Genomic DNA, 115,343 nt, shown 5'->3' with positions numbered 1-115,343 from the left:
TAGTGATCCCGATACAGGGTGATCCGGCGCCAGTTGCCATCGACAATGTGTGACACAATGTCTTTTACCGTCCAGCCTTTGCATACGGTGGGTCGCTGCCAGTCGTCGGGAGCCAGCCTTCGGAGCAGATCGAGCAAATGATCGTTGAGGATGGGAAATAAGTCAACGGTCTCGATGGGAGGAAGGGGTTGCATATTGCGGGAAGTGGCAGAAAATAAAGGAATCGAACGAATCGGTCAGCGACCAGATCAGTGCCGGGCTGCAGCATGTTTCTCCAGCAGACGAAGGGTATGCTCGAGTGATTGGGTGTCGCCCCAACTGTCGTGCCCCGGTACAACGATTCGGGCTGATCCAAATCGATTCATGACGTTGCGGACGGACGAGGCCCAGGCGTTCAGGTTCGCGTCGGCTACATTCCCCATACCGAAGGCGGCCACACTTTTAACAAAGCAGCCCCCGTGCAGAATCTGCTGGTTGGGTAGCCAGACCACAATATTATCGCTGGTGTGCCCCTCGCCCGGAAAATAGCAGTGGATGGGTTCCTGCCCGATATTCAGGGTCGTGTCATTAGACAAAACCGCTTCGGGGGCTTCGTAACCCAGCTTGACGGATTTTTGGGCTGTGAGCGGAGTACTGACTACCCGAATTCCGGCTTTGCGGAGTGCACTGATGCCGCCCACCCGATCCTCATGCGCGTGAGTGACTATACATAGCCGGATTGGCTGGTGCAGACTATCGGCCACCCACCGCAGCAGATCCTCGGTATTATCCGTATTTCCATCGCTATCCCAGCCCGTATCGACCAGCACGACACCATCGTTCGTTTTGATGATCAGTCCGTTTGAGGGGACAACGCTGTTCTGGTAGACATTGTAGGTAACATGAACGTATACCCGCTCATTCAGGGGCGTAACGGTCAGTCTGGGCTTCGGAACCGCTTGGGCCTGCACGAGGGCGTAGCCGATAAAACAGCAGAGAAAAGAGAGTAAGGTGCGCATCATGGGGTTGTATTCCGTGTAGTCCCTAAAAATACGATAAAACCGCTTCGGGCCGTAGCACTAGCCTGGCATAAACTACCAGACCAGGTTCGGAAAAGGGAAGAAAATGTATTTGTTTTTATCATTAATGGGTTGATAGTCAATTGTATAGAGCGGAGTCTAGGCGAACCAATAAACTCCTCTGTACGTTTTGTTTATAGACACTCAACGACCCTTTTATGCCTGATTTCAATCCTAGTCTGATCCTGTATACTGCCGACGCGCTCAACGCGCAGGGCGAGTCAGTTGTGGCTCGCTATCCCGACGCCGAAACGCTCGAAGTCAAGCAGCACAACCGGTTGCCGGAGTTGGGCATGAACCACTTCAAGGTAAAGTCCGACGTGCTGGTGCTGGGAAAGCTAAAGTCGCAGGAGATTAAGTGGAGTGGCCGGAGTTCCGATTATATCGCGCCCAGTTTAGCGAACGGCTGCTTCGGTGGCTGCGCTTACTGCTATGTGGACCGCCACAAGAAAGTCAATCCCATCACGCTCTTTACGAACGTTGATGAAATCATGGCGTCGGTCGATACCCACGTCCAGGCGCTGGCGTGGCCCAAACCGATCAACCAGACCGACAGCACTTTCTGGACGTACGATATTGGTTGTAATTCGGATATCTCGGTCGACTACAGCCTGTCCGACGGCATTCGGCAGGTGTTTGCGTTTTATCGCGATCACCCGCGGGCCAAAGCAACGTTCGCCACCAAGTTTGTCAATACTGACCTGCTCGATTTCGATCCGCAGCGAAAAGTGAGGATTCGGTTCAGCCTGATGCCGGGTCACGTGAGTAAACTGGTCGATGTGCGGACCGATAGCATCGAGAAACGCATAGCATCGATCAACGATTTTTATGAGGCCGGCTACGAAGTGCACGTTAATTTTTCGCCCGTCATCGTGTATAGCGGTCCCGATGGTGATCGAAAGGCCTGGCGCAACGATTACCGCGATCTGTTCCGCCAGCTCGATGCCGCCCTGCGCCCTGAAGTGAAGGCGCAGCTAAAATGCGAAGTGATTTTTCTGACTCACAATCAGTGGCAGCACCAAGCCAATCTGGCCATCAATCCGAAAGCGGAAGAACTGCTGTGGGTGCCCGAATTGCAGGAGAGCAAGGTAAGCCAGTACGGCGGCTGGAACATCCGGTATGACCACCAGCTGAAGAGTAAAATGGTGGCGGTGTTCGAGCGGCTCATTGCCGACGAGATTCCGTGGTGTACCATCCGGTACATATTTTAGCGGGTCAGGGACCATCGCTGACAGGATCCATTCGGTTAAATGTCCTTCAGTTCTGGTCCCTGACCCGTTGCTAAACGTGCGTTAATCGACGCTGTTGGCGTTCTTCTTCGTTGTCTCAACCTGGTCAGCATCAACCTTCTCGGTCGTCTTTTTGGTCGAGCGCTGGTTGGCACCGTCTTTTCCGGCTTTGCCTTTCTCCAGCTGATTGATGTGGCTGTTGCCACCGCCCGACTGGAGCTAGTAATACCTGACGAACAGCTTCCTACTAAGGCTCGTTTGGTCAGATGCGCGGGTGGTTACCTAACTGCTGTGCCCACCTTTGTTACCCGACGATTTACCGGCGCTGCTGTGACTGCTCTTCGAGTGTTTGGCACTTTTGTGGGCCGTTGAACTGCGGCCGTTGCCTTTCTCGCCGTGTTGGGTACCGTTGTCCTGGTTACCCGTGACCCGCTGGTCGTTATACGACTCCTCTACTTTTTCCAGGGTTTTGTCTGCCATGATTTCTATCGTTGAGTGATAGCAGACTAACCTGTCAACGGGCGTTTTGTTTGACATAGGCGTCCATCGAAAAACGCCCTGAGCCGATCACCAGAAACAGTAATAACAGCATCAGAACGACCAGCGAGAGCCAGAGTTCGGAGTTCAGGGCCGAGAAACCGCGGGATATATTGACGAAGAAAACGGCCCCCACCAGGATTGGCAGTTGGAGGATGACCATGAGCCGGGTCAAGCAACCCACCGCAATCAGAAATCCGCCCATGAGATGCGCGAAGGCCACGTAATGAACGATCATGACCGACCACAGATCGAAATGCAGCCCACCTACGAGCTGGCTCAGATAGGTCGTATCGCTGATAAAACTGATGCCTTTCAGCACCAGGATAAAGCCCAGCATGATCCGCAGGGCATCGGTCCAGGCGGGGTGATGCGTATCGCCCCAGTGTTCGACTCGGTGTAAAAGATTCATTGCGGTAAGCGGTTTAGTGAATATGTACCGAACTTACAGCAATGGATGAGTAAAAACAAGTTGATTGTCAGTTATTTACTGCGTAGCCAATGGGCCCATATGCACCGGTGGCAGCTGCTCGTACTCGGCCATCTCGAACAGCCGAGACCGGATCAGAAACCGAACCCCCAACGGAATTTCGAGCGAGAAACTGGCGCCCCGGCCCGGCGTCACATCAATGGTCAGGTGCGTGTGTTTCCAGTACTCGAACTGATCTTCCGACATCCAGAAGTCGCAGCCGTCGATCTGACCCAGCAGCACATCCGACTCACCAATGATGAAATCACCCTTCGCGAAACACATCGGTGATGAGCCGTCGCAACAGCCTCCGCTCTGGTGAAACATCAGGGGGCCATGCTCAGCCTTGAGCTGGCTCAGTATATCGGCAGCAGCCGGGGTAAGATCAACACGACTCATAACTTATAGCTGGGAGAAACGAAGAGATTAGATGAAGGAAAGAGGGGGAAGTCCGGACTTCCCGGCGACACCCACGTGCGCCAGCTGTCCCGGTCTTCCCCCTATAGCTGTCTTCCTTATTCTCAGAAGAAACCTAGTTTATTCTTGCTGTACGAGATCAGCAGGTTTTTGACCTGGCGATAATGATTCAGCATCATCAGGTGGTTTTCGCGGCCAAAGCCCGACTTCTTGTAGCCACCAAACGGCGCGTGAGCCGGGTAGTCGTGGTAGCAGTTGACCCACACCCGACCGGCCTGAATCTGACGCGGAATGGTATAGAGTTCATGCGCATCGCGCGACCAGAACCCGGCACCCAGCCCGTATAAGGTGTCGTTGGCGATGGAAACGGCTTCTTCCGGCGTTTTGAAGGTCGTCACCGACAGCACCGGTCCGAAAATTTCTTCCTGGAAGATGCGCATCTTGTTGTGGCCCTTAAAAATGGTCGGCTGGATGTAGTAGCCACCTTCCACGCTGTCGGCCGGTCCGCCACCGGTCAGCACTTCGGCGCCTTCCTGTTTACCAATATCGATGTATGACAGAATTTTCTCGTACTGGTCGTTACTGGCCTGCGCCCCCATCATCGTGTCCGGATCGAGCGGGTGGCCCAGCTTGATGGCTTTGGTCCGGGCTATAACCCGCTCCATAAACCGGTCATAAATATCCTCGTGAACCAGCAGGCGCGACGGGCAGGTGCAGATTTCGCCCTGGTTGAGTGCAAACATAACGGCGCCCTCCACGCACTTGTCGAAGAACTCATCGTCGGCATCGGCCACCGATTTCATAAAGATATTGGGCGATTTACCCCCTAGCTCCATCGTTACCGGGACGAGGTTTTCGGATGCGTACTGCATGATGAGCCGGCCGGTGGTGGTTTCGCCGGTGAAGGCTACCTTATTGACCCGCTTGTGCTGGGCCAGTGGTTTCCCCGCTTCCGGACCGAAGCCATGCACGATGTTAACCACGCCGGCCGGAACGATACCCTCGAGCAGTTCGAACAGAACGGCAATGGACGTGGGGGTCTGCTCGGCGGGTTTGATTACGACGCAGCAGCCGGCTGCCAGGGCCGGGGCCAGTTTCCAGGTGGCCATCAGCAAGGGGAAGTTCCACGGAATGATCTGGCCCACTACGCCGACGGGCTCTTTGATAATCAGCGAGAGGGTATCGGCGTTGAGCTCGGTGGCAGATCCTTCTTCGGCGCGGATAACCCCGGCAAAATACCGGAAGTGATCTACACAAAGTGGCAAGTCGGCCGCCATCGTCTCGCGCAGGGCTTTCCCGTTCTCGACGGTTTCTACCCGGGCCAGAAACTCCAGGTTTTTTTCAATGACATCGGCAATCTGCAACAGTATTTTGCTGCGTTCGGTGGCCGATGTTTTCCCCCAGGTTTCGAACGCCTTTTGGGCCGCATCGACGGCCATATCTACATCTGCCGCTTTGGAGCGGGGCATTTTAGCAATCAGGCTACCGTCGACCGGCGATTGGTTATCAAAGTATTCGCCCCCGACTGGTGGTACCCATTTGCCGCCAATATAGTTATCATAATGAGACCGGAATTTGGGCCGATTAACGTGGGTTTCTACGAGTTCGAGCGTTTCCATACAGATGGTAAAAGATGATAGTTAACAGGTCAATTGGAATCGTCACAAATTTTGAGAGAATCAGTCAATAAAATGTGTCCGATCATATCGACTGCTTGCACTATCCTATCAATGTACCAGTGGCCTCTAGTTGTGGAGGTACGAGCCGTTTAATGGCTAACCCGTCGATTTTATACTATTCTTACCCGAAATAATTATGAATTTGTGTAGCTTAGACGACCGTTTCGACTAATTCTGTCCGTTTCCTCTCTGGTTATCGCCAAACGCATTTATTATGAAATCAACCCCGGCACAACCTTTCGACATAGGGCGCCACCTACACACGCGACGTTTGGAACAGGAAGTCGAAAACCGAACTGCCTACACCATCGACTCGGCCGAACTGAACATTTATGAAACGCAGCATGTGGCCGAAAAAGTAGAGCTGACCTTTACCAATCCGGTGCTGGCCAGCATGATTCGGGGTAAGAAAGTGATGCATCTGCCCGGTACCCCTTCGTTCGATTTCCTGCCCGGCGAATCGGTAATCGTGCCCAGCGACGAAACCATGTGTATTGACTTCCCGGAAGCGCAGATCCTGAACCCGACCCAATGTCTGGCTCTGGCTATCGCCCCGGATAAGGTTCGGCAGGTAACCGACACCCTCAACGACCGGGCTCCGCTCGTTGACAGCGCCCAGGGGTGGCAGTTTGGGCAGCATAATTTTTTCCTGACCAACGATGAGCCTATTCATCAGCTGATTGGCCGACTGATTTATATCTTTACGGAAAACAACCGGGCCAAAGAGGTCTTTGCCAATCTGGTTATTCAGGAACTGGTAGTTCGACTCATGCAAACGCAGGCCCGCGCCCTGCTGCTAAACCCGAAGACCAGCTTCGCCAACGTGAATCGCCTGGCGCACGTAGCGCAGTACATCAACAAACACCTGAGCCGGAGCCTGCACATTAAGGAACTGGCGGACGAGGCCTGCATGAGCGAACCTAATTTCTACCGGACGTTCAAGAATACGTTTGGCATGACTCCTGTAGATTATATCAATCAGCAACGGATTTCGCTGGCCTCCCATCTGCTGCGCACCACCAACCGGTGCCTGGCCGATATCAGCATAGAATGTGGTTTCAACAACCTGACCTATTTCATGAAGTTGTTCCGGCGTGAGATCGGTATTTCTCCTACGCAGTATCGGAAACAGATTATGCCGGCCTGACGAATTCGGTGACGAGAAAAGGCCGGAAAACGTACCAGATAAAACCGCGTTTGTTTATCTTTGGTCAATTATGGCAACAAAGGGCGTCCAGAAGTCAGCTTTCACCAGCCAGACCTTTGAATTTTTACAGGATCTGGTTCAACATAACAATCGGGAATGGTTTCAGGCCAATCGCGCCCGATACGATGCGGCCAAAGCCGAGCTCTGTGGCGTTGTGGAGCGGGTTCTGACGGGCATGAGTGCGTTCGAGCCACTCGCCAACACCGCCGTCAAAGACTGTATATTCCGGATCAACCGCGACATTCGATTTTCGAAAGACAAAGCGCCTTACAAATCTCACCTGGCTTTTGCCATCGGTCCGGGTGGCCGGCACTCTGGCCGAATCGATTATTACGTACAGATTCAGCCGGGCAAACAGTCGTTTCTGGGAGCGGGTATGTGGCAGCCTACGCCAGCCAATCTGGCCAAGTTCCGGCAGGAAATCGACTACAATGCCGGGGAGCTGAAGCAGATTATTGAGGCAGAGGAGTTCCGGACGTATTTTCCCGAAGCGCATGGCGAAAGCACCAAAACCGCGCCAAAAGGATATCCGGCCGACCATCCGGAGCTGGACTTACTTCGCCGGAAGGAGCTGTTCTTCGTCCACCGGTTTTCTGACAAAGACGTGCTCAAAGCCGGGTTTGCCGACGAGATCGTGAAAGGCAGCCGCCTGCTTAAACCCTACTGCGATTTTCTGAATTACCTCTTCTTCGACGAAAAAGAAGAATCGATTACGCTTTAATAACCATTTTGCTTTATCCCATGAAAAAACTCTTTATTCTTCTGGCGGGTGTGCTGATGAGCTACGGCGCTCAGGCGCAGGCTCCCACCACGCCCCAGCCCGGCTACATCTACAAGGTAGAACCGGGCCTGCCCGGTAAGCAGGTGTACGTCAGCGGTCAGCGGCCTTTCGATGGAAAAGGTCGACTGGTTGGTGCCGGAGATCTTGGCGTTCAGACCCGGCAGATATTCGAAAACCTGAAAGCTGCGCTAGGTACTGTGGGCATGTCGCTGGACAATGTGACCCAGGTGACCTACCACATAAAAGATCAGGCGGGTCAGGTCAGTAACCTGGCTAACCAGCAGATTTCAGCAGTAGGGGCCAGCTTCTTCACCGCAGGGTTACCCAAAATTTCGGATGTGAAGGCCATTCCTCAGATCGTCAGCGACGATGTGCTGATTGAGGTCGAGGTCATAGCCATCAAGTAAGCTGTTTTGTTGCGGGCTTACGGACGTAGGGTATCCTTTCGGGATTTCCCCACCGGAATGCCCACCCCAAACGCCCGTGGATCGCTGGGTGGCGCTGTTTTTCGACGCTTCCCGGATCCGGTTTCGGGCTGCACGTTGGGTTGCGGGGATGACTGCATGAGCGTTCCCGGAGACGAAATCGGCGAGTCGACCCCCGGTACCAGCACTTGCTTCTGGGGCGATGCATTGGACTGGGTAGACCGGCGGGTGGTATCATTTTGAGCGGTACAGACCGTAAGGCTTCCGCTGAGCAGTAGGCTGAGTAAGAGCAGACGCATGATGTAGTTCGTTGAGTAAATGACAGACTAGTCATTCAACCAGCCGTAGCGTCCTGTAGTTTAAAGAAGACAAAAATAAAGCCGCTGTTCCGGGAACAGCGGCTTTTTGCATAAGGATGATAGGCGGGCTATGCTGTTTCCAGCAGGGATACTGCTTTCGCTTCGAGCAGGGTTTCGCCCATGAGGTAGCAGTCGGCAGCCCGAGCGGCTTCGCGCCCTTCTGAGATCGCCCACACGACCAGCGACTGACCGCGTCGCATGTCGCCAGCGGCAAACACTTTCGGGTTGGTCGTGGTCTGATAGTTCGTTGCTTTCACGTTACCCCGTTCGTCGTATTCAAGGCCAAGGTCGTCGAGCAGCCCGTTGTGCTGAGGATGCAGGAAGCCGGCTGCCAGCAGAGCCAGCTCGCAGGGAATGTCGCGCTCGGTGTCGGGTTGCTCGACCATTTGCATCCGGCCGTCCTTGTTTTCCCAGTTCAGCTCAACGATTCGCAGGGCTTTCAGGTTGCCATTCTCGTCGCCAATAAATGCTTTCGTGTTGATGCTCCAGTGGCGTTCGCAGCCTTCTTCGTGGCTGGTGCTGGTGCGAAGCATCATGGGCCAGTTGGGCCAGGGCGTGTTGGCGGCCCGCTCTTTCGGCGGCATCGGCATCAGCTCGATCTGAGTGACGCTGGTGGCGCCGTGGCGGTTCGAGGTACCAACGCAGTCAGAACCCGTGTCGCCACCGCCAATAACCACGACATTTTTTCCGGTAGCCAGCAGTTCGCCCTGACCGTATGGAACACCCCGGTGGTCTACTTCAACGGGTCGGTTAGCCACACGTTTGTTCTGCTGACTCAAAAATTCCATAGCCGGGTAAACGCCTTTCAGATCACGACCGGGTATGGGCAAATCGCGCGGAACGGTTGAGCCGCCCGTCAGCATAATCAGGTCAAAGTCGGCCAGCAGGTCGTTCGCCTTGACGTCGACGCCCACGTTGACGTTCGTTTTAAAGGTGATTCCCTCCGCTTCCATAACGGCCAGTCGCCGGTCGATGGTCCATTTCTCCAGTTTGAAGTCAGGAATGCCGTACCGCAGCAACCCGCCAATCTGATCGGCCCGCTCAAAAACGGTAACGGTATGCCCGGCCTTGTTGAGCTGAGCCGCTGCTGCCAGCCCCGCCGGTCCTGAACCAACGACGGCAACGGTTTTGCCGGTGCGCACTTTGGGAGGCTTCGGGCTGACATATCCGCGTTCGAAAGCGACTTCGGCAATTGATTTTTCAATGAATTCAATCGCAACGGGTGGTTTGTTGATGCCGAGTACGCAGGAGGCTTCGCAGGGCGCCGGGCAGATACGGCCGGTGAACTCCGGGAAGTTATTGGTCGTTGCCAGGATCTCGTAAGCGTAGCCCCAGTTCTGCTCATAGACGGCGTCGTTGAACTCCGGGATGATGTTACCCAGCGGACAGCCGCTATGGCAAAAGGGGGTACCACAGTCCATACAGCGGGCTGCCTGCCGTTGGGAATCCTGCTCCGAAAACGGCATTTCAATCTCCTTGTAATCGTGAATCCGCTGTTGCGGGTCGCGCTTCTTGGGCAGTTCGCGCGTGAATTCTAAAAATCCGGTAGGTTTTCCCATTCTTGTAAAGCGTCTACGGCTTATCTGATCTGTCTGGCAGGCTGTTCCGGAGAACAGCCTGCTCCGTTTATAGCTGCGGGCAGGGGCTGCTTATCCCTGCGTCACGTCGACTGTGATATCCTGGTAAACAACGTTTTTGTCCCGAATCTGCTCGGCCAGTGAGATACCGCGGCCGGCGAGCGCCTGCCGGAAGTCGGACGGCATCACCTTCACAAACTGCCCGATCTGGTCGGTCCAGTTCTGAATCAGCGCCAGGGCTACGTTGCTGGTCGTATACTGGAAATGCTTATCGACAAACTCGCGTACTATGCTCTGATCTTCGTCGTTGAGCGGTTCCAGACTGACCATTTCGGGGTTGACTTTGCTGGCAAACGTGCCATCCTGGTCCCAGACATAGGCAACGCCCCCTGACATACCCGCTGCGAAGTTGCGGCCCGTCTGGCCCAGGATGATAGCCAGGCCACCGGTCATGTACTCCAGCCCGTGATCGCCAACGCCTTCTACCACCACTTTGGCCCCGGAGTTACGAACGCAGAACCGCTCGCCCGCCATGCCACGGATAAAGGCTTCGCCCGAGGTGGCGCCGTAGAACGACACGTTGCCGACAATGCTGTTCTCTTCGGGCTTGAACGTAGCGGCCCGGTCGGGATACACAATCAGCTGAGCGCCACAGAGTCCTTTGCCGAAATAGTCGTTGGCATCGCCTTCCAGCTCCAGTTTAATCCCGCTGGTGGCAAAGGCACCCAGGCTCTGGCCCGCCGTACCCCGCAGCTTTATATGAATGGTGCTTTCGGGTAGGCCAGGCCCGCCATACTGCTTGGAAATTTCGTTCGAGAGCATGGTGCCGATGCTCCGGTCAATGTTCTGTACCGGAAATTCAGCGTATACGGGCTCGGCCGACTCCAGCGCTGGTTTGGCTACGGCCATCAGCTTACGATCGAGAACGTCGTCGAGGTAATGGTTCTGCTCCTCCTGTTTGAAAAGCGCCACATCGAGGTTCGTCGGCTCTTTGTACAGCAGCGCGTCGAGATTGATGTGCTTGTATTTCCAGTGGGGGAGGTCGCTGCGTAGTTCGAGCATCTGCGCCTGACCAACCATTTCGTTCACCGTGCGGAAGCCCAGCTCAGCCATGATTTCCCGCAACTCCATAGCCAGGAAGGTGAACATGTTTACTACGTGTTCGGGCTTTCCGGTAAAGAGGGCCCGCAGCTCCTTATTCTGGGTCGCAACTCCTACCGGACAGGTATTCAGGTGGCATTTCCGCATCATGATGCAACCCGCCGTAACCAGAGCCGCGGTAGCTACGCCGAACTCTTCAGCGCCGAGCAGAGCTGCAATCGCCAGGTCCCGACCCGTACGCATCTGGCCGTCTGTCTGAACCGTGACGCGGCCGCGCAGTTTGTTTCGAACCAGGGTCTGGTGAGCTTCGGCCAGGCCAAGTTCCCAGGGCAAACCCGCATGCCGGATACTGGACAGGGGCGAAGCTCCCGTTCCGCCGTCGTGGCCCGAGATCAGAATATGGTCGGCATGGGCTTTGGCTACCCCGGCGGCAATGGTACCCACTCCGGCCTCTGACACCAGCTTGACGCTGATGCGGGCGGCCCGGTTGGCATTTTTCAGATCAGAAATCAGCTGAGCCAGATCTTCGATCGAATAAATATCGTGGTGGGGTGGGGGCGAAATGAGCCCGACGCCCGGCGTACTGTGGCGCGTGCGGCCAATCCAGTCGTCGACCTTAAAGCCAGGTAGCTGACCGCCTTCGCCCGGTTTGGCACCCTGCGCCATCTTGATCTGTAATTCCTGGGCGTTGGTCAGGTAGTAGCTCGTTACCCCAAACCGGCCCGAAGCCACCTGCTTGATGGCTGAGTTCATGCTGTCGCCATTGGCCAACGGGGTATAGCGCAGTTCGTCTTCGCCCCCCTCGCCGGAGTTGCTCTTGCCGCCGATGCGGTTCATGGCGATGGCCAGGGTGGTATGAGCTTCCCAGGAGATCGAACCGAAGGACATGGCACCGGTAGCAAACCGCTTGAAAATGGTCTCGATCGGCTCAACCTCGTCGATGGGAACGGGCGTCCCTTTTCTGAACTTCAACAGACCGCGCAGGGTAATGGCCTTCTGCGTCTGGTCGTCGATCAGCTTCGAGTACTTCTTGAATAATGTATAGTCGTTCCGTTGGGTCGACTGTTGCAGCAGGTGAATGGTATCCGGGTTGAAAATGTGTTTCTCCCCCCGTTGTTTCCATTGGTAGATACCGCCCACTTCCAGCCGCGGGTTGGCCACCGGAGCCGGCGGGTAGGCAATGCAGTGGCGAACCAGGATTTCGCGGGCAATTTCGTCCAGGCTCATGCCGCCAATGCGCGAAACGGTGCCGGTGAAGTAGCGGTTGACAACATCCTGGTTCAGTCCCAGACACTCGAAGATCATAGCGCCCTGGTACGACTGCAGGGTAGAGATGCCCATCTTCGAGAAGATCTTCAGCAACTCACCATTAACGGCTTTGATGTAATTCTTGTAGAGCTTATCCAGATCGTAATCGACTTGTAAAAGCCCTTTCTCTTTCATGCTGGCAATGGTCTCAAAAGCCATGTACGGGTTAACCCCTGATGCGCCGTACCCGATGAGGGTGGCCACGTGGTGGGTTTCCCAGACGTCGCCTGCTTCGACCAGTATACCGACCTTACCGCGAAGCCCCTGCCGGATCAGGTAATGGTGAATGGCCGAGGTAGCCAGTAGCGATGGGATCGGGGCGTGACTCGAGTCGATCGCGCGATCGGACAGCACAAGAATAGAATAACCATCCTGAATGGCGTCTTCGGCGTAGCGGCAGATGCGATCGAGGGCGCGCTCCAGCGATTTGCCCTGGCCATCGGCCGTAAACAGACAGTTGATGGTTTTGGCCTGGAATTTAGGCCGGTCAATGAACCGGAGTTTGTCAAATTCAGGGGTGGTCAGAACGGGCTGGTCCAGTTCGACCTGATGACAATGTTCGGGCGATTCGCTGAGCAGGTTGTAGGTGGCGCCAACAAACGAAATCAGCGACATGATTGCCCGCTCCCGGATCGAGTCGATCGGCGGGTTGGTCACCTGCGCAAACAACTGCTTGAAGTAGTGGCTCATATGCTGGCTCTGCTCCGAAAGAACGGCCAGCGGCACATCGGTGCCCATGGAGCCGAGCGCTTCCTTGCCCGTCTCGACCATCGGTGCCAGAATCATGCGCAGATCTTCGGAGGTGAAACCGAAGGCCTGCTGCATCCGCAGCAGCTTGGCCGGATCGTAGGGGTTGTACGACCGGATGGGCGCTTCCAGATCCGAAATCCTGATTTTGTTCTCGTTAAGCCACTGCTGGTAGGGCTGACGGGTACTGATCTGTTCCTTGATCTCTTCGTCGGCAACGATGCGGCCCTGCTCCATATCGACCAGGAACATCTTGCCGGGTTGCAGACGGCCTTTGCGAACCACTTTGGCCGGATCGATATCCAGTACACCCACCTCCGAGGCCATGATGACGACGTCTTCGTTGGTAACCCAGAAGCGGGACGGACGCAGCCCATTCCGGTCGAGAGTGGCTCCCACAATACGGCCATCGGTGAACGATATGGACGCGGGGCCATCCCAGGGCTCGATCAGCGCAGCGTGGTATTCGTAAAAAGCTTTACGGACGGGGTCCATGTGTTCGTTACCATCCCAGGCTTCCGGGATGAGCATCATCATGACATGGGGCAGGGAACGACCGCTCATGACGAGCAATTCGATCGCATTGTCGAGGTTAGCCGAGTCGGATTGCTTCGGATCGCAGATGGGCAACAGCATGTCCATCTCATCCTTGGTAAACTTGCTGGATTCGAGCAGACCCTCGGCGGCTTTCATCCAGTTTACGTTACCCCTAACCGTGTTGATTTCGCCATTGTGTGCAATGTAGCGGAATGGCTGGGCCAGCTTCCAGGACGGAAAGGTGTTGGTCGAAAAGCGCGAGTGGACTACACCCAGTGCCGATACCACATCCTCATTTTGAAGATCGGGGAAGTACGGTTCGAGCTGCAGGGTTGTCAGCTGCCCTTTATAGGTAATCGTTCGGCAGGACAGCGAGGAAAAATAGAAGGTATCGACTCCGGCTACCGTTTCGTTGATGATTCGGGTGCTGGCATTACGAAGAATGTATAGTTTACGCTCAAAATCGTCAGGATTGGTAATATCGGCCGGGCGTTTGATAAACACCTGTTCCATCTGCGGCTCGCAGGAGCGCGACCCATGGCCCAGGTCGCTGTTGTTGACCGGTACGACCCGGTAGCAGAGCAGTTCCAGCCCCAGGCGTTTCATTTTCCGGTTCAGTACCGCGCGGCATTCTTCACGCAGCCAGACATCTTTTGGGAAATACACCATCCCGACGCCGTACTCGAGTGCTGGCGGCAGATGAACGCCGAGTTTACGGGTTTCGTCGACGAAAAACTCGTGCGGGATCTGGATAAGCAACCCCGCCCCATCGCCGGAGTTGGGTTCTGAGCCAACAGCACCCCGGTGTTCCATACGCCGAAGCATCTGGAGCGCATCCGAAACAATCTGGTGCGATTTGCGGCCCTTGATATGGGCAACAAAGCCGATACCACAGTTGTCGTGTTCAAACTCAGAACGATAAAGGCCTGTATTGGCCTGCGTGGGTTGGTCAACCTGATCAGACATGGTCGTAACAGTGTTGGGGTTACTCGTCAGTTTTCTACCCTGTATTGCGACAGTTGCAAAAAACGACTGGATGTATTACGAAATTTGAAAAAACTAATGGATTTCGGCAGGTAAATAAATCAGGAGTTGACTACCGAAATGATGGGCGTTTGCGACAAAGTCATGCAATATAATACAAAAAATATTTGGCAAAAATCGCTTTTGGCGGAATTTGTTCGTGAATAGTCTCGATTGTGAATTTGATTATAATTGTTCTTGGAAAGTGAATAAATGACAGACAGCTTGTTGCAAACCGCTGAAATAAACACAACAACCAACCCGTGTAAAACTAAAAATATAGTAGTATTTAAATCGATACTTTGGCGTTATGCAGAGCATAATGCAGCTCTTTTTGCCGGTCTATCGTTCATGAAAACCAATTTATGCGATGTTGACCCGGTAAGATTGGGGAAGAACGAGTATAAGCGGAGTGCCGGCACCTGCCTCCGCTGCTGCGGTAAAACGGAAGGCAGGCAAAGGCGTGCGCAAGGCAGTACAGCCGCCTTGCCTGCTTGCTATGCTGATAAAGCACAAAAAAAAGCCGCTCATTCGAGCGGCTTTGCATTTTCTGGTGATCCGGCTGGGATTCGAACCCAGGACCCATACATTAAAAGTGTATTGCTCTACCAGCTGAGCTACCAGATCGTTTCCCGGCTGACAAGTGGTTGTTGTCGTTTGGGAATGCAAAAGTAGAGGTTTGATCTTGTAATCGCAAGAGGAGCACTAAAAAAAAGTTAGTGGCTGCGTCAATTTTATGGCCTCTACAGCTTCCTGGACATCATGAACCCGCAGAATCGAGGCTCCGCCGAGCAGGGCTGCGGTGTTCAGCACAGTAGTCCCGTTCAGCGCCTTATCGGCCGTCGTATTCAGCGTTTTCCATATCGTTGTCTTGCGCGACAAACCCACCAGCAGGGGCTCATCGAAATAATGAAAAGCGGTAAGCTCGCGTAACAACTCAAAATTTTGAGAAATTGTCTTGGCGAACCCAAATCCGGGGTCAATGACGATATCTTTGGCGCCCAGGGCCCGCAATTCGTTCAGCCGAAGAGCCAGTTCATCAATCACCTCAGTGACCAGGTTGGTGTAGTTGGATAGCGACTGCATAGTTTGCGGGGTTCCACGCATGTGCATCAGCACGTAAGGCACTCCCAGGTCGGCAACGGTACTGAACATGTCAGCATCCAGATTACCGCCCGACACATCGTTGACCATACAAGCCCCGGCTTCAACGGCCTGCCGCGCTACCGAAGCCCGGAACGTGTCAATAGAAATAAGGGCATTCGGAACATGGCGGAGAATCGTATCAATAGCGGGTAGAACCCGGTCGGCTTCTTCAGCAGGGCTAACATCGGCCGCACCGGGCCGGGTCGAATAGCCACCGATATCCAGAAACGTAGCGCCGGCCCGAAGCATGCTTTCGGCCCGCTCCAGCACCCCGTTGGGCTGTGTCGATTCGGGCGAGACGCGGCTCCCGGCGAAGAAGGAATCGGGGGTTACGTTCAGGATGCCCATCACCACGGGGGTGTCGAGGGAAACCAGCCTGCCCCGGCAGTTCAGCGTTTTTTTCGTAACTTTCGGCATCAAAATTGTCATTTGGCGTCATTGATGGTCATTTGTGGTCAGATCAGACTGCGCAGGTGATGACGACCGTTGACGATCTACGACTACAAATGACGATGTCAGAAACCGAAACTCAATATCGGCAGGTTATCCAGCGTTGCAAGGATCTCTTCCTGAAGAAAAATAAAGATTACGGCACTGCCTGGCGAATACTGCGGCTGCCCAGCATCACCGATCAGATCTACATCAAAGCCCAGCGGATTCGCACCCTGCAGGAAACCGGTATCAGCAAAGTAGGTGAGGGCATCGAGCCGGAATTTGTCGGGATTATCAACTACTGCGTCATGGCGCTCATCCAGCTCGCCCTGCAGAATGACAGCCGAACCGACCTGCCCACCGACGAACTCGAACATCATTACGACGAACAGATTGGCCGGGTTATTGATCTGCTCTTTGCCAAGAATCACGATTACGGCGAGGCCTGGCGCGACATGCGGGTCAGCTCGATGACAGACATCATCCTGATGAAACTGCTCCGAACCAAGCAAATAGAAGATAATCAGGGAAACACCCTGGTATCGGAAGGGGTTGATGCCAATTATATGGATATGATCAATTACGCCGTTTTCTGTTTAATCAAACTGACCCATTAAGACTGACCGACGAAGGGAGTCCGCAACCGGCCTTCTTTATTCAGAAGCCTGTTGGCCTCTTCCTTGTCGATATACCTTGTTCATCACCTGCTGCTTCGTATGAACCCCACTGCCACCCCGCCTAAACTGAAGACCGGTACCCCGCCTATGTTATGGGCAGCCCGGATTGCCCGCTTCCTGGTCGGTGCGATCTTTATTTTCTCCGGACTCATCAAACTCAACGACCCGGTTGGCACCCAGATCAAGTTTGAGGAATATTTCGAAGTCTTTGCCCAGGACGTGCCGCTACTGCATGACTTTTTCATGGCGCTGGTGCCGTTTACGCTGGCGATGTCGGTGTTGTTCTGCGCGGCCGAAATCATTCTTGGGGTTGCCCTGCTGGCTTCGTATAAGCCCAAGCTGACGACCTGGCTGCTGTTTTTCCTGATTGCCTTCTTTACATTCCTAACTTTCTATTCGGCCTATTTTAATCGGGTAACCGACTGCGGTTGTTTCGGGGATGCGATCAAACTAAAACCCTGGACCTCGTTCGGGAAAGATGTGGTCCTGACCATACTGATCCTGTTTATCATCGGCCACCGGAATCGGATCAAGCCACGAAAAACAGGCTGGCTGGTCGCACTTACTACCCTGCTGACTCTGGGACTGGGGATTTACGCCATTCAGTTCTTGCCACCCCTCGATCTGCTGCCGTATGCCGTCGGTAAAAGCATTCCAGCTCAGATGAAGCCGTCGGAGCCGCTACGGTACCGGTACATCATGGAAAAAGAAGGCAAAACGGCCGAATTTGACCAATACCCTACCGATCCGAGCTACAAATTCAAAGAAATGGTGCTGGTGAATGAAAACGCCAAGCCCAAAATCACCGACTATCGGGTCTGGAACGACGAGGGTGACTTTACGCAGCAGACATTTGAGGGGAACCGGTTGTTCGTCATCGTGAAGAATACGAACGACATTGACGCCGGTAGCATCCCGGCCATTCGGTCGCTGGTAGAAGGGCTGAAAGGGTCGGGGGTTACGCCCGCGCTGCTGACGTCGGTGAGCGACGGGGAGATCAACGCTTTCCTGAATGAATACCAGCTGACAGGTTTACCCTATTACAAAGTAGATGGCACCGTGCTGAAAACAATCATGCGGTCGAACCCCGGCACCTGGCTCCTCAAAGACGGCGTGGTTCGCGGCAAATGGCACTTCAACACCACCCCCGACGCAGCCGTTGTTAAGCAGTTAGTGAATGGGTGAATGAGTGATTGAGTGAAACCTTCGGTACTACCACTCAATCACCCATTCACTCATTGTCATCCTGAGACATGAAGAATATTTTCCTGATTGGTATGCCATCGTCGGGCAAGAGTACGGTGGGGAAGCGTATGGCCGATGCGTTGCGCTGTCGTTTCGTCGACACCGATAAAATGATTGTTCGGGAGGAGGGCCGGTCAATTGCTGACATTTTTGCAACCGATGGCGAAGCGTACTTTCGGGAGGCTGAACGGCGGGTATTGCGCACCATCCGCCCGGGGCAGAGCCTGGTTGTGTCGACGGGGGGCGGTATGCCCTGCTTTCACGATAATATGGCGTATATCAACGCTACTGGTTTGTCTGTGTTTCTGGATGTGCCCGTAGAGACGCTGGTACGGCGGATGCTGGCCCATAACACCGATGACCGGCCATTGTATCGCTCCAACGATCCCGAGCTGCTGGCAACCCTGCAGCAGCGTTATCAGGATCGGCTGCCCTTTTACCGGCAGGCCACGCTCACTGTGCCCGGCGAGACCACGGCCGAAAAAGTATTGCTGCAGGTGGGAGCCTGGCTGTAAGCAAACTTTTCCGGGCCTAAAAAAGGAGTCAGACCAGATCTGACTCCTTTTTTTAGTACTCGTGCGAAACGGATTAGAAGAACGTGCCGACCGATAAGGTCACGTTGGTATTGTTGTTCGTAATCTGGGCGGAACCGTAATCGGCTGAGTTGGGCAGGGTATAGGGGGTGAAGGCCGACTTGAAGGTGTTGTAAGTGCCCGAAACATCGGCAAAGAAACGCTCGTTGCGAAGACCCACGCCACCCGAGAGCAGCAGCCGGCTCCGGTCGATGTTGTCCAGCCGGGAGATGTACGGATCAGGTAGGTAAGCGGCCCCACCCCGAATCCGGAACTGACCCGCGCGGAACTCTGCTCCGCCCCGGAAGTTAATCACATTCTGATAGGTGGTCTGTACCGAGTTGCGTACATCGTTCCGGAAATCGCTGTTGGCCTGCGCATTGCTGTTGTTAGTCGTGTTGGCGCGAATGCCACCGTAGCCGACGTATTCGGCCGATGCGGTCAGGAAACCAATCTTACCTTTCCCCAAAAACACCGTCGCTCCACCCGACGCCCGGAATGGCGAAGTAATGCTATAGTTGAAATCATTGGGATATACATCGACCGCATTGCCGATCAACGGCAGAGCCGGGTCGCGGGCTACCACGCTCAGGCCCTGGTTGAACGTTTCCCGGATGCTCATGAACGTAGGGGTAGCTACGGTAGCTCCCAGTTGCAGCTCGGGAGTCAGTTTATAGATAGCCCCTACCGATAGGTTGAAGCCATTACCCCGAACTGTTAGCCGATCCCGCTGGGAATAGTTATCAAACGTTTGACCATTTACGATGAACTCCGTCAGCACATTCTCCGAGTTGTACCGCACGCTCGACAGGCCGACGTTAACGCCCAGGTAGAGTTTATCGTCCAGGTTACCGGCATAGGCGAACGTCCACTGCGACTGCGACCCGGTTGACTCGAAGGTGTTGCGTTGATCGCGGGGACGGTTGGCATCGAACCGGGAGAATGGAGCACCGCTGTCATTCTGGCCAATCGGGCTGCCATTGACCAGGAATAACTGGTAGGCAGCTGCCAGCAGGTCGGTGGCCTGATTCGTGTTCGGATCATACTCGGCGTCGATCTGGCTACCCGTAACATTGCGGGCGTTGGCATCCAGAATAATAGGATCTACGAAGGAAGAGCGGTTATTACGCCCCTGAAACGTAAATCGGTTGAAGTAATTGATATTCTGGTGGTACCCTACGCCAAACGTTGTCCGGCGCCACCGCCGGTTACCGTTGTCGCCCCCGGCAAAAATCAACCCCAGCTGACCCACCGAAAACTTGGCTCCATTTTCGGACAGGGAACTGCCCAGAAACGACGCCTGGCTGCTGTTTAGGTTGAGCGTTGGGCTGATGCTGATCTCGGAGCGGTTGTAGAATCCCAGGCCGGCCGGGTTGCCAAACAAAGAGCTGGCATCGCCACCGAGGGCGGCCTGGTTGCCACCTAATCCGCGAAAACGGGCAGTACCGGTCTGCTGAATCTCGGAGAAGCGAAAGGCCTCTCCGGAATAGATATCGCCGGTCTGGCCAAAGGAGGCTCCTGCGCCGAGGAGCATTCCTGAGAGTAGTAAGAGCTTATTCTTCATGGAAGTGGTTGTCGTGAATCCGTTTTTTGCCCTTTGACAGGGGTCGCCCGGCAATGTTTAACGGTAGTACTGCTAATAACGAAAAAACCCGCCGTTTGTCGCAAACGGCGGGTTTTTTTATGGGTAAACGAAGCGGTTGTTAGCGTGGGCCGCGCGAACCGCCACCACCACCGCCGGAGTATCCACCGCCACCGCTGCTGCTACCGCCCCGCGAACCTCCGCTGTAGGAGGGAGCAGGAGCTGAATAGCTGGGTTGGCTTGGCTGGCTGTAGGTACGTGACTGATTCTGATAGCTCGGCGCGCTATACGTGCGCTGTGGCTGGCTTGGCTGGCTGTAGCTGCTGCGGCCACTGCTGTAGCTGCCCGAACCCGAACTGCTGGGGGGCGTATAGCTACCCCGGCTGTTCTGACGGGGGGCTGCATAGTAGTCACTGCTCGACCCGCTACCGCTATACGAAGGCGTAGGCCGGTTGCTATAGGTCGGCGTTGTCGTGCTGCTGGCCCGGCCACCGCTGACCGACGAGCCGTTGTCGTAGTAGTAGGCGCCCCGGCTGTTACGACGCGGAGCGGCATAGGTACCCGAACCGGTGTTGTTGCTGTATACTGGACTGCTGCCCGAGCCACTGTAGCTACCCGACCGACCGCCGTTGTTGGCATTAGCCGAGCGCGGGGTGTTTACGAAGCCGTTGTTGTACCGACCCGATGAGCCGCCTGTACGGGCACCGTAGGTCCGGTTGACGCGGTACGGATCTGCGCCGACCACGGTTACGTTGTTGACGTACACCGGACGACCCCATCCACCGCCCCAGCCTCCTCCGTAGAAGGAGTTGAAACCACCGAAACCATACGGGCTGAAGAACGGATCGTAGAAGCCGCCACCGTAACCGAAGGGCGAGTAGAACGGGCTGTACGCCATCGAACTGCCCCAGAACGGATCGTAAAAGCCGCCGTAGCCAAACCGGTTGAAGCCCCAGGGCGAATAGCCGAAAGCGCCGACACCCAACCCGATGTTGAAGCCGTTAAAGAAGCCCATGTTGTTGAAGCCCCAGCGATTCCAGCTCAGAGCTGACGTTTGCGCTGCGTTGTAGCCATTGACAAAGCCGGAGTTATAGGCGTTCGTGCCGCTGTCGTTCCAGCCCGGATCCGGCGAAAGACCCCGATTCAATTTGCGGGTGCTCAGCTCCGAGTAATACTCGTCCGCATTGGCATTGTAGCCCTGCTGTTCGTCGTTGAGGGCGTAGTCCGGATTGTCGTTGCGGCCCAACCGCTGTTGCCGCTGCTGCCGACTGGGGCGTTGCGCTACCGACGACGCGTCGGACGAATTGTCGGCGTACACTACTGCGTTGGCAGAATTGCCGTACAAGTCATCCACTTCGCCGGTGTTCTGGGCTGTCTGGCGGCTGGATGAACAGCTCCAGAAACCCATCAGCACGGCCAGCGTGAGATAGCTGTATATGCGTTGTTTGTTCATTTGGCAAGGGAATTTTCGTAGTAAAACCTGTCGGACCAACCGCCGTATGCACATAACACGGATGTGGATCGTTTGATTACAAAAATAGGATAAAAACCTATCTTTGCAACTTTTCATTCATTAGATTCTAATTAGAATCGAAGGGTTTAAACCGTATTCAAAAAAAGTATTAAGGTTTCGGTACGGGTCTTCGATCAGCAGCGTTCAGCCACCCGGTTCTGAACAGCGGTTGGTCGAGAATCGGCGGCCGAAATCCCCTCCCGTCATGGCAAAAGCAATTCCTTCCCGTAGTGAGAATTATTCCGAGTGGTACAATGAACTGATCAAGAAGGCCGATCTGGCCGAAAACTCAGCCGTACGGGGCTGTATGGTGATCAAACCCTATGGCTTTTCCATCTGGGAAAAAATGCAGCGGGCGCTGGATGATATGTTCAAGGAAACCGGCCACCAGAATGCATACTTCCCGTTGTTCATCCCAAAGTCCTACCTGAGCAAAGAAGCCAGTCACGTTGAAGGGTTCGCCAAAGAATGCGCGGTGGTGACCCACTACCGGCTGAAGAACGCTGAAGACGGCTCGGGCGTAATCGTCGATCCGGAGGCAAAACTGGAAGAGGAACTGATCGTACGGCCCACCTCGGAAACGGTCATCTGGAGTACCTACAAAAACTGGATCCAGAGTTACCGGGATCTGCCCCTGCTCATCAACCAGTGGGCCAATGTCGTGCGGTGGGAAATGCGCACGCGGATCTTTCTGCGCACGTCCGAATTTCTCTGGCAGGAAGGGCACACTGCCCACGCCACTGCCGACGAAGCCCAGGCCGAAACCCATCAGATGCTTGAGGTATATGCCCGGTTTGCTGAAGAGTGGATGGCAATGCCGGTGGTGAAAGGACATAAAACCCCAAACGAGCGATTTGCCGGCGCCGAAGACACCCTGTGTATCGAGGCTATGATGCAGGATGGCAAAGCCCTGCAGGCGGGCACCTCGCACTTCCTGGGGCAGAACTTTGCCAAGGCCTTCGACGTGCAGTTCCTGAGCAAACAGAATCAGCTGGATTATGTGTGGGGTACGTCATGGGGGGTGTCGACCCGCCTGATGGGGGCCCTGATCATGGCCCATTCCGATGACGACGGCCTGGTTCTGCCGCCCAAACTCGCGCCCATTCAGGTAGTTATTGTGCCGATCTATCGCAACGACGAGCAGCTGGACGCCCTGTCGGCCAAGCTGAAACCGCTGGTTGCTGAGCTGCGTAAGGCGGGCATATCGGTCAAATACGACGACTCAGATGCCAACAAGCCCGGCTGGAAATTTGCCGAGTATGAACTCCGTGGCGTACCGATTCGGTTGGCCATGGGTGGCCGCGATCTGGAAAACGGAACCATAGAAATGGCTCGCCGGGATCTTAAAACCAAGGAAACAGTTCCCTTCGAAGGACTGACCGAACGCATTCAGGCGCTGCTGGAGGATATTCAGCAGACGATCTACAACAAAGCCAGCCGCTTCCGGCAGGAAAACACCTTCCGGGTCGATACGTTTGCTGACTTTCAGGAGCAAATTGAGAAAGGTGGCTTTATCCTGGCGCACTGGGATGGCACATCGGAGACCGAGGAAGCCATCAAGGAGGCTACCAAAGCCACGATTCGCTGTATTCCCTTCGATCAGGAAGCTGAAGAAGGCGTATGTATCTTCTCCGGCAAACCATCGGCCGGCCGGGTCGTGTTTGCCCGCGCGTACTAACAAACAGCCCGTTAGCGGTTTGTCTGCATGGGTCGGTGGCTGTCGGTCGCCGGCCCATGCTGCGTTTTTGAACGGCTCGCAGCCACTGCCAAGGCCAGGAGGACTCCCGTCGATTGTTGACCCCATCGATAATCCTGAACGAAACCAGGTCACCCGGCTGTTGCTGTGGAAAACACATCCGTTGATCATATGCAAATCGCTTCTCCGCTCATTACGTCCGAACTGATCGCGTCAGCACTGACGTATGAGCAGTATGTCCAGCTTTCGACCGACCTGTTTGCCCAGGGGCTAACCACCTCCGATGACCCGCACTACAACACCCCCGAAATCCTCGGCTATACCAAGCTGAATCTGCACCGCATGAGTCGCCTGAACAGACTGACGGTGGTGTCCGATGATCTGAAAAACGCGTTGGCCCAGCTTTCCGAACCGTGGATATGGCTGGTCCTGACCGAGTCATGGTGTGGGGATGCCGCTCAACTGATTCCCGTACTACACCGGATCGCGGGGGAGACAGATCGGATACGTCTTCGGTTTCTGTTGCGGGATAAAAACCCCGGCCTGATGAATGATTACCTGACCAACGGGGGGCGCTCGATTCCCAAGTTGATCTGCCTGCGCGAAATACCAATCACCCGGCCCGCGTACGAAGAAATTGGTACCTGGGGGCCACGGCCAGCCGGACTCCAGGCCCGTATGCAAACCTGGAAAACCGAGCAGTTACCCCTTTCAGAAGCCGTTGAGCGGGCCCAGCGGTGGTATAACGAAGACCATACTCAATCTACCCAGGCTGAACTTTTGGCCGCCATAACGAGTTGGTCAAAAATTAGCGTATAGCTAACGGCTTGCCGGAAGTTTCGGTAGGTTTGCGGCTGCTTTTACAAAACCAACCCAATTATGGCACAAGCAAAATCCGGCGACACCGTTCAGGTGCATTATACCGGCACCCTGACCGATGGTACGATTTTCGATTCGTCGGCCGGCCGCACCCCCCTTGAATTTACGGTCGGTAGCGGCCAGGTCATCAAAGGCTTCGATGATGGCGTGGCGGGCATGAGCCAGGGCGAAAAGAAAACCATCAATATCCCGGTGGAAGACGCCTACGGCCCGGCCAATGAAGACATGATTTTTACGCTGAATCGCTCCGATATTCCCGATGATATCCCGCTCGAGTTAGGCATGACCCTGAATATGCACGAAGACGGTAATCCACGTCCCATTCCTGTTATCGTACGCGATTTGACGGATACCAGTGTGACGCTTGATGCGAACCACCCGCTGGCAGGCCAGGATCTCGTATTCGAGGTTGAACTGGTCGGGGTGAAATCGGCTTCGGGTCTGATTCTGTAACGCGTCAGTACCAGTGGCAGCGGCCTGTTACCGGAGTTCTTTGATCTCCGGTAACAGGCCGCTTCGTTGTCAGGTCGTTTCTTCGCTCATGCTCAACAGATCGCCCAGCTCGCGCAGGGCCGTCTGGATGCCCCGCAGATTGGCCCGGGCAATGTAGGAGGCCAAAGCCACCGTAATGGCCCCAATGTTCAGGGCAATGGTCAGGTTACGAATACGCTTCAGGCTGTCCTGTGCATCGGTGGTAGCCTGCTGAATGCGGGCAATCAGCTCAGCAGCGTCCCGAAAAGCCGGGCGAACGGCCAGGGTCTGCAAATCCTGAGCCCGGTTTAATAAACTACTTTGATAGGCGTTCAGATCCAGGTGTTGCTCGACCGTCAGGTCGGGCCAGTGGCTAACCTGAAACTCGTTCAACGACCGGGCCAGGCTCCGGTATCCGTTGGCGAGCTCGACGATTTGTTCAGGGGACAAGTCTTCCATAAACGGGCCTAAGTTGCTCTAGATCAGTATGAAGTTGTTGGAGAGTGGCAACGTAACCACCCAGGCTTGAGACGAGGTCTTTCCGGGTCAGGTGGTTACGACTGGCGTAAAGTTGGTCATAGCCGGCCCGGATGGTGCTGAGCGTTTTCACGTGCGTTTGAACGGCCTGCCTGTTGAGCTCGGTCTCCTGGCTGGTGCGTAGCCATTGCTGAGCGAGTTCACGCTTCTGGGTATACGACAGGGCCGGGTCCCGAATCAGTCCGTTCTTATACGTGTTATACTGCTGCTCCCGACTGATGGCCACGACATCGGCCAGTCGCTCGTGGGCGAAGATCAGTACGCCGAGTACCTGCCTGACATCCGGATAGCTTTGATTCAGCAGGGCTTTGAGGGTACGTTGCCGGTAGCCACTCGTGGCCAGGGTGCCGACTACCGACAGCACCCGGTTAAACGCAACGGTTTCTTCGGGGGTTAGTTTGACCACCGATCCCTGCATGAACGCATCGAATGAAGCCGATTTCAGCTGAACCGGTTTAAACGAACTGCCCGTGGCCGATAAAGCCGCTATTCCCTTGAAATAGTTGACCAGCAACGTTGTTCCGGCCAGCATCAGACTATCGGCCCGGCGGTACGACGCCAGCGAGTCGCGACCGACCTCACTGTCAAAATCGAGTCCGATAACAGGAATCCGGTTGAATGGATGTCGACTGAGCGAATCGGTCAGGGTTCGGTACCGGTAGATTCGTTCAAACGTTACGGGCAGGGCAGGACTGGGTTGCAGACCCGCCTGGGTGGCCGTGCTGAACGTGTTTACTGATTTTATGTTCAGGCAACTCGTTAGCAGCAATGCACACGATCCTACCCAGAAAGGGTATAGTTTTTTCATCGGAATAGACTCCGTTAGGTTGGAAAAATAAGCGGTTGTAACCGAATGTGGGCAGGTTTTCGGGACTTTTGAACGAACGGTCAGTAAACCAGGATGCCTCTGTTCCGGTTTTACCCTTATGATCGATTCATCACCTACTGTTGGTTACGCCTGTATCAACCTCAATTTACAGGCTAACAAAATCATGACCAACCGGGGCATGATCAAAAAAACGTTCCAGAGCCGCGGCCTGGCCTATGCCTCGGAACTGGCTCTGAAAAACGTACAGGACCTGCTTACAATCGTTGACTGGAACCTGGAGCACGGATTTCGGCTGTTTCGGGTGTCGTCGGATCTGTTTCCCTGGGCCTCGGAATATAAGATTGCCGAGTTACCCGACTTCATGGAGATTCGGGCCACGCTGGAAGAGATTGGTAGTCGCCCCATTCGGCTAACGGTACATCCCGGGCCGTTTAATCATCTTGCGGGGCAGGGAAGCGTGCTGACCAACACGATCAAGGACCTGGAATACCATGCCGATGTATTCGACCTGATGGGACTGACGCCATCGCACTGGAACAAAATCAACATTCACCTGGGCGGCACCTACGGCGATAAAATGGCCACTATAAATCGGTTTTGCGCCAATTTCAACCGCCTGTCAGAAAACCTGCGTGCCCGGCTAACGGTCGAGAATGACGATCGCCCCAGTCTGTACTCGGTTCGGGATCTGGTGCCGGTTCATGAGCGGATCGGAACCCCCATCGTCTTCGATTATTTTCACCACTCACTTCACCCCGACGGACTCACCGAGCAGGAAGCCTTCCTGATGGCCTACGATACCTGGGATGTTCGGCCGGTGGTTCATTATTCCAACTCGCGCCGGGATTACGAAGACCCTAAAGCCCGCGCCGAAGCGCATGCGGACTGGCTCTACACGCCCGCCAATACGTACGGTCGCGAAGTCGATATCGTATTCGAGTCTAAAATGAAAGAACTCTCTATTATGCGGCTGCGTGGCGACGAACCCGACCTGACTCCCCAACTCGAACGGCTCATCAACCAGCAGAAAAAGAAGGACCCCGAGAATCCGCCGGCCGAAGTGGTAGGATGATCGGGACGCTCACAGTGGGAAAGTGACGCCAAAAAAATCCCGCTGCTCTCGGGAGAAAGCAGCGGGAGGTTCTGGTAGTGGGTGAGCCGTCCTGTCCGAAAAGACGGCTCATCAAGTCGTGAAATGGTACTGGGAAACTAGATACTGGATGACTCGCTGAAACGAACTAGCGAACGTCGATCCGCGAGGTAAACTGCTTTTGATCAGGACCTACCACAAACGTGTACGAACCGGCGGGCAGTGACGACAGGTCGAACCGACGAACCGACCCTTTGAACGTATCGGTATATACCGGGTTGCTCTGCGCATCGTAGATGACTACGTTGGCGTGATCGACGTTTGTAGCCGGCAGGCTTACTTCTATTTTATTTTTCTCGTACGCCGTCAGGGTTGGCTGCGTGAGCTGCTGCAGGTTGCGCTCGTCGATGGTCAGCGAATTTCCTTTGATGGTCAGCGCCTGCGACATCCACCAGGCGTTGTTGCCGGCCGTGATGTAGTACTGTCCATCGGGAAGGCTGTTGAGGTTAAACGACGTCATGGCCTGTTTCTGGCCTTTCGTTTCACCGCGGTAAAGCACGTTGCCGTCGGCGTCGATGATAGCGACATCTACGGGCAGACTTGCCTGTGTATACAAACGAACTTTTTTGCTTTCGGACTTCACGACTTTCACCCCACTAACTCCCGAACCTGTGTCAGCTTTTGCACCTCCCATGCCAGCCAGACTCCATACTGATAGCAGTACAGCAATTGATAAACGGAACTGTTTCATTGTGGTTTGAAATTTGGTTTTACCGTGACAAAGGTGTGGCTGTCAGGCGGCTAAATGCAAGTGTCGAACCCGTTAGAAAGTCCTGTTTTTCAAAGATTCATCTTAAAAGTCAATTCGTTATAAACAGAATAGTGCAATTATCGGAAAAGTACAACAAGTCCCTATAAATGGCATGTGAGTTGTATTTTTCCAATAATTTGAAAAGATTGGACTTCGCCGTTACCGCACGCTATTTTTCATGGTAAGAATCCAATTTTATAAAAATGATGATAAACCGGAACCTGTGCTGCAGTCCGTCGGGGGGGCCTTACATCAGGATATTATTGACGGCCTGAACCCGTTTCGGGAGTTCGGTTTCACCCAGCATGTCGCGCAGATCGATCTCGATATTGCGGCATATGGCAGTCATGGGTATATCATTAATGCTGTTTTCGAAAGGGTTCTCGCTGGTATCTCCCACAATCTCCATGGTATTGAAAATCCAGGCGATGACGGTGAAGAAGGGTACGGTCAGCCAGATGTGCCAGCCGCTGAATTTGGCCATTTCGCTGAGCAGGCCGTAGGGGAGGACCAGAATAAACAGCCAGGTGAAGAGGTAGCTGAAGAACGCATACTGCCTGGGAAACGGAAACGACTTAATCCGTTCGCAGGCACCCTGCTGGTTGTAAAATTCAACCAGCATCCGCTCCAGATCGACGTGGTAGAAATCGCTCAGGTAACCCCGATCGCGCAGGTCGCGCAGTTGAGCCGACTGCTGCCGAAGCAGGTAAGTGGCCGGGTTGGGGTGTTTGATAATGGCCTCAACTTCATCGTCGGACAGGAATCGGCTCAGTTCCTTATCCAGGCTGCATTGTTTGAACTCTTTGATGCGCTCAATGACCTCATGAGCCGGGTCGTGATGAAGATCCCAGACGGGTTTTTGCCGCAGCTGTACCCGAATAGCGGTCAGGTAAGCCAAATGCCTATATACCAGGTCGCGATGGGCCAGGCGGGGTAGTGGGTCATCGGCATCGGCCGCTGTTACGTAGTCGAGCACCATGATACCCCAGGAGCGGCTCGCGTTGGTCAGGCTTCCCCAAATCCGGCGAGCCTCCCACAGACGGTCGTACGACGAATTGTTCTTGAAGCCGACGTAAAAGGCAACGGCCGTACCGATGGTCGCTACGGGTACAAACGGAATGGCCAGAAACGTGCAGTCAGCAAAGGTGTAGAGGGTGCAGATCAGCGTTGAATAAACAAAAAACAGCAAGACGGCGCGCCAGGCGAACGGAAACACGATGGCGAATGGAACACGTTTTGTAGTGAACATGGGCAGAAGGAGGTCCTGAATTGTAAGAAAGCGATACGTAGACAGAGGCCAGCGTGGCTGATAAAGAACCGCTTTGGCGCTTAATTACAATAATCGGAGCCAAACGGATCGAAAACAAAATCTGTCCGATTGTCTTACTAAGAATATAACAAGCTGGTAAAGTATGCAGGACGTATTAAAAGGACAGATTGCTGTCGTTACAGGAGCAAGCAGCGGCATCGGAACGGGAGTGGCCAAATCCCTGGCGCAGGCCGGCGCTACGGTTGTTGTCAACTATTCATCATCGAAAAGCCAGCTGGCCGCCCAGGCGGTGCTGGACGAAATTACCAGTGCCGGGGGCAGCGGTATGATCGCCCAGTGTGACGTCAGTAAAGAAGCCGAGGTAGAGGCTATGTTCGCGGAGGTCATCGCGCGATATGGTACGGTCGACATCCTGGTCAACAACGCCGGTCTGCAGCGGGATGCCGCCTTTCACGAGCTTACCCTGGAGCAGTGGAATACCGTAATCGACGTGAACCTGACGGGGCAGTTCCTGTGTGCCCGCGCGGCCATCCGGGAGTTTCTGCGTCGCGGTCCCCGGCCGGAGGTATCGGCCGCAACGGGAAAAATCATCTGTATGAGCTCGGTGCACGAGCTGATTCCCTGGGCCGGTCATGTCAACTATGCCGCATCGAAAGGAGCCATTAAGATGTTGATGCAGTCGCTGGCGCAGGAATACGGCGACCGCCAGATTCGGGTGAACAGCATCTGCCCGGGGGCCATACAGACCCCCATCAATCGCGATGCCTGGTCTACTCCGCAGGCGTACAACTCCCTGATGGGGCTTATTCCGTATAACCGGATTGGGCAACCGCAGGATATCGGTAATCTGGCCGTTTTTCTGGCTTCGGATCTGTCAGATTACATTACGGGAGCCAGTATTTTCATTGATGGAGGCATGACCGTATTTGAAAGTTTTGCCTCGGGTGGCTAGGCAAAGCCCGTAAACGTAACCCGACGAAGGGGGTTGTTGGGCCGATCGGGAAAACCAGCCGCGGATGCCGTAGAATAAATAAAAAAAAGTGGGTGGGGCCAGTAACTGAACACCAACCGCTTACGACGTCTCCCCGATTTTTTTCCGGTTGTGATCCACCCAATCCCCCTTTTTTGTCGTACCTTTATATCCCGTAACGACCAAACAAGGTTTCAATCATGGCGGCTACGGGACCCAAATCCGCAAAATATATTTTCGTCACAGGCGGGGTGACGTCATCGCTCGGCAAGGGCATTATTGCTTCTTCACTTGCCAAACTGCTGCAATCGCGCGGGCTTACAGTAACCATCCAGAAGTTCGATCCGTATATCAATATTGATCCGGGTACGCTTAATCCGTACGAACATGGAGAATGCTACGTAACCGACGACGGGGCTGAAACGGACCTCGACCTCGGCCACTACGAGCGGTTCCTGAACCGACCCACGTCGCAGGCCAACAACATCACCACCGGCCGGATCTACAACAACGTGATCACCCGCGAACGCCGGGGCGATTTTCTGGGTAAGACTGTGCAGGTCGTTCCCCACATCACCGACGAAATCAAGCGCAACATCCGGTTGCTGGGCGACACGGGCGAGTACGACATCATCATCACCGAAATTGGCGGCTGCGTGGGCGATATTGAGTCGCTACCGTTCGTGGAGGCCGTTCGCCAGCTGAAGTTCGAGTTGGGTGAGCACGATACGCTCGTTATTCACCTGACGCTGGTGCCGTATCTGCAGTCGGCGGGCGAGCTAAAGACCAAACCGACCCAGCATTCGGTCCGGATGCTGCTCGAGAATGGGGTTCAGCCTGACATCATCGTCTGCCGTACGGAGCACCCGCTGCCGCAGGACATCCGGCGGAAGATTGCGCTCTTCTGTAACGTACAGGTCAATTCGGTCATTGAAGCCATCGACGCCGAGACGATTTACGACGTCCCCCTGCTGATGCAGAAAGAACGGCTCGACCAGCGGGCGCTCTACATGCTCGATCTGTATAACGACAAAGATGCGGATCTGGATGCCTGGAAGAGTTTTCTGGGGCGGCTCAAGAACCCCGGCGACGAAGTTCGGATCGGTCTGGTGGGGAAGTACATCGAGCTGAAAGACGCCTATAAATCAATCGCCGAATCCTTCATTCATGCCGGTGCGCAGAACGAATGCAAGGTAAAGCTGGAGTGGATTCAGTCAGAAACCCTGGTCGATGAACACCACTGCGCCGACGCGCTGCGCGAGCTGGATGCGGTGCTGGTAGCCCCCGGCTTTGGCGAGCGCGGTATCGAAGGCAAGATCAATGCCGTTCGTTACGTACGGGAAAACGGGATTCCGTTCCTAGGTATATGCCTGGGTATGCAGATGGCCGTTATCGAGTATGCCCGCAACGTAATGGGTCTGGAAGACGCGCATTCTACGGAGATGGAGCCGCATACGGCCACCCCGGTTATCAGCATGATGGCCGAGCAGAAAGAAATTACCGACAAAGGCGGTACCATGCGGCTGGGGGCTTACACCTGTAAGCTCAAGCGCGATTCGCTGGCCCACCAGATTTACGGAAAAACCCAGATCAGCGAACGGCATCGGCATCGGTACGAGTTCAACAACGATTATCTGGATCAGTTTGAACGGGCCGGGCTGCGGCCAACGGGTATCAACCCGGATACGGGGCTGGTCGAAATTGTTGAACTGGCCAGTCATCCGTGGTTCGTTGGGGTTCAGTTTCACCCCGAGTTAAAAAGTACGGTCATGAATCCGCACCCGCTGTTTGTCCATTTTGTACGGGCCGCCCTGACCTACAGTCAGCAAAAACGTACCGCTGGTACGGCCGATTCTACCGCTGCTGAATCGAGGGCTGTAGAAACCGTCGACGCGGTTGATTAAGCGGGTAGATTGGCGTATTTTTGCGCAAAATAGTTTTTGGTTTGTGGTTTACAGTTGGCCGATCAGTCCGGTATGCCGGGCGGGTAGTTTTCGACTGTAAACCGCAATCCGAAAGCGGAAAACTTCTAAAATGGATCGCAATCAACTTATTGGTATCGTTCTGATAATGGCCATGCTGGTCGGTTATCAGCTGCTGGTGCCAAAACCCGCACCCGATGCGGCTCAGTCCGGCAAAAAACCGGCTCAGACAACACAAACCACCCCGCCTACCACTGCCTCCGGCACCTCATCAACGGCCGCATCCGCGGCCCGCCCTTCGCTTGACTCCGCCACGGCCCGCGCCCGTTTCGGCGATTTCGCCACCGTAGCCACGGGAGAAACCCGCGATGTCGTTGTGGAGAATAAAGACATGAAAGTTACCTTCAGCACGGTTGGTGGCCGGGTGAAGGAGGTAATACTGAAAAACTACAAGACCTTTGATCAGAAACCGCTGGTCCTGGTCGACGGGCGTAACAGCCAGACGCGGCTCGAACTGCCTACCAACCGCGGACCGGTAGACCTTCACCGTCTGTATTTCAAGACGTCGACCCAGAATAGCAGCGTTGGCGGTCAGGCTCAGACCATCCGTTTCACGGCCGAGGTGGCTCCGGGCCAATCCGTTGAACAGGTATATACCGTGCCGGCCGAAGGCTACGTAATCTCGTATGACTTAAAACTGAATGGGCTGGGCAATTCGGTAACCAACGATAACATCCGGTTTTACTGGCAGGACCGGATGCAGCAGTACGAAAACGATCTGGCAAACAACGTCCAGTCGGCCACGATCAACTACCTGACGGCGGACGAAAGCTTCGAGAAGCTGGCAGAAGGCACCAGTAATCAGGACGTAACGGCCGATCAGCCCGTTCAGTGGTTTACGATCAAGCACAAGTACTTCCTGGCTGGTTTTGTGGCCCGCAACGCGCCCATGCCCAAAGCCAGTTTCCTGACGCTCGTCAATCCTGACGATAAGAGCGTGGTGAAAACGGCGGTGGCTGACGTAACCCTACCCATGGCCGACGTAAAAGCCGGTAAAGGGCAATACTCATTCTACTACGGTCCCAACGATTTCCAGCTGCTGGGTACGGTAGCCCCCGAATTCGACCAGAACGTCTATCTGGGGTACTCCGTGCTGAAGCCCATCAACAAATATTTCTTCGTGCCGGTATTCAACCTGCTTGAGAAATTTATTTCCAACTACGGCTTGCTGATTATTGCCCTGGTGGTGTTTGTAAAACTCATTCTAACACCGTTAACCTACCGTTCATACGTCAGTATGGCCAAAATGCGGGTGCTGGCGCCCGAGATCGAGGCCATCAAGGAACGGGTGGGTGACGATATGGCCAAACAGCAATCCGAGCAGATGAAGCTGTACCAAGAGGTGGGTGTCAGCCCGCTGAGCGGGTGTGTACCGGTGCTGGCTACGATGCCAATTCTGTTTGCGTTGTTCATGCTGTTTCCGAACCTGATCGAACTGCGTCAGAAGCCGTTTCTATGGGCGGGTGACCTCTCTACCTACGACGCATTCGTTACGTTCCCGGCCATTCCGTTTATCGGCAGTCACCTGAGTCTGTTCACGGTGCTGATGACAGCCTCATCGATCGCCTACGCCTACTACAACAACCAGACAACGCCTACCCAGCCGGGCCCGGTAAACATGAAGGCGCTTAGCTACGTGTTCCCGCTGATGTTCATGTTTGTGCTGAATTCGTATCCGGCGGGTCTGACGTTCTACTATTTTGTATCGAACGTAGTGACCATTGCCCAGCAGCAGCTCATTCGTCGGTTTGTTGACGAAACGAAAATCAAGGCGGTGCTGGACGACAACCGGAAGAAGAATGCCGCTGGGCAGGGCAAGAAACCGGGCGGTTTCCAGGCGCTGCTTCAGAAACAGCTGGCCGCTGCCGAAGAGGCCCGGAAACAGGCTGAAGAGGCTCAGCGCAAAGCAAAACAGAAAAAGTAAACGTCGAGATCGGCAGAATACGGTCGGATGATTTTGGCGTAAGCCCCTTCATTCGACCGTATTCCGTTGATAGCTGCCACGACTATGAACCCAAAACTCCGTTGGCTTATACTAGGGCTGATTGGCCTGATCGGGCTGCTTCCCGGCTGGACGGCCATGGCGCAGGTGCCTGCCGACTTGCAGAAGCGCTACAAAGCGGCCGTTAGCCAACTACAGCGGAGCGAGTACAACCAGGCTAAATCGGAGCTGAGCGCGATCATACAGCGGGGAGGCCCCCTGGCGCCCTATGCTCATTACTACTGGTCGATAGCCGCGTTTCGACAGCGCGACTTCAGCCAAAGCCGGCTGATGCTGAAGCAACTCACGAGCCGCTTTCCTGATTGGCGCAAGATCGATGACGCCCAGTATCTGCTGGCCGCTATCGCTATGGAAACTGGTCAGTATGAAGAAGGGCTGACCAACCTGCAGCGGATTGGTGATCCCGGTCTGCGGGCCGATGCCAGTAAACTGGAACAGTATTTTCTGAGTCGGATAACCGACCTGAACCGATTAAAGCAGATGCATCGGGAGTTTCCGGAAAACAGGGCCATTGCCCTAAACCTGATTGACCTGATCCAGCGAACCTCTACCGATAAAGACGATCTGGAGTTGTCGGACCGGCTGACAAACCGCTTTGGTCTACCGGCAACCACGTCCGCCCAGCCCGCAGCGCCTGTTGCCAACCGACCAGCCTCGTCGGCTACGCCCCCCGCCACGACCCGTCCGACGCGGCCCAAAGGCTATTATAACGTAGCCGTAATGCTGCCTTTCCGACTCGATGAGTTCGATGCGGGCAAGCGACTACGCTCCAATCAGTACGTTTTCGATCTGTACAATGGCATCAAGCTGGCGAAGGAGAAACTGCAGGAAGAAGGCATAACGGTTAATCTCTTTGCCTACGATATTGAGAACGACGCCAACAAAACGCTAGAACTGGTGAACAGTCCGGCCTTCTCCCAAACGGATCTGATCGTTGGCCCTCTCTATGCCGAACCGAACCGGATTGCATCAGCTTACGCCAATCAGAACAACATCGTACTGCTCAATCCCATTGCGACCAGTAGTGAGTTGATTGCCAACCAGCCTATGTCATTTCTAGTGCAGCCGTCGCTGGCGCGCCAGGCCCAGCAGGTGGCCGACTTCATCCGTCAGCCCGGCCGGCCGGCTACTGAAACGGGGACCCGCCGGGTGGCCATCTATTTCGGTTCTGCCCGAAAAGATTCGTTGCTGGCAGCTTCGTACCGGGATGAACTGAAACGGCAGAACTATCAGGTGGTCGATTTTCAACGGGTAGCTGGTTCGGCGCAGACAATGGCCAGCCTGATGCTGTCGGCCAATGCGTCGGTGTCGGCCCGCCCCTCGTCCAGCTCGGTCAGCACACCTGCCAGTCTGCCGACTGTATCGCTGAATCACGTGTTTTTGGCCAGCAGCAACGATGAAGATGGGCCGAAGCTGCTTGATGCGCTATCCCGCCGACGGGTATCCGGCTCTCTAATTGCCACATCTGCAGCATTCGATTATTACCGCAACACCCTCTCTACCTTTACCCGCCGGAGCCTGTACCTGCTGTATCCAGATTTTATCGATACCAGCCGCGACATCGTGACCAATTTCGGCGCCGACTATCTGGCCAGCCGGAATACCATTCCCTCAGTATTTGCCAGCCAGGGGTATGACATGATGTTATTTTTTGGGCGTCACCTAGCCCGCAATGGCGGGCAGATCCGGAACCGGTCTGCCCTGCGCTCGGATACGGATGATTATCTGCTATCGGGTTTCGATTATAGCAGAAGCAATGACAATCAGATCGTTCCGATCGTGCGGTACGAGGGCGGGCGGTTCGTGAAAATTAATTAGTAGCAGCCTCCGCTCAGGATACGCCTGAGCGGCTGGCCGGCTACCCGCGTTTACCTAGCTAGTGATATGACAACGAGTCAACAACTGTTCGAGAAAGCTAAAGAATTGATACCTGGTGGGGTAAACTCGCCCGTTCGCGCGTTTCGGGCGGTGGGCGGAAGTCCCCTCTTCATTAAGTCGGCTAAAGGCCCTTACATCTATGATGAGGACGGTCGGTCGTACATCGAGCTGATCAACTCCTGGGGACCTATGATACTTGGCCACGCGTTTGAGCCCGTCGAACAGGCCGTTCGTGATGCCATACAACACTCATTCTCGTTTGGGGCACCTACCCGGAAAGAGGTAGAAATGGCCGAACTGATCATCAGTATGGTTCCGTCGGTCGAGAAAGTAAGAATGGTCAACTCCGGAACGGAAGCGACCATGGCTGCCATTCGGGTGGCGCGTGGTTTTACCGGCCGCGACAAGATCATCAAGTTTGAAGGCTGTTACCACGGCCACGGCGACTCGTTTCTGATCGCTGCCGGCAGTGGCGCCATGACCATGGGCGTGCCTGATTCGCCGGGGGTGACCAAAGCCACAGCCGCCGACACGCTGACCGCTCCTTATAATGATCTGGCCGCTGTTGAGGTCCTGCTGGAGAATAACCACAACCAGGTAGCGGCCCTGATTCTGGAGCCCGTGGTCGGCAATATGGGTTGTGTGCTGCCCGAACCCGGGTTTCTGGAAGGTATCCGCTCGCTTTGCGACAAGCACGGGGTCGTGCTGATTTTCGATGAGGTGATGACGGGATTCCGGCTCGCCAGGGGCGGAGCCCAGGAGCGATTTGGTATAACCCCTGACCTGACAACGATGGGTAAAATCATTGGGGGGGGGATGCCGGTAGGCGCCTACGGAGGCCGACGGGACATCATGGATATGGTATCGCCCGCCGGACCGGTCTACCAGGCCGGTACCCTATCCGGCAACCCGATTGCCATGTCGGCCGGGTTGGCCATGCTGCGTCATCTGAACGACAACCCGGGGGTCTATTCGCGGCTGGAGGAGATCGGTACCAAACTCCATACCGGTTTCAGCAACAGCCTGGCCAAGCTCGGGTTGCCGTTTACCATCAACCAGATCGGCTCCATGTTCACCCTGTTTATGACTGAGCGGTCGGTGTCTAACTTCGCCGATGCCAAAACGTGTGACCTGCCGCTGTTTGGCCGGTATTTTCACGCTATGCTCGAACGGGGAGTTTATCTGGCCCCATCGCAGTTCGAAAGCCTGTTTGTGTCGGTGGCGCTGACCGACGAGCTGATCGATCAGGTGATCCAGGCCAACGAAGAAAGTCTGACCGTCGCCCTGACGAACGCTTAATGGGGGACTGAGTGGCCCCCAACCGGTGGGTCACTCAGCCGCGCACCAGCCTGAACCGACATGTATTTTTCCGTTATCATCCCCATCTTCAACCGCCCCGATGAGTTGCGGGAGCTGCTCGAAAGCTTAACGAAGCAGACATATACCCACTTTGAGGTGCTGGTCATTGAAGACGGTTCGGTATCCAAAGCCGATGGGGTGGTAGCCGATTTTGCCGACCGGCTGAACGTGCGGTATTACTCTAAACCAAATTCCGGGCAGGGCTTTACCCGAAACTACGGGTTTGAGCGCGCTACCGGAGACTATTTCATTATATTCGATTCCGATGCGCTGATTCCTCCCCATTATTTCTCGGTAGTGAATGAGCGTTTACAGGCCGTCCAGACCCAGCCGGGACGGCCTTCACTGGATGCCTATGGTGGTCCGGATGCGGCTCACCCGGATTTCACCCCGATCCAGAAGGCGATCAGTTACTCGATGACCTCCCCGTTTACCACCGGAGGCATACGGGGAAGTAAAAAAAATCTGGGCGGCACCTTTCACCCCCGCAGTTTCAACATGGGTCTGTCGCGGCAGGTCTGGGAGAAGACCGGGGGGTATCGGCTGAGCCGGATGGGGGAGGACATCGAATTCGCCATTCGGATCATTGAATCGGGCTTCACGACCGGTCTGATCCCTGAGGCATTTATTTATCACAAACGGCGTACGAGTTTCGGACAGTTTTTTCGGCAACTTCGATTTTTTGGCCGCGCCCGGATCAATATCTCCCGCTATTACCCGGCCGAGCTGAAGCTGGTTCACACGTTTCCGGCTTTGTTTACCCTGTTTCTGGCGTCAATACCAGTATGGGCCCTGATCAGCCCGGTCCTGTTCGGGCTGGCGGTTGGGGTGCTGGTACTGTTCTCCCTGCTTATTTTCATAGACGGGACCCGGCAGCAGAAAAGCAACCAGGTAGGCGCCTTGAGTGTTCTGGCGGCTTTTGTCCAGTTGACCGGTTATGGCATCGGGTTCCTGAGCGAAGGCTGGAAGCGACTTCGGGAACCCAGAGAATTCAGGGAGACCGGCGCATCGATCGACTACCCCTCCTAAGATGTTAAGCCAATGTTAACAAAATAAACGGCTCTCCGTTGTAGATTTACCCCTCCGATAGAGACGTATATACATGGCTAAAATCCCCCCACCACCGGGTCGTCGGTTAGTCAACCGGATGACCACCCGAACCAAATGGTTACTGCTGGCTCCTATTAGTCTGGCGTTGATCGGGGCCGGGCTGTGTGTGGTCAGCGAAGCCGGTTATGCCAAACATACCGGTGCGCCCTTCCGACAGTGGTTTCTGTGGGGCGCCTATGGACTCATCCTGGTCAACGGTGGGTTGTCGTTGTTTGGGCAGGCGGTCCGCTTTCGGGTGCAGCTCGACTATCGCCGGTTTGTGCGCCGTGAACTGAAGAAGCGGGATCAGCGGGGGGGGAGCAAAAAACGAAAAACCTCATCCGGTCGGGATGAGGTCTGATTCCGTACTGCGAAAAGAACCTTAGGCTTTCTTCTCAGCAAACGATGCCTTGATGGCTTCGATGTCAACGTTCTTGATCGTTGGCTTACGCAGCAGTTGTTTGATGGCGTTGGTTTTGTTATTGGCAATAGCCCGGTTCTTCCGGCCTTTGCGCTTCAGTTCTGTAATTGCCATGACGGTATACCTGTATTTTTTAGTCAGTTCCTGAATTCAGACCGCAAAAGTAAGGAATTTTACGACAGCAAAACAGGTTTCGGCTGTATTTATTGGCCTGTTTGGCAAGTAGTACCCGGTATGGCTTATCATGCCATATCGCCATCGGTCAGCTTGTTTCCACGCATCTCCTCCAGGTATTCAATAGATGTACCTTTTGTCAGCCTGGTCCGGTGGCCGAAAATACGCCGGGGGGGCGTATAGACATGACCGGAGCGGGTGATGGTTATGGCCGACCAGGATAGACTGGTTGGAACGGCTGTTGTACCTTTGCGGTATGAAACCATCCCTCGTTAAAGGAACACGTGACTTTGGGCCGGAGCAGATGAGCAAACGGCTGTTTATATTCGATACAATCCGGGCAACCTTCAAGCGGTTTGGATTTCTGCCGCTCGAAACGCCCGCCATGGAAAACCTGTCTACGCTCACCGGCAAATACGGCGATGAAGGTGACCAGCTCTTATTCAAGATTCTGAACTCAGGCGATTTTGCGGCCGGCCTGACCGCTGACGGAGCCGACCAGCCGCCCCTCCATTCAAAAGCCCTGTTACCCCGAATAGCCGAAAAAGGCCTGCGGTACGATCTGACCGTTCCCTTTGCCCGTTACGTGGTCATGAACCGGCACGCGCTGGCCCTCCCGTTTAAGCGGTACCAAATGCAGCCGGTTTGGCGCGCCGATCGCCCCCAGAAAGGCCGGTACCGGGAGTTTTACCAGTGCGATGCCGATGTGGTCGGTACCGATTCGCTGCTGTGCGAAGCCGAAATTGTGCTGATGGTGCACGAAGTGATGCGTAACCTCGGCATCGAGCAGTTCGCCCTGAAAGTCAACAACCGGAAAATTCTGACTGGTATTGCCGAGATGATCGGTATGCCGGGGCAGGAGGGAGCGCTGGCCGTCGCGATCGACAAGCTGGATAAGATCGGTCAGGATAAGGTGCTGGACGAACTTCGTGGACGGGGCTTTTCGGAGGAGTCCCTGACTGCACTCATGCCCATCTTTTCGGTGGAGGGGAGCACGGACTCGGTGCTGGCCAGGCTGAAAGAATGGCTTGCCTCGTCCGAAACCGCGCAGCGGGGCATTGCCGAGTTACAGGAAACGCTGCAACTGGTCAGTCAGTATGGTCTCGACCAGCCGAAAACCGAACTCGACGTCACCCTGGCGCGTGGCCTATCCTACTATACCGGGGCTATTTTTGAAGTTAAAGCGCTGGGCGTTTCGATTGGCAGCATCAGCGGAGGGGGACGGTACGATAACCTGACCAGCGCATTCGGCACCTCGGAACGGCTGTCGGGGGTGGGTATCTCCTTTGGCGTCGATCGGATCTACGACGTCATGGAAGAGCTTAGCCTGTTCCCGGCCGATGCGGGGCAGGGTACGGCCGTGCTGCTGGTTCCGTTCGACGCCGATGGCCGCGCTGTAGCCTTACCGCTATTAAATCAACTTCGGCAAGCCGACACGTCGGCCGAGATGTACCCCGATCTGGCCAAGGTTAAGAAGATGCTCGATTACGCCAACGCCAAGCGGATTCCGCTGGTCGTTCTGATCGGCTCAGAAGAAGTGCAGACGGGGCAGCTTACGGTAAAAAACATGCTGACCGGCGTCCAGGAGAAACTGACCGCCGATGAGCTGATTGCGTTCGTAACCAGGAGCTAAGCTGGATAGACAGAATCTCCCTGGTAAACGGCAGCCTGAACGGGCTCGTTCAGGAGGGGAAGCAGGACGGTGAAATAGCCGTCTCTATCCTGAACGATAATATCGGTCTGGGTCAGCATCCGGTATTTAGCCGCGATATTGGTCAGGCCGATGCCCGTGCTGCTGACCCATCGGTTTTTGCGTTGCAGGTTGTTCCGGACCCGAAGCTGCCCCGCGTCCGTGGTGCTGATCTCAATGAACAGGGGCTGGTCGGGCAGAACGATGTTATGCTTTACGGCATTTTCGACCAGTAGCTGTAAGGTGAGCGGGGGGAGTGAACTGGACAGGTACGGATCGGCTACGGCTATACGTACGTCGATGCCTGTGCCATGGCGCGTCCTGAGCAGGTTCGTATACGACTCGATAAACGTTAGCTCGGTGCCGAGGGTAATCAGCTCTCGGTCGTTGGCCTGTAGCAGATACCGGTAGATGGAAGATAATTCGTCGACAAACCGGCTGGCCTGAGCGGGTGACTCGTCAATCAATACCGACAGGGTATTGAGAGAATTAAACAGAAAATGGGGGTTGACCTGGCTTTTGAGTGAGTTGAAGCGGCTTTGCCACTGGGATTTAATCAGGTCTTCTTTCTCAATACAGGTTTCCCGCCATTGGCGAACAACATACAGGCCTTCGTAGATACTGAAATACACGACATGGTAAAAGAGCTGGATCCCCAGCGACGTGGTGTAGTCCACCAGACCGAGCCAGAGCGTGGTGCGGGAGCCCAGCAGCAGGTGGACACCAAACCGAAAAAAAACGGCCGCGTTAACCAGTATGGGAGCTATCAACAGCAGCATAATCAGCCGTTGCCGGGTCTGTTCCAGCCCTGGAAACTCCTGTTGCATCCGTAAAACGACCCAACGGCTGATCTGCCAGAACAGGTAACCCGCTGCCAGACCTACCAGCGTAGCGTGGAGGAGCAACGATGAAGAGGCTTCCAGCCAAAAAGAAAGCCTAAAAAAGACAGTGCCAAATAAAAATAACAGCGCAGGGCCTAACCAACGGAGGTAGGCGTCATGAATGCGTATCATACCAGAGAGTCTCCGGAAATGAGTTCAGGATTAGGTATAAAAAAGAGTAGTTGGCTCAGCGTCAGCTTGTATTGCGGCTAAAGGTACTAATATGTCTATAATTCTACTAGTGTAAAAACTGAAGAAGTATACCAACGGTTAACCTACTGTGTCAACGGTAAAAAAAAGCCGTATGGTTTCGAAACCATACGGCTTTTTACTTGTATTTATGGCGGTTACGCCTGAGTAGGCAGCGCCAGCTCATGAACCTGTTTGTGCCAGCCGGCTACTGGCAAACCTGCTACCTCGCCCAGTACAATGACGGCCGGATTGCCGATTCCTTCCGTTTGTACCTGCTCCTGAATGGTCGATACCCGACCCGCTACCATCCGTTCATCAGGGGTCGTGCCATTCTGGATGATGACGACCGGTAGTTCCGCTTTGCCGATTGACTCGTACAGCGCTACTATTTTGGCAAGCTGGTGCATACCCATCAGTACGATTACGGTAGCCGACGACTGGGCCGCCAGCTGCATATCGCGGGAAAGCTGGCCATCTTTTGTAGTGCCGGTAACAACCCAGAAGCTTTCCGATACGCCCCGGTTCGTCAGCGGTACCCCGGCCGAGGCTGGAACTGAATAACTACTCGAAATGCCGGGCACGATGGCGACGTCAAGCCCGTGCTGGCTGGCGTAATCGGCTTCTTCATAACCCCGCCCAAACACGAATGGATCTCCGCCTTTCAGTCGGACAACATGCCCATACTGGCGGGCATAATGAACGATCAGCGGATTGATGTCTTCCTGCATACAACTGTAGGCCCCTTTCCGCTTGCCTACGTATACCTTGAGGGCAGCCGGTTTGCAGTAGTCGAGCAACTCCGGAGCAACCAGCGCATCGTACATGACTACGTCGGCCGCCTGTAGGGCCTTGATGGCTTTCAGGGTAATCAGATCGGGATCGCCGGGACCCGCGCCAACCAGGGTAAGTTTCATATCAATAAGGGACAAGTCGTGTAAAGAATCGACTGATGAAGCGGGCTCATCCCCCTGCTTCTTCGCGCGCACGTTGATTTAGCTGTCTTTAGCCTGAACCAGTTCCTGAAGTTCGGGCATTCCTTCCCGCTCAATCTGGACGTCGCGGTAGGCTTGTACCGCCTTCAGGAAGATGTCGGCATCCGTCATAAACTGGGTGGCAAAGGCCTCGGAAGGCTCCTGCTTGTTAATGCTGAACACCCGACTTTTGAAATCGCCTTCGGCTGGGTGAAAGCCAGGTTCACCCGCAAACGTTTTGTCGAAGTCGCTGACAATACCGTGCTGGGTATTCGTGGGGATATCCCGGCTCATCAAGGCTGCTTTGGCACCGGTGATGAACACGTTATAAGCATGATATACGGCGTCGGCCCATCGGCTGTCGTGGTACGCTTCCCGAGCCCATTCCATTTTTTCAGCGGCTTCGGTCAGCGTGGTAGCAACCAGGTCAATAAGCACACTGGCACACTCGCCTACGCCAACTTCGGTAACGTACTGTTCCGTATGGTCCCAGTCAATGTAATCGGTATCGACCAGGGTTTTCAGATCGGCCAGGGGCTTGAGCAACTGATAAAAATAGTTTTTACCCTGACGCGCGTAATAATCGCTATAGTACTCGCCGTCGAAACCATTGGCTTCATAGTCGCGCAGAAGCAGCCGGAGGGAGTCAGGTCCGCGTTTGGAAGGAATCTTGATGACTTTATCCCCAATCAGTCCTTCGCCCTTGCCGTTGAAGCCACCACCCAGCAATACCTGCAGGGCTGGCAACACGTACGCTCCATTTTTCAGCGATGAGCCGTGGTACCCGATATTGGCGACCGAGTGCTGTCCACAGCCGTTCATACAGCCCGAAATCTTGATCTTGATATCGTCATTGAAGACCAGATCCGGGAATTCGTCGTGCATCATCTGCTCCAGAGCGCGGGTAATGCCGTAGCTGCTCGAGATGGCCAGGTTACAGGTGTCGGTGCCGGGGCAGGTCGTAATATCGGCCGTGGTGTCAAAACCGGGCGTGGCCAGTCCCAGCGTGCTAAGGGCCGTGAACACCGCGGGCAGGTCGGTGGGGCGGATATACCGAAGCAGATACCCCTGGTTTACAGTAACCCGAATGTCATCGGCTGCATACTGCCTGACCACACTGGCCAGCGCACGGGCCGTGTCTGAATTCATATCCCCCAGCAGTACCCGGAGCTGTACGGCATACCAGCCAGCCTGCTTCTGTTCAAAGACGTTGGTCTTGAACCAGGTGGCATAGGCCGGATTAGAAGCAAGTATCGCTTCGTGTGCCGACAAATCAGGAGCGGGGAGGTCCTCGGGTAGTACGGGTGACTGCTCAGTGGCATCAATGGTGTAGACCTTGTTGCGGAGGGCTGGTGTTTCTTCATCCACCCGCCGAAGCAGCTCGTCCAGGCCAATGTCGTTGAGGAGGTACTTCATACGGGCTTTGTGGCGTTTGACACGCTCTCCATACCGGTCGAATACCCGGATAACCCCTTCGATGAAGGGAATGGTCCGGTCCTCTTCCAGGAACTCATAGGCGGTCTGAGCCGGAAAGGGCTGAGCCCCCAGGCCACCGCCCAGCATCACTTTAAACCCTCGTTTGCCGTCCTGAAGGCGGGGAATGAGTCCCACATCATGCATGTAGCCGTAAGCCGAATCCTTTTCACTCGACGACAGGGATATCTTAAACTTACGACCCATATCCTGACAGATCGGATTCCGCAGAAAGTAGTCGAAAATAGCGTAGGCGTAGGGAGTTATGTCGAACGGCTCGTCGGGGTCGATGCCGGCGCGGGCCGACCCGGTCACGTTGCGTACCGTATTGCCACAGGCTTCTTTCAGGGTAATACTAGCGTCTTCGAGGTCGGCCCACAGCTGGGGCGAGTCGGCCAGTTTGACGAAGTGGAGCTGGATATCCTGACGGGTTGTAGCGTGCAGATTACCGGTCGCATACTGATCCGACAGATCAGCGATCCGAACCAGCTGATTAGCGGTAATGCGGCCATGGGGCAGTTTGATCCGGATCATCTGCACGCCGGGCTGACGCTGACCGTATACGCCCCGCGTCAGTCGAAACTTCCGGAAGGCTTCGTCGGCAATATCCCCCGATTGGAACGAACGGATTCTCCGGTCCAGATCGAGTATGTCGCGCCGGGCGGCAGAACTAACGTTGTCGGTGAGCTGAATAGACATAAGGTATATTGTCTATAGAATTAAAAGACTATTTAAGTAAAACGAAACGCCGGTGATCATCGGCGTGTGTCGGGTGAATGGGACCTACAATACTAAATAAAATAGGGAAGGGTATGGTTCAGAATTCGCCCAACTATTGGTTATGGTCTATAAAAACAGGTTATCAGTGTCGTGATACCGTCGCGTAGCTGTACAGGTAGATATGAGAAGACTACCTGTGTCCGCTCACAGAGAGGGCGGGGCAATCGACCCGGGCCGAGTGGCTGATCGTCAGGTTAAAACACCTCATTCCGTTCGCCGGTAGCCTGCCAGTCGGTGTCCATGTCGGCAAAACGTTGAGTCACCCGATTCAGAAAGTCCGTATCCAGCATCTGAAGCACATCGGCACTGTCGGCAACGTCCATTTCGCTTACCTTGTATGTTTGTTCATAAGGTCCTGCCTCTATTTTGAGGATATATTTGCCATTCCAGGCGTAGAGGCCTATTCGAAACTGCGGGTGGGGAATGTCCTGAACGAAACGCATGTTGAGGGCTAATAAGCGTACTGTTTACGTAACATCAACCAATGACGACGCAAATCAGTTTACCAACCGATTCATCAATTCAAGAGGGGCAGACGGCAAAAGAACAGACAGGACGCCCGGCCCGGCTGCAATATGCACGATATACACTGTTCCTGTTGCTGCTCGTACTAGCTGTCGGTTCGGGCTGCTCGGACAGTAACGCCGACGAAGCGGCTCAGTTTTTTCTGCGTGGAAACCTGCAACTCCAGAAGCGCGAATACCGGGAAGCCATACGCTATTATACAGAAGCGCTCGACAAAAAGCCCGATTTTGCCGATGCGTACAACAATAGAGGCCTGGCGAAATATCGGAACGGCGATCGGGAAGGGGCCCTGGCCGATTACAACCGCGCCATTGATACCGACCCTGACTTCGGCGCTACCTACCTGAACCGGGCTGAGGTGCGGCTCGAAACCGGTGATGCCGCCGGGAGCCTGGCTGATCTGCAACGGATCGAGCGGGAATACAAAGACTCTTCGTTTTACCAGGTCCGACTCGCCGATAGTTACGTTCGACTCAACAAACCGGCTCCCGCCCAGGCTGCTTACGACCGGGCCGTACAACTCGATCCAAAAAATGCGGAAGCCCTCACCAATCGGGGTGCCCTGCTGTACAGCCAGAAAGCCTATGAACAGGCCGAATCGGATATTCGTCAGGCGCTGCTGCTCAACCCTAAGCAGGATGCCGCTCTGAACAACCTGAGTCTGCTGCTGGCCAGGGCTGAGAACTATACCGATGCGCTGACGTACGTGGATCGGGCGCTGCTGGTGCAGCCTAACCAACCCTATTACCTGAACAATAAAGCCTATCTGTTGCTGATGCTGAACCGGAGTGAGGAGGCCCTGCCGCTCGTGCAGGAATCGCTGCGGCTGGATCCCGATAATGCCTGGGCCCACCGAACCGCTGGTATTTACTACCTGAACCGGCAGGAAGGCGTAAAAGCATTGGCGTCTTTTCGGCAGGCCGAGCGACTGGATGCATCGGTTGATGACCTGTATTATTACCTCGGTCGGGCCGAGCAGGCGAGTGGTAACCGGCAAGCGGCCTGCGAAGCGTGGCAACGGGGCGAATCGGCCGGGGATCTGCGGGCGGGTGCGGAACGTAGAAAACAATGTATTTGATCTTTTTCGGCACCAATTGGCTGGTCTTCAAACGGCTACGCATCAAGATGGTCTTAGTCGAATGAACCGGCTGCGTATATAGTTTTTAGCGCTGTGTTTTTCTTGAAATAGAATTGTATTTGATCTGGAATAGGAGAGGGGCCGCCGAGGGGTTGGTCAGGTGTCTCGCATCGGGTTCATACGGGGCTTTTACCGTCGTTTTTGGCCGTTTTGCCGGTATTGTTTCCTTTTGATGCGAAAAATTTGTATATTTGTCTATACAGCGGCTCATGCGCAGGGTATGGGCCGGAATAGTAATTTTCTGCGAAATATACTGAACACATGGCGGAAGAAAATCCCGACCTCGAATCACCCAGTAACATCATTCCCATTAACATTGAGGACGAAATGCGTGGTGCCTACATCGACTATTCGATGTCGGTTATCATTTCGCGTGCTCTGCCCGACGTTCGTGACGGTCTGAAACCGGTGCATCGCCGGGTTCTGTTTGGTATGGCGGAACTGGGAGTCAATTACAACAAGCCACACAAGAAATCGGCCCGTATCGTTGGAGAGGTACTTGGTAAATACCATCCGCACGGTGACTCGTCGGTTTATGATACCATGGTCCGGATGGCCCAGGACTGGTCGCTGCGGTATCCGCTCGTCGACGGTCAGGGAAACTTCGGTTCCATCGACGGCGATTCGCCGGCCGCCATGCGGTATACGGAGGCCCGGCTGAAGCGAATTGCCGACGAGATCCTGTCGGACATATACAAGGAAACGGTCGATTTTCAGCCCAACTTTGACGACTCGCTGGAAGAACCGAGCGTTATGCCCGCCAAACTCCCCAACCTGCTGTTGAACGGTTCGTCGGGGATTGCTGTCGGGATGGCCACGAACATGGCTCCGCACAACCTGACCGAAGTGGTAGACGGAATCATTGCGTATCTGGACGATCAGGATATTTCGATCGAAGACCTGATGCAGCACGTGAAAGCCCCTGACTTCCCGACGGGAGCTACCATTTACGGCATGGAAGGGGTGAAGTCGGCCTATAAAACCGGGCGGGGCCGCGTAGTGATGCGGGCCAATGCAACGATTGAAGAGAATCGGGGCAAAACCCAGATCATCGTTTCCGATGTACCCTACATGGTCAATAAGGCGGTTATGCTCGAGAAAACCGCTGAGTTGATCAACGATAAAAAAATCGAAGGGATCAGCGCCTTCCGTGACGAGTCGGACCGGGATGGCCTTCGGGTGGTCTATGACCTGCGGAAAGATGCTATTCCCAACGTAGTACTCAACAACCTCTATAAGCATACGGCCCTTCAGTCGTCGTTTAGCATCAACAACGTAGCCCTCGTAAAAGGACGGCCTATGCTGCTGAACCTGAAGGACATGATGCGGTACTATGTCGAACACCGTTTCGAGGTGGTAACCCGCCGGACTCAGTACGAACTGCGTGAAGCCGAAAAACGGGCTCACATTCTGGAAGGCCTGCTGATTGCGCTCGACAACATCGACGCCGTGATTGAGCTGATCCGTTCCTCGCGTGATCCCGAAATTGCCCGTACGGGTCTGATGGAGCGTTTCTCGCTGAGCGATGTGCAGGCGAAGGCTATTCTGGAAATGCGGTTACAGCGTTTGACCGGTCTGGAGCGGGATAAGCTGCAGGCCGAGTACGACGAACTGATGCAGGAGATTGCCGGTCTGAAAGAGATTCTGGCCAGCGAAGATCGCAAGCGTCAGGTCATCAAAGAAGAGCTGCTCGATATCCGGGCTCGTTATGGGGATCCGCGTCGTACTGAAATCAACCCGCTGGGCGACGGAAACATCAGCGATCTGTCTTTGATTGCCGATGACGATATGGTCATCACCATTTCGCACGAAGGGTACATCAAACGGACGCCAACGACCGAGTACCGCTCGCAGAGCCGGGGTGGGGTGGGTGCCAAAGCCGCCGTGACCAAGGAAGAAGACTTTACCGAGCATCTCTTCACGGCCACGATGCACAATACCCTGCTGGCGTTTACCCAGAAAGGCAGACTGTACTGGTTACCGGTATACGAACTGCCCGAAGGATCGCGTACGTCGAAAGGACGGCCGTTGGCCAACTTTATCAATATCGAATCAGACGATAAGGTGCGCGCGGTAATCAACGTGACCGATCTGAAGAATGAGGACTACATCAACAATAACTACATTGTGATGTGTACGCGGCAGGGCACGATCAAAAAGACCATGCTCGAAGCGTATTCCCGGCCGCGCCAGAACGGTATTATTGCCATTACCATCGATGAGGATGATCAACTGATCGGCGTCTGTATGACCAATGGCGATAACGATATCGTGATTGCGTCAAGTGCCGGCAAAGCGGTTCGTTTCCACGAAAGCCGGGTACGGCCCATGGGCCGTACGGCTACCGGTGTGCGTGGTATCTCGCTCGACGATGAGGATACGACCGATCACGTGGTCGGTATGGTTTGCATCGGTTCTACGGAGGCCCAGCTGCTGGTGGTTTCGGAAAAAGGCTACGGAAAGCGCTCCGAAATCGATGAGTATCGGATTACCAACCGGGGCGCCAAAGGAGTAGGTACTCTGAAGGTGACTGAAAAAGTAGGCCGGCTGGTAGCGATCCTCGATGTGGCAGATAACGACGATTTGATGATCATCAACAAATCAGGTATCGCTATTCGTACCCCAGTGTCTGACATTAGTGTGATCGGGCGGAACACCCAGGGGGTGCGGCTGATTAGCCTGCGTGACGGCGATGCCATTTCGTCTGTCACCAAAATCAAACAGGAAGATGGCGAGGAGGAACCGGCCGTACAGGTAGCGGAAGCCTCTGAATAATTGTATAATTTCCCGGTATACGTTTGTTTGAGCCGCTGGTGCTGGTTGTAATCAATCAGGACCAGCGGCTCAAACAATTCCTGCCCGTCTATGCTTATACGGATTGATTCCGTAATTTCGTTTCTGAAACAAAAACAATCCCAATTAACACATGAAATCAATCTATTTCGTGCTGATGGTTTGCTTTCTCGCTCTTGGTACGCGGGTGCAGGCTCAGCAACAAGGACAGGGCGCTGCATCGGTACTCGATCAGGCTGCTATGGATGCCGTGAAGAAGGATAAGGAAAAGAGTGATAAAGACATCACGGATGCTAAGGCCTCGGCTAAAGCATCAACCTGGATGGACCGGGCCAAAACTTACCAGAGCATAGCTGGCCAGTATATCCGGTTAGATTCTATGGCGGCAACCAAAGCTCAGGAAGCTTACACCAAGGTAGTTGAACTCGATAAGGACAAAAAAGGTGGTCCGGGTCGGTTGGCCAAGGAAGCTCAGGAGGCCATGAAGAGCCAGGCTATGTATGGCGCTTTCATGCAGCAGGGGGTAGCCAAGTTTCAGAATAAGAATTATGCTGAAGCGATGAAGTCGATGCTGATTGCCGGAGAAATCACGCCAACGGATACGCTGGCTCCGCTCTACACGGCTATTGCTGCTCAGCAGATCAAAGACAATGCTACCGCCAAAACGCAGTTGGAAAAATACATGACCGCCGGCGGTAAGGATGCTACCATTTATGGCTCGCTGGCTATGCTGTACCGCGCCGATAACGAGATTGACAAAGCACTGGCTACCCTGGATAAAGGTATTGCCATGGCACCTACCAACAAGGACCTGTCAAACGAGCGGATCAACATCATGCTGGCGACGAACCGGATCGACGAAGCTATTGAAGGCTACAAGCAACTGGTACAACGGGAGCCAAACAATGCGCAGAACATCGCTAACCTGGGTATTCTGTACGACAATGCAGCCAACGGCATGCAGACCGAAATCCGGAAACTGTCGGAAGAGACCAAAAAAGGGGGTGATATAACCAAGAAACTGGCGGCTCAGAAAGACGCACTTGACGCGATCAACGGCGAGATTACCCGGCTTACGGCTAAGGTAAAGAAAGAGCCCAAGAACGCCGATGCCAAGCGTCAGCTGGCCGACGTAACTAAGCGTCAAGCTGATACGAAAGCTGCTTTGGCGCAACTGGAAACCCAGGCTAAAGAAGAGGCTGCTAAAAGCTCAAGCACCGCCGGCAACGAAGCGAAGCTGGCCGACCTGATTAAGAAAAACGCCGATCAGCGGGCGCTGGCCAAAGAGAGCTACATGAAAGCGCTCGCCATCGATCCGGCTAACTACGACGCTAACTTCAACCTGGGTGTGGCTTATTTCAACGACGGGGTTGAAATGAAGAAAGCTGTTGACGGTATGGATATGGCTGAGTATAACAAACGTGGTAAAGAAGTTGACGGCCGTGTTTGCGGTAAATTCAAACAGGCGCTTCCATATTTCCAGAAAGCTAAAAGCGTGAAGGAAGAAGCGGATCTGGTCGAAAACCTGACCAACCTGGAGAATATCCTGAAACAGTATGAAGAGCGCAAGATCGTTTGCGTAGAAAGCAAATAAGCTGAAGTAGGTAAGGGCTGGCCATAGACCAGCCCTTATTTAGAAATCATTACTTAACATAATATAAATTATACAACAAATTGGGAGGCCGTAATCCACAGCCTGTCCACAAGTTATCCACGTGGAACGTTAATGTACTGCTTTACAAAGACTTAGGCTTTTTTTAGTCAAAATTGCCCTTGAAAGGCAGTAGAGGGCGTTTTTGAGTCTAAAATAAAGGGTTACTTCAAGCCGAAGCACTGGACTAATCTAAGCGGGTGTGTATTCCTGAAATGATCCATCGCTGTAAAAAATCAAAATTCGGTCTACTTTCTTCACCACAGCACCGGCCGTAGAATCGACTGAATCTGCAACCGGATCTGGGACAGAAATGTCAGGCGGTGCAGCCGCAATTTCGTGGCGCTGGGTGCGGATCGGTGCTACTGACGCCAGACGTGCTGGAGACGAATAAACCGGGCTTGAGTTACCTTGGCGGGATTCGTACCGGTTGTCGCCCGATGAAGCTGGGACGGGCTGAGGATTTAAATACCGGGATGTTGAGGTTGACTGGGCTGGAGTTGGTGCAGGTTGGTTGTCTTCCTCCATAATCCATTCATAGCCCAGCTCAGGAAAGCGACGGATTATTTTCTGAATAATATCAAAACTAGGTCTATTCCGACCCGACAGAATATGGGATATACTCGATCGCTGCACACCAATTTCGTCAGCAAAATAAGACGGGGTGAAGTTACGCTCGATCAGAATCTGTTTAATCTTGTCATTTATGTTCATATCGTTACAGGAAAGCTGATATGTTACAAACATAAATAAATTACTTATAAATGTAAAACACTTTGGTCAATTTACGCAAAAATACACTATTTACAATAGTGTATTTTTGCGTAAATTGACCAAAGTGTAAATGATATATGTGAATTTACTGAATGAATTACAAATGGATACCACGAATCTCTCGTTCAGCTTTCACGCCATTATTTATACACTGACATTATTTTCCCGGAGCGCTTCATTAAGGGATGTCTTCAGGTCAGTAGACGGCTTCCGCTGGCCGATAATCATGGCACAGGGAACGTAAAACTCCCCTGCTGGGAATCGTTTAGCAAAGCTCCCTGGAATAACTACTGAGTTAGCCGGGACAAAACCTGTATACTCAACGGGCTCGTTGCCTGTGACATCAATAATTTTAGAGGAGCCGGTGATCGTGACGCCAGCCCCCAGAACGGCTCGTTTGCCAATGTGAGCGCCTTCCACAACAATACAGCGGGAGCCGATAAAAGCGCCATCTTCTACGATGACGGGTGCTGCCTGCGGTGGCTCGAGCACACCACCGATTCCTACTCCACCACTCAGATGAACGTCTTTGCCAATCTGAGCACAGCTTCCGACAGTAGCCCAGGTATCGACCATGGTCCGCTCATCTACGTATGCACCAATATTAACGTAGGATGGCATAAGAATAACGCCGGGAGCCTGGTAAGAGCCGTAACGGGCAACTGCCGGCGGTACTACGCGAACCTGACGCTGGCTGTAGTCAGTTTTTAGAGGAATCTTGTCATGAAACGAAAAAATTCCGACTTCCTCGGGTTTCATGGACTGGCTGACAAAATAGAGTAGTATGGCTTTTTTTACCCACTCGTTGACCACCCACGCCCCTTCTTCTGTGGAAGATGGTTCGGCTACGCGGAGCTCTCCCCTATCTAATTGGGCAATTACACTACGGATGCTTACTAGTGATTCTGGTTGAGCCAGTAAAGTTCGATCAGCCCAGATTTCTTCGACTAATTGCTTCATTAATTTAAAGTAAAGGTTCACTAAACAGATTATAACTTGTTGAATATCACGACTAATTAGTTAGGTGCCGAATAATGTTCTGTGAGCTATATATATTATAGTTTTATCTTCTATTCTCTCTTCAAATGTAATGATCAGAATCTTATATCTGAAATATATGCCTTTAATTTTTTAAAACGATCTGTGTTGCGATGAGGAATAACATACACGAGAATAGAGGCTACAACTTATCAGTGCAAAGTCGATGCCATAGGTTGTTGCCGGTTTTTTTTAAATGAGAGTGGGTAGTCAGCTCCAGTACATGACTGTACGATCTCGCTTGGTTCAGAAGTGTAATAGACTTATTCAGCCTAACATAAAATGTTACTGTCGCTGTGGCAGTTTACGCGTATAAGACTGGTTCTGTTGTACGACTGAATACGCGTAAGCTGCCACAGCAGAATATAAGCATAATGAAACGATTGAAATAGTATCACTAGCCTGGAAATACGAGTATCATAGTAGCGGTGTCCTATAAAATGAATTGTGTTTAACTATTCTATAGAAAGTAGTTCTAATAGTTGTTTGGGTCGTTGCTGACAATTCAAATGCAGCAACGAGTATTTTTTCTACAAGAGTGTGGTGCAACCGAATAAAAGTGATTTTATAAAATGATGTACTTCACTCCTATTGTTATACAGCACGGCTTAAAAACAACTTAGTAACAATACTAAAAAAATGCTAGTAAATTAGCAACAAAATGATAAAAATTAGTTATTTTTAGTATTGTTATAGTATATTGCCAATATTTATAGTAAGTACACCCCTATTTGCTACAAATTATTAGTATATTAGCGCTCATTTGCTAAATTATTTACTAATAATCGTATTTTGCTAAAATTAAGATTGTGTTTTACTAATTCGTGGCGTTTAGTATTCTCCTACTCTATCTTGATTCAAACTCGGGGATTTTTTATTTAATCAGTATATTTGACCCCGAAAACTAACATCTATCAGTTCATGGAAAAAATACGCGTTGCCATTAATGGCTTTGGTAGAATCGGTCGTTTATCCTTCCGACGGTTGATCGAGAAAGATAACATTGAAGTAGTGGCCATAAATGACCTTACAGATAATGCTACACTTGCTCATCTTCTGAAATACGACTCGGTTCATGGCCGTTTTTCGGGCGACATATCGTCAGACAGCGAAAGTATAACCGTAAACGGTAAACGAATCAATGCCTACGCCGAACGTGATCCTAAAAATCTTCCCTGGAAGCAACTGGAAATTGACGTAGTTCTGGAGTCAACCGGCCGTTTTGTTGATGAGGCTGGCGCGGGCATGCACCTGCAGGCTGGTTGTAAAAAAGTAATCATCTCAGCGCCTGCTAAAGGAAATATTCCAACTGTGGTATTAGGCGTAAACGACGATACGCTTACGGGTGACGAAACCATTATTTCAAACGCTTCGTGTACGACGAACTGCCTGGCTCCGATGGCAAAGGTACTTGACGACGTATTCGGAATTGAGAAAGGTTACATGACCACGATCCACGCTTACACAGCAGACCAGAACCTGCAGGATGCTCCCCATTCGGACCTACGGCGGGCCCGGGCTGCCGCTCTGTCAATCGTGCCAACCTCGACTGGTGCTGCCAAAGCGGTTGGTCTCGTACTACCTCAGCTAAAAGGGAAACTCGATGGCAATGCCATGCGGGTACCTACGCCAGATGGTTCATTGACAGACCTGACGGTCATCCTGAAAAAAGAAGCGTCGGTTGAGGAGATCAACAATGCGCTGAAAGCTGCTTCGGAAGGCCCACTAAAAGGAATCCTTGAGTACTCAACCGATGAGATTGTATCGATCGATATCATTGGCAACCCTCACTCCTGTATTTTTGATTCAAAGTTGACGACCGTAAATGGCACACTAGCTAAGGTAGTAGGCTGGTATGACAATGAGTTTGGGTACTCTAGCCGAGTAGCGGATCTAATCGCAAAGTTGTTCTAGACTAACAATTGTAAACATTAAACTCTGCATTGTTAAACTGTAAACTGTTTAACAATGCAGAGTTTTTATTTGTAAATAGTATTGTAGATAGCATAAATGTAAATTACGATCTCCTGCATTGTAAATAGTTAATTGTAAATCCCTTTTCAAAAAACAACTGCTCATATTTTGTTTTGATATTCATATGGATTGCGTTCAGCGCTGACTGGTAGAGATCTGTTGTATATTGTAAATCGGCAAATCCGTTCTGACCAATTACTTCCAGGCTGTACGCAAATAGCTCGGGATTGTCGGTTTTAAGGTGCAGCGTTCCCTCATCGACTAGAATAGACTTGTATAAGTCCAGAAACCGCGGATGGGTTAACCGATGCTTTTCCTGCTTAGGCCGTGGTTGCGGGTCAGGGAACGTAATCCAGATCTCGTTAACCTCACCCGCGGAAAAGAACTCAAGCAGAAAGTTTATATCCGTGCGGAGAAAGGCCACGTTTTGTAAATTCAGCTCCAGAGCCGCTTGTGAACCGCGCGCTATTCTATCGCCTTTAATATCGACACCAATAAAGTTCATGGCCGGGTAAGCCTGTGCCAGGCCAACGGTATACTCGCCTTTCCCACAGGCCAACTCCAGAACAATCGGGTTGTTATTGTTAAAATAGCGGCTGCGCCAGTTGCCTTTGATCGTTTTGTACAGCGGTTTACCAACTTCAATGACGTTATGGCTTTCTGCGTTTTGCAGAAAGCGATGTTGCTTGCGACGAGTCACGGTTATAAATTGATTAATTCAGCAACGACATAATTGCTGCCTGTGATAAGAATGACATCATTGCCCTGAGCATCCTGCCGGGCAGCATCCAGCGCAACGTTTACATCTGAATACACCTCACCAAACCGGGCTACCTCTGCCGCTTCAGCCTGAAGCAATAGAGCTGGCAGGGAACGGGGAGATGATGCCTGACAAAAATAATAGACTGCCGACGAGGGCAGGGTTAGCAGTAAAGACGATGCGGCTTTATCGGCTACCACGCCCATCACAATCCGCAACGTGTCGAAAGACAGGGACGCAACGGTCTCCATCAATGCCTCCAGCCCCGGTTTGTTATGAGCCGTATCGACGTAGACACGGGGCTCGTCACTAAGCAGTTGAAACCGTCCCTTGAGTCCGGTCAGGGTAACAACCTCCCGTACCCCCCGCTGAAGCGCTTCCTTACTAACGGGCCAGATGGGTTGCAACATTTCGACCGTTGCCAGAACCGCTGCCAGGTTGTGACGCTGGTAGCCACCTGTCAGCCCCAGTTCGAACAGGCTGTCTGATTCACCAGCCTGGCTAACCAATACCTGACGGAACCCCCTAAGCAGTCCCCGGTCCTGAACTCGGACCTGTTGATCCGCGAAGGTAATGGGAGCAGCTTCCTGGGTGGCTTTGGCCCTGAAGACCGGTTCGGTTTCGGGATGGGTCTCGCCGATGATCACCGGAATGCCAGCCTTGATGATGCCGGCCTTTTCGGCAGCAATAGCAGGCAGGGTATCCCCCAGGATGTCCATATGGTCGAACCCGATGTTGGTAATCACCGATGCGGCCGGGGTAATAACGTTAGTAGAATCAAGCCGACCACCCAGCCCCACTTCGATCACCGCCACATCAACCTCCTGAAACGCAAAATACAGAAAGGCCAGGGCCACCGTAACCTCGAAAAAAGACGGTTCGATCGATTCAATCAGGGCTTGTTGACTGGTGACGAAATCCGCCACATCCTCTTCGTCGATGGGCTGACCGTTAATCCGAATCCGTTCGGTGAATGAGCGAAGATGGGGCGACGTATACAAACCCACCCGGTAGCCGGCTGCCTGATACACGGCCGCCAGCATATGGGCAGTGCTCCCCTTGCCATTGGTACCGCCCACGTGGATACTTTTGAATTTATGCTGTGGATCGCCCAGAGCCGCGCAAAGCCGCAGGGTATTGGTAAGACCGGGTTTAATCGCTTTGGGACCGATCCGGTGATAAACAGGGAGCCGACTGTAGAGGTAGTCGAGTGCTTCCGAATACTGCATTTACTTGGAGGTAATAATAAAGGTAATGGTACCGGTGGCTGTTGGGGGGGTGGCGCCACCTTTTGGCCGGAGTCTGAGCCGTTGTACCGCTTTCCGATACACATCAACCACCGACGGACTCACCGTGGTCTGTAGCGTACGCACGTTGATGATCTCCCCTCCGCTATCGACTTTAATCTGGAAAATAATTTTACCGGTTTCATCAGAATCGTCGTTCACGCTGGGGCGCGAAGCCAGTGACCAGCCGGATACATCGAAAGCGACACCGGACGAGGCTCCACCGGGGGTACCATAAAATTCTTTGGCGTCGATTTTACCGTTGGGATTTCCCTTGTCACCGACTCCACTCGCGTCGTCTCCGTTACTGTTCCCGCCGGTGCCGGATGCTTTCCCCACAGTGCCGTTAGATCCACCGCCCCCCGATGATTTTTTGAATAAAGCATCGTTATTGACGGTCTCTACCTTGCGGGCGGGCGCGGGCGGGGCCGGCCGTTCTACCGGAGCGGTGGGCCGGGGCGCTTCGGCCCGCTTCGGTTCCGGACGCTCGGGGGTTGTTACGGGGCTTTCTGCCTTGCTGGCGATGATGGGTTTTTCGGTAGCTACTTTGGCCGGTTTGACATCCTCTATTTTCGGACTTGGGGTAACCCGCGTACGCTCAACCCGGGGGGTGGTGTTGACTTTGGGGTTCGGTCGATTTTCGGATGGTTTTACGTCTACCGGATTCGGCGAGTCAGAGGGTTTATTGTAGGTCTGTATCTTTCCACTCCCGCGGGCATCGGTTCCGAAGTTCACCTCCACAAACTGGATGGGTGGCGGGTTAGGCACCGTCTGAGACAGGCTCACGAGAAACAGGATCACCAGCAACAGCACGTTGATGACCAGGGCACCGGCGAACGACTTCAGCCGGATTTCATTTTCGTTATCGTAGGTAAGGCGGCTCATACGGCACAGACTAAAATACGGTAGAATAACGCGGATTCGACCGGCTTCGTTTATTTATCAAAAAAGGACCGGGGTCTTTTTCCGCTTTTATTGGCAAAGTAACGGAAATTCAGCGATACTGCCGGGACAACTGCCCGGGCTCATTGGTTTAGACAGTATGTTTGCATACCGGCTTCCGGGCCCTTTTTTCCCATTTCTCTGTCTGTTTTTAGCCATGCCCATTCTCCAGCCCATCGTTAACATGGCGGAACTCCTCCACCAGAAAGGCATCACCGACGTCCTGGTATCGCCGGGTTCCCGATCGGCTCCCCTGACGCTGGCCGTTGTTCGACACCCGGCCCTTCGGGTACGGGTCATGGCCGATGAACGGGCCGCGGGGTTTGTGGCACTGGGCATAGCGCAGCAAACGGGCCGACCAGTGGCGGTAATCTGTACGTCGGGGAGCGCGGTGTATAATCTGGCTCCGGCGGTTGTGGAAGCATTTTTCCAACAAATACCCCTCCTGCTGCTCACCGCCGACCGCCCCCACGAATGGCTTCACCAGCAGGATGGACAAACGATCCACCAACCCGGCCTCTTCGGACATCACGTCAAGCGGAGTTATGATCTGCCCGCCGACTACACCCATGCCGACAGCCGCTGGTTCATTGAGCGGTCGGTCAACGAAGCCATTGACCTCGCCCAATTTTCGCCGGCCGGACCGGTCCATATCAACGTCCCGCTGCGCGAACCGTTCTACCCCACCGCCGGGGAGTCATTTACCGCTGGCCCCGTTCGGACCATCGATACCCTTCGGGCAGAACCAGGACTGCCCACCGACAGCTGGCACCGGTTACTGCAGGAATGGGATCGTCATGACCGGATTCTGATAGCGGTTGGCCAGCTGCCACCCAATCCGGCCCTTCGGCATATGCTGGCGAAGATCAGCGAAGAGTTCGGCGTGCCGGTCGTGGGCGAGATTATCAGTAACCTGGCCGATAATGGCCTGTTCATTACCCATACGGATACACTTCTGGCGAATCTGAACGAGTCGGTAGCGGAAACCCTGCAACCCGACCTGCTGATTACGATCGGCAACTCGTTTCTGACCCGAAACATGAAGACATTCTTTCGGCGTTACCCCGCCCGGCATCACTGGCATATCGACCCGGTGCTCGATCGGATCAACGACTCGTTCCAGAGTTTGACCACGCGCGTGCAGGCTTCCCCCCTCGCGTTCTTCGAAAAGCTGTTCAGTGATCTCGATTACCAGCGGTTTCTGCAGGGCGACGATGATGATGGGTCAACAATGTTCTTACAGACCTGGCAGGCGGCCGATCGGCGGGCGGCTCAGCTGGTTTTCCGTTCCCTTCGTCAGCCAGAGGACAGGCTAACCGACTGGCAGGCCACCCAACACGTGCTGGCGAATCTGCCCGAGGGATCTGTCCTGCACCTGGCGAATAGCATGCCCGTCCGGTACGCCAACCTGTGCGGCCTTAGCGAGCAGCAACAGATAGACGTCTGGGCCAACCGGGGCGTAAGCGGTATCGATGGTTGCCTCAGCACGGCCGTGGGGGCAGCCCTGGCTACGGACAAACTGGTTACCCTGCTGATTGGCGACGTCGCTTTTTTCTACGACCGGAACGGATTATGGTCAGCCCCCGTACCGCCCAACTTACGCATATTCCTCCTCAACAACGACGCCGGGCATATTTTCCGGATCATCGATGGCCCCGGTCAGCAACCCGAACTGGAACCTTATTTTGAGACCCCCCATGGCTACACCGCCCGTCGCACCGCCGAAGATGCGGGGGTGACCTACCAAATCTGCCGGACGGCTACCGAACTCACCTCGCTCCTGCCCGACTTCCTTCAGCCGGGCACGCAGGCTAAGCTACTGGAAATCTCAACCGATAAGCTGGTAAACCAGCAGCAGTTCGAGGCCTACCGGGCCACCCTGCGCCAGGCTGACTAAACGGTCATGGCTAGTCGAACAGGTACCAGTCGACACCGAATGCAAAGCCCCGGCGCATCTGCAAAAAATCGGGGGCCACAAAATACCCATCTCCCTGCAGCAACCCCTGGTTGGCATGGGTCAGCTTGATGAACAGGCGGGTTCGGTTTACCCGCAGATTGGCATAGACGTCGGCCAGCAGGTACCCTTCTACCCGCTGGCGGTTCTGTAGATAAAACTGCTGGGTAACCGGCATGTACGCATCGGCGAAATAAGCCGACTTGTAATGCAGGTCGATGCCCGTCTGGATGTAGAGCACTTTGGCGTACAGAAATTCGTACTGAAGCCGCGCGTTCAGGAATACCGGGGGTGTCCGCAGAATATCGGATCGGGATTGTACCGTATAATAGGCCTGCCCTGAAGTCAGGAACTTACCGACCTGCAGCGAGTAGCCCAGCCCCGTCCGTAACACACTAAACGACCCGCTGGCCTGCCGGGCTATCCCCTCGGTATCGAAGTAGATGTAGTTACTCAGCAGCATATAATCGAGGCCCGGTTGCAGACGGAGCTTTTTGTACTGCAGATTCAGCTGTCCGTAAGCGTGGTTGTAGCCCCGGAGCCGGAAATTATTCCGCCAGAAATAAACCGGACTTTGAAACCGCTCCTGCAACAGGGTTGGCTGAACGAGCATGGCCGTGTACCCACCCGTCAGCAATCGACTCTCAAATTGCCCCTGAAGCCGGAAGCCGCCCCCGACCTGGTACTCGGCTTCTGCCGTTAGCCGGGATAAACTATCGGGGAAATAATAGCCCAGCCAGCCACCCAGGAAGGTTTCGACCCGGCGGGTTTCGTATTCGTTGTAGGCCGTCTCGGCGGTATTATACCGGGTATACTGGCCATAAATACGGCTACGCAGGTAGGCCCGGTAGTTAAATGACGACTCGCCCAGCTGGTAAACGCCTTTGAGCCCCACCTGATTCTCCAGCTGCCGGAACCGCGCGTCCTGCTCGATCCGGGTCGTATCGCCCAGGTTCACCAGGTTGGGGTTGTTCAGTCCGGTCGGGTAAAAACCGGGCAGGGTCCCGATGGGGGTTTCGACCGGGGTCTGGTTCTGCAGGACGGCATCGTCCTGGAAGTAGTTTTTCTGCCGCCGGTAATCGAGCCGGTGATACAACTGAACCCCCTGGTCCAGTACAAACTGCTGATAGATGTGCCAGTCATTACGAATCTCACGCCCGAATACCGACGTCAATCGGGGATCGCCGTCGTAATTGATCAAATTGACTACGGTACTGCCATCGCTGGTGAGCGTTTCGCCCGGCAACACCCCGCCCTGCTCGGCCAGTTCATGGTTCATGTTGATGAAATGCAGCAGCAGCGTGTATTTATCGTTTGAGGAGGTATAGTTGGTATGGCCCAGAAACCCCCAGTTCTGAGCCAGTAGCCGATCCGACGAGTTACTCGAGTTGAGTATCCCCCCAAACTGTTTCTGCGATGTGAACCGCTGTACCGCAAAACCGGCGTTGAGCCGGGGGTTGATGTTCTGGGTAAAATCAAACCGCAGGATATTCTGGTTACGCCCACCCAGCGCCAGGTACATATCCGAGAATGGCGATTTGGTGTTGAAATATTTGACGGCCATCGTCTGGTAAGCGTAGGGCGCAAAGACCGAATAGCCTGTCTGCGCACCCAGCTGCGCCGGTAGGGTCACAAAGACCGGCCGCATGGGCGTACCCAGATTACCCAGGTCCTGGTATAGATTCTGGTTGCGCTGAACGTACAGAAACCGGTGTACGTCATCCATGGTCGTGTCGACGGTATAGAGTTTTTTCCGGTTGTTCAGGATGTCGTCTTCCAGCCTGTACCGGGTCGACTTGGGTCCGTAAATAACCTTGGTCGAGTCATCGATCCCGCTGGCCGAGGACCCGGACCCGGAGGTGAACGAGCCGGGGCGTCCGGTTTGTCCGCCGAAGCCGCCAAAACTGCCGGGGAGTTGCCCGCCACCCGGAAACTGCTGCGCCCGGCTCAGCACCGACACCGACAAAGCGAGGCATATAAGAAAAACACGTTGATTCATTCGCTCAAAAATACGCCAAAAGTGCAGAGCCTTCAGGTCAGCTGGCATTCGTTATGGATTTTTAAGGATTTGCTCGTTTAAAAACTGATCGAACTGCCGGTCGCTCCCGTCGAGCAGCTGCGTACCGACGGGCAGATAGTATAGGGGCCACTGGGCCCGTTCGGCGGGGGTCAGTAGCGCATCCAGCTTGACCCAGTCTTTTTCCGTCGTCAGCACCGATGCACCAGCGGGCAACTCAGCCATCACCCGCTCCAGGTCAGCCCGCGTATAGGCATAGTGGTCCGCGTACCGGCGGTGGCTCAGCAGGGTATACTCAGTTCGTACGTACTCGTCCAGCGGGTCGGCGTTGGCCAGGCCTGACACCAGCACCACGGGCCCGGTCAGCGCCGGGCTCGTCGACCCGGAGAAGGGAACAGGCCGTTGGTAGGCCAGACCGGCGAAAAAGACCGGCACGTCTGGCCGCGCATACTGACGGATCAGACCGGCTATGCGGTGCTGCTCGGTGGCTGGCAGAGCCACCGGACATTTGGTGACGATGACCGCATCGGCCCGACGGGCGCCCTGCCGCCGTTCCCGCAACCGCCCCGCCGGAAAGGGATGATCGGCCACGAACAGGCGGGCATAATCGGTGAGGAGCAGGTTCACATCCGGCTGAACGGCCCGGTGCTGAAAAGCATCGTCGAGTATAATGAGCCGGGTGTTTGGGTAGATCCGCTCGATCGTCTGGATGGCATCGGCCCGGCGTTCACCCACGCATACGCGAACCTGCCGGCCAAACTTCCGGTACACCTGCAGCGGTTCGTCGCCCAGCGTAGTGGCTGTATCGTCAGGACCGGCCACCCGAAATCCGCTTGTTTTGCGGCCATACCCCCGGCTCAATGTAACCGCCTGATACGCATCTGCACCGCCTTTGTTTAGATACCATTTAATCAAAAACTCGACCATTGGGGTTTTACCCGTTCCGCCAACGGTCAAATTCCCGACACTTACCGTACGGATAGAAGCCCTATAGACTTCCTTTAACTGGTTGTTAAATAACCAATTACGCAAGTCGGTCACTAAACCGTAAAGACCACTGAGTGGCAGCAGTAACCGATTTATGGCTGTAGGCTTCACTAATAATTTCGTAATATTGCCTTTTTGGAGCAGTCAAAAGTAGTACTTTTAGGACTGATAACACCCGCCCTGACTATCCTGATACAATGAGTTTGAGAGCCGACTACCTGAAATATACGTTGCATTTTCGCTTCGAAGCGGGTACGTCGCGTGGCAGCCTGACCGAAAAAACCTCCTACCTCATCCGGCTTCTCGACGATACAGACAGCTCGGTAGTCGGTTACGGGGAATGCGGGCCACTAAAGGGCTTGAGCTATGATGACCGGCCTGATTTCGAGGCCCATCTGCAGCAGTACTGCCAGGAGTTCAACGACCTTGACCTGCAGCTTTTCAACTGGAATGTCCCTATCGTTCTCAACCAGGTCATCAGCCCCCGCTTTCCCAGCATCCTGTTTGGCTTTGAAACGGCCATGCTCGACTTTCTGGCGGGCGGACGGCGGCTTCTGTTCGAGTCTGAATTTACCCAGGGCCACCGCGACATTCCCATCAACGGGCTGATCTGGATGGGGAACCAGGCGTTCATGAAGGAGCAGATCGAAGACAAACTGCGAACCGGCTTTACAACCCTCAAACTGAAGATTGGGGCTATCGACTTCGAGCAGGAATGTGATCTGCTGGCCATGATCCGGGACCGGTTCAGCCCCGACCAGATCAGCCTGCGCGTGGATGCCAACGGCGCTTTCCGGGCCGAAGAGGCCATGCAGAAACTGGAACGACTGGCCCAGTACCAGCTGCATTCCATTGAACAACCCATCGGAGCCGGACAGGCGGAGCAGATGGCCGAGCTGTGCCGCCACACGCCCGTTCCCATTGCCCTCGACGAAGAACTGATCGGGCAGATGGAATACGTGCATAAATTCAGACTGCTGAAAAAAATTCAGCCCCAGTACATTATCCTGAAACCGACCTTGCTGGGCGGCCTCCGTCACTGCGACGAGTGGATTGAGCTGGCGGGACGGCTCAACGTAGGCTGGTGGATCACCTCGGCCCTGGAATCGAATATCGGCCTCAATGCCATTGCGCAATACACAGCGCAGTTCAAAAACGGCCTGCCCCACGGCCTCGGTACCGGCCAGCTGTACCATAACAACGTAGACAGCCCGCTCCGGATCGAGCACGGACAGCTCCATTTCGACCCCACCCACCCCTGGGACCTGACAGCCGCGTTTTAGTGATGAGTGAGTAGTGATGAGCAATGAATGATCAGTTATCGGTAATATGAATAACACGCATCGCTCATCACTCACCACGTTACCCCTTTGCGGAGCCAGCTTAGGGTTTCAGCTTCCGGGCTGTTGGGCTCGGGTTTGAAATCGTATACCCAGTTAGCCTGGGGCGGCATGCTCATCAGGATGGATTCAGTTCGGCCGTTGGTTTCGAGTCCGAATTTGGTGCCCCGATCCCAGACCAGGTTGAACTCGACGTACCGCCCCCGGCGCAGCTGCTGCCATTGCTTTTCGCGATCTCCGTACGGCAGGCCCTGGTTTTTTCGCATAAAGTGGGTGTAGATCGGCGCGAAGGCATTGCCCACGGCCTGCACAAAGGCAAACAGATCCGCTTTATGGCTATCGTTTTCGGGCTTCAGGTAATCGAAGAAGATGCCGCCAATACCGCGAGTCTCCTGCCGATGCGGGAGAAAGAAATAGTCATCGGCCCAGGGCTTGAATCGGGCGTGATAGCCCGGATCATGCTGGTCGCATACCTGCCGCAGCGCGTCGTGAAACCAGCGGGCATCGTCAGGTACTACGTAATGCGGGGTTAGGTCGATACCGCCCCCGAACCAGTTGTGGCCCGTACTCATTTCAAAATACCGAACGTTCATGTGAATGATCGGCACCATGGGGCTGCGGGGGTGCAGCACGATAGACACCCCGGTCGCGTAAAACGTGGGGGGTGATGCGGGCGCGTCGGCCCCGGTTAGCCTGAGCGAACTGAGGGTAGCTTCGGTGGCTTCGCCATGAACGGCCGAAAACCCAACGCCCCCTTTCTCAATGATCGTTCCGTCGGTCAGGATGCGCGAGCGACCTCCTCCTCCACCGGGTCGCTCCCAGTTGTCCTGCAGAAACCGGCCACTGCCGTCGGCCTCTTCCAGCGCCTGGCAGATGCGGTCCTGTAAATCCTGAAAAAAAGCGGTAATCGTTTCTTTGGTAATGGGTGCCTGTGTTGTCATAACGGCGTAAAGTTCGCAAATCCCGGCCAGCTTCCCTGCACGTCAGGTCCGGCCTACTCGGCCAGTTTCAGCGCGTACCGAACGGGTCGCTGCTTGTTGAGCAACAGCAACAGCCCCTGTTCGGCCAGTTGGCGCAGCTGCTTGCCCGCCCGGTATTCCGACACGTTGATCAGCCTGGCGTATTTATCGGCCGTAATGTCCTCATTCCGACGCAGGTACTGAATCAGCGCCCGAACGGTGGGCGTCTGTACATTGGGCGAACCCGTGCCGCCGGGGGTTATGATAAGCCGACTAGTTGGCATCGATTTATCCTTGGCCCGGACGTAGATGGTTCGCTTACCGGCTTCATCCACCGCGAAATGTGGCTTTTCCGTGCTCTCCGCCACATGGATTACCAGCACCCGCCGACCATCGGGGGCCAGGGCTTCGTAACTGATTTCCAGCGGAGGTTCAACAAACTGGTCGGTAGCCTCTTCGATCTTTCGCATCTCCCGCAACTCCGACGGCACCCCTACAATACGGCCATCGTCGGTTACCCCGATCAGCAGGGTACCTCCGGCCGTATTGGCAAAGGCCGTCAGCGTGCGGGCTATGCGGTGCGCTGAGGATAGGCTGCGTTTAAATTCAAGTCGAACGCTTTCGCCCTGACCAATCAGTTCGTCGAGTTCAGTACGGGTCATGCCTTAGTAACAAATAAGCCGATCAAATGGCTCAAGTTACAACCTGGTTAAGCGCCAAACCAGTCTAATTTATTCCCTGTCCCGATCGCGTCCGTTCCGTGGTCGCTAGGCAACAGCCAGCGGTTCGTCGGTCTGGCGGTGGCGGGTTGGCTGCCGATGGTTGAACAGCCGGTAAATAATCGGAAAGACCAGCAGCGTCAGGATCGTTGCGGTAATCAATCCACCAATCACCACAATGGCAAGCGGTTTCTGGGTCTCCGAACCGATCCCCGTCGATACGGCGGCCGGCAACAGGCCAATAGCCGCCATGAGGGCGGTCATGATAACGGGCCGCACCCGCGAGGCAACCCCCTCGCGTATGGCCTGGTCGAGCGGCATCCGGTTGCGTCGGTTGTTGGTAAACACGCTGACCAGTATCACCCCGTTCTGGATACAGATGCCAAACAGGGCGATAAAGCCGACCCCCGCCGAGATCCCGAAATTCATACCCGTCACATGCAGCGCCAAAATCCCGCCAATCAGCGCAAACGGCACATTGACCAGCACCAGCCCGGCGTCTTTGGCATTGCCGAACAGCATGAACAGGATAACGAAGATGGCGACCAGACAGATCGGCACGACCTGCCCCAGCCGGTCGGTGGCCCGCACCTGGTTCTCGAATTCGCCCACCCAGGCAACCGAATACCCTTTGGCGGGACGAAGGGTCTCGTTCAGCCGGCGCTGGGCTTCGGCAATGGTGCTTCCCAGGTCACGGCCGCGTACCGAAAACTTAACCCCGATAAAGCGTTTGTTCAGATCCCGGTAGATGAAGGCCGGACCGGTTATCTGCCGGATGGTGGCAATCTCTTTGAGGGGAATCTTGCCACCGCTCATCGTCGGCACCATCAGCCGCATGATATCATCCTCGTTTTTTCGGAATTCGGGCTGGTACCGCACCCGGATTTCGAACTTACGTTCGCCTTCGTAAAGCTCAGACGCCGTTTTTCCGCCGATGGCCATTTCGATAACTGCCTGCGCGTCGGCTGTAGACACCCCCAGCAGCGCCATTTTATGATCATGCAGCATAACGCTCAGCTCCGGCTGACCCACGTTTCGAATGATTCCCAGGTCCTTAATTCCCTCTACCCCTCTGACCGCTTCGACCGCCTGATTGGCGTATTTTTCCAGCTCGTACACGTCCGGTCCAAAAATCTTGATCCCGTTGCTGGCTTTGTACCCCGCCACGGCCTCCGCCACGTTGTCGATGATCGGCTGTGAGTAGTTGTACAGTACCCCGGCATAGTTTTTCAGCCGGCTATCCATCTCGTCGGTGAGTTGCTCGTCGGTAAGCGCACGCCCGTCGTGGCGTTTGGGCCAGTCCGCTTTCGGCTTCAGGTCGACCTGAAACTGGCAGAAGTAGAACCCGTTCGGGTCCGTACCGTCGTTGGAACGGCCCACCTGCGAGAGTACCTGCTTCACCTCCGGGAAGGCACCCAGGTCTTTTCGAATGGTTTTGGCCATATCGACGCTTTCGGGCAGCGACATACTCATGGGTAGCTCGGCCGTGACCCAGAGCGCGCCCTCGTTCAGCTGGGGCAGAAACTCGGTACCCAGCAACGAAGCCGAAAAGAAAGTAGCCATCATGAAGCACAACGCACCCACCAGACTCAGCCGACGATTTCGAAAACACCAGCCAAAACCCGCCATCACGATCCGGTCGAAGAAGCTGACGAGCGGGTTTTTACGCTCCCGAACGTTTTTCTTCAGCAACATCGAACACAGCACCGGCACCAGTGTCAGCGTAAACAGCAACGCGCCCAGCAGGGCAAACCCCAGGGTCCAGGCCAGGGGCGAAAACATTTTACCTTCCACCTTTTCGAACGAAAAAATGGGCAGCAAGGCGGTGATGATGATCAGCTTGGAAAAAAATACGGACTTGCCCAGTTCGCCCCCCGTTTTCCGGATCAGTCCCAGCTTGGCCATGCGGTTGAAGCGGGCCATGCCCACCCGATGGGCCAGGTGATCGAGGGACACGAAGATACCCTCCACCATCACCACCGCCCCGTCGACGATAATCCCGAAGTCGACGGCACCCATCGACAACAGGTTGGCCGACATGCCCCGTAATTTCAAACACAGAAAAGCAAACAGCAGCGCCAGCGGAATGATGATCGACACGATCAGGGTGGTGCGCCAGTCGGCCATGAACAGGAAGACAATGACCGTTACCAGTACAATACCTTCTGTGAGGTTGTGCAGCACCGTTTCCGTACAGAACGCGATCAGGTTGTCGCGGTCGTAAAACGTGACCAGCTTCACGTCGGCCGGCAGGACCTGGGTGTTCAGTTCTTCGATTTTATCTTTGACCCGCGTCAGTACCTCGCTGGGGTTCTCCCCTTTGCGCATGACAATGATTCCTTCGACCACGTCGTCGTTGGTATTCAGCCCGACCTGACCCACGCGGGGCAGCTGCGATTCGGCTACGTCGGCCACGTTCCTGACCAGCACCGGGTTGCCCCCTACTTCTTCGATCAGAATGTTTTCGATGTCCTGAATCGATGTCAGCAGCCCGATGCCCCGCACCACATAGGCCTGCCCGTTTCGCTCGATGACATCTCCCCCCACGTTGATGTTGCTGCGGGTAACGGCCTGGTAAACGTCGAGCGGGGTGATGTCGTACTTGGCCAGCTGGGTAGGATTGACGCGCAGTTCGTACATCTTCTCCCGACCGCCAAACGCCACAATATCGGCTACCCCCGGCACGCTGCGCAGTTGCCGGTCAACGACCCAGTTCTGTAGGGTCAGTAATTCGCGGCTGTCGCGGTGGGGGCTTTCGAGGGTGTAACGGAATATCTCCCCCGTCGGTCCGTAGGGCGGCTGTACGTCTGGCTCGACCCCATCGGGCAGCGACACATTCCGCAAGAGGTTATTCACTTGCTGCCGGGCCAAAAAGTCATCGACATCATCCTCGAAGATGATTTTCATGACCGACAACCCGAACATGGTGGTCGAGCGCACATTGGTTTTCCGCTGTACCGAGTTCATAGCCACCTCGATCGGAACCGTCACGAACCGCTCGACCTCCTCGGCCGAGCGTCCGTTCCATTCCGTTACCACGATGATCTGGGTGTTAGTTACGTCCGGAAACGCTTCCAGCGGGGTTTTCAGGTAACTGACAACCCCCGCTATAACCAGCACCGCCGTCATGAAAAAGACAAAAAAGCGGTTCTTCAGCGAGAAACCGACAATAGATCGAATGAAACGATTCATAGATTAGTCGTTGAGGGCATCGTATACCAGCAATTGATCCTTTGAAATGATGCGTTCGCCCGGTTTCAGTCCCGTGCGGATATAAGCTAGTTTACCCAGCGACTTGTAGACATCAACCTCGCGGGTTTCCAGATCGGTGCGACTCCGAAACACCATCACGTAGTGTTTCGAGCGGTCGAAGATGACCGAGCCGGCCGGGATCGCTGGCATCTGCATACCGTCGTCGTAGCGGAGGGTAACCGTAGCGTGCATTTCGGGTTTCAGCTTCAGGGCGGGATTTGGCAGCCGGATCCGGACGGTCAGGGCTTTGGTGCCGGGGTCGAGCACGGAATAGATTTTATCGACCTGGCCACTGAAGCGATCATCGGGGTAACTCAGGGTCTGCACGTCGGCCGTCATCCCCGTCCGGATTCTGGAGATATCCGATTCGTTGACATTGGCCAGTACCCATACGTCGCTGATCTGCCCGATGGTGAACAGATTATCGGCCTTATCGGAGCGGAGCTGCATGTCGCGGTTGACGTTTTTTTCAATGACGTAGCCGTCGATCGGCGCTTTAACCAGATAGGTCGATGTGTTGCCCAGCCCGTAGATCCGGAAGACCTCCCGCAGCCGATTCACTTCGGCTTTGGCTTTATCGACCTCTTTCTGGGCCGCCGTCACCTGGGGCTGCGCGGCCAGCTTGCTCTCCAGCAGATCCTGCGCCACCAGCAGGTTCTTCTCGGCCAGCAGCAGATCCGACTGCGCCTGCAGCGACTGCCGTTCCAGGTCGGCCACCTCACCGGAGCGGATCACGGCCAGCGTCTGCCCTTTCCGGACATAGTCGCCCAGCTCGACCTTGACGTCCTCTACGTTACCACCCACCAGTGGGTACACCTTGATAACCCGGTTTTCGTCGGAGACGACCTTTCCGACCAGCGTCAACTCCGACCGAACCGGTTGTATCCGCACCGAATCGAGCGCAATGCGGCTGAGCATGGTATCGGAGAGCATAAACGCGTTTGCCTCTTCGGGCGGGGATGCCGGCTGGCAGGCCAGTGTCGATGTCAGCAGCGCCATGAGCCAGCCCGTTTGTGTCAGGTAGTTCATATCAGTTAAATAAATCAAGACCCAGGAGGTAATTCAGTTCTTCGTACGTGCTGACCCGGTCAGCTTTCAGCCGATTCAGCTCCCGCAGGCTTTCGTTATAGGTTTCAATAAGGTCGACAAATTCGATCAGGGAGATATTGCCTTTCTGGAAGCTGAGCAGAACTCCTTTATTCAGTTCGTCGAACTGATTCGTGAACCGGCCGGTAACCGACTGCAGTTGCTGTTCTACCGCGCGCACCTTCTGCAGGGAGGCCATCACCTCATTGCCGATCTGGATTACCCGCTGCCGTTCCAGCCCCTGCTGGTACCCGATCTGGGAGCGGGCCGCGGCAATAGCGCCCTGGTTTCGGTTGAAGACGGGGAGGTCGACCGATAGACCCAGGCCGACGTAATGGGGAACGTAACTTCCCGCCTGGTCGTAGGTGCCGCCCACCCGTATATCGGGCCGGGCCAGTGCCCGTTGCAGATTGAGGTTAAGTTCAGCCTGTCGGGTCAGGGAGTTGGCCACCCGCAGGTCGGGCCGGTGTTGCAGCGCCAGTTGCCGCAGCGAATCATCAGGCACCGTGGGCAGCCGGTACGTTGGGAGGCCTTCGTCAGAAACCAGCGGCCGGATGGGTAGCTCAACCGACAGCAGCGTCTGGAGCACCCGCTGGTCATCGGCCAGCTGCAACTGAATCTCGGTCCGGTCGTTGCTGAGCTGGAACAAGAGCGCTTTCAGCCGGAGCACCTCCCGCAGCGATACATTATTGCGGGTATATTCCCGCTCGTAGCCGTCAACGGTCGACTGCAGGGTCGCGAGCTGCTGCGTAAACCGGGCCAGCGTCTGGCGCGCAAAGTAGAGCCCGTAGAACCGGCTGCGCAGTTCGTAGCGGAGGCCGCGCAGCAGATCAAGCAGTTCCAGCTCGGTAAGCCGGGTGGCCTCGGTAGCCAGGGCAATCCGTTTGTTACGCTTCCCCGCCGTGTAGAGCAGCTGTTCGATGGTAACAATCGTCTGCCCCTGCGAACCAACGTCGAGCACCTTCCTCCGATCCGGATTGTAGGTACTGATTTCAAACCCGACGGTCGGGTTATCGTACAGGCGGGCCTGAATCAGCTGTGCCTGGCTGGCATCGACCCGAAAGCGTTCGGCCAGCAGTAAGAGGTTGTTGGCCAGAAACAGACTGTCCGCCTGCCGCCGGGACAACACCAGCGAATCCTGAGCCCGGGCCCGGGTCAACAGACCCGGCAATAACCCCAAAAAAAGAACTAAGAAAAACCGCATCACCAAAAACAGATAATCTGTCCGCAAAGGTCTGGACGATTACAGGGGTGATGCCGGGAAAAGCCTTTAGAATAAAATTAGATTTTGGTTACGCCGGGCAACCAGACGCTGAAGGTACTGCCAGCGCCCGGTTGGCTATGGAGGCTGATTATACCCTGATGAAGCTCGACAATCTGGCGGCAGATCGCCAGCCCGATGCCAAAACCGGTATAGGGTATGGCACTTTCGGCCCGGTAGAAGGGGTCAAAAATACGCGTCTGCTCATCGGGCGCTATGCCGATGCCGGTATCGGTCACGGTGAGCAGACACCCGTTATCATGCGCCACCAGACTGACCCGGGCCCGGTGATCGGCGGAGTATTTACAGGCGTTGTCGCACAGGTTCAGCACCACCCGCTGCAGCAGGGTCGCTTCGCCCAGCACCAGCAGATCGGCCTCGTTTTCGGGCAGGCTATCGTACTGAATAGCAACCGCGTAGTCCGGTCGAACCGCCAGCAGTTCATCCTGCGCTGCAAATACAACCTCGTCCAGCCGCACCGGGGTCAGCGTGGTTCGATCGGCCTGTTCAATGGTTCGGGCCAGAAAAAGCAGGCTGTTGGTAAGGGCTACCAGTCGGTCGGTATCCGTTTGCAGGTTCTGGAACGTCAGCTGATCGGCTTCGGCCTGTCGGGGGCGGTTGAGCCCCAGCTGAACTTCGAGTTTAAGGGCGGCCAGGGGTGTTCGGAGTTCGTGGCTGGCGTGGGAAACAAAGCTACGCTGCTGGTCGAAGGCCGACTCGAGCCGGTTCAGCACGGCGTTGAAGTTAGCCGCCAGCTGCTCGATCTCGTCCTGCTTCTTGCCTTCGTCGAGCCGCTGACGCAGGTTGCGGGCCGTTATGCTCTGGACCTGCTGGTTGATGTGCGCCACGGGCCGCAGCGCCCGACCCACGTAAATACGCCCCAGCCATACGGTTAGCCCCAACCCGCCCACCAGGCCCCAGAGCAGGGCCAGCCCCAGATTCTGCAGCTTACTTTGTCCGTACTGATCGTGGGCCGAAGCCAGCACCACAACCAGCTGATCGCCCCGCGGCACCGTGATGCCGATCAGTTCGTTGGCTCCGTTGTAGGTTTCGACCTCCCCCTCCTGCCGAACCTGTTCCAGCAACTCACGATTAAACGACACGGGATGATCATCGACACTACTGTACACCAGCCGGTTGTCATGATCAAACACCAGCACCTTTTCATCGATGAGAGCCGATATGGTATTCCGGTCAATGATTTTCAGCAGGGCCTGGTCGACCTCGTTTACTTCGATCAGCAGGCGAGCGGTGGTGCGGGCTTTGCTCTTCAGCCGCTCGTAGAACTCCTCCCGCCGGTAGGTCGCCGAGGCTACATAAACGACCACCGAAAACACCACCAGGATGGTAGCGACGATGAGCGAAAACCGGATAAGTAGTCGATTTCGGATGGTCATTGGTTACAGGCTGAGCAGCTGCCGGGCCAGTCTCCACGGAAGATCAGCAGATAATCCGACCGCCGATGAACCGGGTGGGGGCCAGCGAAAACCCTACTCAGTTCATCGGTCAGGGCGGTATTTATTGATGAAGCGGATACAAACTAAAGTCCGCCACCTTAGAAGAGCCTGAGTTTGCGCTTAGAAAAAACTTAGATTTTTACGGTCCTGGACAAGAACATCTTATCCTTCTTTTATCATGTACCCATAGCCAGAGCGGGTATGGATGAGTTTCGGCTCGAAGTTGCGATCGATCTTCCGGCGGAGGTAGTTGATGTAGACCTCTACCACGTTGGTACCGGGATCGAAATGCAGGTTCCAGACGCGTTCGGTGAGGTCTTTTTTGGATATGACCTGACCGGGATGGCGCATCAGTTGCTCCAGCAGGTTAAACTCCTTGCTCGTCAGTTCGATAGACTGTCCGTGGCGGCTCACCTGCTTGGTGGCCGGATTGACAACCAGGTCCGCCACCTGCAGCACCTCCTGACCAACGGTCTCTTCCTGGCGGTCAAGCCGGCGAAAGCAGGCCGCTACCCGGGCGTTCAGTTCTCTCAGGTCAAAGGGCTTTACGATATAATCGTCGGCCCCGCGACTCAGTCCCAGCACTTTATCCTCTACTTCACCCAGGGCGGTCAGCATGAGTATGGGGAGAGCGGGTTTGGCCTGTCTAACGTCGTGGCAGATCGAGAACCCGCTGAGACCCGGCAGGTTGATATCCAGTATGAGCATATCGATCGGGTTCTGCAGGGCTGCTTCCCGACCCAGCTGACCATCGTACACCACCTCCGTTTCGTAGCCTTCACCCGATAACCCCTGGCTGATGGTCTGCGCAATCCGGCGGTCATCTTCAACGATTAAAATCTTCATGGCAGTAAACGGTTGAACCAGTCATGTCCATTCAATCCGACTACAAAGATAGATCAACCTGATTACATGTGTGCCCTATGACCGATCTGACCCGGCCCGCCGGTGGGCCTCGGTCCGGCGAAACCCCGGATTGCTACCAGCAATACGTCAGGCTGAGCCGGGCAAAAAAGGGCGTGCCGGGCGTGAAATGAATTTCATCGACGGGCGCCGTTTCGTCCCGCAACCGACTTTCGGTAGCAAACTGCGTTTCTTTCCAGCGTACGTTGAACAGGTTCTGCACCGACAGGCCCAGCTGGTAGTGCTTCCGGGCATAGTTCAGCTGCAGGTCATTCACAACATACCCGCGGGCTACCAGCGAATTATCCTCGTTAGCCGGTCGGTTCGCCAGGTACCGATACCGAACAGAACCACTCAGCCCCGTGCTGGTCTGGAGCGACAGCCCTCCGGCCGACGTAAACGTTGGCGCCAGCGGCAGGTAGTTTTGGCCCGCTTCGGCGCCCAGGGCCCGGGGGCGTGCCGTATTCAGGTCCAGGTCGGCATAGAGGGTACGGGTCAGCTGGTAACGCGCCGACAGGTCGATGCCCAGCCGACGCGACCGGCCACTGGGCTCAACCACACCCTCGTCGCCGACGTAAACGAATTCCTGCTCCAGCCAGAGGTACCAGGCCGCAGCATTGATCAGCAGCCGCGGCAAGGGTTTGACCAGCACCCCCAGATCGGTGCCGTAGGCGGCCGGCAGAATCTCACGGCCATTTTGGGGGACAACGACCCGGGCGTCGTTCGAATGAAAACCCCGGCCCGTATTGAGGTAGAGCTGCAGGGCCGGGCTGGCGGTGTAGTAAAGATTCAGTTTAGGCGACAGGATTCCCTGGGTGGCGCTTCGGGCGGGATCGGGCGTGGCGAGCAGGTCGGTATACTGGCTCCTGAACAGGTCATAGCGAAGTCCGGCGTTGAGGCTGAACCGACTACTTAGCTGAATCAGCTCGTCGGCGTAGAGGGCCGCGTTCAGTTCGTTGACGTTGCCGTACTGCAGCGGGTTCAGGGTTACGATCCGATCGCGGGTGTGCGACAGCTCGGAACCGCGGGTTATGTCCTGCCGGTACTGCGCCCCGAGGGTGGTTGTCCACTGGCTGCGGCCAATCGCTGTCCGGGTCGAATAGCTGCCTGTATAGCCAAACAGGTTTCGCCGTTCTTTCTGCCGGATCTGGTCTCCGTTTACGGTATCGATTCTGAAAAAGGTAAAGTTGGAATACAGCTCGAAGGCGTAGTTACTGTAGTAAAACTGGTTCCGGATGATATGATTCCGGGGCGTAACGGTAACCAGCTGCACGTTGGCATTGGTGCGGCTGGTTTCTCCCCCTTCGGTCGGGTCGATGGAACCGAACCAGCCAATCAACCCCGCGTCGACTGCCCGATCCGGAATCTGGCCCGAGTGGTTCCAGCGGCTCCAGAACGTAGATCCCGTCAGGGTAAGATTCGTCGAAGCCCCCAGGTGGCCGTGGTATTTGCCCAGCACGTTGACCCGGTTGAACTGCTGCGGGTTGTCGAAATACGAATCGCTGTACGAGTATTCGCCCGCCAGATAAGCCGACTGACTGGTTGCGGGCCGGGGCGTTGATGGGGTTCGGTTCAGGTTCAGCAGATCCAGTCCGGCCACGGCGCGGTAGGTATTATACTGGCCGGCTTCCAGCTTGGCGAACGATCGGTCGAGTACGGTTCGGGTCCGGAAGTCGACCCAGCCGGCCGTGGCCAGATTACCCTTATCGGTTTGATAGGGTCCTTTCTTGAACTCCACCCCTTCTACCAGTTCCGGGATGACAAAATGGAGGTCGGCATACCCCTGTCCATGCGCATGGGAGACCATGTTGACCGGCATCCCGTCGACGGTCAGGCGGATGTCGGTGCCGTGATCGAGGTCGAAGCCGCGCAAAAAAATCTGCTCGGCTTTGCCCCCGCCGGCATGCTGACCGATAAAAAGGCCCGGCACCAGCCGGAGAATTTCCTGCGAGTTAACGATCGGCCGAAGCCGGATGTCCAGGTTACTGATCAGCTGCTGATCGTGCGCGCGCAGGGCCGATACGGTCACTTCACCCAGGGCCACGGGCGCCGTTGACAGGCTGATGGTAACGGCTACTGTCTGGTCATCCAGTACGGTTACCTCTCTTTGAAACGAAGCATAGCCCAGGTGAGACAATTCAATCCGGTAGGGAGCTGCGGGCAGGTGATCGAACCGAAACTGGCCCAGTTCGTTGGTTACGGTGGCCCGGCCCAGGCCCGTCAGCTGCACGGTCACCCCTGACAGGGGCTGGCGGGTCGTCTGGTCGGTTACTGTCCCCGCTATGGTACCCAGGTGGGCATAGGCCCGCGAGGCTACCAGCAGGAAGGCGAAGATAAAGACAAGCTGTTTCATAAGAGGAGCACGAAAATAAGCCCTCCGGCCCGAATCGCATCCAGTATCCGACCAAATGGATAGAGAGTATGCCTCCTATAGCTTCGGCAACACCCAGGGGGCCCGGTACTGCGCCCTGGCCAACTCACTGGCTTTCTGATTGTTCAGGACAGAGCGGGTTGTTTCGTCCCAGAAGAGCTGCTGGCCCAGCCGGTGGGCTATGTTGCCGAGTTGAGCGTTCAGCGCTACATGCCGACCGGCTTCAACCGGACAATTGGGTGACTGTCGGCTCCGGACGCAGTCGATAAAGTTCTGCGTGTGCCGGTCCAGGTCCTTTCCGTCGCCGTACTGCGGAGGCATGGCCTGGGTCATGAACCGACCGTTTTCTACTTCCGGCAACACCTCCCACTTCCCCCGGTCAATAACTACCGTTCCCCGGTTGCCGATGAACGCCACGCCATGATCCCGGTCGTAGGGCCCCCGCCCTATTCCTAGCGACTGCTCCCAGAGCAACGGAAACGTGCCGAAATCGTACAGCACCTGCAGGGTATCGGGGGTTTCGCCCGCGTGGTTGGGAAAGCCGAACCGACCGCCGAGGGCCTGTACCGAGCGGGGGGCGGTGACCTGCATCCCCCACAGGGCTATATCGATCATGTGCGCGCCCCAGTCGGTCATCAGCCCTCCCGCATAATCCCAGAAATAACGAAAACTGCCGTGGAAGCGGTTGCGGTTAAACGGCCGCCGGGTTGCCGGTCCCAGCCACATGTCGTAATCGACTCCGGTCGGTACGGGTTCGTCGGGTCGCCCGGGGAAGGTTTTCCCGTAGGGCATGTACGCCCACGTTTTCACGGATCGTATGTTCCCTATCTGGCCGGATTGTACGTAGTCGATAGCCTGTTTCCAGTGAGGGCCGGACCGCTGCCACTGCCCTACCTGCACCACCCGTTTATACCGCTGTACGGCGGCCACCATGGTATCACACTCCTCGATGCTATTGGCCAGTGGCTTTTCAACGTAGACGTCTTTCCCGGCCTGGCAGGCATAGACCATAGGCAGGCAATGCCAGTGGTCCGGCGTGCCGATAATGACAACGTCAATGTCTTTGTTGTCGAGCAGCTGGCGGAAGTCGGTATACAGCCTGGGGGTTGTACCGGGCGTTCGCTTGTCGAGTTCGGCCGCCCGGCGGGTCAGCACGTTCTGATCCACATCGCAAAGGGCTATGCAACGCAGGCCGGGCAGTTTGAGCATGGACATCAGATCGGTCCAGCCCATACTGTTACAGCCGATGAGCCCCACCGACACCTGGTCGGCCGCTGCGGTGCGGGTTGGCTGGTGAATAACGCCCGGCAGGGCGGCACTGGCAGCCAGTTGGGTGGTATGGTGCAGAAACTGTCGGCGGGTGGTCGGCATACGGTCGGTTCGGGCAGGTGGTGACTCTCCCCTAAAAGTCAGCCAGACCGGCTTTCTTTACTCATGCCGGCGCCAGGCCGATCTAGCAGCAGCCCGCCGGCTGATCCGGTACGCAGTTACCCAGCAGCCAGTCCTGCCGAAGTTTCAGCACGACCTTATTATACTGCTCAATGGTTGATGGTTTGGTGATGAACCCGCTGGCCTTGAGCTGGGCCGCCTGTTGTTTGTCGCGGGCGTGATCGGATGTTGTCAGTACCACTACCGGAATAGTGGCGTAGGTCTTATGCTGACGGAGGTGGGCCAGCGTCTCCAGCCCGCTCATCTGGGGCATATTCAGGTCCAGCAGGATCAGGTTGGGCAAAGCAGGGGCTTCGGCCAGCGCATCGAGCAGGGCCATGCCACTTGTCAACGGCTTAAGCTGACACTCCGGACTGTATTGTGAAAAAACCTGCTGAATGATAAACAGATCGTCCTCATCATCGTCGACGATGAAAACGCAGTCCTTATTACGATGAGGCATGGTGGTACAACTTGCTTTGCGGGCTTATAACTAGCATCAAGCCGCTCTGGTTCCTGGTTTACTCATGGATTACGGATGCATATATACGCACAATCGCCTAAATCGGGCTAATTACTGGTGTATTAGCCATTTATACGGACTGGCGAGCGTACTATATTTTTTACATACAGGTAAGGTTACCTCATTCAGCCTGGGGAAAACTGCCGAGTGTCAAGTTACGGGTAGACTAATTCTTGTTCCCGGCTCGAAGAACCCGTTACTGACTCGTAATGCGGTGGCCATTTCGTTGCCTGTCCTACCGGGCTGGTACTTCCAGTGTATAATGACTGGCAAGTGCCGACTCCCCAACAGCACACGACCAGTCAACATCTTTAACCCTGCGGGCAGATTCTGCACATGGAGCCGCAAAAATTCAGGTTGACAACAAAAATAAACAGCTGATAATTAATGATTTATTTCCAGATGTGCGGACAATAAATACCGGACTATTCTATAAAAAACAGGACTGTTCAGGGCTGTCAATTGACCCAAGCCGGGGCTAGTAACCGGGTATTAAATTGAAGAGCTGGTTTCCGGTAAAATTCCCTGTAGTACATCCGTCGGTTCAAACAGAACGTACTGAGGTTAGTTTATCTATTAATTTCGCACAAGATTATTATCAACGTAAAACGAGCAGGATGGATATCGCACGCATTTTCGAAAACAACGAAACCTGGGTTCAGCAGAAGCTACATGTCGAACCAGATTACTTTAGTGATCTCTCCAAAGGACAAACACCCGATATCTTATACATCGGTTGTTCCGACAGCCGTGTATCGGCAGAAGAACTGATGGGCGTATCGCCCGGTGAGGTGTTTGTCCTCAGAAACATTGCTAACATGGTTCCGAATACGGATCTGAGTGTCATGTCAGTTGTGAACTATGCCGTATTACATCTCAAGGTAAAACATATTGTCGTGTGCGGCCATTACTATTGCGGGGGTGTGCAGGCCGCCATGCAATCCGAAGACCTGGGCATACTGAACCCCTGGCTTAGAAATATTCGGGATGTGTACAGAATGCACCGGGAGGAGCTGAATGCTATCCAGGATGAGGAACAGCGCTACAAACGGTTGGTAGAGCTCAATGTGGAAGAGCAGTGTATCAATGTGCTCAAAACGGCCGAAGTGCAGCAAGCCCGCCGGGATCGCGACATTACCATCCATGGCTGGGTGTTTGACGTACACTCCGGAAAGTTAATTGACTTGCAGATTGACTTTATTAAAGTGCTCGAAAACATTAAAGAAATTTATCGTCTGGACTAAAGTTAGTTCTGTTGCTACAGGGGCCGCTTAAACATTATTACTTCTTCATTCAGTGCATAACTACGAAGCTACGCTATCGTTTTTTAACGGGTTGCTTATCTTCCTGGTCATGCACTGCCTGAAGGGTTACGAATTATAATAAGAAACATACCATCCTACTTTACACACCACAATTAATCTAACTAACACAATTAATTAGCTAGACCCATCACAATGTATTGATTCACAACCGCTACTGGTAGGCTCGATTGCCTATATCAATGGATATATTATCACCTTAACCAACAAATTCACCATTTTATTTTTCTGAAATAATAGGCGGGCAAATTTTATTCTTTGTCTATAGCGTTTACTGATCCTTGATAGTTTACAGTTAGAATTTACCTGATTTTTTCAGCATTTTACTTCACACTAGTTTCTGAATGTGGGTTATTGGAGGCAGGTGTTTTCAGCCTTCTGTTATTGCTATACCTACCAGCCCCGCGACGGCGGCCCGGCCTAAGAGGTTGTTTGGGGAAGGTATCTGCTGAGGTTAGTCGGCTCGAATGGGCCGGCCTTTTCTACCCCCCAGCCCCCTAAAGGGGGAGCCGTCCGCGCCGAATGGGCTCCTGCAGCGGCCGACCGTCCCTTTAGGGAGCTGGGGGTGTAAAACGGGCTGTCTGCGTGGCTTTATCTTCTTAACCACCCTTTCCCAAACAACCTCCCAGGCGGCTGTGGGTGAGCGTTAAATCCGGCTTTTTGAACAGCCTATAAATCACCTCCAGGGCAATTCAGGCCTGATGGCTTCATAACGCTGGTCATCTTCCGTTGTTCGGCTCAGCCCCGCCAAACGATTCATAAGGGGGTCTGTCTATGCCTGCGTCCTGCACGTCAACGCAACATAGTCGGGGAACCTGATAACCGTTTGTTTGTATCTTGCTTCCCGAACAGCAGACTCACTGTTCACTACACAACCAAAGACTCTCCAGCGCTATGCAGGCAAACCTGGGACTATCAACAGCAGACGTAGTCAAAGCCCGTTTCGCTACTCAGCTGATCTTTTTCGTTTGCGGCCTGGGTATGGCCAGTTGGGCCCCGATGGTGCCCCTCGCCAAAGACCGGCTCCAGTTAAATGATGCCAATTTGGGGTTGTTGTTATTGATGCTGGGAGCCGGAGCTATGCTCATGATGCCTACTTCAGGCTGGCTGGTGAGCCGTTTCGGGAGCCGGATTGTCATGGCCAGTGCCGCCCTGGTCATGGCCTTTACCCTGCCCCTGCTGTTGCTCCTCTCCTCGACCCTACCGATGGCTATAACCCTCTTCGTATTCGGTTCAGCCATCGGCACTATCGACGTAGCCATGAACGCCCAGGGCGTACACGTGCAAAACCTATATGGAAAACAGATTATGTCGTCCCTGCATGGTCTCTTTAGCGTGGGCGGGCTTTTCGGTTCGCTGGGGTTAGGCTTCCTGATTAAGCTGGGACTCAACCCCGTCTATGCCACCGGGAGTATTGCCGTGCTGATCGTTGTCATCACCGGCACCCAGTACACGAAATTATTTCCTGCCGATATTGAGCAACGGGCGATGGCTCAGTTTACAACCGGGCCGAGTGAGCCGGCAGAAACCAGGCGGCCTCTTGCCTGGTTAAACGGCAGCGTGTTATTTCTGGGGTTTATGTGTTTCGCTGTTTTTTTGGCCGAAGGGGCCATCCTCGACTGGAGTGCCATCTTTTTACGGGACAACCAGGGCGTTGACGCCGAACTTGCCGGATCAGGTTATGCAGCTTTCTCGGTGGCCATGGCCACCATGCGGCTGGTCGGCGACAGGCTCGTGACCCGATTAAGTGGCAAAACCGTAGTAGTAGGTGGCAGTATACTGGGTGCAGTTGGCTTAACGGTCGCAGTTTTTAGTCCCTGGGTATGGGGCACGCTGGTGGGTTTTGTGCTGCTTGGTTTGGGTGTTGCCAACGTGGTTCCGATATTTTTCAGCGCAGCGGGTCGATTGCCGGGTATTGCGCCTACGGTGAGCATACCGGTTATTACAACCATTGGCTATACCGGCTTACTGGCCGGACCCGCTTTACTGGGTTTTATCGCCTACCAATTTTCACTCCCGGCCGCGTTGTGCTTCGTCGCCCTGCTCCTCTTAGCCGTAGCGCTGGCCTATCAAATGAACGGGAAAACAAACTGAGTCACCCCAGCTCATGCAGCCCAGGTATTCTATTGTTCGACCATGACGATTCGACCCAGCAGGAGCGCGGGTAGATGTACAGTCGGGCGCGCTTCGCTTTGAACCCACAAACCCATCTTCTTTTCAGCAGCTGTCACAAAATGACCTACCTACTTTTACTTCAACTTGGCCTTTTTGTTAGTGGTATATCTTTTACCAGGCAGAACTGTCGGCAGATGTATATCATTCCTTACACATCGAAGCAAGGTCAGGTTGATCCCTTTGGCGTAACCGATTTAGTGAGAAATCATTTTCAGCAACAGGGTTTTGCCATACTATCGGCTCCTTTATCTACAATCGAACCAGCCTGTCAATATTACCAGTGCAGGGTATCCCACACGGAAAACTACTGGCAATTCAAGCGAGATTCGGTTTATCTGACTATCTCTGACCAAACCGGAAACGTTGTGGGTCGTTTTTACGGGGTGAGCGGGAAAACAGCGCTTACGTTTCGATCAGGATACGCTACCGCTACAACCAGGGCTTTACGCAACGCGGAACAGTTTCGTTTTTATCGATAAGCTCAGAACAAAAACCTGTTTTAGCTTCTGTTCACTCCTGTATACTGGCTAGTAAAAATAAAAGGTAAGCTCCATATTAAAGTTAATATAGCAGTAGTTGATTGCCTACCCTCTTTCAGAGCATAATCATGTTCATAGTTAGCTCGTAGCCAGGTTAAGTAGGCATATTCACGAAGTATAAGTACGAGGTTTTTCATACGTTGAGTAAGCGCTGATACGTTTGTAAAATCTTAGCTACGCAAGTATTTACGAAGGGCTTTAATACCCAAAATACCCACCGTTATGCCGACGATATAAGCGATAAGCTGTAAGACTAAGATTAGCCAGGGAAAGTAAAGAAAAGCTGGATTGTGTAACATAATTTGAGTTGTATACGTTTTTTTATCGGCTCCCCGCTTTGGTGATCGGCCACACGATTTTGGAGAAATGCAATTACAAAACGCTCTCTTGGCAGTGCATCCTGAATTGCAGGATGCCAAGGGACAATTTCATAACAAATTTCACATAAAGAAAATAGGCTGAGAATGCAGAGAAATTATAGCCCAACCTAATCATTATTTATTCAAAAACGAGGGTGAAGTTCGTGCCAGTCAAGTAAGGTAAGCTTATCGTTTTTCAGCACCAAAAGACTCACCTCACGATAGCGGCCAATGCCGTAAAAATCTAAATTAATTACGTAAATTCCATCATAGTTGGTCGTTGCTGGTTGATGTGTATAGAGGCCATCGTTAAATAAAGCATCAACAACAGTGAACGTAGAACCCAGTAGACTTACCAAACAAGTTCGATCCAAAATGTGAGCCAGATAGAAAATTTGTTGGTCACGCGCTACTCCTCCGAATAGCTGGACCCCGTATAGATCAAACAGGGTGGTAGACTTACTCAAACTATTGGTTGCAGCAACCCGGCTGGCCGGCTTACCTGCCCATGCTGGTAAGGAATGAGGATCACCAATCAATTGCTTGTCAGCACTACCCATGCCATGTCCGAGACTAGACATTACTTCATAACCCGCTGAGCTACGACGAACCCAAACTGCACAGGTGGATTCCATCCAGTAAGTCTTTTTCGTCTGCTTATCAAAGAAGAAGACCCGCCCCCCAAATTCGCCGTTACATTCGTTGTAAACCAGATACGTAGCATCTTCAAATAATTTAGGCCGTTCGCCAAATGGAATGGACTTCTTGTAGGGTCGCCATCTATTGTCAGTTGTGAGCTGCCAATATTGTCCGGCTGCTAATCCAATTAGTTGACCATCCACCAACCAATGCCGTTTAAACCGCTTCGTGTTCAGCGTTTTCTCTAATGCCAGGTTTCGTTGCCAATCATCGATAGTAAAACAAGCAAAGTAGCCAGGGCTAAATAAACTGATCAGGTTATTGCGATAAAGTATTGAGTACGAAATAGGGTACTTATCAGCGCTAAACGGATTGGTTACTACGCGACGCTGTTTGGTTAGATGCAAAGCCGTATCCGCCAGGACAACCTTGTACTTTTCAGTAACCAGTAAGTTGGGAAGTCGAAGGGTATCTTTTCTGTACGAATGTAGTTCGTCAAAGTGACTGATGAGTTGATTAAAGGTCGTATCAATTGGTTTATTGCCCGCAAAACGCTGTATTTTTTGCCCGAAACCAGACGAAAATGCAGCCAGCATAAGCAGTATATTGGTAAGAACCTTTACCGGTTGCATTGCCTGGTTAAATTAGGGTTCAGAACTTGTTGTATCAGTATTTTCAGGTTAAGTAGTCTGCTTCTTTTTTACCGAAAAGTTGAGTTTACCACGCTTAAAATGCATTGATCGAGAATCTCCGTTGTCAGCTTGAAAACGTATATCAAACTTACCCTTAACGGAACCACTAACCGAGTCATAACGGGTCACTCTGAGCCATCCTTCAGCCTGTTTATACACTGCGGAATTAATTTTTTCAACTCCCAGGGTAATATAATTACTACGAACGCCTGTTGGCCCCAGGGAGTCAGCCAAGCTAGATGGAAAAACCTTGTAACGACCTGTCTGAAGTGGAATATTGCCAATGAGAAGCGTTTGTGTTTGTCTACAAGGTTCCTGACAGCCAGTGGGTTTGTTGATAGGTTTCCGCTTTAGTTCAGGGTGAGGAAGATCGGTGATAAAAATTAAGCTAACCTTATTCCCATAGTATAATTTAGGACTGCCATTTAAAAAAGAGCCAAACCAAGCCGATTGGTTGAGTGAAGCTCTGACTGGGAGCGACCTTGAACAAGATGTAAACAGAGTTAGTAAAAGAAGTAAACCAATCTGTTGACACACATCTCGCTGTTTGATATATAGTCTCTGCCAAGAGTATCCTGTTACAGAGTGGTTTGACGCAGTCATACTCATTCTCGTCGTAAGACAGATCTAGATTAAGCAGGTACCTGTCGGTCTGATCCAGGCTGCTGGGGTGCCCTTAACGGAAGTGCGCTCTCCATCGTTTGTGGCTTTACCCCTGCACAAACACTCGTTTGCTTCCAGCCGGATTGATCGGCCATCATTTGAAAGGTCAAGATAGGACGATACCGGTTATAAACATATGTTCTGTAGACCAAATCAATAATTGATTAGTTAATTTTTGTTTCCCCCCTGCTCGGCCAGTGCCCGCCTGGCTGCTTCGTACCGGTCGACAACAGCACCTGTTTTCAACCGACTGGCGAAATCGACTTGCTGCCGGGTACCTGGTTTCAACCAATACACCATTCCGCCCAAGCGGTGCTGTAGCGATGTTGACCCCCGATCAGGAAGAAGTGCAAGAACAAACCGCCCCTCGGCCGTGCAGCCTAAATTGCACGATGCCGAGGGGCGGTTTATAACTAATCTTATGTTAGTAGATGACTTAGTACATTGATCTTTAATGTAACTTCCTACTTCTCCAACTAGCTCTTCGGGAATAGGCTGTTCAGATGAAATCATAATATAGTAGTGTAGTGGACCGGCTATTGGCCTACTAGTTGCCCACGATAAGCTTTGGACGAGCCAGGTACTCAGCGCCAGCAAAGTACGTACCCCTTTGACAGTATTTGCCGTGCGATCGAATCACGTGGCCTTTGCTATCGATAAAGTCAGTGGCTTGCCGGTTGTGGCCAAGCAGCTCACTGGCTCTCAAGGTGCTGGTGTGTCTATCCTGGAAACTCCATTAGCCGCCAACACGACGATGGAAAGTTTTTACAAAGCCAGCATTCCCGTGAAGCTACAACGCTTTGTGAAAGCACAGAACAGCACTAGTGGTAATCCGACCGACATAAGGGCTATCGTTGTTGGAGATAAGGTTGTATCAGCAATGGAGCGAACGGCCAGCCAGGGCGATTTTAGGGCTAATCTATCAAAAGGTGGTAGCGGTCGCTCCATCACATTGAGTGACGAGGAAACTGCCATGTGTATTAAAGCATCTCAAGCAGTTGGCCTTGAGTTTTCAGGGGTGGATCTGATTCGGGAGAAAATGGGCAAAACCTACGTCACAGAAGTAAACGGCAATCCAGGCACGGGTATCATTGACATCACTAAAAAGAACCACTTCGTTGACTTAATTAGATTTATCGAAACTAAGTCTAAGAAGAAAGAAAATATTCCGGCTCCTGTGCCTTTACCTGACGCTGATAAAGACGAAAAGCAACAACAGGAAAATGAAGAAGAAGCATCATTAAAAAGGTACAAAGAATTGTCGGCCAAACAGGAGAAAAGTAGATTAGATTATAATGAATCTGCTTTATTATCTTTTTTCAAAAAGAAGTTTGGAAGTATTTAACCCTATAAAAACAACTATCAATGGCACAAGAACGAGATATTATGAGCACGTTTAAAAAGCTTTCACGGATCAATAAAGAAGGGGGCACAATGAGTTCAGAAGAACGTAATTGGTTTGAAGAAATAAAGAAAAAGAGTAAAAACTTTGAAGATCAAGCAAATGCAAGCATGAAAACTACTAAATTAAATTTAAAAGATTGAATAAAAGTAAGAATGTTTAACTTATTGTAATTAACAACACTAAATAGCTTAAGTTGAGCTATTTAGTGTTGTTAATTAACCAGAGTAGCCATTAAGTATATTATAATAGCAAAAGTTATCAAACTACATATAGATAATAACTTTTTTACTCGATGTCTATGCTTGTAGAACTTATCACTTTTGAATTTTCCTGTAACTGTTTTTTCCTAGGAAAATTTCCCCAAAACTTTAAATAGCTTGATCCTTCTTCATATTTAAAGCGAAGAAGTTCATGAGAATTGCCAATTCTTATTATAGGTACTATTATTTGAGGATTTTTGAAACCTGGTAAATTACTACCCGAAAATTCAAAAGTCGGCTGCAAACTAATGTTTCTACCTTTGTAATCCTCATATTCATATTTAACTCTGTTAAACTTATCAATAATAGTTGATTTAAATAAATATACATTCGGATAAATACCATTAATCTCGATTTTATTCACAATATCTTCTACAATATTACATGCATTTAATATTTCTTCCTGTGATGGAAAATTATCTCTTTTATGCTGAGTTCTATTCCTAACTGATAAAACTTTAAATTTAGAAAAACTTCTAGGTATCTCAGATATGAAATCAGATAATATCTTGTAATTACTTGGCTTTACGTCAAACAGATATTTTTTATTTTCAAAAGGAAAGCTTATGAGATCTGTTTTATGCCAAAAAATCGGCATTCCCTCTTTACTCCTCACATATTTCCCTGATTGATTATCGAGTAAATCTTTACAGATTTCTAAAAGTGCTGTAAATCCCTCTGTCAAAGGAAACAATGTATTCTTGCCTTTTTTATCAAATATCAAAGGATCATTAGAACCTACCTTGTATCCATTTAATTGATCACACATAAAATCTCTTGCGTCATCAAAATTGTAATTAAATTTAGTTTCCTTAAAATGATCTGACAATAAGGTCCATGTTATAAAGGATAAAGTTTGCTCTAGAATTTCTTCTAAAGAAATCCAAAAATTTACTGCTACACTTCTTATTTTCTCCTTATCCGCGTCATTAAATGCGATACAGCTTCTTGTTACTTCCTTGAATTTTTGTAACCTTTCCCAAAATTTTTGCAAATAGTTAGGATATATGTTTATATCGAAACCTAACTTCCATAAAATTTTGTCAACTAGAACTTCTTCTTGTTCTATCGTAAGTGGCATTTCAAAATGCCCAATGAGAGTTTTAAACGTTTGAGAGATTTGAGTTGGACCAGCTAAAATAGTCTCTCTTATAATCTTTCTAGGTTCTTCCTCTAAAGTGTAAGCTTCTATCTTTTCTTTTAATGTTTCTCTATCAAAATATCTGAGTTTCCAATCAAGTTGTTGTTGTAAAGAAGGTTCATTATAAATTTTATTAATTAAACTATTTAATTGGCGTAATCCTAGATTCGATTCTGTAGATACAGGTCTAATGCCAAGTTTATTGTATTCATGGTATATACTATAAAAACCTTTACCCGACTTATTAACTGATCTTCGTATTTCAGTAGGAGGAATAATGATAATTTGAGCGTCAATTAATCGTTCCAAAGCTTGAATAATTTTCTCATCATATTCAAGTAATAATAGTTGATATGAGGTATCTTTTTCAAGAAGCTTAACGATTTCCTCAGAAGATCCTTTTAAAAACTTGCTAGCCGGAAAAGAGGCTCTTAATTCTTTATTATTGTCAATTAAATTCTTCAAAAGTAATCTTACTTCTTTCGTCCCAAGAGTATTTACGATTAATGATGAAGTTTCAGTAATCCTATTACTATCATAATAAAATTCTTCACTCTCTACCAAATTATCATAAAACTCAGCCCAATCTGAAGGATTATTATTAGAAAAATAACGTCTAATTGAGGACAATATGTTATTTATAATATGTTGCCCCGAGGACAAGTATACATGATGAAAATTTGAACATGATATATTTGAACAATGATAAAGCTTTACTCGCTTAGTTGGGGGGATCAGCCTATTTGTTTTGCCCTTAATTAAGCCTAGTGGTCCAACTATATAATTATAAACCTGAAACACACCTTTGGGCGTATTATCTAATAATTTTAAGACATCATCGTTTAAAATAAAATTTGACTGCTCTGTAAAATCATCAAAATATTTATCATATAAAACCCTACCATAAACCCAAGGATATAAAACAGAACCATCTAAGATTTGTTTATTCAATTGATTTTCTATTTCTTGAACATTAGTCGATGAAATATCAATCAGTAATTCTTCATGGTAGAATTCAATGAAAAGGCAAAATTTAATAATTTCGTCTGAAATTTCTATATTTTCATTTTTTACTTTTTCAAAAATTTCAGACCCATAAGTACTCAAAACAACTGCATCATTAAATGATGGTGAGACAACATAACTATCTCTTATTATAGTATATTCAAATAGTAACTTTAAGCTAAATAAATTTTTAAATTTACTAATAAATATCTCATCTGTAAAAAATCCTTTCAATTCATCAGCTTTGTACTTTTTCATTTCATTAAAATATAAATAGGTGAGATAGTTTAATGTGTCCACAAGTGTTACCCAAGAAAAACCCCGAAATCAGATTGATTTCGGGGTTTTTGCGGTTTTTGTGGAGACGGAGAGATTCGAACTCTCGTCCAGTCAAGGAACCCGTCGTGCCTTCTACATGCTTAGCCGCGATTGGGATTGTCGGGAATCGGGCAGGATCGCGTCAGGCCAACCCTCATCCGTAGGTGCTTGTGTCTTACTCAGCCGTTAACACCATAAACTGAGCCAGCGCTGCGAGTCGATGCCTCCTGATCCAGCCAGCAGCACGTAGGCCGGGGAGACAATGGCTATTGCTTAATCCTCCGGATTAGGCAGCCATGGCGTAGTTATATTCGCCAGTTATTGTTTTGACGATTTGTTTGGGCGGGAAATACCGTCAACTCCCGGCATGCTTACACGCGACCTCAGCAAGCTGTCAATTCCGGTCGTCCCCAGTGTGAACACCCGGCAGGGCGTGTCTATAAACAACATCGGCCCTACCCGCTTGGTTCACTGATTGGCTCACATTTTTGTCGTCATATTGTGCCCGAATAGCAAACTTATTCGTTCTGAATTAGTTATGCCGCTACCCCGGTCCGTACCGGCCTACGCTCTTCATCACCAATGACACTGACACCGTTCGAAACAAACCTTTACCAGCTGCTGACCCCTTTTTTTGACGGACATGGCTATGCGCTCATTCCCGAAAAGAAGCAGTACCGCCACCAGACTCCGCAGGGGTTTCTGAATGTCATCCTCTCGCCCTCGTTCTACGACAGCGAGACGCTGCTCGAAGTTAATTTTGGCTGCCGCAACCAGCAGGTGGAGCAGATCGCCCAGCAGTTTCTCAACAACCTGGTCGATTTCCGCTCCGATGCCAATACCCTCATCATCTCCATCGGCAAGTTCACCGAGCGGCTCTATTTCCGGTACAAAATCGGCTCCCCGGCCGACCTGGCCGCGGTCTGCGACGAAATCCGCGTTTTTTTCGATACTTACGGCTTCGCTTTTCTGCAGGATGCCTGTAGCCTGCCCACCCTCGACCGGCTGTTCAACGAACAGGCGAATCAGCCCTGTCCCTACGTCTACAACCAGGCCCACCGCTGCTACAAAGGGCTGATCGTGGCCCGACTCAACCACAATCCCCATTTCGACGGGCTCATCGATGCGTATCGGCATGTGCTGGTCCGCCAGACCCAGAACCCCTATGAACAGATGAACTTCGAGCGGCTGATTGCTTACCTCAATCACTACTCGGCCAACTGATCTCTAATCTACCGCAGGCGCGGACCCGGCAGGCGCTACGGCCGTATGAACCCCACTATACCGGCAACCAGTCCGGGAGTTAGCGGATAGTTCGGGTCCGTATAGGTTCGCAGGTGCTCGAGCCCGCTGGCAGGGGCGTCTTTCAGGACGTGGTTCATCTGGTCGAACAGCAGCAGCCGGGCGTCGGGGCGGGCGGCTTTCAGCGCTTCGGCTTCGCTGACGGCCACCTGCAGATCGTGCCGGCCGTTGATGATCAGGATAGCACCGGGCACATCTTTGAGTACCAGGGCGGGGTCGTACTGCATCCAGGATATCATGGCGGGCTGTAGTTTCGGGTGCAGCACCATCAGCGCGCTTTTTTCGGGTGCCGTAACCCGCTGACCGGCCCGCAGGGAGTCGAGGTCGCGGTAGGCCAGCGCGCGGGCGGGTTCGGGCAGTTGCTGCAACTGGGTTTTGAGCACCTCGGCAATGTTACGTCCCGCCCCGGCCAGGGAGATGAATCCGGCGGGTTTGGTTGCCCGGGCCGCCAGCATACCCACCAGCGAACCTTCCGAGTGCCCGGCAACGTAAACCCGGCTAAACCGTTTGTCGGCCTGCAGCTGCCGGATAAACCCCACCGCATCCTGTACATAGTAATCGAAGCGATGGTCTTCGGGCTTTATCAGCGCACTGCTAGCCAGGGTATTGGACCCCGACCCGCGTTTGTCGTACCGGGCTACGGCAATCCCATTTTTAACCAGGCTGTCGGCCAGCAGACGATACGTAGCGGCTTTGAGCGTACCCAGGCCCGCAATCTGGCTCGGGCTGTTTCCGTCGCGGTCGGTGGCGCCCGAGCCGGCAATCAGCAGCACGACCGCCACCGGTTTATGGGTGTCAGCGGGCAGGCTCAGGGTTCCCTCCAGGGTCAGACTCAGGCCAGCCGGTACGGTGGTGATGTATCGGATGGGTTCGGTCGTTTGGGCTACAGCAGACCCGGCTCCCAGGCTTACCAGGACTACCAACAGACGATGAAAGATGCGCATGAGACAATAGGTGAGTGCCCGAAGACAGGAACGGGCTCGTTCGTGCCGGAAGGTAAACCAGGAATACAGGACGGCAACCATCTACCTACCAACATCATCCGGATAAATCAACTAAACGGTAGGTTGACAGGCGAAGCGATAGCCGCCAAATCCCCTCATTTTTTCTCGATGACGCTAACGTTTCCGCTGCCTTCCAGGTAGCAGAGCTTCACGGTGGTGTAGTCCTCGACTCCATTTTCGCGCAGAATTCCTTTCAGTTCATCTTCGGTCAGCAGTTCCCGCTTCATGGTCTGGCGCTGCAGGACGCCATCTTTGATCAGCAGGGCTGGCTCCGGCGAGGCCACCCGGTTAAAAAACACGGATCGGTAGCCGAGCCAGTTGATCAGGTAATCCCAAAAAACGAGTGTTCCAACCAGCACAACCCCTTCTGTGACGGATTCGTACGTGCCCGCCATGGCATTCTGGGCCGCGTCGGAGACCAGCGTTACCAGGAGCAGATCACTGATATTGAGCTGCCCCGTTCCGCGCCGGAACGCGCGGAAATAAGCCAGCACCACCAGGTAGGTCAGGGTACCCCGCACGAAAATTTCGGCCACGGAGCTGCTGGGGATAAACACACTATCCCAGTCGATTTCCAGTAATTTGTCCATTATGTGGGCTGTTAAGTCTGTTTCTAACAACTCATTTAAGACCTTTGAGTTCGTAAAAGCTTTTGTGTTTAAACGTATGCATGCCGACCGGATCAGACAGTTGATCGATACCAAAACAAAACCCCTCGGGGCATTAGGCCAGCTGGAAGACCTGGCAGTTCAGATTGCCCTCATTCAGCAGACCGAAACCCCGGCCCTGCTTCATCCACACGTGCTGGTCTTTGCCGCCGATCATGGCCTGGCTGCCGAAGGGGTCAGCGCCTATCCATCCCACATTACCCACGGTATGGTCCACAACTTTATGGCGGGTGGAGCAGCCATCAACGTCTTCTGCCGACAAAACGGGCTGAACCTGCTCGTCTGCGATGTCGGGGTGAACGGTAGCTTCGATACGCAGGCCGGTACGCCGGGTGCTTCGACCCTGGTAAAATACAAAATACGGGCCGGCAGCCGGAACATGAACCTCGAACCGGCCATGACCCCGGACGAGTGCGAAGCGGCCCTGGATGCAGGAAAAACGATGGTTAACGGTGTTAGATACCGAAATTGTAATGTCGTAGGATTCGGTGAGATGGGCATTGGTAACACCTCGTCGGCGGCCCTGCTGATGCATCGGTTTACGGGTCTCCCCCTCGTCGATTGCGTGGGTCGGGGCACGGGTCTCGACGATGCCGGGCTGGCCCACAAGCAGGCCGTGCTGCGGTCGGTAGCCGACCGCTACGCCGACCTGACCGATCCCCTGGCGATACTGGCGGCTATGGGCGGTCTTGAAATTGCGGCCATGGTGGGCGGACTGTTACAGGCGGCTGAGGAGCAGATGGTCATTCTCATCGACGGGTTCATCGCGACGGCGGCCCTGCTGGTGGCCCGGACCATCAACCCCGACCTGGACCGGTTCTGCGTTTTCTGCCACGAGTCCGATGAAGCTGGCCACCGCCTGATGCTCGACTATCTCAACGTACAGCCGCTGCTGCGCCTGCGGATGCGGCTGGGTGAGGGAACGGGCTGTGCGCTGGCGTATCCGCTCCTGCAGGCTGCGGTGGGCATGCTGAACGAAATGGCCAGTATGGATAGTTTACAGGCGTAGGTACTCGTTCTCCCTTCTCGTATGCGCTTATTCTTTACGGCCCTGATGTTCTACACCCGCCTGCCGGTGCCGAAATCGATCGATCATTCGGCCGACGCCCTCAACCGGGCTACGGTCTTTTTCCCGCTGATTGGCTGGATTGTCGGCGCTATCGGTGTGGGCGTCTACTGGCTCTGTACGGTTTTGTTCCCGCCCCAGTTTCTGCCCATCCTGTTCAGCATGGTAGCGACGGTATGGGTCACGGGGGCCTTCCACGAAGACGGGTTTGCCGATGTATGCGACGGGTTCGGCGGGGGCTGGACCAAGGCGCAGATCCTGACCATCATGAAGGACAGCCGGCTCGGCACCTACGGTACAATCGGGCTGGGGCTGCTGCTGGCGGTCAAGTTCTTCGCCTTGCAGGCCATGCTGACCGTCGAAGCGTTCAGCTGGGTACTGGCCCTCAAGTATGTATCGGCGCACAGCCTGAGTCGACTGACGGCGGCTACGGTGATTCGGGCGTTACCCTATGCCCGCGAAGACCTCGATGCCAAAGCCAAACCCATTGCGCAGGGAATAACCCGCCCGCAACTGGCCATAGCCACCCTGTTGGGCCTCGCGCCCCTGCTGGCGCTGATCGCGCTGACCGGCCTCTGGATCTACAGCCTGTTTCTGATCCCGCTACTATTGCTACGCTGGCGGCTGATCTATTTTTTCGACAAATGGCTGGGCGGCTACACCGGCGACTGCCTGGGGGCCACCCAGCAACTCGCCGAAGTCATCATCTACCTCTCGTTCGTCTCCCTGCTCTGGGTATCGATTTGAGTAATGAATGTCATCACTCATCACTCATCACTCATCATTCATCATTCATCATTCATCACTCATTATGGATGTTTATTTAGTTCGTCATACGGAAGTTTCGGTGGGTCGTCGGGTGGCGTATGGGCAAACGGATGTGGAGCTGGCCGAGGTATACGAGGAGCAGCGGGATAAGCTCCTGCTTCATCTCCCCGCCGACCCGACCGCCATTTTCTCGTCTCCACTGAGTCGGTGCAAACGCCTGGCCATCGATCTGGCTACGGCCCTCTCCGTCGGTAGCCGCATCGAAACGGCACCGGGGCAGACTAACGTGATCGACGCCCATCAGCCTGTCGTTCAGTACGATGACCGGCTGAAAGAGTATCATTTTGGCGATTGGGAGATGAAACCCTGGGCCGATATCGACCGCGCGGAGCTGGACCCCTGGATGGCTGACTTTGTCAACGTCCGCACGCCCAACGGCGAAAACTTCAGCGACCTGTTCGGGCGGGTCAGCTCGTTCTGGCAGGAGCAGATCATGCCCCTGGCCGATCAGCCGACCAGCCAGTCGGTCTGCATTGTTTCGCATGGGGGCGTCATACGGGCTTTGCTGTGTCTGTTTCTGGATTTATCTTTGCAGAATGCGTATCGGATCAACCTCGATTATGGGGCCGTTACGAAACTAACTTTAACCGGATCGTCTTATACGATTCAATACATCAATCGCTGACTCTTCTGCATGAAGCCGCTTCACATTCGTTTAACGACCCTGACCACGATCGTTCTGGCTACGGCCCTGTTCCGGATCCTGCCCCACTGGCCTAACGTCACCCCGGTAGCGGCTGTTGCTTTATTCGGTGCGGCCGCGTTCGAACGCCGGTGGCTCGGTCTGGTAGCCCCGCTGGCGGCTATGCTGCTGAGCGATGCGCTGATCGGGTTTCACAGTGGTATGGCGGCCGTATACGCCAGCTTTGCCCTGACCTGGCTAATTGGGCTCTACGCCCTTCGTCAGCCCACGGCGGGTCGGATAGCAGCCGCTTCGGTTACCTCGTCGGTACTGTTTTTTCTGATCACGAATTTTGCTGTATGGTTCGGTAGCTCGTTCTACCCGCAAACGGCGGCTGGTCTGATGAGCTGCTATGCCGCCGGGCTGGCTTTTTACAATGGCACCTCGTTCTTCCTGAACGGACTGGTCGGCGACCTGTTTTTCAGTGGCCTGCTGTTCGGTTGCTACTACCTGCTTCAACAGCGGTTCCCGGTGTTGCGTCCCGCTCATCGGTAATCGGCTCAGGCTCCAAAACGAAGCGGCCCCGTTGCTCAACGGGGCCGCTTCGTTTTATGTGGGATATTCGTTATTTCCCCGGATTTAATTCGCGCTCTTCGTAGGCCAGGCCGTACTGCTTGAGTACATCGTCTGGCACGCCGTTCCACTGGTTGGGGGTGTTGCCGACGTAGCCCAGGTCCTTGATTCCTATCTGGCTGGTAAAGAAACCGGAAGCCGTCAGGTTACGCATCAGCGTAAAGAACGAAGCCCCCTGCGTCATGTCGGGCTTCGCCAGCGCCGGATAAGCGATCTGCTCGACCATATCGATCTGCTGCGCTTTGGTGCACTGGACAAACTGCTTCCCGTACCGCTTGGTACAGGTGTTGTCGAGCCAGCGGATACCACCCCGCATGGGGGTCTGGTTCCGGGGCTGGTCTTTCATCATGAATTCGATGAAGGCCGGCACCCCCGCCTGCGACGCACTCCCCGACCGTTCATCGGCCGGTATGATGATATCCGACAAGACGGTCACCGTCTGTAGCTCATGGGGGGTAAAGAATTTCTCCGCCATCAGCTTCGCGTCCCGCTCGGCCTCGAACTTCTGCCGGCCACCGGGAATTTTCAGTGGCTTTACGTCGGGGGGAGCCGGCACAGCAGCTTCGGTTGGACCAACCGCCAGCCCAAAGCCCGTCAGCGACAACGCTTTTAATGAATCTCTCCGTTTCATAGCGGTCCTGTTAGTAGTTTACTGGTGTCTCGTTGGCCCTGACCCACATTCGTCCCCGTCGTAGGGTTTACGAACCTGTCGGGCGGTCAGACAGCCCGGGAGCGAGCCTCAGGTTGCCACTGGCAACGGAACACCGCAAACCGGTTTTGTTAAATATTTTTCTTTTTAACCTGATCGATCAAATACTCCGAGGTGCGCATCGAACTGGCCAGGATGGTCCAGGTTACGTTTTTATCCCCCTGCGACGGGAACGCGGCCGCATCGACTACGAACAGGTTTTTCACGTCATGCGCCTGCTGAAACTTGTTGAGGGCCGACGTTTTCGGGTCATTCCCCATGCGGGATGTGCCAACTTCGTGGATGATCTTGCCGGGCGCTTCCAGTCCGTAGCTGTTATCGGCACCGGGTTTTTCGCCCAGGGCGATACCCCCCATCGAGTGGATAATTTCCTCGAAGGTATCCTGCATGTGTTTGGCCTGCTTCACTTCATAATCAGACCATTTGTAGTTGAACCGCAGCACGGGAATCCCGTATTTGTCTACCACGTTGGGATCAATTTCGCAGTAGTTGCTTTCGAGCGGCACCGGCTCGCCCCGACCGGCCATGCCGACATAGGCGCCGTAGAACCGGCGGTAGTCATCCTTCAGCCCGGCACCGTACCCGCCACCCGGCTTCTTGCTGCCGTCGCGGGCGGCAATCATACCGTTCAGCGCTTCAACGCCCCAGCCGAACCCATAGGCAGGCATCCCCATGCCGCCCCAGTATTCGATATGGTACCCCCTTGGGAAGTCCAGCTTCTTGTTATCCAGCCACCAGGGCGTAAACACGTGCATACCCCCTACGCCGTCTTCGTTATAGCGCTTCCGATCCATCAGCGCCGGTACGAACGCCGAACGGCTGGCCCCGGTCGAGTCGTTGATGTATTTACCGACCACCCCACTGCTGTTGGCCAGCCCCGTCGGGAACCGGCTCGACTTGGAGTTCAGCAGCAACCGGGCCGTTTCGCCCGCACTGGCCGCCAGAACCACCGATTTGGCCTTGATGGTCACTTCCTGCAGCGTCTGGGTATCGACGTAGCTCACGCCCGTACACAGGCCCGTGGCCGGGTCGGTGATCACTTCGCGGACCATGGCCCCGTTGATCAGGGTAACATTCCCGGTTTTCATGGCCGGTTTTACCAGCACCGACGACGACGAGAAGTCGGCATAGGCCTGACAACCGCGACCACACTGCGCACAGTAAAAACAGGACCCCCGCTCATCGTTGATGGGTTTGGTCAGCATCGACAGCCGCGACGGAATGACCGGGATACCGATACTGCGGGCTCCCTTCCGGATCATCAGCTCGTGGAGCCGGGGTTTGGGGGCGGGCAGGAAGATACCGTCGGGCTCGTTCGGAAAATTCTCGACCGAGCCGAACACGCCGATAAGCCGATCGACCCGGTCGTAAAACGGTTTCAGATCATCGTAGCCGATGGGCCAGTCCTGACCAACGCCGGTCATACTTTTACGCCGGAAATCATCGGGACCGAACCGGAGTGAGATACGCCCCCAGTGGTTGGTCCGGCCGCCGAGCATGCGCGACCGAAACCAGTGAAACTCGGTGCCCTTGGCGGTGGTATACGGTTCGCCTTCAATATCCCAGCCGCCCCAGGCAGCATCGAAATCACCGAATGCCCGCGTAGTACCAGCCCCCCGCCGGGGCGATTCCCATGGCCATTTCAGCTGGGTAATATACTTGGGGTCGGCAGGATCATAATAGCCACCGGCTTCGAGAAGCACGACTTTTGCCCCGGCTTTTGCCAGTGTGTAAGCCGCCATCCCCCCCCCGGCGCCGGAACCAACAATGGCTACGTCAAACTGCGTGGGGGGTTTCTGAATCTGAAATGGGTCCATACAAGGGTTGTACGTTTATTCGGTTAAGTCCCGAAAGTAATTTTTCCTTTTAAAGAAAGGAAACAATCAGCCAGAATTACCCGACCTAAGTCCGTTTAATAGAGAAATGGGAAGCTGGTAAACGAGATGAGTGCCTGTCAGTTCCATACCAGGAGGTTCACCCGTATACACAACAACGCTATGAAAAAGACACTCGTAATGATCCTCGTTGCGGCAACAATGGGTTTGCAGGCCTGCAACGAAAACAAAAAAGACAGCACCGACAGTGTTGAAAACGCCCACGACGCTAACGACACCAAAGAACAGGCCGGTACCGGTCAGGCTGATGATGATAACGACTTTGCGGTGAAAGCCGCCAACGGGGGTATGCTTGAAATGGAACTGGCCCGTATGGCCCGTGAGAAAGCCCAGAGCAACGACGTTAAGGAGTTTGCCGCCATGATGCTGAAAGACCACCAGATGGCCCACGACGAGCTAAAGACACTGGCCGGCCAGAAAAACATCACCCTGCCCGCCCGACTCGGCGATGACGAGCAGAAACATGTGGATGAGCTGGCGAAACTGACCGGCGCTGAATTCGACAAAAAATACGTGGAGCTGATGGTCGATGACCACGAGGAAGACGTAAAACTGTTCAAAGAAGCTGCCGACGATGCCAAAGATGCCGACATGAAAGCCTTTGCGGCCAAAACGCTGCCTACGCTTCAGAAGCACCTGGAACGAATCACCACTATTGATAAGAACATGAAAAACGCCTAGGCGACACGAAGCCTGGAAGCCCAAAGGCCGGACCGCCCAGGTTCCGGCCTTTGGTATTTTTAGAGCACATGCCCCTTTCGGCTGTCCGGCAGGCTAAGCTACCTGGGCCAGTTTGTGCGTTCCGTCAACCAGCATCTGCATGGTCGTGGATTCATACACACTCAGATTCGCATTGCGAACCTTCAGCATAATGGGTCGAATGGCGCAGGTCTCTTCATCCTCACAGTCGTCGCAGCGGACGTAGAAGTTCAGCGACACACAGGGAGTGGGCGCAATAGGCCCATCAATGATCCGTATGACCTGAGCCAGGGTGATCCGTTCCGGTTCGATCCGGAGCAGGTACCCCCCTCCTTTTCCTTTCTGACTTTGCAGGATACCATGATTTCGCAACTCCAGGAGTATGGTCTCCAGAAACTTTTGTGGAATCGATTCCTTTTCCGCAATCGATGCAATCAGCACCGGTCCGTTGCCGTACGCAGCTGCCAGTGCTTTGAGGGCCTTGATGGCGTATTTCGCTTTTTTCGAGATCATACGTGCTTAGGTTAACGTTGCAAGCCTATAGACTTATAGAACTAGTCTGTTTGTCCTATAAATTTTGTGCACTATTTTGAAAAATAAAAATTTTGGCCGGTTTCTTTCCAAAAAGAGAGCTCCCTCTACCTCGGTTTCCGGCTGGTTCAGCTTACTCGCTGTGGCTGACTTACTTGGCATGAACCCAAAACTTTCGTAGGCAATCGGTATACCCAATACACCTAAAACCCGATAGACTATTACATAACCAGCTGACAATCATTTTTTTTAACTTTTTCTTGCAGAACCAAACTTCACGCCCCAATTTTGCTCCCGGCAGTTCGGTTCCATCACTGCCCACCCAAACCAAGTCAGCCTACACGCTGGCTTCTTTATTTCCAAGTTTAATCTATTTAATATATAGATTATAAATATTAATACTGAACATCACCTGATTATCAATCATTCACTTTATACAACCAGTTTTATGAAAGCAACTTTAGGTGCATTGACCGGTACCCTGCTCATGGGCACAGTAGCCCTGGCGCAAACGCCGGTTTCGTTGCCAGCCGGTCAGTACCGGGGCGAATTTCAAACCTCCTCGGGAGCCATACCGTTTAACTTCGAGGTGCAGGTCAAAAACAATGCAGCGGTAACTGTCTACCTGCTGAATGCAAACGAGCGGGAAGAGCTGACGGGTACTCATGCCGAAGGCGATTCGATCGTCATTCCCATTCCCCTTTATGACGCCAGCCTTCGTTTCAAACGCTCGGGCCAGCTGTTGACGGGTATTTACCGGGCTGGTCAGGGACGCCCCATCCCCGTAACGGCCGCGTACGGGCGTTCGGACCGATTCGAAAAAGGGGCTGCCCCGACCGTTAGCCTGACCGGAAAATGGGAAATTGGCATCCAGCGCAATCCAAACGATCCGAACGACGTCAATCAGACCGTGGGCGTTTTCACCCAAACCGGCAGCCGCGTAACCGGAACCATTCTAACAACGACCGGGGACTATCGGTACCTCGACGGGCAGGTTACCGGAAATGAGTTCAGACTTTCGGCGTTCAGCGGATCATCGCCTTCGGTTTTTCAGGGTACCATTCAGCCTGACGGCAGCCTGACCGGTACGTTTCGCTACATCCGGGGCACCATACCGGTAACGGGCAAAAAGAATGATGGGGCCAAACTACCCGATCTCTACAGCCTCACCCAGCTGAAACCGGGTTATAACCAGCTTGCGTTCACTTTCCCCGACCTGACCGGAAAGCCGGTTTCGCTCACCGATGCCAAATACAAGGATAAAGTAGTGGTCGTTACCATTCTGGGCAGCTGGTGCCCCAACTGCATCGACGAAGCGGCTTTTCTGGCGCCCTGGTACAAAGCCAACCGGCAGCGGGGTGTCGAGATTATCGGACTGGCGTTTGAGCGGAAGAACGATCTCGCATTCGCCAGAACCGCCCTCTCCCGGCTCATCAACCGGTTTGATGTACAATACGACATTCTCTTTGCGGGTCTGGCCGACAAGAAAGCAGCTTCCGACGCCCTCCCTGCCCTGAACAGGGTGCTGGCCTTCCCGACAACGATTATACTGGATCGTCAGGGTAAGGTAGCGCAGATTCATACGGGGTACACGGGTCCGGCTACCGGCAGCTATTATGATGCCTACGTAGCCGAATTCAACCAGACGATTGACAAACTCCTTAAAAACGAACCGGTCCCGGCGGCAACCGGCGGCCGCTGACTAACGCTGAGCGGATCGGCGGCAACCGGTTCGGTCAGTCTATTTACAGGCCCTGGCAGGCCAGTTTTCACGTAACCACAGTTCATACCATGTTTAAATCTTTATCGGCATGGGTAGCCGGCTGGCTACTCCTGACCAGTACTGTACTGGCCCAATCTGGCGGGACAGGGCAAACCCGCCTAACCGGCACCATCCAGGCAGAAGATGGCGAGCGTCTGCCCGGCGTAACCGTTGCGGTAAAAGGCACCAGTCAGGGCACATCTACGGATGCCGAAGGCCGCTTCTCGCTGGTTCTTGACCAGGCAAACACCCTGCTGATCATCAGCGCCATTGGGTATGTAACCCAGGAAATCAGACCAGCCGGCGAGCCGCTGACGATCCGGCTCCAGAATGACGTCCGGCAATTGTCGGAGATCGTTGTGACGGGCTATGGCGAACAGAGCCGGAAGTCACTGACCAGTGCCATCTCGACCGTAAAGGGTGACGATCTGAAAGACATCCCCGTTGCGAGTCCCGATCAGCTTCTGCAGGGTCGGGCCCCGGGGGTGCAGGTTCAGGCCAATTCGGGGGTGCCGGGGGGCGGCATTTTTATCCGGGTGCGGGGCACCAACTCGGTCAATGCCGGCAACGATCCGCTGTATGTGGTTGACGGGGTGTTCATCAATAACACCAACCTGGTAGCCACTGGACTCGGCAACCAGGTCCCTTCTAACCCGCTGGCCGACCTGAATCCGGCCGATATCGAATCCATCGAAATTCTGAAAGACGCCAATGCCACGGCCATTTACGGATCGCGCGGGGCCAACGGGGTTGTCCTGATCACCACCAAACGCGGTAAGTCGGGCAAAACCCGGCTCACCTTCGATACCTACCAGGGCTGGTCAAAAGCGCCGAAGGTCTTTGAAACGGTAACCGGTCAGCAGCTGGCCGAACTGGAAAATGAACGCTTCATCAACGACGGCGGGAACCCGGCCAATGTCCCCTACCGCGCTGTAGCGGACGGCGGCCTGGGTTTACCCCAGCAGCAGCTTACCTTTAACCGCATCAACGATCTGTTCCGGACGGCCCGCACGGCTAACTACGAGCTGTCGGCCTCGGGCGGCACCGACAAAACGCAGTTTTATATCGGAGGAGGCTATTTCAGGCAGGAGTCGATCGTACGGCCGACCAATTTTGAACGCTACAGCCTGCGCATCAACCTCGACAATCAGGTAAACGACCGGCTGAAGATCGGGACCAGTACCACCCTGGCCCGCACCATCCGGAACGTCAGCAGCAATGACAACAATCCGGCGGGTGTCATTAATTCGGCGCTGTTTCCCCGCTCCAACCTGCCCGTTTTCAATGCCGATGGCTCGTATGCCAAATACGGCAACTTCGACAACCACCTGGCTCTCATCAACAACCTGAACAACAACGCGGTAGGGTCGCGCATCATCAGCAATCTGTTCGGTGTCTATGACTTCTCTCCGCATCTGAGCCTGCGCAGCAGCTGGAGCATCGACTTCAACGACATGTACGAGAACAACTACAACAACACCCTGTTGCTGGCGGGGCAACCCCGCGGTACGGCTACGTCGTTTCTCTCACGCGATGTCACCCTGCTGAATGAGCAGGTACTGACCTACCGACAGACCTTCGCCGACCAGCATTCGGTACAGGTCCTGGTTGGCAATACCCTCCAGCAGAATACGTTTCAGCGCACGACCCTCAGCGGCCAGCAGTTCCCCTCCAACGATCTGCAAACCATTGCTTCGTCTGCTACCCAAACCGGTTCGTCGAGCCGGTCGAAGGCGGGTCTGGTGTCTTTCTTCGGCAAGGCCAATTATAACTTTCGGGACCGCTACTCCCTGGATGCCAGCCTGCGGGCCGATGCATCGTCGCGTTTCGGTCTGTCCCGGCGCTGGGGCTACTTTCCGTCCGTTGGTCTGGGCTGGCGGGTGTCGGAAGAAAATTTCCTGCGCAATCTGAACGCCTTCGATGAACTGAAGCTGCGGGCCAGCTGGGGACTGACCGGCAACCAGGCCGGTATCAGCGACTTCGCATCGCTGGGCTTGTGGCAGGGTGGCGCCAACTACCTCGACCTGCCCGGCACGGCGCCCCTGCAACTGGCCAATGCGGACCTGAGCTGGGAAACGACCCGCCAGTGGAACATCGGGCTCGACGCAGCCGTGCTGAAACGCAGACTGGCTCTGGAAGTCAATTACTACGACAAATACACCTACGGACTGCTGCTGAACGTACCCGTACCCCGCAAGCTTGGCTACTCCTCGGTGATCCAGAATTTCGGCGCCGTCAGCAACAAAGGCATCGAGTTCCAGGTAACCGCCAACTGGATCAACCGGCGGGAGCTGAGCTGGAGCAGTTCCTTTAACCTGGCCCGGAACATCAACCGCATCGAAAAACTGGCAGCTCCCATCACTACCGGCTCGCGGGATATTTTCCGGCTCGAAGAAGGTGCGTCTCTCTACTCGTTCTGGCTGTACCGGCAAACTCGGGTCAATCCCGAAACCGGTGATGCCGAATACCAGGACGTCAATAACGACGGGGCCATCACCGTTGCCGACCGGCAGCTGGTTGGCAATGCCTGGCCAAACTTCTTTGGCGGCTTTTCCAATACCCTGGCCTACAAAGGGTTCGACCTGGGCCTCAACCTGTACGTCGAGCAGGGTGCCAAGATCATGAATATGAACCGGTTCTTTCTGGTCCACGGCGGCACGCAGCGGAACATTGGCTATTACCCGGATCAGCTCAACCGCTGGCAGCAGCGGGGCGACCAGACCTCTATTCCGAGGCTGACCACCGACCCCAACAACAATAACTACGGGGGCGTTGTGCAGAATCTGAGCGACCGTTACCTCGAAGACGGCTCGTTCATCCGGCTGCGTACACTGTCGCTGGGATACCGGCTGCCGGCTCCGCTCCTGACCCGGCTCCGGCTGGCTTCCGTGCGGGCCTACGTACAGGCCACCAACCTCTTTACCATTACCCCCTACTCGGGCCTCGACCCTGAGGTGAACTCGCAAAGCAACGTAGCCAATACCAAAAACTTCGACTGGGCCACCGTACCCCAGCCCCGTACCATTCAGGCCGGGTTAACCATTGGTCTGTAGCCACTTTCCCGAGCAATACCATGAAGTACATTCACGCTTTTTTTACCCTGTTCCTGCTGGCTTCCTGCGATACGCTCGATGTTCAGCCTTTTCAGCAGCTTCCCGATAGCCGGGCTATCAACGATGCGGGCAGTGCGCGGGCGGCTCTGCTCGGCACCTACAGTGGTGTCCAGAATTATTACCAGCTGAACTTCCCGGTGCTGGGCTATTTGCCCGGCGACAACGTTCGCTTTAACGGGACACTGAACCAGTTTAACCAGATCGACCAGAACGCCCTGAGCGCCGACAATGTGATCATTACCGAAACCTGGACCCAGATTTACCAGGCGATCAATTCGGCCAACAACGTGATTGCGGCTCTGCCTGACCTGACTGATCCGCTGCTGTCGGCCACCGAAAAGAACCAGCTGCTGGGGGAGGCTTATTTCATTCGGGCCCTGGGGTATTTCGACCTTGGCCGTGGCTGGGGTGGCGTACCGCTGGTGCTGAAACCGACCCGCTCCGCGGCCGATGGCCAGGGTATCAAACGCAGCACCCTGGTACAGACCTATGACCAGGTTCTTGCCGACCTGATCGAAGCCGAACGTTTACTGCCCGACGGCACCACGAGAAACCGGGCGGTGAAAAATACGGCCCGGGCGCTGCGGGCCCGATTGCACCTCTACCGGGGGCAGTGGGCCGAGGCCGAAACCTACGCGACCCAGGTACTAGCCGGCGCAGCCTATCGGCTGGTTACCCCCTACCGGGCGTTTTCGGCAGCGCCCTTTGGCAGCACGGAGTCGGTGCTGGAGCTCACCTACAGCATTGCCGACCAGAACAGCCAGTGGAACAACTGGTTCCCGAGTGCGTTGGGCGGCCAGTATACCCTTCAGCCGACGCCTGAGTTTACGAGCCTGATCAACCGAGCCGATGTTGGCGGAAACCGCGCGGCCCTGCTGGCTACCGTGCGGGTTGGCACAACGGATTTCGTGTATGGCAACCTGTATAACCGGGCGGCCCAGCGCGACGATCCAGCCTATCTGATCCGGGTCGCCGAGCTGTACCTGATCCGGGCCGAAGCCCGCGCCCGCCAGGACAAGCTTACCGATGCACTGGCCGATCTGAACGCCATCCGAAGCCGGGCGAGCCTGACTACCGTAACCGTAACGAGCCCGGCGGCCCTGCTCCTGGCCATCGAAAACGAACGGCGGATCGAGTTTGCCTTCGAAGCCCACCGCTGGTTCGACCTGGTCCGCACCGGGCGGGCGGGTGAGGTGCTCGGCCTGACGGATCAACGGAAATGGGTATTTCCCATTCCGTTCAATGACATAGCCGCCGACCCCGACCTGATACAGAACCCCGGCTACTAGGAGCCAGAGCCTGACGAAACGGACAAATGCCCGGCGATAATCGCGGTTTAATGAATCAGAACCCCGATTTGGGTGTTGTCTCGCAAACTAAATACAGACTATGAGTACCCCGCAAAAACCCATTGGCATCTATTATGAACACCCCGACTGGTTCAAGCCGCTGTTTGCCGAGCTGGACCGACGGGCCATCCCCTACGAACGAATCGACGCGGCTCATCACCTCTACGATCCGTCCGAGTCGGAAAGCCCGTATGCGCTGGTCGTGAACCGGATGAGTTCATCGGCTTACCTGCGTGGCAACGGACAGGGAATCTTCCATACGGCGGGCTATCTGACCCACCTGGAGCGCATCGGCGTACGGGTGATCAACGGCACGGTGGCTACCAGCATCGAGACCAACAAAGCCCGTCAGCTGGCGCTGCTGGCCTCGCTGGGTCTCCGCTTCCCCAAAAGCCTGGTGGTCAACCATGTGTCGCAGATACCAAAAGCGGCCGCCCAGCTCCGGTTTCCGCTGGTCGTGAAGGTGAATATCGGCGGGGCCGGGGCGGGTATTGTCCGTTTCGATACGCCCGACGGGTTACAGGCGGCCCTCGAAGCCGACCAGATTGACCTGGGTATCGATCAGACGGCCCTGGTGCAGGAGTACATCCAGCCGCGGGCTGGGCATATCGTTCGGGTAGAAACGCTGAACGGCCAGTTTCTGTACGCCATGAAAGTTTTCACCACGGGCGAAAGCTTCAACCTTTGTCCGGCCGAGATCTGCGCCATTCCCGAAGCGCCTTCGGCTGATTTCTGCCTGACGGAAGCGCCTAAAAAAGGGATTCAGGTCGAAGCCTACACGCCCCCGGCCGAGATCATCGCCCAGGTGGAGCAGATTGCCCGGGCGGCTCATATGGACGTGGGCGGGGTCGAGTACCTGATCGACGACCAGACCGGTGCGGTGCTGTTCTACGACATCAACGCCCTCTCCAACTTCGTCGCCGATGCCGTGAACGTAGTAGGCTTTGACCCCTACGCCCGCTTCGTCGACTACCTGGAAACGCAACTGGCGACCCTACCGACCAACGCCCCGAAGGCCCCGATTTTAGAGACAGCATCCGTTTAATCCCATACCTATGAAATTTGGCTACTGGCTACCCGTTTTTGGCGGGTGGCTTCGCAACATCGACGACGAGCAGATGCGCCCCGACTGGGCCTATGTCAAAAACCTGGCCCAGCGCTCAGAAGACTGGGGCTACGACCTGACGCTGATTGCTGAACTGAACCTGAATGACATCAAAGGCGAAGAGGCCCCTTCGCTCGACGCCTGGTCGACGGCGGCTGCGCTGGCGGCCGTTACGAACCGCATCGAACTGATGGTCGCGGTTCGGCCTACCTTTCATCAGCCCGCGCTGCTGGCCAAACAGGCCGCTAATATCGACCACATCAGCGGAGGCCGCTTAACCCTCAACGTTGTATCCTCGTGGTGGCAGGACGAAGCGCGTAAGTACGGGGTTCATTTCGAACAGCACGACGACCGGTATGCGCGCACCGCCGAATGGCTGCACGTGGTCGACAACCTCTGGAAACAGGATCATTTTTCGTTCACCGGCAACTACTACCGGGTAGAGGACTCGATCCTGCAGCCCAAACCGATCTCCTCGCCCCGACCGTTCATCTACGCAGGCGGTGAGTCCGAAGCAGCCAAAAACATGATTGCCAGCCTCTGCGACGGGTATGTGATGCACGGCGACGAGCCGGCCGCCATCGGCCGCCGAATCAACGACCTCCGCGAACGGCGCGCACGGCTACGTCCCGAGCTGCCGCCCATGAAGTTCGGCGTGGCGGGCTACTCGATCGTGCGTAACACCGAAGCCGAGGTGAAGCGCGAGATCGACCGCATTACCAACGTGCAGCATTCGTCGGCTGGCTACAAAAACTACCAGCAGTGGCTGGCCGGCACCCAGCTGGAGAAGCAGCCCTCCCTGGCCGACTATTCGGTATCGAATCGGGGGCTGCGGTCGGGGCTGACCGGCGTGCCAGACCAGGTTGCCGAGCAGGTAGCGGCCTTCGAAGCCGTTGGAGTCGACTTTCTGCTGCTGCAGTGCAGTCCGCAACTAGAAGAGATGGAGCGGTTCTCCGAAGCCGTTATTCGCGTCATCGCCTGATTTTTCCGGCCCGGCACCGGCCAGACTGGTGCCGGGCCACCCAACCTTACCCGAAAAGCTACCCACTATGCGCAAACCGTACCTACTGGCCATGGCCTTGCTGGGCTCCCTGGCGGTCACCGAACCGACCCTTGCCCAGAGCAGCTATTACTTCGCCGATCACAAAGCCGCCTTCGACCCGGCCATACCGACCCCCGAGCAGTTTCTGGGCTACCCCATCGGCTCGCATTTTACCCGCTACGACCGTATCGTCGATTACCTGAAGGAACTGGATCGACTGTCGGACAAAGTCAGCCTGCAACCCATCGGCAAAACCTACGAAGAACGGCCGCAGGTGATTGCCTTTTTCACCTCGGCCCCCAACCAGAAAAATCTGGAAACGATTCGGCAGCAGCACCTGCAACTGGCCGACCCCAAAGCCAGCGCTCCCAGCTATGGCGCGCTGCCGGTTGTTGTTCACCTGGCCTATACCGTACACGGCAACGAGAGCTCGAGCAGTGAAGCCGCCCTGCTGACGGCCTACTACCTGACGGCCTCGACCAGCCCCGATGTAGCCCGCTGGCTCAGCGAAGCCGTCGTTACCCTCGACCCCGCCGAAAACCCCGATGGCCGCGACCGGGCCACCCAGTGGTTCAACCAGCACAAATCCGTTCCGCCGGTGACCGACCCCCTCGACCGGGAGCATAACGAGGGCTGGCCCAATGGTCGGTTCAACCATTACCTCAACGACCTCAACCGCGACTGGCTGCCGCTGGCCCACGTAGAAAGCCGCAACCGGATGAAGTTCCACCAGGACTGGCTGCCGAACGTGATGATCGATTTTCACGAGATGGGCACCAGCAGTACGTATTACTTCGAACCCTCGAAACCCTTCAGTACGGAAAACGACCTGATTCCCCGGGCCACCTACGACGTGCTGAACGTACGGCTGGCCCGGTATTTTGCGCGGGCTCTCGATGGCATCGGGTCGCTCTACTGGACCAAAGAGCAGTTCGACAACCTGTCGCCCATTTATGGATCGACCTATCCCGACTTTACGGGGGGTGTGGGGGTTACCTTCGAAGTGGGCAGTTCGCGGGGGCTGGCGCAGGAAGGCAGCAACGGGGTCGTTACGTTTCCGTTCACGATCCGTAATCACCTGCGTACGGGGCTGGCTGCGGTACAGGGCGCCGTGGAGGAGAAAGAACTGTATCTGCGGCACCAACGCGACTTTTTTGCGTCTGCCCTGACCGATGCGCAGAAATTCCCTACCAAGTCCTATGTTTTTGGGGCTGCCGCCGACCCGAACCTGACCAACCGCTTCGCCGATCTGCTGCTCCGGCATAACATCCGCTTTTACGACCTGAAGCAAACGACAAGTGCGGGCGGCAAAACCTTCGAGCCCGGCCGCGCCTATGTGGTGCCTACCGCTCAGCCGAACTACCGGCTGGTCCATTCCATATTTGAGGAGGTGACGACATTCCACGACAGTGTTTTCTACGACGTTACGGGCTGGTCACTGATTCATGGTTACGGCCTCCCCTACGCCAAACTCAAAGACGCGGCCCTGGCCACCGGCGAACCGATCAGGACGCTCAAACCCGTGCAGGGAGGGCTGGCAGGCGGGCCATCGCCCTACGCGTATCTGCTGAACTGGTCAGACTATCATTCGTCGAAGGCGCTGACGGCGCTGCAACAGGCCGGGGTGCTGACCAAAGTAGCGCTGAAGTCCTTCAGCATTAACCCACCGAACCGCCCGGGCGGTTCGGGTGCTCAGTCGCTTCCCCGGGAGTCGATACAGACCGATTTCCAGGCGGGCTCGATCGTCATTCCGGTAGCCGGTCAGAAGCTTACGGCCGACTCGCTCGTTAGCCTGCTGAGCAGCGTTGGCCAGCGGACGGGCGTTACCTTTACCGGGGTTTCGACCGGCTTCAACGCCAAAGGTATTGACCTGGGCAGCAACAACATCCGGGCGCTGCGCAAGCCGGAGGTAGCGCTGCTGGCCGGACCCGGGGTGAACCCGTCCGAAGCTGGCGAAGTCTGGTTTTTACTCAGTGATCAACTGAACCTGCCGGTCAGCAAGCTCGATCCCGGCAACCTGAACCGGGTCGACTGGAACCGGTACAACACGGTGGTACTGGTAGGTGGTCAATACAACAGCCTCGATAAAGCGCTGGTAAGCAAGCTGAAAAGCTGGGTCGAGAACGGCGGAACTCTGATCACGACCAAAACCGCTTCCGAGTGGGCGGTCAGGCAGGGGCTAACCCGCGAAAACCTGCTGGCATCGGCCCGGCCGGATACAAGCCGTTCAACCGAACGAGCTGATTTTGGCCGCGTAGCCGAACGGGAGGGCACCAAAGCCGTTGCCGGATCTATCTACACGGCCGACCTCGACATTACCCATCCTATCGGTTTCGGGCTGTCGGACCGGCGCATCTTCGTGTTCCGCAACGGGACCACCCTGCTCAAGTCGGGCAGCAGCCCCTACAACACCGTGGCTAAATACAGCCCCAATTCGCTGGTAAGTGGCTATGTCTCGAAAGAGAACCTGAAAAAGATCAACAACTCGGCGGCCATCGTGGTGAGTCCGGAGGGGCAGGGCCGGGTGGTGCTTTTTGCCGATAACCCGGCGTTCCGGTCGTACTGGCACGGTACGTCGCGCCTTTTTCTGAACGCCGTTCTCTTTGGCCCGCTGGTGAACACCCCCGTTGGCCTGCCCATCAGCGAAGAAGAGAACTGATTCATCAGCCTGGGTCGTACCCGTTCATCCGTCACCGGCCCTGCATCGATCATCCCACCCTCTGCTGACCCTGGTCGTCCGGCAGAGGGTGTTTACTGGTATGACTACCTTTGTTTCGGGGTTTAACCAATCTCCCCAATAGTCGGCTTCGCCAAACCTGGGGCGAAGCCGGCAACACCGCTCCGGCGGCTCATCAACATTCTTCAGTATATGCGTATCAAATCGCTTGCCCTGCTTCGGCAGGAAGCCGCCGAAAGCGGAGAGCAGACCCTCAAACGCTCGCTGGGCGCGTTCAATCTCGTTGCTATCGGCATTGGTGTCATTATCGGCGCCGGCCTGTTTTCTCTAACGGGTATCGCTGCGGCCAATCATGCCGGTCCAGCTGTTACTCTTTCCTTTGTTGTTGCCGCCGTAGGATGTGCCTTCAGTGCGCTCTGTTATGCCGAATTTGCGGCCATGGTACCCGTGGCGGGCAGTGCCTATACATACGCCTACGCCACCCTGGGCGAGCTGTTTGCCTGGATCATCGGCTGGGATCTGGTTCTCGAATATTCGGTCGGAGCCGCTACGGTGGCCATTAGCTGGTCGCAGTATCTGAACCGGTTTCTGGGCACCTTCGGGTTACACCTGCCCCCGCAGCTGATGCTATCGCCGTTCGAGACCGCTACCGGGGCCGATGGGTCGGTGGTATCGGGGCTGATCAACTTACCCGCCGTGCTGATCGTGGTGGTGATCACCAGTATTATCGTACGTGGCACCTCGGGTTCGGCCCTGTTCAACGCGGTTGTCGTCGTGCTGAAGGTGCTGGTGGTACTGGTCTTCATTGCCATTGGCTGGAATTACATCGACCCCGCCAACTACCAGCCCTACATACCCGCCAACACCGGTACGTTCGGTGAGTACGGCTGGAGTGGGGTTCTGCGCGGAGCGGGTGTGGTTTTCTTTGTCTTTATCGGCTTCGACATCGTAGCGACCATGGCGCAGGAAGCCCGTAATCCGCAGCGCGACATGCCTATTGGAATCATCGGCTCGCTGGTTGTCTGTACCATTCTGTTCGTGGTATTCGGCTATGTCATGACGGGGATGGCCAACTATACCGAGTTTAAAGACAGCGCGGCCCCCGTGGCCATCGCCATCGACAAAACTCCTTACCCCTGGCTGGGCCAGCTGATCATCGGCGCCATCCTGATCGGGTATACCTCCGTCATTCTGGTCGACCTGCTGGGGCAGTCGCGGGTATTTTTCTCGATGAGCCGCGACGGCCTGCTGCCCAGTGCCTTTTCCCAGGTGCATCCCCGATTCCGCACGCCCTGGAAATCGAACGTGCTGCTCTGCGTATTCATCGGCCTGTTTGCCGGCTTTGTCCCCATCCGGGTAGTGGGCGAGATGACCAGTATCGGTACCCTGCTGGCGTTTGTTATGGTATGCCTGGGCGTCCTGATCCTGCGCAAAAAGCAACCCGATGCGCCCCGCGCCTTCCGCACGCCCTGGGTGCCGGTCGTACCCATACTCGGCATCATTACCTGCGCCGTCATGATGTTTTCGCTACCCGGCGACACCTGGCTCCGGCTGATTATCTGGCTGGCCATCGGGCTGGTTATCTACTACACCTACGGCCGTAAACGCAGCAAACTGACGTCAACAGCACCCTGATACGGGCTTTTTAGTATCTTTCGTGATCGGCGACAGACCGCCTGCCGCCACCCGACATCAACTCGCTTTATGAAAGGACATCGCATTGCCCTTGCCCTCAGTGTACAGCTGGGGCTTTTTCAACTGGCTTCAGCCCAGACTACCTCTCTTACCATTCCCAATGAAGCCCAGCAGGCAGCCCGTCAGGTGCGGCCCGAAGCCATCGAAGCGCACATGCGCTACCTGTCCGACGATAAACTGGCGGGTCGCCGACCGGGCACGCCCGGCTTCGAGCTGGCGGCTCAGTATGTCGAAAGCCAGTTTAAAACGCTGGGCTTTAAACCCGCCGGCCAGCGCGGCACGTTCCGGCAGGCCGTTCCCCTCCGGAAAGCACAGGTTCGGGAAGAGGCCAGTTCTATGGCCCTGATTCAGAACGGAGGGGAACAACAGCTTACCTACGGCAAAAACTTCATACTAAGTCCCAACTTCGGGCAGGCTACCAGCGAGGTGTCCGCGCCAGTCGTTTTTGTCGGCTTCGGGGTATCGGCTCCGGAGCTGGGTTATGACGATTACGCCGGTATCGACGTGCGGGGTAAGATTGTAGCCTGTTTCAACGGCGCCCCGGCTACGTTCCCGTCGAACCAGCGGGCCTATACGGGTTCGGCCAAGCAGGAGATAGCCGCGGCCCGGGGCGCCGTCGGCCTGATAACCTTTAGTCTGCCCACCGATGTGCGGGCGCGGATCGAATCCAACGCCCCCCGCAACCGACAGGCTATCTACCGCTGGACCGATCCTAAGGGGCAGACCCAGCGAACCTTTCCGCAACTGCGGGTCATTGCGTCGCTGGGCGACTCAACGGCTCGTTCGCTGTTCGCCACGAGTACCAAAAGCTTCGAAGAAGCCCGGCTCGCGGCCAACAAAAGCCAGCCACAGGCTTTTCCGCTCAACCTGTCCGTACGCGCCCGTACCCAGACGGACCTCAACGACGGCCTGATCGGCGAAAACATCGTGGGTATGCTCCCGGGCAGTGATCCGCAGCTTCGAAACGAGTATGTCGTTTACGTCTCCCACCTCGACCACCTGGGTGTGGGCCGGGTCGTGAAGGGCGATTCGATCAATAACGGCGCCCACGACAATGCATCGGGCGTTTCGATCAACCTGGAAGCCGCCCGGCTGTTTGCCTCCCTGCCAAAGAAGCCACGCCGGTCTATCGTGTTCGTGGCCGTAACGGGCGAAGAGATGGGGTTGCTGGGCTCCGACTATTTTGCCAGCAATCCTACCGTTCCTAAGGCCAGTATCGTTGCCAACCTCTGCCTCGACATGCCGTTTTTCTTCCATCCGCTGCTCGACATCGTTCCTTATGGCTCTGAGCATTCGAGTATGAAAGGAGCCGTGGACGCAGCGGCCCAGTTTGTCGGGGTGAAAATCGCAAAAGACCCAATTCCCGAGCAGGCGGTTTTCATGCGGTCGGACCACTTCAGCTTTGTCAGGCAGGGCATACCGGCCATCTACATCAAGAGTGGATCTACCACCGGCGACGACCGCGACGGGACGAAGCTGAACCTCGACTGGCGCGCTACGGTGTATCACACCCCACAGGATGACATGAACCAGCCCTTCGACTGGAACGCGGCTGCCCGCCATGTTCAGCTCCAGTTCCTGATCGGCTACCTGACCGCCCAGTCCGACAGCCGACCCGTCTGGAACGAAGGCGACTTTTTCGGTACCAAGTTCGGCACCAACGCGGCTGTCCGGTGAGCCGTTCAGGCGCCAGCCCATCCGGCTTGCTGCGGGGCATCAGTCGGTTCGACTTCATTGCGCTGATCATCAACATTACCATAGGCGCGGGGATTCTGGGACTGCCAGCCCGGCTGTATGCCCTGGTTGGCACCTGGAGCCTGCTGGCGTATGGCGTCAGTGCGGCCGTAGTTACCCTGATTATCCTTTGTTTTGCCGAGGTCAGCAGCCGGTTCAGCAGTACGGGCGGGCCCTATCTATACAGTCGGGTTGCCTTCGGGCCCCTGGTCGGCTTCGAGGTCGGCTGGCTGTTCTGGCTGTCGCGGGTGGCCAGCTTCGCGTCGATCTGCAACCTGTTTGTGAGCTATGCTGCGCTGTTCCGCCCCCAGCTGGCCGAAGGCTGGGAGCGCACCGGACTGATGACGGCTCTGGTTGCCGGGCTGGCAACGCTGAACTACATCGGCGTACAGCGATCCGCCCGGGTCAACACCATCTTCACGGTCAGCAAGCTGGTCGTGATCGGCGCCTTTGCGGTGTTTGGATTGTTGTTCATCGATCCGGCAGCATTCCGGTTTCCCGGCGTTCCTGACTACGCCCCTTTCTCGCAGGCGGTCCTGCTCCTGATTTTCACCTTCTCCGGCTTCGACGTAGCGGCCATCCCGTCTGGCGAGGTTCAGCAGCCCCAGCGAACCGTTCCGGTGGCGCTGCTGGTGTCGATCGGTACCGTGGCGGTGTTGTTCATGGCCGTACAGGTTGTCTGCATCGGTACCTTGCCGAATCTGGCGCAGTCGGAACGTCCCCTGTCCGACGCTGCGGGGCAGTTTGTGGGGCCGGCCGGGGCGCTGTTCATCACTATAGTTGCACTGTTAACCGCCCTGGGTACGCTCCACGCCCTGATGCTGACCGGTCCAAGGCTCCTCTTTGCCATGGCCGAGCAACAGCAATTACCCGGCTGGCTGGCCCGCACCCACCCCCGATTTCGAACCCCGTACGTGGCCATTCTCATCACAGCTACCAGTCAGCTTCTGCTGGCCGTAACCGGAACCTTTCTCTACGCGCTCACTCTGAGTACACTCATCCGGCTTTCCTATTTTGCGCTGACCTGCGCGGCCCTACCCGTTCTCCGGCAGCGTCAGGATGTGCCGTCGGCCCAGTTCCGGGTGGCGGGTGGCTGGCTGGTGTCCGGGCTGGCCGTTCTGCTTTGTGGCTGGCTGCTCAGTAACAGCTCGGGCCGGGAAGCCCGCGATGTAGCCATTGCCGGGGCGGTTGGCCTGCTCATTTACTGGCGGATGCGATCAGCTTGATAGTACTTTGAATTTTATGCTTGACCAACCCATTGTTCCCATAGCGACCCGTACGGCTGACCGCGTCTGCGAAGTAGCCTGGTTCTCTGACCTCTGCGGAGAAGATACTGAATTCCTGAGCGTACGCGACCCGGCCCGGGCCACCTTCGCCCATTGTCGTGACATTGCGCTGGCGGCCGAACGCCTGGGCTTCAGCAATCTCCTGCTCCCGACTTCCTATATGCCCGGTCTGGAGGTTGTTCCCTTTGCCGCGGGGGTAGCACCTGATCTGCAGCGGATCAACCTCCTGACGGCTATTCGATGCGGAGAGATGCACCCGCCCATGCTGGCCCGTACGCTCGCGTCGCTGGATCATATGCTGAAGGGGCGACTCACGATCAACATCATAAACTCAGACCTGCCCGGTTATCAGGAAGATGCCGAATTGCGCTACCAGCGCTGCGCCGAGACCATACAAATCCTCAGGCAGGCCTGGACCGCCGACCGCATCGAGCACGACGGGCCCGTTTATGGTAAACTCTCCCTCTCTACCGACCCGATCAGGCCATCCCAGCAGAACGGTGGCCCCCTGCTCTATTTCGGCGGCACCTCCGACGGCGCCCGGGAAGTCTGTGCCCAGTATTGCGATGTGTTTCTGATGTGGCCCGAAAAGGAAGAGAGTTTGTACGCCAATATGGAAGACGTTTCGCAACGCGCGGCCCGCTACGGGCGGCAGGTCGATTTCGGGTTAAGAATACACATCATTGTGCGGGAAACCGAAGCCGAAGCCAGGGCCTGGGCCCGGCATATTATGTCAAAGTTTGACCCGGTGCGGGGGGCTGCGATGAAGAACGCGTCCCAAAGTTCCTGGTCGCTGGGTGTACGTCGGCAGAATGAGCTTCGCACCGAAGCCGATGCCGAGGGGTTTGTAGAACCCCTCTTGTGGACCGATATTGGCAAAGCCCGGTCGGGGGCGGGTGGA

92 protein-coding genes, 1 tRNA gene and 1 other RNA gene (2 of these 94 only partly in view) are annotated in these 115,343 nt (G+C 54.5%); 45 read left to right on the top strand and 49 right to left on the bottom strand.

All coding sequences use genetic code 11. The features are described from left to right. Together EQG79_RS13225 and bla are read right to left on the bottom strand one after the other, a co-directional pair. Positions 1 to 194, bottom strand: the 5' end (the start) of a protein-coding gene (locus EQG79_RS13225; RefSeq protein ID WP_077923540.1) for a maleylpyruvate isomerase N-terminal domain-containing protein. The gene continues 649 nt to the left of window position 1, outside the view; 194 of the gene's 843 nt are visible here — the first part of the coding sequence; its start codon is at positions 192 to 194; the stop codon falls past the left edge of the window. A gap of 54 nt (positions 195 to 248) precedes the next feature. Then, on the bottom strand, positions 249 to 1,001 hold the full coding sequence (gene bla / locus EQG79_RS13220; protein WP_236648899.1) for a subclass B1 metallo-beta-lactamase: 753 nt from the start codon (positions 999 to 1,001) through the stop codon (positions 249 to 251). A gap of 215 nt (positions 1,002 to 1,216) precedes the next feature. Here bla and EQG79_RS13215 point away from each other — a divergent pair, with 215 nt between their 5' ends. Then, positions 1,217 to 2,269 carry a spore photoproduct lyase family protein gene (locus EQG79_RS13215; RefSeq protein WP_077923542.1) on the top strand — a complete coding sequence of 351 codons (1,053 nt, stop codon included), beginning with the start codon at positions 1,217 to 1,219 and terminating at the stop codon, positions 2,267 to 2,269. A gap of 300 nt (positions 2,270 to 2,569) precedes the next feature. On the opposite strand, the gene EQG79_RS13210 is transcribed toward EQG79_RS13215, so the two are convergent. From EQG79_RS13210 to EQG79_RS13195, 4 genes are all read right to left on the bottom strand, one after another. Next, positions 2,570 to 2,767 (bottom strand): hypothetical protein, encoded by a 198-nt coding sequence (locus EQG79_RS13210; protein WP_077923543.1) that lies wholly within the window; start codon positions 2,765 to 2,767, stop codon positions 2,570 to 2,572. 34 nt (positions 2,768 to 2,801) lie between these two features. Continuing rightward, positions 2,802 to 3,236: a DoxX family protein gene (locus EQG79_RS13205; protein WP_077923544.1), complete on the bottom strand. Its 435-nt coding sequence runs from the start codon at positions 3,234 to 3,236 to the stop codon at positions 2,802 to 2,804. Positions 3,237 to 3,311: 75 nt separating this feature from the next. Then, on the bottom strand, positions 3,312 to 3,692 hold the full coding sequence (locus EQG79_RS13200) for a DUF779 domain-containing protein (RefSeq protein ID WP_077923545.1): 381 nt from the start codon (positions 3,690 to 3,692) through the stop codon (positions 3,312 to 3,314). Between the two features lie 122 nt (positions 3,693 to 3,814). Beyond that, a complete protein-coding gene (locus tag EQG79_RS13195) occupies positions 3,815 to 5,329 on the bottom strand; it encodes an aldehyde dehydrogenase family protein (RefSeq protein ID WP_077923546.1) in 1,515 nt (504 codons plus the stop codon). A gap of 274 nt (positions 5,330 to 5,603) precedes the next feature. Between EQG79_RS13195 and EQG79_RS13190 the strand changes: the two genes are divergently transcribed. The 3 genes from EQG79_RS13190 (at position 5,604) to EQG79_RS13180 (ending at position 7,784) form a co-directional block, all read left to right on the top strand. Beyond that, entirely contained in the window at positions 5,604 to 6,536 is a 933-nt protein-coding gene (locus EQG79_RS13190; RefSeq protein WP_129601741.1) for an AraC family transcriptional regulator, read from the top strand. A 70-nt stretch (positions 6,537 to 6,606) separates the two neighbouring features. Next, positions 6,607 to 7,317: a DUF2461 domain-containing protein gene (locus tag EQG79_RS13185; protein ID WP_077923548.1), complete on the top strand. Its 711-nt coding sequence runs from the start codon at positions 6,607 to 6,609 to the stop codon at positions 7,315 to 7,317. A 20-nt stretch (positions 7,318 to 7,337) separates the two neighbouring features. After that, positions 7,338 to 7,784, top strand: a complete 447-nt coding sequence (locus EQG79_RS13180) for a RidA family protein (protein ID WP_129601740.1) — start codon at positions 7,338 to 7,340, stop codon at positions 7,782 to 7,784. Between the two features lie 17 nt (positions 7,785 to 7,801). On the opposite strand, the gene EQG79_RS13175 is transcribed toward EQG79_RS13180, so the two are convergent. From EQG79_RS13175 to folP, 5 genes are all read right to left on the bottom strand, one after another. Further along, entirely contained in the window at positions 7,802 to 8,101 is a 300-nt protein-coding gene (locus EQG79_RS13175; RefSeq protein ID WP_077923550.1) for a hypothetical protein, read from the bottom strand. Positions 8,102 to 8,229: 128 nt separating this feature from the next. After that, a complete protein-coding gene (locus EQG79_RS13170; protein ID WP_129601739.1) occupies positions 8,230 to 9,720 on the bottom strand; it encodes a glutamate synthase subunit beta in 1,491 nt (496 codons plus the stop codon). Positions 9,721 to 9,810: 90 nt separating this feature from the next. After that, positions 9,811 to 14,397, bottom strand: coding sequence for a glutamate synthase large subunit (gene gltB / locus EQG79_RS13165; protein WP_077923552.1), 4,587 nt, complete (start codon positions 14,395 to 14,397; stop codon positions 9,811 to 9,813). Positions 14,398 to 15,005: 608 nt separating this feature from the next. Beyond that, positions 15,006 to 15,081: transfer RNA gene (locus EQG79_RS13160), tRNA-Lys, on the bottom strand. Positions 15,082 to 15,159: 78 nt separating this feature from the next. Further along, positions 15,160 to 16,017 (bottom strand): dihydropteroate synthase, encoded by an 858-nt coding sequence (folP, locus tag EQG79_RS13155; protein ID WP_077923553.1) that lies wholly within the window; start codon positions 16,015 to 16,017, stop codon positions 15,160 to 15,162. Between the two features lie 95 nt (positions 16,018 to 16,112). On the opposite strand from folP, the gene EQG79_RS13150 reads away from it, so the two are divergent. The 3 genes from EQG79_RS13150 to EQG79_RS13140 all read left to right on the top strand — a co-directional run bounded on the left by EQG79_RS13150 (position 16,113) and on the right by EQG79_RS13140 (position 18,469). Beyond that, a complete protein-coding gene (locus tag EQG79_RS13150; protein WP_077923610.1) occupies positions 16,113 to 16,649 on the top strand; it encodes a DUF1599 domain-containing protein in 537 nt (178 codons plus the stop codon). A gap of 99 nt (positions 16,650 to 16,748) precedes the next feature. Beyond that, positions 16,749 to 17,894 carry a BT_3928 family protein gene (locus EQG79_RS13145; protein WP_077923554.1) on the top strand — a complete coding sequence of 382 codons (1,146 nt, stop codon included), beginning with the start codon at positions 16,749 to 16,751 and terminating at the stop codon, positions 17,892 to 17,894. Between the two features lie 68 nt (positions 17,895 to 17,962). Beyond that, positions 17,963 to 18,469 carry a shikimate kinase gene (locus EQG79_RS13140; RefSeq protein ID WP_077923555.1) on the top strand — a complete coding sequence of 169 codons (507 nt, stop codon included), beginning with the start codon at positions 17,963 to 17,965 and terminating at the stop codon, positions 18,467 to 18,469. 73 nt (positions 18,470 to 18,542) lie between these two features. Here EQG79_RS13140 and EQG79_RS13135 read toward each other — a convergent pair whose 3' ends face one another. Both EQG79_RS13135 and EQG79_RS13130 read right to left on the bottom strand, forming a co-directional pair. Then, positions 18,543 to 20,090 (bottom strand): hypothetical protein, encoded by a 1,548-nt coding sequence (locus EQG79_RS13135; RefSeq protein WP_129601738.1) that lies wholly within the window; start codon positions 20,088 to 20,090, stop codon positions 18,543 to 18,545. 139 nt (positions 20,091 to 20,229) lie between these two features. After that, the gene (locus EQG79_RS13130; RefSeq protein WP_077923557.1) at positions 20,230 to 21,561 is read right to left on the bottom strand and encodes a hypothetical protein; all 1,332 of its coding nucleotides are present in this window, start codon (positions 21,559 to 21,561) and stop codon (positions 20,230 to 20,232) included. Positions 21,562 to 21,826: 265 nt separating this feature from the next. On the opposite strand from EQG79_RS13130, the gene proS reads away from it, so the two are divergent. The 3 genes from proS to EQG79_RS13115 all read left to right on the top strand — a co-directional run bounded on the left by proS (position 21,827) and on the right by EQG79_RS13115 (position 24,649). Beyond that, positions 21,827 to 23,299 carry a proline--tRNA ligase gene (gene proS / locus EQG79_RS13125; protein WP_077923558.1) on the top strand — a complete coding sequence of 491 codons (1,473 nt, stop codon included), beginning with the start codon at positions 21,827 to 21,829 and terminating at the stop codon, positions 23,297 to 23,299. A 189-nt stretch (positions 23,300 to 23,488) separates the two neighbouring features. Further along, complete coding sequence (locus EQG79_RS13120; protein WP_077923559.1) at positions 23,489 to 24,136, top strand: thioredoxin family protein; 648 nt, start codon at positions 23,489 to 23,491, stop codon at positions 24,134 to 24,136. Between the two features lie 60 nt (positions 24,137 to 24,196). Then, positions 24,197 to 24,649: an FKBP-type peptidyl-prolyl cis-trans isomerase gene (locus EQG79_RS13115; RefSeq protein ID WP_077923560.1), complete on the top strand. Its 453-nt coding sequence runs from the start codon at positions 24,197 to 24,199 to the stop codon at positions 24,647 to 24,649. Between the two features lie 69 nt (positions 24,650 to 24,718). Here EQG79_RS13115 and EQG79_RS13110 read toward each other — a convergent pair whose 3' ends face one another. Both EQG79_RS13110 and EQG79_RS13105 read right to left on the bottom strand, forming a co-directional pair. Continuing rightward, complete coding sequence (locus EQG79_RS13110; RefSeq protein ID WP_077923561.1) at positions 24,719 to 25,126, bottom strand: hypothetical protein; 408 nt, start codon at positions 25,124 to 25,126, stop codon at positions 24,719 to 24,721. After that, positions 25,107 to 26,012 (bottom strand): hypothetical protein, encoded by a 906-nt coding sequence (locus EQG79_RS13105; RefSeq protein WP_129601737.1) that lies wholly within the window; start codon positions 26,010 to 26,012, stop codon positions 25,107 to 25,109. Before EQG79_RS13105 ends, EQG79_RS13110 begins: the two co-directional genes overlap by 20 nt. Before the next feature lie 118 nt (positions 26,013 to 26,130). Between EQG79_RS13105 and uvsE the strand changes: the two genes are divergently transcribed. Continuing rightward, positions 26,131 to 27,105, top strand: a complete 975-nt coding sequence (gene uvsE / locus EQG79_RS13100; RefSeq protein WP_129601736.1) for a UV DNA damage repair endonuclease UvsE — start codon at positions 26,131 to 26,133, stop codon at positions 27,103 to 27,105. Between the two features lie 166 nt (positions 27,106 to 27,271). Here uvsE and EQG79_RS13095 read toward each other — a convergent pair whose 3' ends face one another. Both EQG79_RS13095 and EQG79_RS13090 read right to left on the bottom strand, forming a co-directional pair. Further along, positions 27,272 to 27,874: a T9SS type A sorting domain-containing protein gene (locus EQG79_RS13095; protein WP_129601735.1), complete on the bottom strand. Its 603-nt coding sequence runs from the start codon at positions 27,872 to 27,874 to the stop codon at positions 27,272 to 27,274. A gap of 307 nt (positions 27,875 to 28,181) precedes the next feature. After that, on the bottom strand, positions 28,182 to 29,183 hold the full coding sequence (locus EQG79_RS13090; protein WP_077923565.1) for a bestrophin family protein: 1,002 nt from the start codon (positions 29,181 to 29,183) through the stop codon (positions 28,182 to 28,184). Positions 29,184 to 29,346: 163 nt separating this feature from the next. Between EQG79_RS13090 and EQG79_RS13085 the strand changes: the two genes are divergently transcribed. From EQG79_RS13085 to EQG79_RS13055, 7 genes are all read left to right on the top strand, one after another. Continuing rightward, positions 29,347 to 30,156, top strand: a complete 810-nt coding sequence (locus EQG79_RS13085) for an SDR family oxidoreductase (RefSeq protein ID WP_077923566.1) — start codon at positions 29,347 to 29,349, stop codon at positions 30,154 to 30,156. A 218-nt stretch (positions 30,157 to 30,374) separates the two neighbouring features. After that, positions 30,375 to 32,078: a CTP synthase gene (locus tag EQG79_RS13080; RefSeq protein WP_077923567.1), complete on the top strand. Its 1,704-nt coding sequence runs from the start codon at positions 30,375 to 30,377 to the stop codon at positions 32,076 to 32,078. Positions 32,079 to 32,208: 130 nt separating this feature from the next. Next, positions 32,209 to 34,080 carry a membrane protein insertase YidC gene (gene yidC, locus EQG79_RS13075; RefSeq protein WP_129601734.1) on the top strand — a complete coding sequence of 624 codons (1,872 nt, stop codon included), beginning with the start codon at positions 32,209 to 32,211 and terminating at the stop codon, positions 34,078 to 34,080. Between the two features lie 84 nt (positions 34,081 to 34,164). After that, on the top strand, positions 34,165 to 35,976 hold the full coding sequence (locus tag EQG79_RS13070) for an ABC transporter substrate-binding protein (protein ID WP_077923569.1): 1,812 nt from the start codon (positions 34,165 to 34,167) through the stop codon (positions 35,974 to 35,976). 66 nt (positions 35,977 to 36,042) lie between these two features. Then, positions 36,043 to 37,335 carry a glutamate-1-semialdehyde 2,1-aminomutase gene (gene hemL, locus EQG79_RS13065; RefSeq protein WP_077923570.1) on the top strand — a complete coding sequence of 431 codons (1,293 nt, stop codon included), beginning with the start codon at positions 36,043 to 36,045 and terminating at the stop codon, positions 37,333 to 37,335. A gap of 60 nt (positions 37,336 to 37,395) precedes the next feature. Then, entirely contained in the window at positions 37,396 to 38,424 is a 1,029-nt protein-coding gene (locus EQG79_RS13060; RefSeq protein WP_129601733.1) for a glycosyltransferase, read from the top strand. Positions 38,425 to 38,497: 73 nt separating this feature from the next. Beyond that, the gene (locus tag EQG79_RS13055; protein WP_077923572.1) at positions 38,498 to 38,845 is read left to right on the top strand and encodes a hypothetical protein; all 348 of its coding nucleotides are present in this window, start codon (positions 38,498 to 38,500) and stop codon (positions 38,843 to 38,845) included. A 21-nt stretch (positions 38,846 to 38,866) separates the two neighbouring features. On the opposite strand, the gene EQG79_RS30970 is transcribed toward EQG79_RS13055, so the two are convergent. Both EQG79_RS30970 and EQG79_RS13050 read right to left on the bottom strand, forming a co-directional pair. After that, the gene (locus tag EQG79_RS30970) at positions 38,867 to 39,019 is read right to left on the bottom strand and encodes a hypothetical protein (protein ID WP_165358882.1); all 153 of its coding nucleotides are present in this window, start codon (positions 39,017 to 39,019) and stop codon (positions 38,867 to 38,869) included. A 128-nt stretch (positions 39,020 to 39,147) separates the two neighbouring features. Continuing rightward, positions 39,148 to 39,345, bottom strand: coding sequence for a hypothetical protein (locus EQG79_RS13050; protein WP_129601732.1), 198 nt, complete (start codon positions 39,343 to 39,345; stop codon positions 39,148 to 39,150). On the opposite strand from EQG79_RS13050, the gene hisS reads away from it, so the two are divergent. Further along, positions 39,336 to 40,712: a histidine--tRNA ligase gene (gene hisS / locus EQG79_RS13045; RefSeq protein WP_129601731.1), complete on the top strand. Its 1,377-nt coding sequence runs from the start codon at positions 39,336 to 39,338 to the stop codon at positions 40,710 to 40,712. The genes EQG79_RS13050 and hisS overlap by 10 nt on opposite strands. Here the strand turns inward: hisS and EQG79_RS13040 are convergent. The 4 genes from EQG79_RS13040 to EQG79_RS13025 form a co-directional block, all read right to left on the bottom strand. After that, the gene (locus EQG79_RS13040) at positions 40,709 to 41,674 is read right to left on the bottom strand and encodes a sensor histidine kinase (RefSeq protein ID WP_236648900.1); all 966 of its coding nucleotides are present in this window, start codon (positions 41,672 to 41,674) and stop codon (positions 40,709 to 40,711) included. The two genes, hisS and EQG79_RS13040, sit on opposite strands and share 4 nt — an antisense overlap. A 323-nt stretch (positions 41,675 to 41,997) precedes the next feature. Then, on the bottom strand, positions 41,998 to 42,756 hold the full coding sequence (cobA, locus tag EQG79_RS13035) for a uroporphyrinogen-III C-methyltransferase (protein WP_077923576.1): 759 nt from the start codon (positions 42,754 to 42,756) through the stop codon (positions 41,998 to 42,000). Between the two features lie 78 nt (positions 42,757 to 42,834). Beyond that, positions 42,835 to 44,985 carry a nitrite/sulfite reductase gene (locus EQG79_RS13030; protein WP_077923577.1) on the bottom strand — a complete coding sequence of 717 codons (2,151 nt, stop codon included), beginning with the start codon at positions 44,983 to 44,985 and terminating at the stop codon, positions 42,835 to 42,837. Positions 44,986 to 45,260: 275 nt separating this feature from the next. Next, entirely contained in the window at positions 45,261 to 45,509 is a 249-nt protein-coding gene (locus tag EQG79_RS13025; RefSeq protein WP_077923578.1) for a hypothetical protein, read from the bottom strand. A 41-nt stretch (positions 45,510 to 45,550) separates the two neighbouring features. Between EQG79_RS13025 and EQG79_RS13020 the strand changes: the two genes are divergently transcribed. The 3 genes from EQG79_RS13020 to EQG79_RS13010 all read left to right on the top strand — a co-directional run bounded on the left by EQG79_RS13020 (position 45,551) and on the right by EQG79_RS13010 (position 51,116). Next, the gene (locus tag EQG79_RS13020) at positions 45,551 to 46,669 is read left to right on the top strand and encodes a tetratricopeptide repeat protein (RefSeq protein ID WP_129601730.1); all 1,119 of its coding nucleotides are present in this window, start codon (positions 45,551 to 45,553) and stop codon (positions 46,667 to 46,669) included. 321 nt (positions 46,670 to 46,990) lie between these two features. Then, the gene (gene gyrA, locus EQG79_RS13015) at positions 46,991 to 49,504 is read left to right on the top strand and encodes a DNA gyrase subunit A (RefSeq protein ID WP_077923580.1); all 2,514 of its coding nucleotides are present in this window, start codon (positions 46,991 to 46,993) and stop codon (positions 49,502 to 49,504) included. A gap of 151 nt (positions 49,505 to 49,655) precedes the next feature. After that, entirely contained in the window at positions 49,656 to 51,116 is a 1,461-nt protein-coding gene (locus tag EQG79_RS13010) for a tetratricopeptide repeat protein (RefSeq protein WP_077923581.1), read from the top strand. Positions 51,117 to 51,365: 249 nt separating this feature from the next. Here the strand turns inward: EQG79_RS13010 and EQG79_RS13005 are convergent, their stop codons facing one another. Together EQG79_RS13005 and EQG79_RS13000 are read right to left on the bottom strand one after the other, a co-directional pair. Continuing rightward, the gene (locus EQG79_RS13005) at positions 51,366 to 51,887 is read right to left on the bottom strand and encodes a helix-turn-helix transcriptional regulator (protein WP_099077045.1); all 522 of its coding nucleotides are present in this window, start codon (positions 51,885 to 51,887) and stop codon (positions 51,366 to 51,368) included. Between the two features lie 204 nt (positions 51,888 to 52,091). Continuing rightward, positions 52,092 to 52,907: a 2,3,4,5-tetrahydropyridine-2,6-dicarboxylate N-succinyltransferase gene (locus EQG79_RS13000; protein WP_099077044.1), complete on the bottom strand. Its 816-nt coding sequence runs from the start codon at positions 52,905 to 52,907 to the stop codon at positions 52,092 to 52,094. Positions 52,908 to 53,906: 999 nt separating this feature from the next. Here EQG79_RS13000 and gap point away from each other — a divergent pair. Further along, positions 53,907 to 54,899 (top strand): type I glyceraldehyde-3-phosphate dehydrogenase, encoded by a 993-nt coding sequence (gene gap, locus EQG79_RS12995; RefSeq protein ID WP_077923611.1) that lies wholly within the window; start codon positions 53,907 to 53,909, stop codon positions 54,897 to 54,899. A 103-nt stretch (positions 54,900 to 55,002) separates the two neighbouring features. On the opposite strand, the gene trmB is transcribed toward gap, so the two are convergent. Genes trmB through EQG79_RS12980 form a run of 3 tightly spaced genes read right to left on the bottom strand, consistent with a single transcriptional unit; the run spans position 55,003 to position 57,890 of the window. Then, positions 55,003 to 55,659: a tRNA (guanosine(46)-N7)-methyltransferase TrmB gene (trmB, locus tag EQG79_RS12990; protein ID WP_129601729.1), complete on the bottom strand. Its 657-nt coding sequence runs from the start codon at positions 55,657 to 55,659 to the stop codon at positions 55,003 to 55,005. A 2-nt stretch (positions 55,660 to 55,661) separates the two neighbouring features. Then, positions 55,662 to 56,948, bottom strand: coding sequence for a bifunctional folylpolyglutamate synthase/dihydrofolate synthase (locus EQG79_RS12985; RefSeq protein WP_129601728.1), 1,287 nt, complete (start codon positions 56,946 to 56,948; stop codon positions 55,662 to 55,664). After that, positions 56,949 to 57,890, bottom strand: a complete 942-nt coding sequence (locus EQG79_RS12980) for a hypothetical protein (protein WP_129601727.1) — start codon at positions 57,888 to 57,890, stop codon at positions 56,949 to 56,951. Between the two features lie 214 nt (positions 57,891 to 58,104). Between EQG79_RS12980 and menD the strand changes: the two genes are divergently transcribed. Continuing rightward, the gene (gene menD, locus EQG79_RS12975) at positions 58,105 to 59,844 is read left to right on the top strand and encodes a 2-succinyl-5-enolpyruvyl-6-hydroxy-3-cyclohexene-1-carboxylic-acid synthase (RefSeq protein ID WP_129601726.1); all 1,740 of its coding nucleotides are present in this window, start codon (positions 58,105 to 58,107) and stop codon (positions 59,842 to 59,844) included. 10 nt (positions 59,845 to 59,854) lie between these two features. Here menD and EQG79_RS12970 read toward each other — a convergent pair whose 3' ends face one another. Together EQG79_RS12970 and lpxK are read right to left on the bottom strand one after the other, a co-directional pair. Next, entirely contained in the window at positions 59,855 to 61,900 is a 2,046-nt protein-coding gene (locus tag EQG79_RS12970; RefSeq protein WP_077923613.1) for a putative porin, read from the bottom strand. 51 nt (positions 61,901 to 61,951) lie between these two features. Continuing rightward, entirely contained in the window at positions 61,952 to 63,016 is a 1,065-nt protein-coding gene (gene lpxK, locus EQG79_RS12965) for a tetraacyldisaccharide 4'-kinase (protein WP_262708617.1), read from the bottom strand. 86 nt (positions 63,017 to 63,102) lie between these two features. Here lpxK and EQG79_RS12960 point away from each other — a divergent pair, with 86 nt between their 5' ends. Then, positions 63,103 to 64,188 (top strand): o-succinylbenzoate synthase, encoded by a 1,086-nt coding sequence (locus tag EQG79_RS12960; protein ID WP_129601724.1) that lies wholly within the window; start codon positions 63,103 to 63,105, stop codon positions 64,186 to 64,188. A 71-nt stretch (positions 64,189 to 64,259) separates the two neighbouring features. On the opposite strand, the gene hemF is transcribed toward EQG79_RS12960, so the two are convergent. The 10 genes from hemF to EQG79_RS12910 form a co-directional block, all read right to left on the bottom strand. Continuing rightward, on the bottom strand, positions 64,260 to 65,186 hold the full coding sequence (gene hemF, locus EQG79_RS12955) for an oxygen-dependent coproporphyrinogen oxidase (protein ID WP_129601723.1): 927 nt from the start codon (positions 65,184 to 65,186) through the stop codon (positions 64,260 to 64,262). A 53-nt stretch (positions 65,187 to 65,239) separates the two neighbouring features. After that, positions 65,240 to 65,866 carry an AlbA family DNA-binding domain-containing protein gene (locus EQG79_RS12950; protein ID WP_129601722.1) on the bottom strand — a complete coding sequence of 209 codons (627 nt, stop codon included), beginning with the start codon at positions 65,864 to 65,866 and terminating at the stop codon, positions 65,240 to 65,242. A gap of 105 nt (positions 65,867 to 65,971) precedes the next feature. Beyond that, positions 65,972 to 69,115 carry an efflux RND transporter permease subunit gene (locus EQG79_RS12945; RefSeq protein ID WP_129601721.1) on the bottom strand — a complete coding sequence of 1,048 codons (3,144 nt, stop codon included), beginning with the start codon at positions 69,113 to 69,115 and terminating at the stop codon, positions 65,972 to 65,974. Between the two features lie 3 nt (positions 69,116 to 69,118). Beyond that, positions 69,119 to 70,174, bottom strand: a complete 1,056-nt coding sequence (locus EQG79_RS12940) for an efflux RND transporter periplasmic adaptor subunit (protein WP_394343310.1) — start codon at positions 70,172 to 70,174, stop codon at positions 69,119 to 69,121. A gap of 31 nt (positions 70,175 to 70,205) precedes the next feature. Beyond that, complete coding sequence (locus EQG79_RS12935) at positions 70,206 to 71,465, bottom strand: TolC family protein (protein WP_129601719.1); 1,260 nt, start codon at positions 71,463 to 71,465, stop codon at positions 70,206 to 70,208. 77 nt (positions 71,466 to 71,542) lie between these two features. Then, positions 71,543 to 72,919 (bottom strand): sensor histidine kinase, encoded by a 1,377-nt coding sequence (locus EQG79_RS12930; protein ID WP_129601718.1) that lies wholly within the window; start codon positions 72,917 to 72,919, stop codon positions 71,543 to 71,545. 222 nt (positions 72,920 to 73,141) lie between these two features. Continuing rightward, the gene (locus EQG79_RS12925; RefSeq protein WP_077923595.1) at positions 73,142 to 73,825 is read right to left on the bottom strand and encodes a response regulator transcription factor; all 684 of its coding nucleotides are present in this window, start codon (positions 73,823 to 73,825) and stop codon (positions 73,142 to 73,144) included. A 133-nt stretch (positions 73,826 to 73,958) separates the two neighbouring features. Continuing rightward, positions 73,959 to 76,235 (bottom strand): TonB-dependent receptor, encoded by a 2,277-nt coding sequence (locus EQG79_RS12920; RefSeq protein ID WP_129601717.1) that lies wholly within the window; start codon positions 76,233 to 76,235, stop codon positions 73,959 to 73,961. A gap of 75 nt (positions 76,236 to 76,310) precedes the next feature. Beyond that, positions 76,311 to 77,624: a Gfo/Idh/MocA family protein gene (locus EQG79_RS12915; RefSeq protein ID WP_129601716.1), complete on the bottom strand. Its 1,314-nt coding sequence runs from the start codon at positions 77,622 to 77,624 to the stop codon at positions 76,311 to 76,313. 82 nt (positions 77,625 to 77,706) lie between these two features. Continuing rightward, positions 77,707 to 78,144 carry a response regulator gene (locus EQG79_RS12910; protein WP_077923599.1) on the bottom strand — a complete coding sequence of 146 codons (438 nt, stop codon included), beginning with the start codon at positions 78,142 to 78,144 and terminating at the stop codon, positions 77,707 to 77,709. A 677-nt stretch (positions 78,145 to 78,821) separates the two neighbouring features. Here EQG79_RS12910 and EQG79_RS12905 point away from each other — a divergent pair. Both EQG79_RS12905 and EQG79_RS12900 read left to right on the top strand, forming a co-directional pair. Then, positions 78,822 to 79,448: a carbonic anhydrase gene (locus EQG79_RS12905; RefSeq protein ID WP_129601715.1), complete on the top strand. Its 627-nt coding sequence runs from the start codon at positions 78,822 to 78,824 to the stop codon at positions 79,446 to 79,448. 972 nt (positions 79,449 to 80,420) lie between these two features. Continuing rightward, entirely contained in the window at positions 80,421 to 81,620 is a 1,200-nt protein-coding gene (locus tag EQG79_RS12900; RefSeq protein ID WP_129601714.1) for an MFS transporter, read from the top strand. A gap of 1,122 nt (positions 81,621 to 82,742) precedes the next feature. Here the strand turns inward: EQG79_RS12900 and EQG79_RS12895 are convergent. Beyond that, the gene (locus tag EQG79_RS12895; protein WP_129601713.1) at positions 82,743 to 83,834 is read right to left on the bottom strand and encodes a hypothetical protein; all 1,092 of its coding nucleotides are present in this window, start codon (positions 83,832 to 83,834) and stop codon (positions 82,743 to 82,745) included. Between the two features lie 84 nt (positions 83,835 to 83,918). Next, positions 83,919 to 84,533: a hypothetical protein gene (locus EQG79_RS12890; protein ID WP_129601712.1), complete on the bottom strand. Its 615-nt coding sequence runs from the start codon at positions 84,531 to 84,533 to the stop codon at positions 83,919 to 83,921. Between the two features lie 598 nt (positions 84,534 to 85,131). Here EQG79_RS12890 and EQG79_RS12885 point away from each other — a divergent pair. Continuing rightward, a complete protein-coding gene (locus tag EQG79_RS12885; RefSeq protein ID WP_129601711.1) occupies positions 85,132 to 85,938 on the top strand; it encodes an ATP-grasp domain-containing protein in 807 nt (268 codons plus the stop codon). A gap of 20 nt (positions 85,939 to 85,958) precedes the next feature. Next, positions 85,959 to 86,138, top strand: coding sequence for a hypothetical protein (locus EQG79_RS12880; RefSeq protein ID WP_129601710.1), 180 nt, complete (start codon positions 85,959 to 85,961; stop codon positions 86,136 to 86,138). A gap of 145 nt (positions 86,139 to 86,283) precedes the next feature. Here the strand turns inward: EQG79_RS12880 and EQG79_RS12875 are convergent, their stop codons facing one another. Then, the gene (locus EQG79_RS12875) at positions 86,284 to 88,662 is read right to left on the bottom strand and encodes a hypothetical protein (RefSeq protein WP_129601709.1); all 2,379 of its coding nucleotides are present in this window, start codon (positions 88,660 to 88,662) and stop codon (positions 86,284 to 86,286) included. Positions 88,663 to 88,760: 98 nt separating this feature from the next. Further along, positions 88,761 to 89,134: a transfer-messenger RNA gene (ssrA, locus tag EQG79_RS12870) on the bottom strand. 170 nt (positions 89,135 to 89,304) lie between these two features. On the opposite strand from ssrA, the gene EQG79_RS12865 reads away from it, so the two are divergent. Beyond that, positions 89,305 to 89,946, top strand: coding sequence for a hypothetical protein (locus EQG79_RS12865; protein WP_077920938.1), 642 nt, complete (start codon positions 89,305 to 89,307; stop codon positions 89,944 to 89,946). 35 nt (positions 89,947 to 89,981) lie between these two features. Here EQG79_RS12865 and EQG79_RS12860 read toward each other — a convergent pair whose 3' ends face one another. Both EQG79_RS12860 and EQG79_RS12855 read right to left on the bottom strand, forming a co-directional pair. Further along, a complete protein-coding gene (locus EQG79_RS12860; RefSeq protein WP_129601708.1) occupies positions 89,982 to 90,968 on the bottom strand; it encodes an alpha/beta hydrolase family protein in 987 nt (328 codons plus the stop codon). A 155-nt stretch (positions 90,969 to 91,123) separates the two neighbouring features. Then, complete coding sequence (locus EQG79_RS12855) at positions 91,124 to 91,618, bottom strand: DUF421 domain-containing protein (protein WP_077920940.1); 495 nt, start codon at positions 91,616 to 91,618, stop codon at positions 91,124 to 91,126. Positions 91,619 to 91,694: 76 nt separating this feature from the next. Between EQG79_RS12855 and cobT the strand changes: the two genes are divergently transcribed. From cobT to EQG79_RS12835, 4 genes are all read left to right on the top strand, one after another. Next, on the top strand, positions 91,695 to 92,705 hold the full coding sequence (gene cobT / locus EQG79_RS12850) for a nicotinate-nucleotide--dimethylbenzimidazole phosphoribosyltransferase (protein WP_129601707.1): 1,011 nt from the start codon (positions 91,695 to 91,697) through the stop codon (positions 92,703 to 92,705). A gap of 21 nt (positions 92,706 to 92,726) precedes the next feature. After that, positions 92,727 to 93,509, top strand: a complete 783-nt coding sequence (locus tag EQG79_RS12845) for an adenosylcobinamide-GDP ribazoletransferase (RefSeq protein WP_129601706.1) — start codon at positions 92,727 to 92,729, stop codon at positions 93,507 to 93,509. 64 nt (positions 93,510 to 93,573) lie between these two features. After that, positions 93,574 to 94,215 carry an alpha-ribazole phosphatase family protein gene (gene cobC / locus EQG79_RS12840; RefSeq protein ID WP_129601705.1) on the top strand — a complete coding sequence of 214 codons (642 nt, stop codon included), beginning with the start codon at positions 93,574 to 93,576 and terminating at the stop codon, positions 94,213 to 94,215. Positions 94,216 to 94,224: 9 nt separating this feature from the next. Continuing rightward, complete coding sequence (locus EQG79_RS12835) at positions 94,225 to 94,767, top strand: DUF6580 family putative transport protein (RefSeq protein ID WP_077920943.1); 543 nt, start codon at positions 94,225 to 94,227, stop codon at positions 94,765 to 94,767. A gap of 70 nt (positions 94,768 to 94,837) precedes the next feature. Here the strand turns inward: EQG79_RS12835 and EQG79_RS12830 are convergent, their stop codons facing one another. Both EQG79_RS12830 and EQG79_RS12825 read right to left on the bottom strand, forming a co-directional pair. Next, positions 94,838 to 95,476, bottom strand: coding sequence for a gluconate 2-dehydrogenase subunit 3 family protein (locus EQG79_RS12830; protein ID WP_077920944.1), 639 nt, complete (start codon positions 95,474 to 95,476; stop codon positions 94,838 to 94,840). Between the two features lie 149 nt (positions 95,477 to 95,625). Further along, entirely contained in the window at positions 95,626 to 97,371 is a 1,746-nt protein-coding gene (locus EQG79_RS12825) for a GMC family oxidoreductase (protein WP_077920945.1), read from the bottom strand. A 180-nt stretch (positions 97,372 to 97,551) separates the two neighbouring features. Here EQG79_RS12825 and EQG79_RS12820 point away from each other — a divergent pair, with 180 nt between their 5' ends. After that, positions 97,552 to 98,130, top strand: coding sequence for a DUF4142 domain-containing protein (locus EQG79_RS12820; RefSeq protein ID WP_129601704.1), 579 nt, complete (start codon positions 97,552 to 97,554; stop codon positions 98,128 to 98,130). Positions 98,131 to 98,223: 93 nt separating this feature from the next. On the opposite strand, the gene EQG79_RS12815 is transcribed toward EQG79_RS12820, so the two are convergent. Continuing rightward, positions 98,224 to 98,661 (bottom strand): RrF2 family transcriptional regulator, encoded by a 438-nt coding sequence (locus EQG79_RS12815; protein WP_077920947.1) that lies wholly within the window; start codon positions 98,659 to 98,661, stop codon positions 98,224 to 98,226. A 466-nt stretch (positions 98,662 to 99,127) separates the two neighbouring features. Between EQG79_RS12815 and EQG79_RS12810 the strand changes: the two genes are divergently transcribed. The 10 genes from EQG79_RS12810 to EQG79_RS12765 form a co-directional block, all read left to right on the top strand. Next, the gene (locus tag EQG79_RS12810) at positions 99,128 to 100,381 is read left to right on the top strand and encodes a peroxiredoxin family protein (RefSeq protein ID WP_129601703.1); all 1,254 of its coding nucleotides are present in this window, start codon (positions 99,128 to 99,130) and stop codon (positions 100,379 to 100,381) included. A gap of 89 nt (positions 100,382 to 100,470) precedes the next feature. Next, positions 100,471 to 103,494, top strand: a complete 3,024-nt coding sequence (locus EQG79_RS12805) for a SusC/RagA family TonB-linked outer membrane protein (protein ID WP_129601702.1) — start codon at positions 100,471 to 100,473, stop codon at positions 103,492 to 103,494. Positions 103,495 to 103,514: 20 nt separating this feature from the next. Then, positions 103,515 to 104,843, top strand: a complete 1,329-nt coding sequence (locus EQG79_RS12800) for a RagB/SusD family nutrient uptake outer membrane protein (protein ID WP_077920950.1) — start codon at positions 103,515 to 103,517, stop codon at positions 104,841 to 104,843. 100 nt (positions 104,844 to 104,943) lie between these two features. Then, on the top strand, positions 104,944 to 105,948 hold the full coding sequence (locus tag EQG79_RS12795; protein WP_129601701.1) for an ATP-grasp domain-containing protein: 1,005 nt from the start codon (positions 104,944 to 104,946) through the stop codon (positions 105,946 to 105,948). Positions 105,949 to 105,958: 10 nt separating this feature from the next. After that, entirely contained in the window at positions 105,959 to 106,990 is a 1,032-nt protein-coding gene (locus EQG79_RS12790) for an LLM class flavin-dependent oxidoreductase (RefSeq protein WP_077920952.1), read from the top strand. A gap of 67 nt (positions 106,991 to 107,057) precedes the next feature. Beyond that, the gene (locus EQG79_RS12785; protein WP_206445585.1) at positions 107,058 to 109,709 is read left to right on the top strand and encodes a M14 family zinc carboxypeptidase; all 2,652 of its coding nucleotides are present in this window, start codon (positions 107,058 to 107,060) and stop codon (positions 109,707 to 109,709) included. Positions 109,710 to 109,919: 210 nt separating this feature from the next. Then, positions 109,920 to 111,362 (top strand): amino acid permease, encoded by a 1,443-nt coding sequence (locus EQG79_RS12780; RefSeq protein ID WP_077921154.1) that lies wholly within the window; start codon positions 109,920 to 109,922, stop codon positions 111,360 to 111,362. A gap of 69 nt (positions 111,363 to 111,431) precedes the next feature. Then, positions 111,432 to 113,099: a M28 family metallopeptidase gene (locus EQG79_RS12775; RefSeq protein ID WP_077920954.1), complete on the top strand. Its 1,668-nt coding sequence runs from the start codon at positions 111,432 to 111,434 to the stop codon at positions 113,097 to 113,099. After that, a complete protein-coding gene (locus EQG79_RS12770; RefSeq protein WP_129601700.1) occupies positions 113,096 to 114,382 on the top strand; it encodes an APC family permease in 1,287 nt (428 codons plus the stop codon). Before EQG79_RS12775 ends, EQG79_RS12770 begins: the two co-directional genes overlap by 4 nt. 16 nt (positions 114,383 to 114,398) lie before the next feature. Beyond that, a protein-coding gene (locus EQG79_RS12765) for an LLM class flavin-dependent oxidoreductase (protein ID WP_077920956.1) crosses the window boundary here: on the top strand, positions 114,399 to 115,343 show its 5' portion. 210 nt of this gene lie beyond the right edge of the window; 945 of the gene's 1,155 nt are visible here — the first part of the coding sequence; it begins with the start codon at positions 114,399 to 114,401; its stop codon lies off the right edge, out of view.

The sequence above is a fragment of the Spirosoma sordidisoli genome (genome assembly GCF_004138325.1).
GTDB classification, from domain to species: Bacteria; Bacteroidota; Bacteroidia; order Cytophagales; family Spirosomataceae; genus Spirosoma; species Spirosoma sordidisoli.
Note: the sequence above shows the minus strand (reverse complement) of the source record. Positions and strands in the feature narration are given on the sequence as shown.

Excerpts from the sequence above, each read along its gene's own strand:
- bla (WP_236648899.1), bottom strand. The coding sequence starts at position 1,001 with ATGATGCGCACCTTACTCTCTTTTCTCTGCTGTTTTATCGGCTACGCC.
- EQG79_RS13215 (WP_077923542.1), top strand. The coding sequence starts at position 1,217 with ATGCCTGATTTCAATCCTAGTCTGATCCTGTATACTGCCGACGCGCTC.
- EQG79_RS13210 (WP_077923543.1), bottom strand. The coding sequence starts at position 2,767 with ATGGCAGACAAAACCCTGGAAAAAGTAGAGGAGTCGTATAACGACCAG.
- EQG79_RS13205 (WP_077923544.1), bottom strand. The coding sequence starts at position 3,236 with ATGAATCTTTTACACCGAGTCGAACACTGGGGCGATACGCATCACCCC.
- EQG79_RS13200 (WP_077923545.1), bottom strand. The coding sequence starts at position 3,692 with ATGAGTCGTGTTGATCTTACCCCGGCTGCTGCCGATATACTGAGCCAG.
- EQG79_RS13195 (WP_077923546.1), bottom strand. The coding sequence starts at position 5,329 with ATGGAAACGCTCGAACTCGTAGAAACCCACGTTAATCGGCCCAAATTC.
- EQG79_RS13190 (WP_129601741.1), top strand. The coding sequence starts at position 5,604 with ATGAAATCAACCCCGGCACAACCTTTCGACATAGGGCGCCACCTACAC.
- EQG79_RS13185 (WP_077923548.1), top strand. The coding sequence starts at position 6,607 with ATGGCAACAAAGGGCGTCCAGAAGTCAGCTTTCACCAGCCAGACCTTT.
- EQG79_RS13180 (WP_129601740.1), top strand. The coding sequence starts at position 7,338 with ATGAAAAAACTCTTTATTCTTCTGGCGGGTGTGCTGATGAGCTACGGC.
- EQG79_RS13175 (WP_077923550.1), bottom strand. The coding sequence starts at position 8,101 with ATGCGTCTGCTCTTACTCAGCCTACTGCTCAGCGGAAGCCTTACGGTC.
- EQG79_RS13170 (WP_129601739.1), bottom strand. The coding sequence starts at position 9,720 with ATGGGAAAACCTACCGGATTTTTAGAATTCACGCGCGAACTGCCCAAG.
- gltB (WP_077923552.1), bottom strand. The coding sequence starts at position 14,397 with ATGTCTGATCAGGTTGACCAACCCACGCAGGCCAATACAGGCCTTTAT.
- folP (WP_077923553.1), bottom strand. The coding sequence starts at position 16,017 with ATGCCGAAAGTTACGAAAAAAACGCTGAACTGCCGGGGCAGGCTGGTT.
- EQG79_RS13150 (WP_077923610.1), top strand. The coding sequence starts at position 16,113 with ATGTCAGAAACCGAAACTCAATATCGGCAGGTTATCCAGCGTTGCAAG.
- EQG79_RS13145 (WP_077923554.1), top strand. The coding sequence starts at position 16,749 with ATGAACCCCACTGCCACCCCGCCTAAACTGAAGACCGGTACCCCGCCT.
- EQG79_RS13140 (WP_077923555.1), top strand. The coding sequence starts at position 17,963 with ATGAAGAATATTTTCCTGATTGGTATGCCATCGTCGGGCAAGAGTACG.
- EQG79_RS13135 (WP_129601738.1), bottom strand. The coding sequence starts at position 20,090 with ATGAAGAATAAGCTCTTACTACTCTCAGGAATGCTCCTCGGCGCAGGA.
- EQG79_RS13130 (WP_077923557.1), bottom strand. The coding sequence starts at position 21,561 with ATGAACAAACAACGCATATACAGCTATCTCACGCTGGCCGTGCTGATG.
- proS (WP_077923558.1), top strand. The coding sequence starts at position 21,827 with ATGGCAAAAGCAATTCCTTCCCGTAGTGAGAATTATTCCGAGTGGTAC.
- EQG79_RS13120 (WP_077923559.1), top strand. The coding sequence starts at position 23,489 with ATGCAAATCGCTTCTCCGCTCATTACGTCCGAACTGATCGCGTCAGCA.
- EQG79_RS13115 (WP_077923560.1), top strand. The coding sequence starts at position 24,197 with ATGGCACAAGCAAAATCCGGCGACACCGTTCAGGTGCATTATACCGGC.
- EQG79_RS13110 (WP_077923561.1), bottom strand. The coding sequence starts at position 25,126 with ATGGAAGACTTGTCCCCTGAACAAATCGTCGAGCTCGCCAACGGATAC.
- EQG79_RS13105 (WP_129601737.1), bottom strand. The coding sequence starts at position 26,012 with ATGAAAAAACTATACCCTTTCTGGGTAGGATCGTGTGCATTGCTGCTA.
- uvsE (WP_129601736.1), top strand. The coding sequence starts at position 26,131 with ATGATCGATTCATCACCTACTGTTGGTTACGCCTGTATCAACCTCAAT.
- EQG79_RS13095 (WP_129601735.1), bottom strand. The coding sequence starts at position 27,874 with ATGAAACAGTTCCGTTTATCAATTGCTGTACTGCTATCAGTATGGAGT.
- EQG79_RS13090 (WP_077923565.1), bottom strand. The coding sequence starts at position 29,183 with ATGTTCACTACAAAACGTGTTCCATTCGCCATCGTGTTTCCGTTCGCC.
- EQG79_RS13085 (WP_077923566.1), top strand. The coding sequence starts at position 29,347 with ATGCAGGACGTATTAAAAGGACAGATTGCTGTCGTTACAGGAGCAAGC.
- EQG79_RS13080 (WP_077923567.1), top strand. The coding sequence starts at position 30,375 with ATGGCGGCTACGGGACCCAAATCCGCAAAATATATTTTCGTCACAGGC.
- yidC (WP_129601734.1), top strand. The coding sequence starts at position 32,209 with ATGGATCGCAATCAACTTATTGGTATCGTTCTGATAATGGCCATGCTG.
- EQG79_RS13070 (WP_077923569.1), top strand. The coding sequence starts at position 34,165 with ATGAACCCAAAACTCCGTTGGCTTATACTAGGGCTGATTGGCCTGATC.
- hemL (WP_077923570.1), top strand. The coding sequence starts at position 36,043 with ATGACAACGAGTCAACAACTGTTCGAGAAAGCTAAAGAATTGATACCT.
- EQG79_RS13060 (WP_129601733.1), top strand. The coding sequence starts at position 37,396 with ATGTATTTTTCCGTTATCATCCCCATCTTCAACCGCCCCGATGAGTTG.
- EQG79_RS13055 (WP_077923572.1), top strand. The coding sequence starts at position 38,498 with ATGGCTAAAATCCCCCCACCACCGGGTCGTCGGTTAGTCAACCGGATG.
- EQG79_RS30970 (WP_165358882.1), bottom strand. The coding sequence starts at position 39,019 with ATGGCAATTACAGAACTGAAGCGCAAAGGCCGGAAGAACCGGGCTATT.
- hisS (WP_129601731.1), top strand. The coding sequence starts at position 39,336 with ATGAAACCATCCCTCGTTAAAGGAACACGTGACTTTGGGCCGGAGCAG.
- EQG79_RS13050 (WP_129601732.1), bottom strand. The coding sequence starts at position 39,345 with ATGGTTTCATACCGCAAAGGTACAACAGCCGTTCCAACCAGTCTATCC.
- cobA (WP_077923576.1), bottom strand. The coding sequence starts at position 42,756 with ATGAAACTTACCCTGGTTGGCGCGGGTCCCGGCGATCCCGATCTGATT.
- EQG79_RS13030 (WP_077923577.1), bottom strand. The coding sequence starts at position 44,985 with ATGTCTATTCAGCTCACCGACAACGTTAGTTCTGCCGCCCGGCGCGAC.
- EQG79_RS13025 (WP_077923578.1), bottom strand. The coding sequence starts at position 45,509 with ATGCGTTTCGTTCAGGACATTCCCCACCCGCAGTTTCGAATAGGCCTC.
- EQG79_RS13020 (WP_129601730.1), top strand. The coding sequence starts at position 45,551 with ATGACGACGCAAATCAGTTTACCAACCGATTCATCAATTCAAGAGGGG.
- gyrA (WP_077923580.1), top strand. The coding sequence starts at position 46,991 with ATGGCGGAAGAAAATCCCGACCTCGAATCACCCAGTAACATCATTCCC.
- EQG79_RS13010 (WP_077923581.1), top strand. The coding sequence starts at position 49,656 with ATGAAATCAATCTATTTCGTGCTGATGGTTTGCTTTCTCGCTCTTGGT.
- EQG79_RS13005 (WP_099077045.1), bottom strand. The coding sequence starts at position 51,887 with ATGAACATAAATGACAAGATTAAACAGATTCTGATCGAGCGTAACTTC.
- EQG79_RS13000 (WP_099077044.1), bottom strand. The coding sequence starts at position 52,907 with ATGAAGCAATTAGTCGAAGAAATCTGGGCTGATCGAACTTTACTGGCT.
- gap (WP_077923611.1), top strand. The coding sequence starts at position 53,907 with ATGGAAAAAATACGCGTTGCCATTAATGGCTTTGGTAGAATCGGTCGT.
- EQG79_RS12985 (WP_129601728.1), bottom strand. The coding sequence starts at position 56,948 with ATGCAGTATTCGGAAGCACTCGACTACCTCTACAGTCGGCTCCCTGTT.
- EQG79_RS12980 (WP_129601727.1), bottom strand. The coding sequence starts at position 57,890 with ATGAGCCGCCTTACCTACGATAACGAAAATGAAATCCGGCTGAAGTCG.
- menD (WP_129601726.1), top strand. The coding sequence starts at position 58,105 with ATGCCCATTCTCCAGCCCATCGTTAACATGGCGGAACTCCTCCACCAG.
- EQG79_RS12970 (WP_077923613.1), bottom strand. The coding sequence starts at position 61,900 with ATGAATCAACGTGTTTTTCTTATATGCCTCGCTTTGTCGGTGTCGGTG.
- EQG79_RS12960 (WP_129601724.1), top strand. The coding sequence starts at position 63,103 with ATGAGTTTGAGAGCCGACTACCTGAAATATACGTTGCATTTTCGCTTC.
- hemF (WP_129601723.1), bottom strand. The coding sequence starts at position 65,186 with ATGACAACACAGGCACCCATTACCAAAGAAACGATTACCGCTTTTTTT.
- EQG79_RS12950 (WP_129601722.1), bottom strand. The coding sequence starts at position 65,866 with ATGACCCGTACTGAACTCGACGAACTGATTGGTCAGGGCGAAAGCGTT.
- EQG79_RS12945 (WP_129601721.1), bottom strand. The coding sequence starts at position 69,115 with ATGAATCGTTTCATTCGATCTATTGTCGGTTTCTCGCTGAAGAACCGC.
- EQG79_RS12940 (WP_394343310.1), bottom strand. The coding sequence starts at position 70,174 with ATGGCGCTGCTGACATCGACACTGGCCTGCCAGCCGGCATCCCCGCCC.
- EQG79_RS12935 (WP_129601719.1), bottom strand. The coding sequence starts at position 71,465 with ATGCGGTTTTTCTTAGTTCTTTTTTTGGGGTTATTGCCGGGTCTGTTG.
- EQG79_RS12930 (WP_129601718.1), bottom strand. The coding sequence starts at position 72,919 with ATGACCATCCGAAATCGACTACTTATCCGGTTTTCGCTCATCGTCGCT.
- EQG79_RS12925 (WP_077923595.1), bottom strand. The coding sequence starts at position 73,825 with ATGAAGATTTTAATCGTTGAAGATGACCGCCGGATTGCGCAGACCATC.
- EQG79_RS12920 (WP_129601717.1), bottom strand. The coding sequence starts at position 76,235 with ATGAAACAGCTTGTCTTTATCTTCGCCTTCCTGCTGGTAGCCTCGCGG.
- EQG79_RS12915 (WP_129601716.1), bottom strand. The coding sequence starts at position 77,624 with ATGCCGACCACCCGCCGACAGTTTCTGCACCATACCACCCAACTGGCT.
- EQG79_RS12910 (WP_077923599.1), bottom strand. The coding sequence starts at position 78,144 with ATGCCTCATCGTAATAAGGACTGCGTTTTCATCGTCGACGATGATGAG.
- EQG79_RS12905 (WP_129601715.1), top strand. The coding sequence starts at position 78,822 with ATGGATATCGCACGCATTTTCGAAAACAACGAAACCTGGGTTCAGCAG.
- EQG79_RS12900 (WP_129601714.1), top strand. The coding sequence starts at position 80,421 with ATGCAGGCAAACCTGGGACTATCAACAGCAGACGTAGTCAAAGCCCGT.
- EQG79_RS12895 (WP_129601713.1), bottom strand. The coding sequence starts at position 83,834 with ATGCTGGCTGCATTTTCGTCTGGTTTCGGGCAAAAAATACAGCGTTTT.
- EQG79_RS12890 (WP_129601712.1), bottom strand. The coding sequence starts at position 84,533 with ATGACTGCGTCAAACCACTCTGTAACAGGATACTCTTGGCAGAGACTA.
- EQG79_RS12880 (WP_129601710.1), top strand. The coding sequence starts at position 85,959 with ATGGCACAAGAACGAGATATTATGAGCACGTTTAAAAAGCTTTCACGG.
- EQG79_RS12875 (WP_129601709.1), bottom strand. The coding sequence starts at position 88,662 with ATGAAAAAGTACAAAGCTGATGAATTGAAAGGATTTTTTACAGATGAG.
- EQG79_RS12865 (WP_077920938.1), top strand. The coding sequence starts at position 89,305 with ATGACACTGACACCGTTCGAAACAAACCTTTACCAGCTGCTGACCCCT.
- EQG79_RS12860 (WP_129601708.1), bottom strand. The coding sequence starts at position 90,968 with ATGCGCATCTTTCATCGTCTGTTGGTAGTCCTGGTAAGCCTGGGAGCC.
- EQG79_RS12855 (WP_077920940.1), bottom strand. The coding sequence starts at position 91,618 with ATGGACAAATTACTGGAAATCGACTGGGATAGTGTGTTTATCCCCAGC.
- cobT (WP_129601707.1), top strand. The coding sequence starts at position 91,695 with ATGCATGCCGACCGGATCAGACAGTTGATCGATACCAAAACAAAACCC.
- EQG79_RS12845 (WP_129601706.1), top strand. The coding sequence starts at position 92,727 with ATGCGCTTATTCTTTACGGCCCTGATGTTCTACACCCGCCTGCCGGTG.
- cobC (WP_129601705.1), top strand. The coding sequence starts at position 93,574 with ATGGATGTTTATTTAGTTCGTCATACGGAAGTTTCGGTGGGTCGTCGG.
- EQG79_RS12835 (WP_077920943.1), top strand. The coding sequence starts at position 94,225 with ATGAAGCCGCTTCACATTCGTTTAACGACCCTGACCACGATCGTTCTG.
- EQG79_RS12830 (WP_077920944.1), bottom strand. The coding sequence starts at position 95,476 with ATGAAACGGAGAGATTCATTAAAAGCGTTGTCGCTGACGGGCTTTGGG.
- EQG79_RS12825 (WP_077920945.1), bottom strand. The coding sequence starts at position 97,371 with ATGGACCCATTTCAGATTCAGAAACCCCCCACGCAGTTTGACGTAGCC.
- EQG79_RS12820 (WP_129601704.1), top strand. The coding sequence starts at position 97,552 with ATGAAAAAGACACTCGTAATGATCCTCGTTGCGGCAACAATGGGTTTG.
- EQG79_RS12815 (WP_077920947.1), bottom strand. The coding sequence starts at position 98,661 with ATGATCTCGAAAAAAGCGAAATACGCCATCAAGGCCCTCAAAGCACTG.
- EQG79_RS12810 (WP_129601703.1), top strand. The coding sequence starts at position 99,128 with ATGAAAGCAACTTTAGGTGCATTGACCGGTACCCTGCTCATGGGCACA.
- EQG79_RS12805 (WP_129601702.1), top strand. The coding sequence starts at position 100,471 with ATGTTTAAATCTTTATCGGCATGGGTAGCCGGCTGGCTACTCCTGACC.
- EQG79_RS12800 (WP_077920950.1), top strand. The coding sequence starts at position 103,515 with ATGAAGTACATTCACGCTTTTTTTACCCTGTTCCTGCTGGCTTCCTGC.
- EQG79_RS12795 (WP_129601701.1), top strand. The coding sequence starts at position 104,944 with ATGAGTACCCCGCAAAAACCCATTGGCATCTATTATGAACACCCCGAC.
- EQG79_RS12790 (WP_077920952.1), top strand. The coding sequence starts at position 105,959 with ATGAAATTTGGCTACTGGCTACCCGTTTTTGGCGGGTGGCTTCGCAAC.
- EQG79_RS12785 (WP_206445585.1), top strand. The coding sequence starts at position 107,058 with ATGCGCAAACCGTACCTACTGGCCATGGCCTTGCTGGGCTCCCTGGCG.
- EQG79_RS12780 (WP_077921154.1), top strand. The coding sequence starts at position 109,920 with ATGCGTATCAAATCGCTTGCCCTGCTTCGGCAGGAAGCCGCCGAAAGC.
- EQG79_RS12775 (WP_077920954.1), top strand. The coding sequence starts at position 111,432 with ATGAAAGGACATCGCATTGCCCTTGCCCTCAGTGTACAGCTGGGGCTT.